This window comes from Cryobacterium roopkundense (assembly GCF_014200405.1).
GTDB classification, from domain to species: Bacteria; Actinomycetota; Actinomycetes; order Actinomycetales; family Microbacteriaceae; genus Cryobacterium; species Cryobacterium roopkundense.
Window position 1 is genome coordinate 227,420 of sequence record NZ_JACHBQ010000001.1, and the last position, 113,263, is coordinate 340,682.

Sequence of the window (113,263 nt, forward strand, 5' to 3'; positions counted from 1 at the left end):
TGCTCGGAATTTCCGAGGGGTTGTCGGGGGTCGCGGGCGCGAGGGGGTCGAGGTGCGCCGGCGGCAGGAATACCCGGTTCTGCCGGTTGGCGGCGACGGAGATCCACTCTCCGGTGAGCGGGTCCTGGCGCATGCGGGCTGTCAGCGGGCGCGGCTGCGCCGCTCGGGTGTCGAGTGAGCGCTCGGGCGGGAGGCTCGTGCCGGGGTCGTCGAAGTACACCAGGTCACGGCCGTCGGAGAGCGAATGCCGGTGGCGCGCGATGCGCTCGTCGGCGAGAAAAGGCGCAGTGGCGTCGGAAGCGGCGGCAACTGAGGCGGCGAGGTCTGAGTGTGTCATGGCGCTCTCACCATAATCTATTTGCTTAAGCGAAACTAGTGCTTTCGTATTGAAAAGAATTTACAAGTGAGTGAAGATGGGGACATGCCTGGAGAGATGACCGAGCCGACCCCTGCCTACCTGCGTCGCGAGCAGATTCTGAGCCTGCTCGGCGAACGCGGGTTCGTGCGCGTGAGCGAGCTGCGCGCGGCCTTCAGGGTGTCAGGGGTGACGGCGCGTGCCGACCTGGATTCCCTCGTGGGGATCGGCCTCGCCCGCAGGGTGCACGGCGGCGCCGTGCCGGCCCACCCCGCGGGGGCCGGGGCCGAGGGTCGACCGGAACGCGAGTTTTCCTTCGAGGAGGCGCTCGCGGCATCCGTCGTGCCGAAGCAGCAGATCGGCGAACTCGCAGCGTCGCTGGTACGCAGCGGGCAGAGCGTGATCCTCGACGTGGGCACGACCACGCTCGCCGTGGCCCGTGCCCTGCGAGAGCGAACCGACCTGCGCGATGTCGTGGTGATCACGAACGGCCTGAGCATCGCACTCGAGCTCGAGCCGGCCATTCCCCGGTTCACCGTGATCGTCACGGGAGGGTCCCTTCGACCGCTGCAGCACTCGCTCGTGGAGCCGCTCGCCGCCACGGTGCTGAGCCAGGTGCACGCCGACGTGGTGTTCATCGGCTGCAACGGGGTAGACGTGGAACACGGCGTCACGAACATCAACCTGCCGGAAGCCGGCGTGAAGACCCTCATGCTTGCGGCAGCCGCTCGTGCTGTGGTTGTGGCCGACGGGTCGAAGCTCGGCCAGGTGCACCTCGGGCGGGTGGGTGCCCTCGGTGCCTTCGACACCCTGGTCACGGATTCCAGCGCCGATCCGGCCGCGCTCGCCGCGCTGGCCGAGACCGGGCTCACAGTGCTCCAACCGGCGGATGCCGCAATAGGCTAGGCGCATGCGCGCAGCAACGGGAACCCAACACGAGCTCACGGCTCTCACGCCGAGCGGGCCTGCCACAGCTATCATCACGGAGGTCGCAGCGGGAATCCGCTCATATACCCTCGGGGACATAGACCTTGTGGAGCCCTTTCCCGCCGAGGCGCAGCCCCCGATGGGCGCCGGCATCGTGCTGGTTCCCTGGCCCAACCGCATTCGCGACGGTGTGTGGACGCAGAACGGCGTACGTCGTCAGCTCGCACTCACCGAACCGGTGCGCTCCAACGCCATCCACGGTCTGCTGCGCTTCGCCCCATACCGCCTGGTGTCGCGCACCGCGGCGTCGGTGACACTCGGCGCCCCTGTCTTTCCACAGTCCGGCTACCCCTTTCAGCTCGACACCGAGGTGACCTACGAGCTCGTCGACGACGGCCTCTCGGTGACGCACACCCTGCACAACGTGGGGCACACGGATGCCCCGGTGGCCGTGGGCTCGCACCCGTATCTGAAGATCGGCGACGTGCCCACCGGCGACCTCGTGTTGCGGGTGGCCGCCGACACGCATATTGACGTGGACGAGCGCCTGAACCCGGTGGGGGAGTCGCCCGTTGACGGCACAGCTTTCGACCTCCGCCAGGGCGTGCGCGTCGACGAGCTGACCCTCGACGACGGATTCGGCGGCGTGCGGGTAGGGGACGGCCGGGGAGAGCACTCGCTCACAGCACCTGACGGGCGCTCACTGACACTCTGGGGAGACGAGAACATGCGATTCGCGCAGGTTTTCACACCGCGCATCTTCCCCACCCGCACGCACGACGGCGCGCCGGTCGCCGGCCTGGCGGTCGCGATCGAGCCGATGACCGCGCCGGCCGACGCCTTCAATTCCGGGGCGGGCCTGCGGTGGCTCGCGCCGGACGAATCCTGGGTCGTGCGCTGGGGCATCCGTCATGCCGGGTTCACGGCCTGAGCCGGTCGATGACCACCGCAGCAACCATGCAGGCGGCGCTGTCGCCGCAGGACGCGGCCCGTCAGCTGGCGCTCACCCGTATGAAACGTCTCGCGGCAGGCCTCCTCGTACTGATGGCCGTCATCTTCACGGTGTCCTTCGCCCTGCAAGACAGGTACCCGTGGCTCGGCTATGTGCGTGCGGCCGCGGAGGGCGGCATGGTCGGCGCAATCGCCGACTGGTTCGCCGTCACGGCGCTGTTCAGGTACCCGCTCGGGCTCCGGATCCCGCACACCAACATCATCGCCACTCGCAAGAATGAGATCGGGGCGAGCCTTGGTGAGTTCGTCGAGGCCAATTTCCTCGCCGAGTCGGTCGTGCGGGGCAAACTCGAATCAGTGGGCATCTCCCGTCGCCTCGGCGGCTGGTTGTCGTCCTCGAGCAACGCGGAGCGTCTCACCGGGGAACTCGCGACGGCGGGCCGGAGCGTGCTGGAGCTGCTCAACGACGACGCCATCAAGAACCTGATCGAGTCCGTGGCCAGGGAGCATCTCGTGCGGCCCGAGTGGGGGCCGAGCCTCGGGCGGGTGGGGGAGCGGCTCGTGACCTCTGGCCAGCAGCACGCGGGCGTCGACCTGTTGCTCGAGAGAGCGGATGCGTGGCTGCGCGCGCACCCTGAGGCCTTCGGCCGCGCCGTATCGGCGCGGCTGCCCAGCTGGCTGCCGGGGTTCGTGGACAAGCTCGTCGACGACAGGGCCTACCGAGAGGTGATCGCGTTCGTGGAGGGCGTGCGCGCCCAGCCGCAGCATCCGGTGCGGGAGGCGATCGACAGGTATCTCGTCGAGCTGACGAACGACCTGCAGCATGACCCTGTCATGATCTTGCGGGTCGAAAGCCTCAAGGAGGGGCTGCTCAACAGCCCGAGGCTGCGGGAATTCGCCGGGGAGACCTGGGAATCGGTGAAGGCGTCCCTGCTCGAGGCGCTGGGTGACCCGCAGAGTGCCGTGTGCACAGGCATCCGTGGCACCCTCGTCGACGTGGGCACGCGGCTCGCCCGCGACGACGCGCTCGGGGCCCGCATCGACCGCTGGCTCGTGGATTCGGTCACCGCGCTCGTGCAGAACTACGGGCACGAGATCGCCGGGGTGATCACCGAGACCGTCGAGCGCTGGGATTCGGCGGAGACCAGCGCGAAGATCGAACTACAGGTGGGCCGTGACCTGCAGTTCATCCGCATCAACGGCACTATCGTCGGCTCGCTCGCGGGCCTTACCATCTACGCCGTGGCCAACGCCGTGGCCGGCCTCTTTGCCTAGCCGCCGCGTCGCTCCGGCCCCTGCTTGAGGGCCAGTCGCCGCGGGGAATGCCGCTATTCCTGATAGGTTCGGGAATACCTGATTGATACCACGTGGCCGGATGGCGCGCGTCTGTCGGTCCAATCGCACTACCGGACAGAGCTGTCCACGGTGGCTCGCTGCCCACGGACGCTCCAGAAAGAGGGGGAGAACTTCGTGGGTTCCTTGATTCTCATGCTCATCGGCCTTGCCGTCATGGCGGCCGGGTACCTGGTCTATTCCAAGTACCTGTCACGCAAAGTTTTCAAGCTCAACGACGCCTTCGTGACTCCGGCGCACGAGCTGAACGACGGCGTGGACTACGTGCCCACGAACAAGTTCATCCTGTGGGGCCACCACTTCACCTCCGTCGCCGGCGCCGCCCCCATCGTCGGGCCGGCGATCGCGGTGATCTGGGGCTGGCTTCCCGCCCTGCTGTGGGTGACCCTCGGCACCGTCTTCTTCGCCGGCATGCACGACCTCGGCACCCTGTGGGCGTCAAGCCGTAACAAGGGCCGCTCCATCGGCTCCCTGTCCGGCCGGTACATCGGAAAACGCGGGGCCAACCTCTTTCTGGTCGTGATCTTCCTGGTGCTGCTCATGGTGATCGCGGCCTTTGCCGTGGTCATCAAGAACCTCCTCATCAGCACCCCCGGCGCTGTCATCCCCGTGTGGGGCGCGATCATCGTCGCCCTGCTGGTGGGTGTGGCCGTGTACCGGCTGCGCTGGCACCTGCTGCCCGTCACGGTCGTCGGCGTTATCGCTCTTTACGCGCTCATCCTGGTGGGTGACTCGATGCCGGTGGTACTGCCCGAATCGACGCTCGGTATGTCACCGGCCACGTTCTGGATTGTCGCCCTGTTCGCCTACGGGGCCATCGCGTCCCTGCTGCCGGTGTGGGTGCTGCTGCAGCCGCGCGACTACATCAACGGTGTTCAGCTGTTCGTGGGCCTCATCCTGCTGTTCGGATCGGTGCTGCTCGGTGCGTTGTTCTCCGCAACCCCGCCGAACATCGTCGCCCCGGCCATCAACATGAACGTTCCAGAGGGCACGCCGGGCATGATCCCGCTGCTTTTCGTGACCATCGCGTGCGGCGCGATCTCGGGCTTCCATGGCATGGTGGCGTCTGGCACCACATCGAAGCAGCTCGACAAAGAAACGGATGCCCGTTTCGTCGGCTACTTCGGCGCAGTCGGGGAAGGACTGCTCTCCCTCGGAACGATCCTCGCCGTGATCGGCGGCTTCAAATCCGTCGCCGAGTGGAACGAAATCTACAGCTCGTTCGGGTCGGCCGGAGTGGACGCGTTTGTGCAGGGCGGCGCGACGCTGATGCAGAACGGTATCGGCCTGCCGGCCTCGCTGAGCGCCACCCTGTTGGCGACCATGGCGGTGCTCTTCGCCGCCACCACTATGGACACCGGAATGCGTCTGCTGCGTTTCGTGGTGCAGGAGGCCGGGGAGGTGTTCAAGCTCAAGATCGGCAAGGTCTCGGCGACACTCATCGTGGTGGTGCTCGGCCTGGGCCTCACGTTCTCGCAGGGCCTCGGCGGCGAGGGCGGGCTGCGCATCTGGCCGCTGTTCGGCACCACAAACCAGTTGTTGGCGTCGTTGAGCCTGTCGATCATCGTGGTCATTCTCATGCGCAAGGGCCGCAACCCCATCGCGGCCCTGATCCCGCTGGTGATCATTTTCACCATGGCCCTGTGGGCGGCCATTGTGCAACTGGGCAGTTTCGCCAACCCCACCGACCCGGACTGGATGCTCTTCACCCTCGACGTGATCATCATCGTGGCCAGCGTGTGGGTGGCGGTCGAAGCCGTGCTTGCCATGCGACGAGCCAGGAATACGCCTCCCGAACTCGAAGATGCCGACGTTGAGTTCGCCGGCAGCACGGTGTCGTCGAGCTAGATGACAGCCCTACCCACCGACCGGCGCCGGGAGAAGGCTGCGCGGCGCTGGTCGTCGTTCTGGGCGGGCATGCAGGAGTTCTATGTGGGTCCGTACCGCCAGATGTTCAAGCGTGAGCAGCAGTCCGAGGAGGACCTGTTCATGGTCGCGGTTCTGGGTGAGGCCCTGGGCGTGCCGGACCCGGCCGCCTATTACACCGCAGAGCTGATGCCGGCCCTCTGGGAAGACTTCCACGCCTGGCACCGCCGCATCGGCATTCCCCGCTCACCATTGGACCACATCGGATGCTGTTGACTCTGGCCGGCGAACGACGCGTGCTCTTCGTCGGGGGCAAAGGCGGAGTGGGCAAGACCTCCGTCGCATCCGCTCTGGCGCTGGCCCGTGCCCGAGACGGCGGGCGAGTGCTGCTCGTCTCCACGGATCCGGCGCACAACCTCGGCCACATCTGGGACACGACCCTGTCGGATGCTGCGGCCAGGGTGTTCACCGCATCCGATGGTTACGTGGATGCGGTGGAGATCGACCCACAGGCCAACATAGAACGTCACTTCACGGCGGTCAGCGCCACGATGATGAAGCTTCTGCCCGAACGGTTGCACCGATCGGCGCAGGCTCACCTCGACCTGGCGAAGACCGCCCCGGGCAGCCACGAATCCGCCGTGCTCGAACGCATCGCAGAACTCCTGGCCGTCGGTATCGACTCCTACGACCTCGTGGTGTTCGACACGGCGCCGTCGGGGCACACGCTGCACCTGCTCAGCCTGCCGCGGAAGCTGGCCGGGTGGACAGAATCGCTGCTCGCCAGCCGCTCCCGCTCCGACCGCTTCGCGGCGGCCGTCCGCGGGCTTGTGGGCGGTGAAGACCCGGAGGCTGCGGGCGACGCGCAGCTGCGGCGCACCCTGATCGCTCGCCGTGACCGTTTCGCGCGCATGAACACGACGATCACCGACCGTGCCGTCACGGGCTTCGTGATCGTGACCATCGCCGAACGGATGCCCGTCGCCGAGTCCCTCGGCATCGTGCGGCAGTTGCATGGCCTGGGCGTCGACGTCGCGGCGCTGGTGGTCAACCGGCGTTCCCCGGCTGACGCCGGCGCCTTCCTCGCCGAACGCCGACAGCACGAACAGGCCTGCCTGCAGGAGCTGCAGGGGAACCTCCCTGCGGTGCCGCTGATCGAACTGCCGCTGCTGGTTCGAGACCTGATCGGAGAGGAAGCGCTGAGAGAACTCGCAGCGCTCGTCAGTGCGGTCGAAAACCCCTCCTCAGGCGGCCCGGTCAGGGGCGGGCGTGCACCGGTGCGTCACGGGAGGCCTCCGCGATCCGCTTGATCGCCGCGAGGGTTTTCGGGATGCCGTCGAGGGCCTGCTGGGTGCGGTCGGTGATCTGCGCGTGGGCGTCCTCGCCGAACTTCTCCTCGAACATGGCGATCCCGTCCGGCAGAAACTCCCAAGACTCGGTGAGCTTCGTGCCGGTCTCCGCGGCGACGAAGCTGAAGCCCCAGCGCACGAAGCTCCCGCCCACCACCCAGGCGAACTCGCGACCGTGCTCTGCTGTCACAACCTCAGACCGGGTCTCCCAGGTGCGGTCTGGGAGCACGTTGTGCCCGGTGAACCAGGCGCCGACCCGACCGGCCTGGGCGTAGTCGTCCCACCAGCATGACGTACAGACCGGGCTCCACTCGCCGGTGCGGGAAATGTCGGAGAGAAGGTCGTAGAGAGACGAGGCCGACGCCTCGACGATGACGGACTCCTGGTGCTTGAGGCTGCGTGTCTCGGTCATGCGGTTGCCCTCACAGACGAAGTCACGTGTTCCGCGGGCGGCTGTCGCCGGCTGCCGCCGTGCCAGTCTTCCTTCTGTCCGACCGTGTCCGCGTCGATTCCGAACGCGGCCAGCTGGGGCTGCTCGCGCATGCTGCGCTTGAGCTCGGCGAAACCCGGGAAGCGTGCCAGCCCGACTACGTGGTCCCACAACTCGACTGCAGAATCTTCGTGTGGCAGCCGACTGATCACCGGCCCAAAGAAGGCCACGCCGGTGGGCGGCTGGAAGTGGATGATGGGCGTGCCCACGTCCTTTCCCGTCAGGGAGAGCGCTTCGTTCGTCTCCCGATGTATCTCGCTGTCCCAGGAGTCGTCGTCGAGAGCGTCCGCCAGTTCGATTGGCAGGCCCGCCGCGGCGAGGATCGGCTCTGCGAACTCACGAGTCCCGCGCCGCTCACGCATTTCGCCCTCGGTCCTCTGCTGAGCCGGGTCCGGGGCGGTGTCGAAGATGTGGGTCCCCAAGGCGGCGTACAGCGACGACATGGCCTCGCGGCCGTGCTCGGCTCGCGCCCGGGCTGCTACTCGCAGGAGGCGGAGTCCGGCGGTGTGGCCCGCTTCGTACTCGGGAGGGAAATGCGCGTCGTAATCCACGTGGGCGTTGATCAGACGCAACGAGATGAACCGCCAGTCAACGGTGTAGTCGCGCTGCGCCTGCACCTGCCGCACCCACTTGCTGGTCATCCAGGCGAAGGGGCACACCGGGTCGAAGTAGAAGTTGAGGTCAGCGTCCATACGCCCACCCTAGCTAAGGTGCCTGGCCATCTGCCCAAATTAGTCGCAAAAACCAGATTTGACCAGCACTTCTAAGACACCACCCAGAGTCAACAGAAAACTCTTGCTAGAGGTCCACCTCCGCGAGGGCCTTCATGCGCGCAATCGCCTCGTTGCGCATGTCGATCTTGCGGATCTTCCCCGACACAGTGAGCGGAAAACTCTCGCGCACATCGGTGAACCGGGGAATCTTGAAGTGCGCCAGGCGGCCGTGGCAGAACTCGGCGAGGTCCGCGGCTGTCACCGGGTCGACGCCCGGCTTCAGGATGATGCAGGCCATCAGCTCCTCGCCGTATTTCTCGTCGGGCACCCCGATTACCTGCACGTCGTGGATGGACGGGTGCCGGTAGAGAAACTCCTCAATCTCGCGCGGGTAGATGTTCTCGCCGCCGCGAATGACCATGTCCTTGATGCGTCCTTCCACGGTGATGTAGCCGTCGGCGTCCATGCTCGCGAGATCGCCCGTGTGAATCCAGGACTCGTCATCGATGGCCTCCCTGGTCTTCTCCGGCTCGTTCCAATAGCCGGAGATCACGCTGTATCCACGCGTGCACAGCTCGCCGATCTCGCCTCGTGGCGCGGTCTCGCCGGTACCCGGGTCCACGATCTTGTTCTCGAGGTGGGGCATGGTGCGGCCCACGGTTGAGGTGCGCAGGGCGATGGTGTCGTCGCTCCGCGTCATCGTCGACACCGGCGAGGTCTCCGTCATGCCGTAGCAAATCGCCACGTCGACCATGTTCATCTCGTCGATCACTCGCTGCATCACCGCCACTGGGCACGTCGACCCCGCCATCACACCTGTCCGCAGCGTCGACAGATCGAATTCTGCGAAGTCCGGCAGGGCGAGCTCGGCCATAAACATGGTGGGCACACCGTACAGCGAGGTTCCCCCGTGATCCTGCACGGCGTGCAGGGCAGCGGATGCTGTGAAGCCGCGTCCAGGAATAATGGCGGCGGCCCCGTGGGAGTAGATGTTCAGGTTGCCGATCACCATGCCGAAGCAGTGGTAGAACGGCACGGGCAGCACCACCCGGTCGAGTTCGGTGTAGCTGAGGAGCTCGCCGATGAAGAAGCCGTTGTTGAGGATGTTGCGGTGGGTGAGTGTCGCTCCCTTGGGGAACCCCGTCGTGCCCGAGGTGTACTGCAGATTGATGGGGTTCTGAGCGGTCAGCTCGTCCATCCGGTCGCGCAGGTCGAGCGGTGACACGTCGCGGCCGGCGTCGAGCACGTGCGGGTAGTCGAATTCGCCCGCGTGCGTGGGGTCGGCGTCGGTGCCGAGGAACACCAGCTCTCTCAGCTCCGAACAGCTCGCGAGGGCTTCCCTGGCCATGGCGGTGTACTCGCTGTTCTTGTCTGCGGGGGCCGAGATGAGCATCCGCATGCCGCACTGGCGAACCACATACTCCAACTCGACGGTGCGAAACGCCGGGTTCACGTTCACCAGGATGGCGCCGATCTTGGCCGTCGCGTACTGCACGATGGTCCACTCGGCGCAGTTCGGCGACCAGATGCCGATGCGGTCCCCGCGTTCGATACCGAGCGCGAGCAGGCCGAGGGCGAGGGAATCGACGGCGACGTTGAGCTCTCGATAAGTCCATTGTCGCCCCGTCGCCACCTCGATCAGGGCATCGCGGTCGGGGAACCTGGCAACGATGAGTTCAAAATGATCACCTATCGTGCATTCCAGCAGGGGCTGGTCCGACGGTGCGTCCGTGTACGAGAGCATGTGTGATCTCCTTTGATCGTTACCCGTGCACCGTACCAAGTCCGAGATGGTTTCAGTTAATCGATATTCACTCAATGTGCGTGGAGTGCCCCTGCCTGGCCGCGCGGCGAATGTCGTCAGGGTGGTGGCGGTAACCCGTAAAAGGGGGCAGACTCAAAGTTCGTCGGCGATCGCGGAGGCCAGTGTGAAGGAGTTCACTCAGCAGTTGGCCGGGAGGCTCCTGAGACCAGTGATGCGCGTGTGGGCCGCGTCCCTCGAACGTGATTTTCAGGGTGCGCCCCGGCCTCATGACATTCCCCAGGCCCACTCGGCCGGCATCGATAGCGACCGCATTCTGCTCGTCGGCTGCGGGCCGGCCGTCGGCTGGGGAGTGGTCAGTCACGATCTGGCGCTGCCAGGGTCGCTGGCCCGCGAGCTGTCGGGACTCACCGGTCGCGGCGTTGACGTCGACGTGATCGAGAGTCCGCGCATGTCGATCGACTCCGTCGTGGATGATATCGAGGGCGTGCTCCTGTCGCGTTACGACGCGATCGTCGTGACCGTGGGCGTGAACGACGCCTTGAGGCTCACGCCACCGCGGGAATGGCGCCCCAAGATGGCAGCGGTGCTCGATTATCTGTGCCGGGAATCCTCGCGCACGACCCAAGTGCTCGTGCTCGGGATCATGCCCTCCGGATCTGTCCCGTTTTACAAGACCCGGCTGGGCACCGTGGCCGGCCAACACGCCGATGTCCTCAACGACCTCACTGAGACCGCCTGTTCGCACAGCACGCGCACTGCATTCGTTCGTTTTGAGCCGGCTCCAACAGCCTCGGCGGAGCGCCACAGAACAGCGGATGACTACCGAGCGTGGGGGCACATGCTCGCCCGGCAGCTGGGCCCGGCGCTGGACGCCGGTCGTCTGGCGGGCATGGATTCGCACCCCGCGCCGATGGATCCCGCCGGCCGGGAGCGTATTCGCCAACGAGCCGTCGACGCCCTCCACATGCTGGATACCCGGCCCGAGGATCGATTCGACCGCATTGTCGCGCTCGCCCAGAGGCTCTTTCGCACGGAGTCGGTGGCAATCACGGTTATCGACCACGACCGGCAGTGGAATAAGTCGATGGTGGGAGTCGAGAGTCGGGAGATCCCGCGGGCGTCGTCATTCTGCTCCGTGGCCATCGAGGGCGCCGGCCCGCTCGTGGTCTGCGACACTCTCGCGGACCCCCGGTTTAGCGGCAACCCGCTGGTAACCGGAGACCCGCACATCCGCTTCTATGCCGGCTTTCCGATTGAGGCTCCGTCGGGAGAGCGCATCGGTGCCCTGTGTGTCTTTGACCCGGTTCCGCGGCTGGCGGCCGACGTCGATCGCGTGCTACTCCGCGAGCTCGCCCTGCTGGTGCAGCGCGAACTCGGCCGGTAGCTGCGTCGGAGCGGCGGCGTCAGACGTGCGCCAGGAGCCAGTTCAGCGCTTGACTCTCGAGGAGACGGTCCGAGTAGATCTGACCCGTGACGCCGGGCTCCGCGCCTGCGGTCGTGGCTCCCTCCCAAGCGAGGGAAAGGCCAACTCGACGGGCAACGGACGCGGATGCGGGGTTGTTGGAAAGTATGCGAGCGGTCATCGGTCGGCCAGTGTCTTGGGCGGCTGCAGCTGCGACGGCCGCGAAGGCCACCTCCGTGGCGAAGCCGCGGCCCCATGAAGTCGGCGTGAGTCGGTACCCCAGATTCCAGACCGAGCCCGGCAACATCGAAGCGCCACCCGTGCCCACGAAAGTTCCCTCGTCATCGATGATGGCCCAGTCGCCGAGTCCAAAATTCGCCCAACTGGCGACGGACTTCGAAATGACCCCCTCGGACTGCGCGCGCAGCAGATGTCTGCCCCCGGGTAGGTGACGCCAGGTCTCTGGATTCGAGAACACCCCAAATACGTCGTCGGCATCGTCTGCTCGCAGAGGTCGAAGCGTCAGGTGTGCAGTGCGAAAATTTCCAGAGGGAGTGCGCATTGAGCTACTCTCTCACCCACGCCGGGTCCTCCGCCGAGCCGGCAGGTCGATGGGTGGTCAGCGACCGCGTTCGCACGCCAAGACCGCTCCTCCTCCACAGGTGAAAATCTTGGGGACTTTTTCCCAGAATGGCCCGATCAGGGCTGTTTAGGGCCCGTGAATGTCGGTGGTCGCCGGGGGCCGAAGGATCACGACGGCCCGCACTTCAAGCGGTAACAAGCGGCTCGGCTCACCGGGTCTACTCGGGAAGTGCCGCGCAGTTTCCTCTCCACGGTGGTACGAAGCGCCAGAACAGCTCGATCCCTTGTCCCTCGCGCGTCGGCCGGCGGGGGCACACGCCGCCGACCAACGCCACTCACCGTACTTCTGCCCATGCGCACACCGCGACGCGCTGAATGTGGGCCCCGTCGGGCTCGAACCGACGACCCAAGGATTAAAAGTCCTTTGCTCTACCAACTGAGCTAGAGGCCCGCACACACCAATCTACCGTGGATTTGCGGCGCACTTTTCTGGGTAGCGTTGAGAGCAGCCAAAATGCGGCTCGCCGCGAGAGCGATGAGGCCATAATACGAGTGACGAAGCGAGGAGAACCGATGGCCGACGACTTTCACAAGCCCACGCAGTTCTCCGGCAACAAGTTCGAAGCGTTCCAGGGCGGCGAAGACCCTGCGGCCATCAGTCGGGTTGCCCACGAAACAGCCCAAGCCCTGCTCACGCGCGTTCGCAAGGACCCTGACCCCGACACCGTCGAGCGCCTCGTTGCGTATACCGATGAGAACGGCATCGACGCGGTGGCGGAGCTCTGGTCGCGGGCGACACCGCGGAGCCTTCCCGGCGCTTTATGGCGGATGTACCTGATTCGACTGCTCATTCGGCAAGACCCCGAAGGCACCGCTTATCTCTATCAGCGCGGCACCGATGTGGTGCGCACGATCGATCCCGTCGTGGCCGGTGCCGCCGCACCGACAGGGCCTGCGGAGATCATCACCCTCGCCGACGAGATTCTGCGCGGCGTTTTCACCGGCGACTTCGCCGTGGCGCTCGATCGCGCCGCCGCGTACTGCCGGGTCACGGCCACGGGCTGCACGAGCATTGCCGACGACCACGAGGCCACCGAGCCCCACCGTTCGTCGGAACTCACGACCAGGGCGCTGCGGTTCTCCACAACCGCTGCGGAATTCGCGGCGTGCGCGCGCCTGTGGCGCACTGATTCGCTCGAGTAGGGCCACCGGCATCCGCTCGACGGGCATCCGCAGCGCAACCTGAACGGATGCTGGTTGTCCCCGTGCGGACTCTTCGGTTTCTGCAGGTTTCGATTACACTGGGAGCTGGTCGGGCCGCAGTAATCCCGGGTTCCATTATTCGCCGCTTCGAGCGGCCTCGCGCCGAGAGGTGCTCTGCGGCCCGGCCTTCACTCTTTTTTTGCGTCAATATCCAATCCATGTGGGACTCGGTACCGAACCCTCATCATGGAAAGGGATTGAACCTGACATGCTTGGTCTTATGACTACTGATTTCAACCTCGACGACTCGTCGGTGGAGCCTCTTTCCAAAGAGGAACTCCTGGCGCGGGTGGCCTTTGGCGACGAATTGGCATTCGGAGAGCTGTATGACCAGATCGCTCCCAGGGTGCTTGGCCTAGTCAAGCGCCTCCTGATCGACCATGCTCAGTCGGAAGAAGTGACCCAAGAGATTTTTCTAGAGATCTGGCAGACGGCGACGCGGTACGAGGCAACTCGTGGTGGAGCATCCACCTGGATCATGACGATGGCACATCGACGCGCGGTCGACCGAATTCGGTCGTCGCAGGCCGGACGTGACCGGGATTCCAAAATTGGCATCCGCGACCTCGCGGTTGCCTACGATCACGTTGCCGAGACCGTCGAGGTTCGCATCGAACATGAAAGGGTGGAGAAGGCAATGTCCAGACTGACGCAGCTGCAACGCCAGGCCGTGAGCCTTGCGTACTACGGTGGCTATACGCACAGCGAAGTCGCGGGCATGCTCAAGATCCCCCTCGGCACCGTGAAAACCCGACTGCGCGACGGACTTATTCGCCTGCGCGACGAACTGGGGGTGACCTCATGACCAGCAAAGCACCACACGACGACGCAACGGGCCTTTCCGGTGCCTATGCGCTGAACGCTCTCGGCCCGGAGGACACCGCCGCATTCGAGGCGTACCTGGCCGAATCAGAACCGGCTCGAACGGAGGTGGCAGAGTTGAGTGACACCGCTGTCGCACTTGGACTGGCCGTGGTGCCTGTGCAGCCTTCCGCCGCGCTGCGTGCCAACCTGATGTCGATGATCGCGTCGACTCCGCAGCAGTCACCGCTCTCGGCACCTGCCGCCGTACCGCCAACCATTCCGACGGCTCCGCTTCTTCCCGAGCTCGGTGAAGACGGAAACGTCGTTTCACTCACCTCAGGCTCGACCGGAAGGGCGGCGCAGCGCGCCCGTCAGCGCTGGTTCCAGCGCCCGGTGCAGGTTCTTGTGGCTGCCGCGGCCGCCGCCGTTCTGTTCGTCGGAGGCACCTTCGCGGGCCAGTCCTTCAACAACAACCAGTTCGAACAGGCCCAGGCGGCCGGTCTTGTGGAGATCAACGCCGCGCCGGACTCGCAGCGAGCAGCAGCGACCACGGCTGACGGGCAGCCTGCCACGCTGGTCTGGTCGAATTCCCTCGGCCTGTCCGCGGTCATGCTCGAAGACCTGCCGGCCTTGGCCAGCGATCAGGATTACCAGCTCTGGTACATCAATGACTCTGGCGCGGCTCCGGCCGGAACGTTTGATTCGACCGGCAGCGGAACAGCGTGGCGTGTTCTCGACGGTTCGATGCACGCCGGAGACGCCGTCGGCGTCACGGTCGAGCCGAGCGGTGGGTCCGAACAGCCCACGTCGGCACCGATTGTGGCTTTCCAGAGCTAGCACGGCGCCTGCTGAAGTCGGCAGGGCGTAGGGATAGGCTCGCCTCATGAGCCTTCCCTTCACCCTGCTGATCGACCCGGTACCCGCTGACTCCGAGCGCACCACCTTCGAGGACACCTTCCACGAGATGGAGTCGGCAGCTCCCGCCCTGCGTGTGGGAGAGCTCAGCACCCAGCGCGGTGACGGCATCTTCGAAACGCTCAGCGTGGTCAACGGACACCCCCAAGAGGTCGAACCGCACATCGCCAGGCTGTGCAATTCGGCGCAGATCTGCGACCTGCCGGTGCCCAATTCCGCACAGTGGCGAGCGGCCATCTCCTACGCGGTGGCGCGGCTTCCGCACGAGGGAGAACTCGCCCTCAAGTTCGTGCTCAGCCGCGGCGTGGAATCCGGCCCGGCCCCCACGGCCTGGCTACACGCCACGCGAGCGGCTGACTTCAGCGCGGCGCGCCGCAACGGCGTCCGTGTGATCACCCTCGACCGCGGCTACCCGCGTGGTGTCGCCGAGCGCGCGCCCTGGCTGCTGATGGGCGCGAAGACCCTGAGCTACGCCGTCAATATGGCGGCGCTCAGGGAAGCTCACCGCCGCGGCGCCGACGACACCATCTTCCTCACCACCGACGACTACGTCATGGAGGGACCCACCTCGAGCGTCATCCTGCGCACCGGGGGTGTCTACGTCACTCCGGCGCCGAGCGGCGCCATCCTGCACGGCACAACGCAACAGAGCATGTTCGACTACCTGCGCGATCAGGGGGAGAAAGTCGAGTACCGAGACGTGACGATCGATGAGCTTCGCCAAGCGGATGCCGCATGGCTCGTCTCGAGCGTGCGCCTGGCCGTCGCCATCACGGCACTCGACGGCGAACCGATGCGCACCGACCAGCCCTTGACGGCGGCCCTGAACGCCTACCTTCTGGCCCGCACGGCCTAAGTGCCGCCCGCGCGCGGCGTTCTCGCGGCTCGCGGGCGCTGTGGCGGTAGCGAGCCGCGACAGCGGCGCGGGAACCGCGCGGGGAGCGCCGGTGTAGCGGTGCGCGGGCGCTGTGGCGGTAGCGAGCCGCGACAGCGGCGCGGGAGCGGCGCCTGCGCGCGCGGACGATCAGCCGAAACGGCCGGAGACGTAGTCCTCGGTGGACTGGATGCTCGGGTTCGAGAAGATCGTCGTGGTGTCGTCGTACTCAATGAGCTTGCCGGGCTTGCCCGTGCCAGCGATGTTGAAGAATGCTGTGCGGTCGGACACGCGTGAGGCCTGCTGCATGTTGTGCGTCACGATCACGATCGTGTACTGGGCCTTCATCTCTTCGATCAGGTCCTCGATCGCCAGGGTGGAGATCGGGTCGAGCGCTGAGCAGGGCTCGTCCATCAGGATCACATCGGGGGCCACGGCGATGGCACGCGCGATGCACAGGCGCTGCTGCTGGCCGCCTGAGAGGCCGGACCCGGGCCGGTCGAGTCGGTCCTTGACCTCGTTCCAGAGGTTCGCGCCGCGCAGCGACTCCTCGGTGAGGGCGTCGGCGTCGCTCTTGCTGATGCGGCGATTGTTGAGCTTCACACCGGCGAGCACGTTGTCCTGGATCGACATGGTGGGGAACGGGTTCGGTCGTTGGAAGACCATGCCCACCTGGCGGCGCACGTTCACGGGATCGACGCCGGGGCCGTAGAGGTTGTTGCCGTCGATGAGTACTTCGCCCTCGACGCGGGCGCCGGGGATCACCTCGTGCATGCGGTTGAGCGTACGAATGAACGTGGACTTGCCGCATCCACTCGGCCCGATCAGGGCGGTCACGGTGCGGGGTTCGATCACGAGTGACACGCCCTCGACGGCCAGAAAGTTGCTGTAGTAAACGTTGAGGTCGGCAACTTCGATGCGCTTGGACATGTGTCCCTTTCAATCTGGAAATCTGGAGCTGGAAAACGGGGAGAAACGGGTGAGGCTAACGGCCGAACTTGGGTGAGAAGATCTTGGCGATGATTCGGGCGATGAGGTTGAGAAGCATCACGATCAGAATGAGCGTGAGTGCCCCCGCCCAGGCCCGGTCAACATAGGCTTGGGCGTCTGCTCCCTGGCTGGCGTACTGGTTGTACACGAACACGGGAAGCGTCATCATGCGCTCGCTGAAGAGGTCGTAATTCATGCTGGCCGTGAAGCCTGCGATGATCAGCAGGGGGGCGGTCTCGCCGATGACACGGGCAATCGAGAGCATGATTCCGGTCACGATGCCGGCAATCGACGTCGGCAGCACGACCTTCACGATCGTGAGCCATTTCGGCACACCGAGGGCATAGGCGGCCTCGCGCAGTTCGTTGGGAACGAGCTTGAGCATTTCCTCGCTCGAGCGCACGACGACGGGGATCATGAGCACCGAGAGGGCAATCGCGCCGCCGAACCCGAAGCGGATGCCCGGGTCGTCGAACAGGAGGGCGAATAGCGCGAACGCGAACAGCCCGGCGACGATCGAGGGGATGCCTGTCATCACGTCCACGAAGAAGGTGATTGCGCGGGCCAGCTTGCCGCGCCCGTACTCCACGAGGTAAAGCGCCGTCAGCAGCCCGATCGGAACTGAAATGAGGGTCGCCATGCCGGTGATGAGCAAGGTGCCCATGATGGCGTGCAGCACCCCGCCGCCCTCGCCGACGATGTTGCGCTGCGACGAGGTGAAGAACGTGGGTGTGAGGAACGCGGGCAACCCGTTGACGACTGTCGTGTAGATGATCGAAATTAGCGGCAGAAGCGCGATCACGAACGCGGCCGTCACGAGCGCCGTCATGAGTCGGTCGGTGGCCTTGCGGGAACCTTCGACTGCCCTGGAGAACACGTAGATGGCGATGCAATAGAGCACGGTTCCGAAGAACACTGTACCCACGACGTTGAAGCCGTCGACCGCACCGGCCAGATTGAGCACGACGAAGAATGCCGCCGTGACTGCCCAGCTTGCCAGCAGTATCCACAGCGACGAACGCTTGGGAAGCTTGCCGGCGGTAAGCGAGTTGGTGAGAGGCGCCGCCTCTATGACGGATGTCATCAGTTCGCTCCTGAGAATGCCTTACGGCTGTTGATTATGACGCGCGCGATCATGTTGACGATGAGGGTGACCACGAAGAGGATGAGGCCGGTGGCCAGCAGAATGTTGACTCCGATGCCGTGGGCCTCGGGGAAGTTCAGCGCGATATTGGCGGCGATGGTGGTGGGGTTCTCGGAGGTGAGAAGAACGAAGCTCACCACTGCGCTCGGGGAGAGCACCATGGCGACGGCCATGGTTTCACCGAGGGCGCGGCCGAGCCCCAGCATGGAAGCCGAGATAATTCCGGGAAGCCCGAATGGCAGCACCGCCATGCGGATCATTTCCCAGCGAGTGGCCCCGAGGGCGAGCGCGGCTTCCTCGTGCAGCAGCGGGGTCTGCAGGAATATCTCCCGGCAGATGGCGGTGATAATGGGCAGAATCATGACCGCGAGCACGATGGCCACCGTGAGGATGGTACGGCCGGTACCGGAGACAGGCCCGGCGAACAGCGGGATCCAGCCGAACCACTCCACGATCGTGGAGTAAAAGGGCTGAACAAGCGGCGCGAGTACCGTGATGCCCCACAGGCCGAAAACCACTGAGGGCACGGCGGCCAGCAGATCAATGATGTACCCGAGGCCCTGCGCGAGTTCGCGCGGCGCGAAGTGCGAGATGAAGAGGGCGATGCCGATCGCCACGGGAACGGCCATGATCAGCGCCAGGATGGCTGCCCAGACGGTGCCGAACACCAGTGGGCCCACGTACGACCAGAAATTGGTGGTGTCCCCGCTGAAGGCATCCGCTGGCGCCACAAAGGCCGGCACGCTTTCCACGAGCAGGAAGATTGCGACCGCGGCCAGCACCGCGAGGATGAGTCCGCCCGAAATGACGGTTGCGCCGGAGAATATCCGGTCGCCGGGTCGTTGCCGTGCCTTGATCGTAGTGGCGGCAACAGTTGTCGTCATGCCGGGCATCTCCTGAAGTGGTTGGGCTGAATGCGATGGTGAGGACTGCGACGCGTGGTGTTAAACAAGCGGTTTACCCAGTGTGCCCGATTCGGCGCCCGCAGGTGAGCGGATGCCGAATCGGGCGACTGTGCCGGGCTGTGTTACTTGACGGTTGCGAGAACCTCGGCGACGTTGGCCTCGAGCTCGGCCGTCAGCGGTGCGACGCCTGCGGACTCCTCGGCGACGGTCTGGCCGGCAGCGCTGGCGATGTACTCGACATAGGCCTTCACGAGGGCTCCCTGCTCGGCGTCGGCGTACTCGTTGCACACGAGAGCGTAGCTCACGAGAACGAGCGGGTACTCGGCCGGGTTGGTGGTCTTGCGGTTCAGGTCGAGCGCGAGGTCGTCAGCTGCACGGCCCTCGACGAGCGGGGAACCGGCAACAACTTCGGCTGCGGCTTCAGGCGTGTAAGCGACGAACTCGTCGCCGACCTTGAGCTTGGCGGTACCGAGCTCGCCGGCCTGGGAAGCGTCGGCGTAGCCGATGGTGCCTACACCGTTGGTCACAGCGGAGACGACACCGGAGGTGCCCTGGGCGCCCTCACCACCGGAGAACGGGAACGTGTCGGAGGCTTTCTCGGTCCACACGTCGGGTGCGGTCTGGAAGAGGTAGTCGGAGAAGTTCTTCGTGGTACCCGAGTCGTCCGAGCGGTGCACGGCCGTGATCGGGGCGGAAGGAAGTGTGGCATCCGGGTTCAGGGCCACGAGAGCGGCGTCATCCCAGGTGCTGATCTCGCCGGCGAAGATCTTCGCCAGGGTGTCGGAGTCGACGTTCAGGTCGTCCACTCCCTCGACGTTGAAGATAACGGCGATGGGCGAGATGTACACGGGCAGGTCGACGGCCTTGGAGGTCGGCGCGCAGGAAGCAAACGTTCCGGCGAGCTCGTCGTCGCTGAGGTAGGAGTCGGAGCCGGCGAATGCGGTGCCGCCCGAGATGAAGGCTTCGCGGCCCGCGCCGGAACCGGACGGGTCATAGTTGATCGTGACGTCGGGGTTGGCAATCTGGAAGCCGGCGATCCAGGCTTCCTGGGCTGCTGCCATCGACGAGGCGCCGGCGGCGTTGAGCGTGCCGGTCAGGGTGCTGGCGGATGCATCGCCGGTGGATGCTGTTCCACCTTCGTTGGCCGCGCAGGAAGAGAGAGCGAGTGCTGCGACGATGGCGATGACCGCGGGTCGGCCATAACGCTTAAAGTTCACGAGGATCCCTTTCAGGGTTAAATCGAATCTGTGCTGAGATGCAGGCCGGTGCCGACCCATACGTGAACATATTCATTCTCATTAACGGGACACCCTCTGCAAGGTGAACGGGAGATGAACGCTGACGCCTAGATGAGGGGCGCATGCCTCTCGATGGCGACGATGCCGGCGCTCGGGTTCTCGGCCGACAGATGCACGATCGAGAACGCACCGGTCTCGAGGTTCGCCGCATCCGACAGCGCGCCGTTCAGGGTACTGCCGGTGGCGAGACCGATCTCCCGCAGGATCTCGGGTAGAACGGGGCCATGGCTGCACAGAACTGCTGTCTTGCGGCTCCGGACGCGCTTGCCGATCACGCTGCGCACATCCGCTTCGCCGTTTTCGAGGGCATCCTGGCTGATCAGGTCGGTCTGCTTGATCGGGATGCCCGTGGCCGCCGCGAGCGGAGCGACGGTCGTCACGCAGCGTGTTGCCGTACTCGAGATGATGCGCTGGGGCCGCCAGGCCATCAGAGTGTCCACGACGCCTGCCGCCTGCCGCACGCCGCGCGCGGTGAGCGGGCGCTTGCTGTCGGGGCCGTCGCCGGTGCGCGGAACCGCCTTGCCGTGGCGCAGGGCGATCAGCGCGAACGTGCGTGTGATGCCGGCATCAACCAGAGCGGAAAATGCTTCGAGAATGTCGACGTCGGCGGGGTAGCTCAGGTACGTGCGGGCTTTCTTGATGGTGACCCATTCGATGGCCGCGACCTCGCCGTTGGGCACGAAGGTGGAACGCTGGATGGCCTCCGGAGTGATTTCCGCCGCCCAGTAGTGCACGATCTTGGTGCGGCCGTCGGGCATGTCGTAGTGGGATATGCCCAGCGGCACGCCGAGCGAGACGGTGAGGCCGGTCTCTTCCTGCACTTCGCGAACCGCGGTGCGCGGCAGGGACTCGCCGGGGTCGACCTTGCCCTTGGGGATGGTGACGTCACCGTGCACGGTGCGGTGGATGAGGAGCACGTGCATGCGGCCCTCGATGAGTCGCCAGCACACGGCACCGGCCGCATAAATTGCCAGGTCGGCCGCGGTCGCTGCGCTCATCGACGGGTGCCCGGGCGCTTGCGCTGGCTGATCTGCAGCATGAGGCGGTTCTGCATGTCGTCGAGGGGCACCCCCGCGGCGTCGCGGTCGTGGCGCGTCCAGTGGCCGGTCTCGTCGAGCCACCACGATGACGTGCGGTCGCTCATGGCTCGCTCGAACAGGCTCTCGATCTCCATCTGGTGCGCGGGGTCGACGAGTCGCACGAGCGCCTCGACCCGGCGGTCGAGGTTGCGGTGCATCATGTCGGCGCTGCCGATGTAGACCTGGGTGTCGCCGAGGTTGTGGAAGGAGAAGATGCGGGAATGCTCGAGGTAGCGGCCGAGAATCGACCGAACCTTGATGTTCTCGCTCATCCCGGGAACTCCGGGCTTGAGGCTGCAGATGCCACGCACCCACATGTCAACGTGCACCCCCGACTGGCTGGCGCGGTAGAGGGCGTCGATGATGTCCTCGTCCACCATGGAGTTCACCTTGATCCGGATGCCGCTGGTCGCGCCCGCGAGCGCGTTCTCCGTCTCGGTGGCGATGTGCTTGAGCAGCGCCTTGCGCAGGTGCAGCGGCGCCACGAGAAGACGCTTGAACTTCTTCTCGATGGCGTAGCCCGAAAGCTCGTTGAAGAGCCTGGTGAGGTCCTTGCCCACCTGGGGGTCGGCGGTGAGCAGACCGAGGTCTTCGTACATGCGGCTGGTTTTCGGGTTGTAGTTACCCGTGCCGATGTGGCTGTAGTGTCGCAGAACGCCCTTTTCATAGCGCACCACGAGGGCGAGCTTGCAGTGCGTCTTGAGGCCGACGAGACCGTAGACGACGTGCACACCGGCCTTCTCAAGCTTGCGTGCCCAGGTGATGTTTGCCTGCTCGTCGAATCGCGCCTTGATCTCCACGAGGGCCAGAACCTGCTTGCCAGAGTCGGCGGCCGCGATGAGCGCCTCGACGATCGGGCTGTCGCCGGACGTGCGGTACAGGGTCTGCTTGATGGCGAGCACATTGGGGTCGGCAGCGGCCTGCTCCAGAAAGGCCTGCACGCTCGTGGCGAAGGACTCATAGGGGTGGTGCAGCAGCACGTCCTGGTGGGCGATTGCGCTGAAGATATCGGGTTCGGCGTTCGTCTCGGCTGGCAACAGGGCGGCCGCCGTGGTGGGAACATGTTTCGGAAAGTGCAGGTCCGGGCGGTCGATGCGCAGGTCAAAGAGGCCGCCGAGGTCGAGTGGCGCCGGCAGGTGGTAGACCTCCTGCTCGGTCACGTCGAGCTCGCGCACCAGCAGGCCGAGCGTCACGTCGTCCATGTCTTCGGTGATCTCGAGCCGGATGGGCGGGCCGAAGCGGCGGCGCAGCAGCTCCTTCTCGAGGGCCTTGATCAGGTTCTCGGTTTCGTCCTCGTCTATTTCCACGTCTTCGTTGCGGGTGACCCTGAACACGTGATGCTCGAGGATCTCCATACCGGGGAACAGATCGCCGAGCTGGTTGGCGATCAGGTCTTCGAGCGCGATGAAGCGGATGCGGTCGACCGACTCGTTGCGGTCCACGCGCACGAAACGCGGCAGCATCGGTGGCACCTTGAGCCTGGCGAATTCCTGCTTGCCGGTCTTGGTGTTGCGAACGCGCACGGCGAGGTTGAGCGAGAGTCCGGAGATGTAGGGGAACGGATGCGCCGGGTCGACCGCGAGGGGCATCAGCACGGGAAAGATCTGGTTGGAGAAATACGTGCGCAGCGACCGGCGGTCGTCGTCTCCGAGGCTCTGCCAGTCGACGACGTCCACGCCGGATTCCGCGAGAGCCGGGCGCACGAGCTCCTGGAATGCGAGAGCGTGCCGTGCCTGCAGGGCATGGGCCGTCGTGGAGATGTCGCTCAGCACGTCCTGGGCGGCACGTCCCACGTTGGTGGGAACGGCAAGTCCGGTGAGGATGCGACGTTTGAGACCGGCAACGCGAACCATGAAGAACTCGTCGAGGTTGCTCGCGAAGATGGCCAGAAAGTTTGTGCGTTCCAACACGGGCAGCGTGGGGTCCTCGGCGAGTTCGAGCACGCGCTGGTTAAACGCGAGCCAGCTCAGTTCACGGTCGAGGTACCTGTCGCTGGGCAGTGCCGGGTCGGTCTTGCCGAAGAGGGGATCGAAGTCATCGTCAAAGTCGCTGCCGAGACCGGAATCCGCCTGGGTAATTTCGCCATCCATTTCACTATCCTTCCAGCTTCACAGCCGCCCGGTCGACGATCCGGGGTGAACATTTCGTAAAGCGGTCAGTTTTGCAGGTGTGGGTGCATACGGCGGTACTGCACGTCGATGGTGTGGTCGGTGAAGCCGAGCGATCGATAGAGGTGGACGGGGCCGGCGCTGTCGGCTTCCACATAGAGCGCGGCCGTTGTGCAGCCCCGCTCACGCAAGTGCTCCAGGCCGACCTTCATCAGAGCGCGGCCGAGGCCGACACCCGCTGCGTCGGGATGCACTCCGATTACATAGATTTCGCCAACATGCGCCTCCACCTTGAGCCAGTTATACCCCCGCATTCGACCCTCGGCGTCGCGGATCACGAGAAAGTCGGCTGCGGCGAACCAGTGCTCGCGCTGTCGGTCCCGCAGATCGCTCTCCGTGACGGCACCCTGCTCGGGGTGGGCGGCGAAAATGAGCGCATTCAACGCGACCCACTCGGATTCGTCGACCCCGGTGCGGAAGGTGTCGATAACGAATCCCTCTGGTGTACCGGGGTGGTCTGGTGTACCGGGGAGATCCGGTCCGTCGGACTCGTCGTGCAGCGGCAGGCGCAGTTCAAGTAGGGTTCGAACGGCCACGAACCCCCACTGGACGGCAAGAGCCCGCGCCGTGGGGTGGTCGCCATGCGACCAGGCAGAAAGCTCGCCCGCTTCCTCGCCCAGTAGCGTAGCGAGGGCGGCCCCGCCGTGGCCGCGGCGACGATATTCCGGAGAGATCACCAGATCCAGTTCGCCGAGCCCCGTGAGGGCAGCCCCGACCGTGTGTCCCTCGACCTCGCGCACCAGATACGCGGCGCGCCGCGCTGCCCGCAGGTCGAGTAGCGCCTGCTCGTTGAAGGGCGCGTACCCGTCGGCTGTCGTAGCTTCGGCGGTCACCCGGTCGAATTCCGCGAGCCCGACGGCATCCGCTGGCTGGATCCGCTGAATTCGGGTGTTGGCCTGGTCAGCCGCGGAGGGAGTTGGGTACGCGTTCATCGTCGTCCTCATGCACGTTGAATCGGTAGCCCACGTTGCGCACGGTACCGATGAGTGATTCCTGATCGCCGAGCTTCGCCCGCAACCGCCGCACGTGCACGTCGACAGTTCGGGTGCCGCCGAAGTAGTCGTAGCCCCACACCTCGCTCAGGAGTTGCTCGCGCGTGAACACCCGGCTCGGATGCGCGGCGAGGAAACGCAGAAGCTCGAACTCCTTGTACGTGAGGTCGAGTGGTTTCCCGTGCACCTTGGCCGAGTAGCTGGCCTCGTCGATGACGACACCGGCCGCGCGGATGGTGGGGGAGGGCTCGTTGCGGGACACTCGCCCGGCGTTCAAGCGGATGCGGGCATCGACCTCCGCAGGCCCTGCCGAGTCGAGGATGACGTCGTCCACACCCCAGTCTGGGCTGACCGCAGCGAGGCCGCCCTCCGTAATGACGAGGAGCAGGGGAACCGAGAGGCCCGTGGTGCGCAGGATCTGGCACAGGGACTTTGCCGCCGCGAGATTGGTGCGTGCGTCCACAACAACAATGTCAGAATCCGGCGCGCTGATCAGCTGGTCCGGCTGGGCCGGAATGACGCGCGTGCTGTGAGACAGTAGGGCCAAGGCCGGGAGAACATCATTGTTGACCGCCGAGGTCAGGATCAACAACTGCAAACGAGGCCTCCAAGTATCGTGCGGCTTATCTTACCGTGCACGTGAATTGTCCCGGAGCAGGGCAGAATGGAACGGTGAGCGGGCAGTGGAATTCCATCGTGGCAGTCTGGGTGCTCGCCGTCGTGGGCGCCACCCTCACCGGAGCGTTCGCACGTGCGGGTGAAACTCTCGCCGGCGTCGGTCTCACCCTGGCCGGGTGCACGCTCATCACCCTGTGCCTGCAACTCGCCACCGGGCGCAAAGAGGGCTACGTCATTCGGGTGACCGCCAGCATCGTCGGCGCGGTGATTGTGCTAAGCACTGCTACCGTCGTGTTCGCCGCGGTCGGCCTCGCCTAACCCGCGCCCGGTCTGAACTGGGGGCACACGCCGGAACCGGCCTCCTCCCTGCCGAGCACTAGACTGTGGGCATGTCGCTGCTTGCAATCGAACTCTTCTTCCTGGGCCTCCTGGGTCTCGCCAGCCTGTCGATCGCCTGGGTTTCCGGGTTGGTCGTCTTCAAGCTCTTCCGGGGGCAGCGTTAGCCTCCATGCGTGAGATTCCGGTTGGCCTGCCCTCCGAGCTCGTGCCGCTCTCGTGGCTGCTTGGTGTCTGGGAAGGGTCCGGCGTGCTGGAATACCAGATCGGCGAGGAATCGGTCAGTCGTACCTTTGGGCATCGCCTGAGCTTCAGTCACGACGGCCTGCCCTATTTGAACTACAGCTCGTACACCTGGCTTGAGCCGGAATTCGGGTCAGAGAGCGACGACAAGATTCCGCTCGCCACCGAGACTGGTTATTGGCGCCTCAGTCGCCCGCAGACCAGCGGTGACCCTGGCCCCGGTCTGCTGCCCGGCGAGGGCGAACGTCCCTTCAACACCACCGAGGCCGTGGAGACCCTGCGCAACGCGGCCGGGGGCTTCGACATCGAGGTCGTGCTCGCGCACCCAGCCGGGGTGGCCGAGCTCTACCTCGGCCAGGTCACGGGCCCGAGAATCGATCTCGCGACCGACGCCGTCGTGCGCACTGCGGGCGCCAAACCCTACGCTGCTGCCACCCGCCTTTACGGTCTCGTTGACAACCATCTGCTGTGGGCGTGGGACATTGCGGCCCTGGGTCAGAAACTGCGAACGCACGCGTCCGGTCGGCTCGCGCACATCGAATAGCGACCGCCCCCTGCCCGCGCGCAGCGGGTGGTAATACAGTGGAAGAGATGACTCACATGACGAAGTCCCCTCTGCTCGAACTCGACGGTGCCGTGGAGGCCGAGGGCATCGACGCGGGTGTCGCGGCGCACTACGGCAACCCGATGATCGAACAGCGATCCCTGCTCGCCGGCCGCGCAGTGGTCGACCTGTCGCACCACGGAGTGCTCGCGGTGTCCGGCCCCGATCGCCTCACCTGGCTCAACTCGATCGCGAGCCAGGAGCTGCGCAGCCTCGCGGTGGGGGAATCGACGGAGACCCTGTTACTCGACCCGTCCGGGCACCTCGAATATGCCATTCGCGTGATGGATGACGGTGTGCAGGCGTGGTTGCTAGTGGAAGCCGCCGAGCTGCCTGGCCTGCAGGCCTTCCTCGACCGGATGAGGTTCACCCTGCGAGTGCAGGTCGTGGACTTCACCCTGAGCTACGCCACGGTCGGGTCGATGGCCGTTTCGCCGGCGGATGTGCTCGGCAGTGTGGGCCTCGAAGTGTCGAGCCCCAACGGGGTCCCGCTTGCCTGGCACGACCCCTGGGTGGGCGTGTCTCGCGGCGGTTATCAGTACGCCGAGATTGTAGAACACCCGGGAACCTCCTGGCGCTGGACCGAGATGCTCGTGGCACGCCCGGAGCTGCCGCTGTTGCGCGACAAAATGGGAGCGCATCCCGTGGTCGTGCCGGCCGGGCTGATCGCCCTCGAGGCGCTCCGGATTGCCGCCTGGCGACCTCGGCGCGCGCGGGAAGTGGATGAGAAGACCCTGCCGCATGAGCTGGACTGGCTGCGCACCGCCGTGCACCTGAACAAGGGGTGCTACCGCGGACAGGAGACCGTGGCCAAGGTGCACAACCTGGGCCACCCGCCGCGGCGCCTCGTGATGTTGCATCTCGATGGTTCCGAGGGGGTGCTGCCGGCCCACGGCGACGAGGTGCAGGCCGATCGGGTGCGCAGGGGCCCGCCTGCTGATCCGGCCGCAGCAACAGAGACCGAGCGTGTCACGATCGGTACCATCACCTCGAGCGCCATCCACTACGAGCTCGGTCCGATCGCCCTCGCCGTGGTCAAGCGCACGGTGCCCGACACGTCGACCCTGTTCGTGCAGTCGCAGGACGTGTCGATCTCGGCCAGCCAACAGGTGATCGTGCCGCAGTCCGCTGGTTCGGTGGCCGACATTCCCCGGCTGCCCCGGCTGGGCGCCCGCACCCCCGGCCACTGACCCGTGGCGGCGGCCCCACTCGCTAGAGTAGGGTGCATGTCTGCCCCCTATACCCTCGTCCTCCTCCGCCACGGCCAAAGCACCTGGAACCAGCAGAACCTGTTCACCGGATGGGTGGACGTTCGCCTCAGCGAGCAGGGCGTCACCGAAGCCACGCGCGCCGGCGAGCTGCTGAAAGAAGCCGGCCTGCTGCCCGACGTGCTGCACACGAGCCTGCTGAGCCGTGCCATTCAGACCGCGAACCTCGCGCTCGAGGAGGCCGACCGCCTCTGGGTCCCCGTCAAGCGCTCCTGGCGCCTCAATGAGCGCCACTACGGCGCCCTGCAGGGACTCGACAAGGCCGAGACCCTGGCCACCTACGGCCAGGAGCAGTTCATGCTGTGGCGACGCTCCTTCGACACTCCGCCGCCCGTGCTGGCCGACGACAACGAGTGGTCCCAGGCGAAAGACCCGCGCTACGCCGGCCTCGGCGACGACCTGCCGCGCACCGAGTGCCTCAAGGACGTCGTCGAGCGGATGCTGCCCTACTGGGAGTCCGACATCGCGCCCGACCTGCGCACGGGCCAGACCGTGCTCGTGACCGCGCACGGCAACTCGCTGCGCGCCCTCGTGAAGCACCTCGACGGCATCTCAGATGACGCCATCGCCGAACTCAACATCCCCACCGGTATCCCGCTCGTCTACAAGCTCGGCGACGACATGATGCCGCTCGGCCCCGGCGAATACCTCGACCCGGAGGCCGCCGCCGCCGGTGCCGCCGCCGTAGCAGCACAGGGCAACAAGAAGTAGCGACCCGATCACGAAAAGGCCCCGTCAGCACGAGGTGACGGGGCCTTTTTCGCGCGTGGACGGTTACGCGTTGATGTCCTGGTGCCAGGCGCCGGTGCCGAGGTACTGCACCTTCTTGGCGATGGACACGGCGTGGTCGGCGAAGCGTTCGTGGTAACGGCTTGCGAGGGTGGCGTCGACGGTGTCGGCGGCCTGGCCCTTCCAGCTGTCACCGAGAACGGCTTCGAAGACGCTGAGGTGCAGCGCGTCTACCTTGTCGTCTTCGTTTCGGATGGCCTCGGCGAGCTTCATGTCCTCGGACGTCAGCAGGTCGGTGAGCATCTTCGAGATGACCACGTCAAGTGCTCCCATCTGGGCGAAGGTGCTGCGCAGGCCCTGGGGGATGACTTTGTCGGGAAAACGGTAGCGGGCGAGCTGGGCGATGTGGGTCGACAAGTCACCCATTCGCTCGAGCGATGCACTGATCCGCAGGGCGCTCACCACAATGCGCAGGTCCCTGGCCACCGGCTGCTGGCGGGCGAGGATGGTGATGGCGAGCTCGTCCAGCTCTACGGTCAGCTCGTCGATTTTCTCGTCTTCGGTGATTGCCTCTTCGGCGAGGCCGACATCCGACTCGTTGAATGCACGGGTGGCCTTGTCGATCGAAATAGCGACGAGACGGGAAATCTCCACAAGGCGCGACTGCACCTCGGCAAGTTCCGATTGAAATACTTCACGCATGGGTGTGTGGTCCTTTCTCAGGCGCGCGGCGCCGCGTCTTAGACCCGCATTGGCCCCGTCAAATTGTGCCGCACCAAAGTGAACAGCAGATGCCGGGGAATTGAACAGTTACTAAAGTACAGGGTATGCAGCCGTCTTGCTGCGTTGGACACCCGCGAAACCTCAGTAATCTAGGTCTATGCAATCGACATGGCTCGTGCTGGTGTCACTGGCACTCGGGCTGGGGGTCGGTGCCGGCTTTATGGCGCTGCTGCAATTGGCGGAGCACCACGGCCGCCGCGCCGCCGAAGTGGTCAACCCCGTGGTGCCCGACGGAATCGACCAGGTGCTGGACGCACTGGAGTCCGCCGGAATCGTGCTGGACCCGTCGAACAACGTGATCAAGACATCCGCTGCCGCCCTCACCATGGGCCTCGTGTTCAGCCAGCAGCTCGTTCATGCCGAACTCATCGAGCTGGCCCGACAGGTGCGGCGCAGCGGCGAGGCCATCTCGCAGGACCTTGTGCTGTCCAGGGGGCCCTTCAACGACGCGAGCCTGCGGTACCGGGTGCGGCTCGCCCGGCTCGGAACGCGGTACGTGCTGATCCTCGCCGAAGACCGCACGGAATCATTCCGCCTCGACGAGGTGCGCCGTGACTTCGTGGCGAACATCAGCCACGAGCTCAAGACGCCGATCGCTTCCGTGAGTCTGCTCGCGGAGGCCCTGGATCAGGCAGCAGACGAACCCGTGCAAGTGCGGCGCTTCGCCAACCGGCTGACGACCGAATCCGCCCGGCTTGGCCGGCTCACACAGGAGATCATCGAGCTGTCGCGTCTGCAGGCGCAGGACGCGCTCGCGACTCCGGAGTACCTCGACGTGGATGCCCTCGTCGCAGCCGCGGTGGACCAGAGCCGTGTCGTGGCCGAAGCCCAGAACATCACCCTCGCAGTCGGCAAGAAATCCGGCGCGCGGGTCTACGGCGACGAGAAACTACTCGTCGTGGCCGTGCATAACCTGGTCTCCAATGCCGTCAATTACTCGCAGCCCGGTTCCCGGGTGGGAGTGGGCGTGCGCAGACAGAAGAACGTCGTCGAGATCACCGTAACCGACCAGGGTATCGGTATCGCCGAGGCGGACATCGACCGAGTGTTCGAGCGCTTCTTTAGGGTGGACCAGGCCCGCTCGCGGCACACCGGAGGCACGGGCCTCGGACTGTCGATCGTCAAGCACGTGGTGCAGAACCACGGCGGCGACATTCGCGTGTGGTCACAACCCGGCAGCGGCTCCACCTTCACCATCCGGCTTCCCGAGGCGGCGACTCCCGCTGCCATCACCCCCACCGCGAACGCGGCGACAGGAGACATCCAGTGACACGAATTCTTTTGGTCGAAGACGAGAGCGCGCTCAGCGAGCCGCTGAGCTTCCTGCTGGAACGCGAGGGCTACGAGATCACCGTGGCGGAGGACGGCCCGAGCGCCCTCGCCGAGTTCGACCGCAACGGCACCGACCTGATTCTGCTCGACCTCATGTTGCCCGGGATTCCCGGCACCGAAGTGTGCCGCGAGATCCGGGTGCGCTCCACGGTTCCCATCATCATGGTCACCGCGAAGGACTCCGAGGTCGACATCGTCGTGGGGCTCGAACTCGGGGCCGACGACTACGTGACCAAGCCGTACTCGACCAGGGAGTTGCTCGCGCGCATCCGGGCGGTCATGCGCCGCCACACCGAACAGGACGACGTCGACGACGAAGGAGTGCTCGAGGCGGGCACCGTGCGGATGGATATCGAGCGCCACACCGTGGCGGTGTCTGGCGAGGTCGTGAATATGCCGTTGAAGGAATTCGAGCTGCTCGAGTTCCTGCTGCGCAATGCCGGACGCGTGCTCACCCGTGGGCAGCTCATCGACCGGGTGTGGGGCACCGACTACTTCGGGGACACCAAGACGCTTGACGTGCACATCAAGCGCATCCGCTCGCGCATCGAAGCCACCCCGTCAGACCCGACGATGCTCGTGACCGTGCGAGGGCTGGGCTACCGCTTCGAGGCTTGACCCGGCGGCGACGGAGACTGCGGAAGCGGATACACCGATGCCCCCGGCCGCCTGAGCGGGCCGGGGGCATCCGTGGGGTGCTGGATCAGGCGGCAGGCGTCGCCGTGGGGATCAGGTCCGCATATTCGACGCCTGTCGTGCCGTCGAGAATCGGCAGCAGCAGTTGCACGCCGGTCTCCTCGCCGTACTGGAAGAAGACCGGGAACAGATCGCCGGGAGCGGCGTCGAGGTTCTCCAAGAGCACGCTCGGACGGTCTTCTGTGCCGATTGTGACGCTCGAGTTGGCGCGAATGGTGACGTTCTCCGTGACCTTCTGGCCGCCGGCCTCGTACTGCACGGTGACGCTCTGGGCAGAGTCGCCCTTGTTGACGGCTGTGACGAGGAGGCTCGCGGTGGAGCCGTCTTCGGAGAGCAGCATGGCGTTGCGGAAGGCGATCTCGCCCACGTCGCCACTCACTCCGTCACTGGGGTCGTACTGAATGAGCGTGGCCTGAGGAGCGTAGAACCCGCAGGCGCTCGTTCCCAGCAGGATGCCGGCCGCTAGAAAAACCGATGCAACTATGCGCGCACTCACAAGACCTCCACAATCAAGGCAGCGGCCGGGCGGATTGGCACGGCGCTGCAAAACTTCGCGATGAGATCAGCTTAGCGGCGCGGGCGCGCCGGGCGGTACGGTGTCTCAAACCTGCCGCACCTTACCACTGGGTGCTGTGGTATCCTAGACGTTGCTGAAGGGATACACATACATGCTTTTTGAGGTTGGCGAAACTGTCGTTTATCCCCACCATGGTGCCGCGATGATCACAGAGGTCAAGACGAGAATCATCAAGGGTGAAGAAAAGCTGTACCTGAAACTGAACGTGACGCAGGGTGACCTCACCATTGAGGTTCCCGCCGAGAACGTCGACCTCGTCGGCGTTCGCGACGTGATCGGCCGAGAGGGACTCGACAAGGTGTTCGAGGTGCTGCGCGCGCCGTTCACCGAGGAGCCCACGAACTGGTCACGACGCTATAAGGCCAACCTCGAGAAGCTCGCGTCCGGTGACGTGATCAAGGTCTCAGAGGTCGTGCGTGACCTGTGGCGCCGCGACCAGGACCGTGGCCTTTCCGCCGGCGAGAAGCGCATGCTGGCCAAGGCTCGTCAGATCCTGGTCAGCGAGCTCGCGCTCGCAGAGAAGACCGACGAAGAGAAAGCTTCCACCGTTCTCGACGAGGTTCTCGCGTCCTAACGCTTCATTCCCCGCGACAGGCGGCGCCGTGAGGTGCCGCCTTTCTCATGCCCCGTTCTGGGGCACGTTCCGACCGCAAAAACTCCAATAGATGGTGTTCTGACATGACTGATTGCCCCACCCCCGTGGTCGCGGTCATTGTGGTCGCCGCCGGCAGTGGCACCCGCCTCGGGCGCTCGCACCCGAAGGCCTTCGTGCACCTCGGCGGAAGTACCCTGCTCGAGCACGCCCTCCGGGCGGTGTTCGCGCTGAGCGAGCCCGTTCAGGTGATCGTCGTTGCCCCGGAAGACCGGGTGTCGGAGGCGCGCGCCATCGCGGCCGACGCCGCCGCAGCATCCGCCGCCCTGGGCCACGCTGCCCCGGCAGAGACCGTCGAGGTCGTGGCCGGAGGTGCCACCCGCCAAGAATCCGTTCGTTATGGTCTCGCCGTGCTGCGCGACGGCGTCGAAATCGTGCTCGTGCACGACGCGGCGCGCGCGCTCACGCCCCCCGCACTCTTTGAGCGGGTCGTGGGGGCGGTGCGTGACACTGGTGTCGGCGTCATCCCGGGGCTGCCGGTGGTGGACACTATCAAACGCGTCGACGTCAGCGGCGGCATCCTCGGCACCGTCGACCGTTCCGAACTCTCGGCGGTGCAGACCCCTCAGGGTTTTCCCCGCAACCTGCTCGTGGCGGCTCACGACTCGCTCGCTGACGAGGCAACGGATGACGCGGCGCTCGTGGCCGCCGCCGGCCACCGCGTACACGTGGTCACCGGAGACGCCCGCGCGTTCAAGATCACGACGCCGCACGACCTCGAGCGCGCGGAACTGGTGCTGGGCGTTCGCAACCCGGCCCCTGCCGTCGTTCTGCCGCGGGTCGGCACCGGCCTGGATGTGCACGCCTTCGACGACGAGTCCGAGCTGTGGCTCGCGGGCCTGTTCTGGCCGGGGGAGCGCGGCCTGTCCGGCCACAGCGACGGCGACGTGGCCGTGCACGCGGTCTGTGACGCCCTACTGGGAGCCGCCGGACTCGGCGACGTGGGTGGCGTCTTCGGCACGAGTGACTCACGATTCGCCGGGGCGCACGGCGATGTCTTCCTCGAAGAAACCCTGCGCCTCGTGACCGCCGCCGGTTTCGGCGTGGGCAACGTGTCGCTGCAGATCATCGGCAATCGGCCCCGCTTCGCTCCCCGCCGGGCCGAGGCCGAAGCGCTGCTCGCCAGCATTCTGCGCGCCCCGGTGAATATCGCCGCGACAACCACGGACGCCCTCGGCTTCACCGGCCGCGGCGAGGGTATCGCCGCCTCGGCGACGGCGTTGCTGGTGCCGCTCGTTCTCGCTGCCCCGTCGCTCGCAGAGCCCCCTGTCCTAAGCTTGGACGTGTGACCATGCGACTCTACGATTCCAAGGCCCAGGCTCTGCGCGATTTTGTGCCCCTCGAGGCGGGCAAGGTCGGAATCTACGTCTGCGGTCCCACCGTGCAGTCGTCCCCGCACATCGGACACCTGCGCAGCGCCCTCGTCTACGACCAGCTGAGGCGCTGGCTGAGCTACCGCGGGCTGACCGTCACGTTCATTCGCAACGTCACCGATATTGACGACAAGATTCTCGTGAACGCGCAGGGTTCCAGCGAGGAATGGTGGGCACTCGCCTACCGCTACGAGCTCGAATTCACGGCCGGCTACCAGCGCCTGGGCATCCTGGCCCCCACCTACGAACCGCGCGCCACCGCGAGCATCCAGGAGATGCAGAACCTGATCTCGCGCCTGATTGAGAAAGACCACGCCTACCCGGCCGACGACGAGTCCGGCGACGTGTACTTCGACACCGCGAGCTGGCCCTCCTACGGCGACCTCACTCGGCAGGGGCAGGGCGATATGGAAGCCGCGGCAGATGCCGACCCGCGCGGCAAGCGCGACCCGCGCGACTTCGCCCTGTGGAAGGGCCGCAAGGACGACGAGCCCGAGTCCGCCGCGTGGGCCTCGCCCTGGGGCGCTGGCCGCCCGGGCTGGCACATCGAATGCTCGGCCATGGCCAGCCGCTACCTCGGTGCTGAATTCGACATCCACGGCGGCGGCCTCGACCTGCGTTTTCCGCACCACGAGAACGAGCTCGCGCAGTCCAGTGCCGCCGGCGACGCCTTCGCCCAGTTCTGGATGCACAACGGTCTCGTGCACGTGAACGGGCAGAAGATGTCCAAGTCACTCGGCAACTCCATTTACGCCGCCGAGTTGCTCGACCAGGCCCGTGCCATCGTCGTACGTTACTACCTCGGCGCCGCGCACTATCGCTCCACGATCGACTACCACGACGGTGCGTTGATCGAGGCCGAAGCCGCCCTCGAACGCGTCGAAAGCTTTCTCGACCGTGCCGAACGCCGACTGGCCGACACCCGCTTCGCGGGCTCCGGCGCACTCGTCGTGCCGACCGAATTCGCCGAGGCCATGGACGACGACCTCGCCGTGCCGCAGGCCCTCGGGGTGCTGCACGACACCGTTCGCGCCGGCAACGCGGCGCTCGACGCCGAAGACCTGCACGCCGCGGCATCCGCTCGCGGTGAAGTACTGGCCATGAGCGAGGTGCTCGGAATTAATCCGTTGTCCACCGGCTGGTCGGTCGCAACGGATGAGCCGGCCATGGTCGCGCTCACCGCCCTCGTTGAGCGCCTGCTCAAGGATCGTGAGACCGCGCGGGATACCCGCGACTACCAGGCCGCAGACCGTATCCGGGACGAACTCGTCGTCGCCGGAATAACCATCGAAGACACACCCTCGGGTGCCCATTGGAGTTTTGACTGATGAAGAACACAGACCGCAAGGCACGCACCGGGTCCGTGCGCAAGGGCAGCCGCGGCGGCCAGGTGGGTTCGGGCGGCCAAGGCCGCCAGGCCCTCGAGGGCAAGAAGCCCACGCCCAAGGCCGAAGACCGTCCGTACCACCCCGCCGGCAAGAAGAAGGCCGCCAAGGAGCGCTTCGCTGCGGCCGGCGGTTTCGCGTCGCGCCCCAGCAAAGATGCGAGCAACGAGAGTGGCCCGCGCGGCGGGGCGCGCGGCGGCTCTCGTGGCGGTTCGTCCAGCGGACGCCCGCAGACCCCCCAACGCAGCACCGGCAACTCCGGCGGCGGCGGCGCGTCCACGCGTCGCGCCAAGCAGGTCGACGAGCACGAAATCGTCACCGGCCGCAACTCGGTCGTCGAGGCGCTCCGCGCCAAGATTCCCGCGAGCGCCCTGTACATTGCGTCGCGTATCGAGATGGATGAGCGCGTCAAAGAGGTTCTCCTCATGGCGACGAGCCGCAACATCCCGATCCTCGAGGTCATGCGCCCCGAGCTCGACCGCCTCGCCGGCCGTGACTCAGTGCACCAGGGCCTCGCCCTCAAGGTTCCGGCGTACGAATACGCGCACCCGATGGAGCTGCTGCAGCTCACGATCAGCCGCGGCCACAAGCCGTTGTTCGTGGCCCTCGACGGCATCACTGACCCGCGCAACCTGGGTGCCATCATCCGCTCGACCGCCGCATTCGGCGGACACGGCGTGATTGTGCCGCAGCGTCGCTCGGTGGGGGTCACAGCTTCGGCGTGGAAGACCTCGGCCGGCGCCGCCGCCCGCACGCCCGTCGCCATGGCGAGCAACCTCACCCAGACGCTCAAGGCACTCAAGGAACAGGGCGTGTTCGTGCTCGGCCTCGACGGCGGCGGAGACGTGCAGCTGCCGGAGCTCGGCTTGGGCTTCGCCGAGCGTCCAATCGTGATCGTCGTCGGCAGCGAGGGCAAGGGCCTGTCCCGCCTCGTCACCGAGACCTGCGACGCCATCGTCTCGATTCCGATCAGCGCCGACACCGAGTCGCTCAACGCCGGAATCGCCGTGGGCGTGACCCTTTACGAGGTCTCCCGCCTCCGAGCCCAAATCAAGCAAGCCAAACTGGCCAACTAGCCCCCGCCCCTGCACGGGGCGCGGGCCCGGGGCGCGGGCCCAGTCTATAAACTGGGCCCACGCACATATGGTGGGCCAGGGCCATTGCGCCGGATGGCCATCGGCCGTCCCACGTTGGTCGCGCGCGCCGAGGGCGGGCCCCGCCCGCCCTGCACGGGGCGCGGGCCCGGGGCGCGGGCCCAGTCTATAAACTGGGCCCACGTTCAGAGGGTGGGCCCAGCGTCCGCCACGCTCTAGGTGTACTGAGCCGACAGGTTGGTGACAGTTCGGGGTTGAAAAAGGGAGAACCTCCGGCTTCAGAACTGTGTCCGTCCTCCACAGAAAATACCTGTGGCCCGAATTTCACAACTTTGCACACAACTCAGGATTTCGCTCCCGGGTATGGTGACAATTGGCCATGCTTGAGAATCTGGAAGTGCCCAGTGCCTCCCCTGAAGGCCTTATTCTCGCCGCATCCCTCTGGGCGTCGGGTCTGACTACCCGCGCGGTGCGCGCGATGCTTGCCAGCGGTGAGCTCGTGCGCATCCGGCGCGGAATTTATGCCCTGGGTGATACGTGGCGCCGGGCTGAGACCGATGACCGATATCGCCTGTTCGTTCGCGCCACCGTGCTCGCGGCGGAGCAACCGCTCCTCCTCTCACACCATTCCGCGGCGGCGTTGCACAATCTGCCGATCATCGGACCCTGGCCAAAGGTCGTGCACGCGATCAATAATGATGCGACTGGCGGGAGCAGCGCCCGGTTCACGACGAGTCATCGAAGCGTAGTCGAGCCCGAATCCATCGCGTTGAGCGGATGCTCCGCCACCACTCTCACACGCACTCTCATCGATGTGGCGGCCAGTGCGAGCTTTCTCGTCGGCGTCACCATGATGGACCACGCCCTGCGAGTCGAGCAGGAGCGTGTACAGGGAGAACACCGGCGGGGAATTAGCGGTACTCCTGCCCTCTCGAAAGATGAGCTGTACGGTGAACTCGCGACCGTTCAACCGCGAACGGGAAGAGCGCAAGCACGCCGCGCCATCGATTTCGCGAATCCGCTTGCCGCCAACCCGGGCGAGTCGCTCAGCCGGGTGCGCATAGCCGAACTGGGCTTCGAGGTGCCCGAACTGCAGGTCCGCTTCGTCGTGCACGGGCAAGAATATTGGGTCGATTTCTTCTGGCGGGGCGTGCGCAAGATCGGCGAGTTCGACGGCAAAGTCAAGTACACCCGCGGCGTGATACTCGGCGACCGTCACCCGGGCGACGTTGTCGTCGCCGAGAAGGATCGCGAGAACCTGCTCAGACCGCACGTCAACAGCTTCGACCGTTGGGACTGGGACACCGCGCACTCGCCCCGACGTTTTTACGAGTTCTTGGTCGAACACCAGGTTCCGCGCGCATGAGAGGGTAGCGCATCACCACCAGATCCGTGAGCGGCCGCGGTGTGATTTCCGCTACCAGATACCCCGTGGGCCCACCTTATGTGCGCGGGCCTAGTTTATAGACTGGGCCTGCGTTCGGGGCCCGGGCCCCGAACGCAGGGGGAGGGGGAGGGGGAGGGGTGGTTAGACCTTGAGCTTCCAATCGGTGGCGTCGTCGGGGTCGGTTCCCGCATCTTCGGGGGCGTCGTCCGAGCGGATGACCTGAATGGGCAGCGTGATTGAGCCCGTGGGCGGGTCCATCATGGTGGCCTCGTCGCGGCGGTGGCGCAGCACATCCTGCACGTAGGAACTCACGGCTTCCGCGAGTGGAATATCGCGTGACTGGTTCTGCGCCATGTACCAGCGGTGGTCGAGCAGCTGGTGGAAGACCTCGGCGCGCTCGAGCTTGCCGCGCAGTTCCATGGGAATGGCGCGCACGACCGGCTCGAAGACGCGCACGAGCCACTCGTGGGCGACCATCTCTTCGTCGGCGTCGGCCTTTCCGTAGGCCGCGCGATACGAGTCGAGGTCATTGAGGAGGCGACGCGCCTGGTTCTCCTCGGCATCAAGCCCGGTGAGGCGCAGCAGACGACGCTGGTGGTGCCCGGCATCGACGACCTTGGGTTGGATACGCACCTTGGTGCCATCGGAATCTGTCTTGATGGTGAGTTCTTCGATGTCGAAGCCCAGGTCGTTGAGTCTCTCAACCCGCTGGGTGATGCGCCAGCGCTCCGAACTTGCGAAGGACTCGGAGCCGGTGAGTTCCTTCCACAGCGACCGGTAGGCGGCGACGATTCCGTTGCTGACCCGGATGGGGTCGAGCTCGTCGGCGACGCGACCGCCAGCCTCGAGGTCCATCAGTTCGCCGGCGATATTGACACGCGCGATCTCGAGGTCGTTCTCGCGCTGGCCGTTCGAGAGGCCGCCGGCATAGAGCTGGCCGGTCTCGGCGTCCACCAGGTAGGCGGCGAACGCTCCGGCATCACGGCGGAAGAGCGTGTTGGAGAGCGACACGTCGCCCCAGAAGAAGCCCACCATATGCACACGCACGAGCAGCACTGCGAGGGCGTCCACGAGGCGGGTGGCCGTGTCGGGGCGCAGGGTGTGCGAGTACAGGGCGCGGTAGGGCAGGGAGAACTTGAGGTGCCGGGTGACGAGGACCGATCTCAAGGGGTCGCCGTCGTCATCCGTTCGATTCGTTATCACGGCCACCGGTTCCACGCACGGCACCTCGAGACCCTGCAGGTTGCGCAGCATGTCGTACTCGCCGCGCGCCATGTCGCTCGTGGTCTCCTTGATGGCCACGACCCGGCCGCTCAGGTGAGCAAAGCGCACAAGGTGCCGGGACAAACCCTTCGGGAGTGAGGCGATGGTCTCATTCGGCCAGGCGTCGAGGGGAAGCTGCCACGGAAGGTCGAGCAGTGCGGGGTCGGCGATGGCCGAGGTGATATTGAGGGAGCCACTCATGAAAAGAGCCTAACTGTTGCACAAACGGCCGGATGGAGCGATGCTCCATCCGGCCGGATTAGGTTGTGTGAGACGGGGCTGCCTAGTCAGTGACGGCGCCGCCGAGACGGAGGCCGCTCTCGGAGTCGAACACGTGCAGGTGGTTCGGCGTAGCGGTGAGGTACACCGTCTCGCCGGCGTTCGGGTGCGAACGGCCGTCGACGCGGGCGACGATGTCGGTGCGCTTGCCCTCGATGGTGGAGTGGCCGTAGAGGTAGCCGTCGGCGCCGAGCTCCTCCACTAGGTCGACCTCGATCTGCAGGCCGTCGCCAGCGGTCGTCGACATCTGGATGTCCTCGGGACGAACACCCACGGTGACCTTCTTGCCGGCGACACTCGCGAGAGTGTCGCGCTGCACGGGGATCGTCGAGGTGCCGAACTTGATGCCACCGTCGACGGTGTCCGCGAGGAACAGGTTCATTGCGGGGCTGCCGATGAAACCGGCCACGAACACGTTCTGCGGCTTCGCGTACAGGTCGCGGGGCGTGCCGACCTGCTGCAGGATGCCATCCTTCAGAACGGCGATCCGGTCACCCATGGTGAGCGCCTCCGTCTGGTCGTGGGTCACGTAGACCGTAGTGACACCGAGGCGACGCTGCAGGCTCGCGATCTGCGTACGGGTCTGCACGCGCAGTTTGGCGTCGAGGTTGGACAGCGGCTCATCCATCAGAAACACCTGAGGCTGACGCACGATGGCGCGACCCATGGCCACGCGCTGACGCTGGCCACCGGAGAGCGCCTTGGGCTTGCGGCTCAGGTAGGGCTCGAGGTCGAGCAGCTTGGCGGCTTCGAGCACGCGGGCGGCGCGCTCGTCCTTGTTGATGCCGGCAATCTTCAGGGCGAAGCCCATGTTCTCGGCAACGGTCATGTGCGGGTAGAGAGCGTAGTTCTGGAAAACCATGGCGATGTCGCGGTCTTTTGGCGGAACATCCGTCACGTTGCGCTCACCGATGAAGATGTTGCCGTCGTTGACCTCTTCGAGGCCGGCGAGCATGCGCAGGGACGTCGACTTTCCGCAGCCGGAGGGACCGACGAGAACGAGAAACTCGCCGTCGGCGACCTGCAGGTCGAGCTGGTCAACTGCGGGGCGAGTGGAACCCGGGTAAAGCCGGGTTGCCTTGTCAAACGTGACTGAAGCCATGGTTATTAATCTCCTTCACCGGCAGGAACGTGCCGGACGATCCGTTGTGAATAGGATTTGTCAGTCCGGAGCCTGCATCGTTGAAAGTGCCGAACCTTTCCATTATGGCATAGGGCCCACGGTGGTCCGTGTGGCCGGCCCGAACAGGGGGGACAGACCCGGCGGCTGTCCGTTTGGACGATTCCCAGTGTGGGGCCGTATTATTTGCACGGGTACCAGCATTAAAACTGGGGGGATAAACCTTAATCGTGCGGAGCTAGGATTTCATGACAACCGGCGGACTGAGTGACAAGCGTCCCTCCAAGAACCAGCGACGGGATGCGGCTCGGGAGAAGGCCAAGCAGTTCCGCGTCGACCAGAAGAAGAAAGAGCGCCGCAACAAGGTGCTGCTGCAGGGCGGCGTCGGCCTCGCGGCGATCGGCATCGTCGTCGTCGTGGCCCTCGTGATCATGAACTCAATTCGCCCGGCCGTTCCCGGCCCGGCGAATATGGCGAGCGACGGGATTCTCCTCGGCGAGGGAATGACGGCGGTCACGACGAGTGCCCTCCAGCCGGAGGCCACCCCCGTGGCGTCCAAGCCTGACGCGACGGGAACCGTAGCCAACATTCGGGTCTACGTCGACTACCTCTGCCCGTTCTGCGGCGACTTCGAAACCACCAACGGCGAGCAGATTGCGAAGTGGGTTGAGTCGGGCGCTGCCACAGTGGAGATTCATCCGATCGCCATCCTGACCGGGCGCTCCGCCGGCAGTCAGTACTCGCTGCGAGCCGCGAATGCCGCGGCCTGCGTGGCGAACTACTCGCCCGACGACTTCTACGCCTTCAACTCGGCGATGTTCGTCGACCAGCCGGAAGAAAACACTGTGGGGCGCAGCGACGCTGACCTGCAGGAGCTGGTGAAGAACTCCGGTGTCAGCACGTCGCTCAGTCAGATCGACACGTGTATCACGGACGAGACCTACAAGTCCTGGGTAATCGCGGCCACCGACCGGGCGACCGGGGGGCCGATTGCTAATTCGCCGCTGGAGGCAATCGCCCAGACGCCTACGGTGCTCGTGGACGGCAAGCAGTATCAGGGCAGCCTCGGTGACCCGAAGGAATTTGCGGCCTTCGTTCTGCAGTCGGTGGGGGAAAGCTACTCCACGTCGACACCCACCCCCTCGGCGACTCCGGCTGGATAGCCTAGGATGGTTGCTTGAGGCGGAAACGCCTCATGCCGGCCTGGCGCAATTGGTAGCGCACCACTCTTGTAAAGTGGGGGTTACGGGTTCAAGTCCCGTGGCCGGCCCCATTTTCCGCGGCAGATCGGCCACGAGTGCCGCGGGACGGGCGCCTCAGACCAACACTGAACTGAGCAGCAGACTTGTTTCGCTGTTCACAATGCCGTCGACCGAGCGGATGCGGCCCAGCAGTCGGTCGAAATTGCCCAGCGAGTCCGTACGCAGCTCCGCCACGAGGTCCCAGCCGCCATTAGTCGTGTGCAGCGCGTGCACTTCCGAGAACCCACGCAGCTTGCGGATCACGGCGTCTGTCGAGCGCCCCTCCACCTCGAGCAGCGCGATTGCCCGAATCGATGACGGGTCGCGATCTTCGCGCACACGAACCGAGAACCCCACGACGGTTCCGGAATGCACCAGGCGGTCGAGCCGAGCCGTCACAGTCGAGCGGGTCACTTCAAGCTCGCGGGCGAGGCTCGCCACGGATTCCCGTGCGTTCACGCGAAGCAAGGCCAGTAGTCGGCGGTCAAGATCGTCCAGGGTCGTCATTGCACTAACTGTACGGTCGTAGTCAGCAAACTGCGCGATTTGCTGAGCAAAACAATGCTCATCCGACATGGCGGTCGCACATCGCCTATCCGTAGCGTAGAAGTACCAACGAGAGAGGGGGCGCCCGTGGTGCGCTTCGTAGATGTAGCCAACATGACCAAATGGATCGCCGAGCAGGGCGTCGAGCCCATCATCACGGGCATGGTCGACTACCTCGAACGAGACTTTCTGCGCTGGGAGAGCTTCGATAAGACCTCGCGGGTGCCGAGCCACTCCCCGTCCGGCGTGATCGAGCTGATGCCCACGAGCGACGACGAAACCTACGCGTTCAAGTATGTCAACGGCCACCCCCTGAACCCGAGCAATGGCTTCCAGACGGTGACAGCCTTCGGCGTACTCGCGAACGTCTCTAACGGCTACCCCACGTTCTGGTCGGAGATGACCCTGCTCACAGCCCTCCGCACTGGCGCTACGAGCGCCATGGTCGCCAAGCTCCTCGCCAGGCCCGGCGCCACCACGATGGCCCTCATCGGCGCCGGCACCCAGTCCGAATTCCAGGCTCTGGCCTTCCGCGCCATCCTCGGCATCACCCGGCTGCGTATCTGGGACACCGACCCCGCCGCGATCGAGAAGTTCGTTCGCAACGTCGAACCCCTCGGCTTCGACGTGGTCGTGGCAACGGATGCCCGTGACGCCGTTCGCGGCGCCGACATCGTGACCACCTGCACCGCCGACAAGGCAAACGCCACCATCCTCACAGCCGACATGATCGAGCCCGGCATGCACTTGAATGCGATCGGCGGAGACTGCCCCGGCAAGACCGAACTCGACGCCGAGATCCTGCGCCGCGGCACCGTTTTCGTGGAGTTCCCTCCGCAGACCCGCATCGAAGGCGAGATTCAGCAGCTGGAAGCCGACTCCCCGATCACCGAGATCTGGCAAGTGCTCGCCGGCCAGGCCGCCGGCCGTACCTCGGCCGAACAGGTGACGGTCTTCGATTCCGTCGGCTTCGCCATCGAGGACTTCTCCGCCCTGCGCTACGTGCGCGACGCCGTCGATGGAACCCGCTTCTTCGAGGAGGTCGACCTGATCGCCAACCCCGTCAACCCCAAGGACCTCTTCGGCCTCGTGGCAGCGGCCGTTCCGGCGCTCGTCTAAGCCCTGGCGAACATGTCGGCACAGGCTCCGCGCGCGGCCGTTCTCGTTCGTCCGCACCACTTCCATCCCAATCCGCAGACCCAGGCCGACAACTCCTTCCAGTCCGCGGTCGTGTCCGGCGCCGACGCCACGCTCGCGGCTCGTGCCTTCGACGAAGTCACGGCCGCGGCCGCCGTCCTGCAGGCGCACGGCGTCACCGTGCACCTCTTCGACGACGACCGGGACGTGACACCCGACAGCGTCTTCCCGAACAACTGGTTTTCGACGCATGCCGGCGGGCACGTTGCCCTCTACCCGATGTACGCCCCGAATCGTCGCAGCGAGCGTCGTTCCGACATCGTCGAACTGCTCAAGGAGCGCTACCGCGTTCAGGACGTCATCGACTACTCCGGCCTCGAGCACGACGGCATCTACCTCGAAGGCACCGGCGCCATGGTGCTCGACCACGTGAGCCGGGTGGCCTACGTGGCTCGCTCGCACAGAGCCGACCCGATCGCCCTCGAGCGGTTCTGCACCAACTTCGGCTATGAACCGATGGCCTTCGACGCCGTCGACGAGTCGGGCACGGCCTGTTATCACACCAACGTGATGATGTGCATCGCCACCGATTTCGCCCTGATTAGTCTCGACATGATCACCTCGCCTGCCCGCCGCCAGGAAGTTTCCGAGCGGCTCGCGGCACCCGGCCGAACCGTGCTCGACCTCAGCCATGCGCAGATTCGCAACTTTGTGGGCAACGCCATCGAGCTGCGTGGGTCGGCCGGGCGCGTTCTCGCGCTCTCCCGCCGGGCACTGAACGCGCTCACGCCGAGGCAGCTCGGCGTAATCGAGTCGAGTGCCGCCGTGGTTCCGCTCGATGTTCCGACCATCGAGCTCGCCGGCGGATCCGTGCGGTGCATGATCGCCGGCATCCATCTGGAGGAACGCCCCGGACCGCCCGCCGTCGCATCGACCCCGCAACGGGTGCACCGTGGTGTGACAACGGGGGCGCGCATCTACGCCGCCTGACCGCGCCGACTCCTCGTCGTCGGTGGCGAATTCAAGACATCCTCACCACCGAGACCGACGTCCCGCAGCACTTCGGGGTGGCAGCTACCCTGCGCGGAAAATGTCCTGAATGCGCCACCTGCGCGGCACACGCGTGGCATCGGCGGGGCGAGCGGATGTCGGCGCCGAGCCGGCGGCATCCGTCTCCCTCTAGGATTACCTGAGTGACAGAACTGCGAACCCACCACGCTGTGAGCGATCCCGCTGTGTCGACCCGGTCAGTACTTCCGGTATGGCTCGCCGTGGTCTTCTCGGTGCTGATCGGCGCGATGTATGCCGTGCAGTCTCGCGTGAACGGCGAGCTCGGCGTTCGGATCGGCGACGGATTCACGGCGGCAGTGATCTCCTTCGGCTCCGGCCTCGTGCTGCTCTCCGTCGCCATGCTGTTGTGGCCCACCGGTCGGCGGGGACTCACCCGGGTGGGCGAGGCCGTGCGCGGCGGGGAACTCTCCTGGTGGCACCTGTTCGGCGGGGTGTCTGGCGCGCTCTTCGTGCTGTCGCAGGGGCTGGCAGCCTCCCTCCTGGGACTCGCTCTCTTCTCGGTGGCCATCGTGGCCGGCCAGACGATCAGTGGGTTGCTCATGGACCAATTCGGGGTCGGCCCCGGAGGCAAACGGCCCCTCACCGCGACCAAGGTCATTGGAGTCCTCGTGGCGCTGGCGGCTGTGGCGTGGACGGTCTCCGGCCAGCTGAAGAGCGACGTTCCCCTGTGGTTGCTCTGGCTGCCGCTCGCGGCCGGCATCGCGCAGGGCTGGCAGCAGGCCGTAAACGGGCACGTGCGCATCCTGGCCCGCAGCGCCCTCACCGCGACTTTCCTCAACTTTCTCACCGGAACGATCGCGCTATTTCTTGCGGCCGTGCTGCACGGCCTTGCCGTGGGCTTCCCCACCGCCCTGCCGACGTCCCCGTGGCTGTACCTCGGCGGGGCCATCGGCTGCATCTTCATCGCCGGCGCCGCCGTCGTGGTGCGCACCACGGGCGTGCTGCTGCTCGGGCTGTCCATCGTGGCGGGCCAACTGCTCTGCGCCCTCGCCATCGACCTGATCGCGCCCACGTCCGGGCACCCGCTGGGCCTCACGACCGTCGGGGGAACGGCGCTCGCGCTCGCCGCCGTGGTCATCGTGGGATTCCGCTGGCGGCTGGTCGGACGCCGACGCTAAAGCGGGTCGGGAGTCAGAGCGCGCTGAGGTAGTCGCAGGGGTCGATCACGGCGCGATTACCCGCCGTGCAGTCGGCGGGTACGCCGCCCACGTAGAGCCAGCCGAGCAGCTCCTCCGACGGGGCGAGGGCATGCACCAGGCGCACCGACTTGGCACGCACGAGCGGCCCGGTGCGCCACATCACGCCCCAGCCGGCGGCGCCCAACAGCAGGCTGAGCAGATGCGCGACCCCGGCGGCCGCGGCGTCTTGCTCCCAGACCTGTACCGGGGTGTCGTCGCGGCGGCAGGCCACGATCGCCACGAGCAGCGGAGCTCGGAGCGGTTTCCGTCGTAGCTTGGCGGCGTCTTCGTCCGTGCAGACAGATGCCGTGACGAACGCGTCGCCCAGGCGCTCGCGCGCCTCGCCTCGCAGCTCGATTAAACGCCAGGGACGCAGAGACGCGTGGTCCGCTGCCCGCGCGGCCGCGGCTACGAGGGGCAGCAGCTCGGCCTGGGTGGGAGCCTCTGCGGTCACCTGGGAATGAGATCGGCGATTCGCGACGGCCGCGAGAACCCCCGATTCGTGGCCGTCGCTCGGCATCGTTATTCTGCAGCCGTGAAGTTGAGCGAAATTGAGTTCATGCAGTACCGGTCGCCGGTGGGCGTGCCGAAACCGTCGTCGAAGACGTGGCCGAGGTGCGAGTCGCAGTTCGCGCAACGAACTTCGGTGCGCACGGTGCCAAGGGAGCGGTCTTCGATGAGCTTCACGGCTTCCGGGCGCACCGACTCGTAAAAGCTGGGCCAGCCGCACCCGGAGTCGAATTTCGTGCCGCTCTGGAACAGCTCGGCGTTGCACGCGCCGCACGTGTAAATGCCCGAGCGAGATTCGTCGAGCAGCTCACCGGTCCACGGACGTTCGGTGCCCGCTTCGCGCAGAACCGCATACTTCTCGGGGGAGAGTTCCTCGCGCCATTGAGCGTCTGACTTCGTGACCTCGTGGTCCATGGTGATTCCCTTCGTTACGCAGGTCCCGCAAACGCGTGACCACTCTCTCAAATTGATCTACTCCAGACTAAACTCATGGGGCCTCGGCGGCATTCCGCTTTCGGGCAGGTTCAGGCGAATCGTCAGGCGAAACGCGGCCCGCCCGGCTCGGTGCGGCCAACAACCAGCCGGGCTGAATAGGATGACGGTGTTGCACGATCCCCGTGCCTCGCAGGGCCGGATGAGGAGGTGTCACGTGGACGGTGCGCGTGAACCGACTTCCCCCGGCAGCGGCGAGACCCCGCAGCTGGCGGAACGCGACACGGCGATCCTCGCCTTCGAAGGCCGCTGGTGGAGAAGCCCCGGCGCCAAGGAGGAAGCCATTCGGCTGGAATTCTCGCTTTCGGCGGCCCGCTATTATCAGCTTCTGGCCGTGTTGATCGATTCGCCGCTCGCGCTGGCTTACGATCCCATGCTGGTCAAGCGTCTGCAACGGATGCGGGAAGCTCGCGCCGTAGCGAGAGCCGGGCGCTCCCTCACCCTGCGCGACTGATCCTCATCCCTTCACATCGAGACCCCGACCAAGGACCGAACCAGACCTACGATGCCCACTCATGACGTACGCGACAGATTCGACCACCTTCCGCACGATCTCCATCGCGTGGGCGCACACCGTGCTCCCGGACGCAAGGGGCGAGGCTGGGTGGCGTTCTGGTGGGCTCTGGGCGCAACCATCGCCCTGATTGCCGCCGGAGTGTTCGGAATCTTGTCCCTCAACGACAGGCTGAACATCAGCATTCCCGGCATCTCGGCCTCCGCCGATCCCAGTGCCTCCGCAGAGCCGTCAGCGGAGCCGACGCCCGTGGCCACGGTGGATCCCGCTCTCAGCGTGACGGTGCTCAACGGATCGTCATCGAACGGGGTGGCGGCATCCGCTGCGGGCACCCTCGAAGAAGCCGGTTGGACCGTGGGCGCCACGAGCAACGCGAACTCCCAGGACCAGCCCGCGACCATCATCTACTACGCGGACGCGTCACTTGAAGGCGCGGCTCTCGGAGTGGTGCAGTCACTGCCCGGTGCGACCATTCTGCTCGCCGACGATTTCGTCGACTCCGGTGCAGACCTGACCGTGGTCATCGGGAACGATTATGTGGCTCCCCCGGAGTAGGTTTCACCCGAAGATCCGCATGATCCCGGGCGCAGACCGATCGTTCTACTAGCGACGATATGTGCCCGCGTCAACCCCCTTTTCTTCTCTCGCCGCTTCGCTACTATCTGGTGTGGTCAAACGTTTAATTCGCGCACACAGCTCTCGCGAGAGGGCAGGGCACGCGAGCTGAATGATCGCAGCTTCTGCGGCAGGCCCGGTACGGCCAATGGGCAGTTGCCGACGCAATCACAGCACCAAGGAGTAACACATGGCGAACGGAACCGTGAAGTGGTTCAACGCTGAAAAGGGTTTCGGCTTCATCACCGTTGATGGGGGAGGGCAAGACGTTTTCGTCCACTACTCCGCCATCGACATGAGCGGATACAAGGTTCTGGAGGAAGGCCAGCAGGTCGTCTTCGAGGTCGGTGCGGGAGCCAAAGGCCCCCAGGCCGAGTCGGTTCGTCCGGCCTAAGGGTCCAATTTCAAGGCACACCCCCGACTAACGCCGCCCGGTGCTACGGGCGGCGTTAGTGTGTCGAGGTGAAGGTAATACAGACACGGGCCGCATCGCCCCGCAGGTTCGGTCGCATCGTCGCGGTGCTCATCCCGGCGTTGTTGCTGACCGCATGCTCCGGCGCGGCCCCGGCACCGACCCCCACTCCGAGTGCGTCCGGTTGGGAATCCAGCTATGCCGAGCCCGACCCCGTCGTGCTGGCGCCGCTCCGGGGTACCGAGGTGTCGGCGGCAGCACTGGCTCATCCGTCGCTCGCCGCGAAGATCGACAACCACGAGGCCGCCCGCCCGCAGGCCGGCCTGGAACGAGCCGACATCGTCTTTGAGGAGCTCGTCGAGGGCGGAATCACCCGCTATGTCGCCGTGTGGCACTCCGATGTTCCCGACGAGGTGGGGCCCGTGCGCTCGATCCGACCGATGGATCCCGACATCATGGCACCGTTTGGAGGCATTGCAGCCTATTCCGGCGGCGCCCAGGCCTTCCTCGACCTGATCAAGGCGGCCCCGGTGTTCAGCGTCATCTTCGACTACGACAACACGGGAATATTCACCCGCACGAGTACGAAGTCCGCGCCGCACAACGTGCTGCTCCAGGCGAAGGAGGTCGTGGGGCAACACACCGACCTGCCCGCACCCGCGCAGCAGTTCGCCTACGCGCCGTCGGTTGCCGCGTCATCCGCCATGGTCGATGGAACGCCGATCAGCGCGATCAACACCCGTTTCTCCACCTCACGGTGGCCCGGCTGGACCTGGGACGCCGCGGCAGCGGTGTACCTCCGTTTGCAGGAGGGCGCTCCCGACCTCGACGGCAACGGTGCGCAGCTCACCGCGACCAACGTGGTGACCCTGCGCGTAGACATCGACAACAAGTACGGTGCCATCCCCAAGACCACGATGATCGGCTCGGGCGAAGCCTCCGTTTCTTCCGGCGGACAGACCCTGAACGCTACCTGGGTGAAGGACTCCCAGGCCGCGCCGATCCGTCTGACCGACGCTAACGGTGTCACGGTTCGACTGGCGCCCGGGAACACCTGGATCGAGTTGGTGCCCACGGCTCAGGGCTCGATCGAACTCCTGCCCTGACAGAATCCGTGCCCCGCGGTGTTCGCTTGCACTCTCGACCCCAGAGTGCCAGAATCGACTTAGCACTCTGAGGTTTTGAGTGCTAACCCATCAGTCTTTTGGAACGTCCGGGAGGGACGAGTTACACATATGGCAAAAATCATTGCATTCAATGAAGAGGCCCGTCGTGGGCTTGAGCGCGGCCTGAACATTCTCGCCGACACTGTCAAGGTCACCCTCGGCCCGCGCGGCCGCAACGTCGTTCTGGAGAAGAAGTGGGGCGCCCCCACGATCACCAACGACGGCGTCTCCATCGCCAAGGAGATCGAGCTCGACGACCCGTACGAGAAGATCGGTGCGGAGCTCGTCAAAGAGGTAGCCAAGAAGACGGATGACGTTGCCGGCGACGGTACCACCACGGCAACCGTCCTCGCCCAGGCACTGGTGCGCGAAGGCCTGCGCAACGTCGCGGCCGGAGCGGACCCGATCAGCCTCAAGCGCGGCATCGAGAAGGCCACCGCAGCGGTCATCGCCGAGCTCATCGCCAGCGCCAAGGAAATCGAAACCAAGGAAGAGATCGCGGCCACCGCCTCCATCTCCGCCGGCGACACCGAAATCGGCGCGATCATCGCCGAGGCCATCGACAAGGTCGGCAAGGAGGGTGTTGTCACCGTCGAGGAGTCGAACACCTTCGGCACCGAACTTGAGCTCACCGAGGGCATGCGCTTCGACAAGGGTTTCCTGTCGGCATACTTCGTGACCGACCCCGACCGTCAGGAAGCGGTCTTCGAAGACCCCTACATCCTGATCGTCAACTCCAAGGTCTCCAACATCAAGGACCTGCTCCCCATCGTGGACAAGGTCATCCAGACCGGCAAGCAGCTCCTCATCATCGCGGAAGACGTCGACGGCGAGGCCCTGGCCACGCTCGTTGTGAACAAGATCCGCGGCATCTTCAAGTCGGTCGCCGTCAAGGCTCCCGGCTTCGGAGACCGTCGCAAGGCTCAGCTTCAGGACATCGCCATCCTCACCGGTGGACAGGTCATCTCTGAAGAGGTCGGCCTCAAGCTCGAGAACGTCACGCTCGACCTGCTTGGTAACGCCCGCAAGGTCGTCATCACCAAGGACGAGACGACTATCGTCGAGGGTGCCGGAGACGTCGAGGCGATTGCCGGACGCGTTCAGCAGATCCGCAACGAGATCGAGAACACCGACAGCGACTACGACCGCGAGAAGCTCCAGGAGCGTCTCGCGAAGCTGGCCGGTGGCGTTGCAGTCATCAAGGCCGGCGCCGCGACGGAGGTTGAGCTCAAGGAGCGCAAGCACCGCATCGAGGACGCCGTTCGCAACGCGAAGGCAGCCGTTGAAGAGGGCATCGTCGCCGGTGGTGGCGTTGCGCTCATCCAGGCCGGCAAGACCGCATTCGAGAGCAAGGCAATCCTTGACCTCGTCGGCGACGAGGCTACGGGCGCGAACATCGTGCGCGTCGCCATCGACGCTCCGCTGAAGCAGATCGCCCTCAACGCCGGCATGGAGCCTGGCGTTGTCGCCGACAAGGTGCGCAACCTGCCCGTTGGGTTCGGCCTGAACGCCGCAACCGGCGAGTACGTTGACATGATCGCTGCCGGCATCAATGACCCGGTGAAGGTCACCCGTTCCGCGCTGCTGAACGCATCGTCGATCGCCGGTCTGTTCCTCACCACCGAGGCCGTCGTTGCCGACAAGCCCGAGAAGAACTCGGCTCCGGCCGGTGACCCCTCGGGTGGCATGGACTTCTAAGTCCCGCCTGTAGCACACTGAAAAGTGGGCGCCTCCTTCGGGAGGCGCCCACTTTTTTGTGCATTCCCGAGCTAGCGGATGCCGCGGGCCGACTTCACGAGGTCGGCGCAGCGTTCCCCGATCATCATGGTGGTGATGTTCGGGTTGACGGTCACGAGAACCGGCATGACCGAGGCATCCGCTACTCGCAGGCCCGTGACGCCCTTCACGCGCAGCTCGGGATCAAGCGGACTGAGCACGTCGTCGACGGCGCCCATGCGCACGGTTCCGGCGGGGTGATACACAGTGTTGTGGGTCTTCTCGATGTACGAGGTGATCTCGGCATCCGTCTGAACGGCTGCCCCCGGGTACAGCTCGGTACCCGCCCACTCGGCCATGGCAGGCTGGGCCACGATCTCGCGGGCCTTGCGGATGCCCGCCACCATCACGCGCATGTCGTGCGGGTCGGTGAAGTAGCGCGGATCGACCATGGGCTTGTCTCGATAGTCGTTGCTGCGCAGTTTCACCGTGCCGCGCGACCGAGCCCTCGTGACGTTGGGCGTGAGGCAGAAGCCGTTCTCCGTGGTGGGGTAACCCTGGCGTACCGTGTGCATGTCGAAGGGCACCGAACCGTAGTGAAACATGAGGTCAGGCCGGTCGAGGCCCTCCTCGGTGGTCGTGAAGATGCCAGCCTCCCACCACTGCGTGGAGGTCACGGGCATGGGCTGCTTCGCCTCCCACTGGATGACGCCCTCAGGGTGGTCCTGCAGGTTCTCGCCGACGCCGGGGGAGTCCGCGAGCACCTCGATGCCGAACTCCTCAAGCTGCGCGGCCGGTCCGACGCCGGAGAGCATGAGCAGTTTGGGGGAATCGATCGCGCCCGCGGACAGCACGACCTCGAGCCGCGCGGTGAGCTGGTGCGTTTTGCCGAAGCTCGCGTCGACGACCTGCACGCCGGTGCAGCTCTTGTTCGCATCGAACGTGAGCTTTCGGGCCCGCATACCGGTGAGCAGCGTGAAGTTCGCCCGCTCGCGGATCGGGTGGATGTACGACACAGAGCTGGAGGCCCGGGTGCCGTCGGCCTGCCGGTTGATCTGGAAGAAGTTCGCGCCGTTGACGACTGTCGTTCCGGAGTTGAACGTGGCGCGGGGGATTCCGGTTTGCTCGCACGCGTCGAGAAGGGCGACGCCGCACGGGTCGGCCGCCGGAACATTCATCAGGTGCACGGGGCCGTCCTGGCCGTGGTGCTCGCCCTGGTCCTCGTTGGTTTCGAGGCGCTTGTAGAGCGGGAACGTGTTGGCCGCGCCCCAGCCGGTTGCTCCGTGGAGCGTTGCCCAGTCGTTCAGGTCTTCGGCGGGCGCCCAGAAGGCGATGCAGGAGTTGTGGCTCGAGCAGCCGCCGAGCACCTTGGCGCGCGCGTGGCGCATGAACGAATTACCGTGCTCCTGCGGCTCGATCGGGTAATCCCAGTCATAGCCGCTCTCGAGTAGTTCCATCCACCGGTCCAACTGCAGGATCACGTCGATGCCCTGGTCGTCGGGTCCGGCCTCTACGAGCGCCACCTCGATCTCGGGGTCTTCGCTCAGCCGAGCGGCAACCGCGGCTCCCGCCGATCCGCCACCGATGATGATGTAGTCAAAGTCTGTCGAATTCATGTTCTGCGTCCTCAACCGGCGCTCAGCGCGCCGCGAACCAGCCGGTCACCGCGGGTGCCGTGTTCTGGTAGATGTGCTTGGTTTCCTGATACTCGCCGAGGCCCATCGGGCCGAGCTCGCGCCCGATGCCCGACTGCCCGTAGCCGCCCCACTCCGCCTGCGGCAGGTAGGGGTGGAAGTCATTGATCCACACGGTGCCGTGACGGAGCGCCTGGGCCACCCGCTGGGCCTTGCCGGCGTCCTGCGTCCAGACGGCACCGGCGAGGCCGTAGACCGTATCGTTGGCGATGCGCACGGCCTCTGCCTCGGTCTCGAAGGTCTCGATCGTGACGACGGGGCCGAAGGCCTCGTCGACCACAACGGACATGCCGGAGTGCACCCGGTCCAGCACGGTCGGGGTGTAGTAATAGCCCTGCTCGAGGTCGCCCTCTCCCCAGGTCCCTCCGCAGCGCAGGCGGGCGCCCTCGGCGAGCCCCTTCTGCACGTACGCGGTGACCTTGTCGCGGTGGGCCGCGCTGATCAGGGGTCCTGTCTCGGCTTCGGGGTCGAACGGACCGCCGAGGCGTATCTGGTTCGCGCGGCGTACCAGCTCATCGACGAAGCGTTCGGCAACGGATGCTTCCACCACGATGCGAGCGCCTGCGGAGCAGACCTGGCCAGAGTGCACGAACGCGCCGTTGAGGGCGTTGTCGACGGCGGCATCGAAGTCGGCGTCGGCGAAGATCACATTGGGGTTCTTGCCACCGAGTTCGAGGGCGACCTTCTTCACGGTTCCAGCCGCGGCCGCGGCGATCTTCTTGCCGGTTTCGAGCCCGCCAGTGAAGGAGACGAGGTCGACGTCGGGGTGGCTGGACAGCGGGGCTCCCGCCACGGCGCCCGCGCCGAGCACGAGGTTGGCGACGCCGGCTGGCAGGCCGAGGTCGTCGAGCAATTCCATCATGAGGATGCTCGTGTGTGGGGTGAGCTCGCTCGGCTTGAGGATGAAGGAGTTGCCGGCGGCGAGGGCCGGCGCGATCTTCCAGGCCGCTTGAAGCAGCGGGTAGTTCCACGGCGCGATCAGGCCGCACACTCCCACGGGCTCGTGCACGATGCGGCTGACCACGTTGGCATCGCCGGCATCCACGATGCGTCCGGAATCCTGACCCGCAATCTTGCCGAAGTAGGCGAAGCAGTTTGCGATGTCGTCCATGTCGATTTCACTCTCGACCAGGCGCTTGCCCGTATCGAGGGTTTCGGCGCGGGCGAATTGCGCTGTGCGTACCCGCAGTTCCGCGGCCACTCGCAGCAGAAAGTCGCCGCGCTCCGGTGCGGGAACGGATGACCAGACCTGGCTGTCGAAGGCGGTGCGGGCCGCGTGGATGGCGGCCTCGGCATCCGCTGTCGTGGCTTCGGACACGAGGCCGACGAGCTGTCGGTCGGCCGGGTTATGGATGGCCCGGGTGCCCGCGTCGCTCGCCGACACCCAGGTGCCGCCGATGAACAGCGTGGCAGAGGTGGTGTCGGTGCTGGTCGGCACGGTGGTGGTTACTGCGCTCATTGCTTTACCTCATCTGATTCGAAATCGGCTTCCCAATTGTCTTTGGCCACCTGGTCTTCGGCGAAGGCGGTGTTGCCCGGTTGCTCAAGCCGGTTGAGGTGCAGGAAGTCCAGGTGCGTTTCGTAGTGGTCGAGCACGTCGGTGATGACCTGCTCTTTGCTGTACCCCATCAGGTCGTAGCCGTGGCTGCCTTCGAGGGAGAAGACCTCCATGCGGTAATACTTGCTCGCGGACGAGGCAGAGCGCACGGCATACGACGGGGTGTCGAACTGCACGGGGTAGATCTGATACTTGAATCCGCGTTCCTCGCCCATCGACACGAGCAGGTCCACGTGCGGAATCTGCAGGCCGTCAACGACGCCCTCGCTCAGGGTGACGTCTGCGCCCTTCGACGCGAGCTCGTCGTGTACTTCCTGCAGTGCGGGGAGGGCGACGAGGGCCACGAATCGCTCGGCCTGCTTCGGGCCGGGGTAGCTCATGGCGCGGGAGAGGCGCTGGCGCCAGTTGCGCACGCGTGCCGGGTCGCCGCTGCGCCCGGAGAGCAGTCCGGGCAGGCTCACCCGGTAACTGTCGCTCAGGGACTGCTCAACCCGGAGGGCCTTGTACAACCCCAGCATGATGAGTAGGAGCACCGCTGAGAACGGCAACCCCATGATGATAGTGGCATTCTGCAGGTTGGGGATCCCTCCCACGAGCAGCATGGCCATGGTCAGTACGCCGGTGGTGACGGCCCAGAACACTCGGAGCCACTTGGGCCCGTCGGACTCGGCGTCTTTCAGGTGCGAGGTGAAGTTGGCCATCACGAGGGCGCCGGAATCGGCCGAGGTGACGTAGAACAGCAGGCCGGTGAAGGTTGCGACCGCGGCGCTGAGCGGTGCCAGCGGGAACTCGGCGAGCAGCGAGTAGAACGCCTTCTCCGGCGAGTTCATGGCGATCTCCCCGAAGCCTGCGTCACCACCGATCACGATGGCGAGGGCGCTGTTGCCGAAGACGGCGATCCAGATCAGGATGAAGGCGAACGGCACCACGAGAACGCCGGCGACGAACTCGCGGATGGTGCGGCCACGAGAGATGCGAGCCAGGAACAGACCCACGAAGGGCGCCCAGGCGATCCACCAGGCCCAGAAGAACAGCGTCCACGCGTTCATCCACGCGTCGGGCCTGTCGTAGGCGAAGGTATCGAGGGTCATGCCCGGGAAACGGCTGAGGGTATCGCCGACGTTCTGCACGATCGCGTCGAGCAGGAACGAGGTGTTGCCGGCGATCAGCACGAAGAGCATGAGCGCCACCGACAGCAGCACGTTGAGCTCGGACAGCCGGCGGATGCCCTTTTCCACGCCGGTGACGGCGGAGATGGTGGCCATCACGACCGACAGGGCAATGAGCGAGCCCTGCACGAAGAGGGTCTGCGGTGTGCCGAACATGAAGGTCAGCCCGTAGTTGAGCTGCGCCACTCCGATGCCGAGGCTCGTGGCGATACCGAAGATCGTGCCGAGAATGGCGGCGATGTCCACGACGTCGCCGATGGGGCCGTAGATCTTCTTTCCGAAGATGGGGTACAGCGCCGAGCGGATGCTGAGCGGCAGGTTCTGCCGGTACGCGAAATACCCGAGGGCGAGACCCATCAGGGCGTAGAGCGCCCAGCCGGTGATGCCGTAGTGAAAGAGCGTCCAGACCATGGCCTGACGGGCAGCCTCGACCGTACTGCCGTCTCCGGTGGGCGGAGCGAGGTACTGCGTGATGGGCTCGGAGACCGAGAAGAACATCAGGTCGATGCCGATTCCTGCGGCGAACAGCATGGAGGTCCAGGTAAAGAGGCTGAACTGCGGTCGGGAGTGGTCGGGGCCGAGTCTGGTCTTTCCCACGCGGGAGACGGCAATGTAGATCACGAACAGCAGCACGAGCGTGACGATGACGAAGTAGTACCAACCGAGGTTGGTGGAGACCCAGCCCACGATGGAGCCGATCACGTCGCTCGCGTTGCCGGGGGCGAGGATTGACCAGAGGGCGATCGCGATGATTCCAGTCGCGGATCCGATGAAGACTGTCTTGTTGACTCGGGTCGTGCTCTCTGGAGCGAATGTTTCGGGTGCGGGTGTTGCTGACAGCGGTGTTTCTACTTCAGAGGGGGGCATCTCATCCTTGGTGCTCGGTGTGACGTCTCGTCTGACGGGGTCGCGGTGGCGACCGGGTTGTGGCTTGTTTGTCGCGAAGCCAACAAGTCTAACAAATGCCCCCCTCGGGGCCGTCGGAGCCCGGTCAGCGGGCGAAAAGGCGGGTGTTGGCCTGCTCGATGTCGGCGTACTGCTGCCCGGCCGCCGCGAGTGCCTGGTTGAGGCTTGCGAGGCTCTCTTCGAGGCGCTGTTGCATGGCCTTCCAATCGGCGACCGCGCCCTGGAACGCGATCGAGGCCTGGCCGGTCCAAGACCCTTCGAGGTTCAGGAGCTGGCTGTGCAGGCCCGCGACCTCGGCCTCTATTCGGCCGATCGTGCCGCGCATGGTGCCCGTCGCGGCGAGTACTGCTTCGCTGTCTACCTGGTAGCTGGTCATGGTGTGCCCTTCCGTGAGGTGTGTGCCTCGACAGTAGGGCTGCGACACGGCGGCGTGGGGTCGTAGGCGCAGGTTGGTGCACAACACACCGGGCCGGCGTGCGGGGGAGGAGAACGTCAGGGGATGACGGGCTCAGATTTCTGTGGGGCGCTCGGGCTGCCCGCGAGGGGAAGCGACACCCGGAAGGTGGCTCCACCGCCGGGGGTGTCGACTACGTCAACCGTGCCGTTATGGGAAGAAACGATGGCCGCGACGATCGCGAGTCCGAGACCACTGCCGCCGGTCTCCCGGGCGCGGGACGAATCAGCGCGCCAGAAGCGCTGGAAGATCTTCTCGCGAATCTGCGGCGGAATCCCCTCGCCGTGGTCGATGATCGCGATGGATGCCCGCTGGGCCGCCGGGTCCACGGCGACTTCGAGCTCGATGGGGCTGTCCTCCGAGGTGAAACGCATCGCGTTGCCCATCAGATTGGTGATGACCTGGCGGATCTTGTTTTCCTCCGCCATCACGATGGCGGGAACGGCGATGTCCCTGGCCGGGGTCGACGGCGTCGCGGCGGGCACCGCGGCATCCGTTTTGCGTGGTTTGCGGGTGCGTAGCCGAGCGAAGGTCGACGCGAAAGAGCTCGTAGCGGGTGCGCCCTGCGCGTCGGTAGCGGGGGCGTCTCCGGTTTCGAGTTCGGCCGTCTCGGCGCCCGTGTCAGCGGATGCCGCAGGCGCCAGTGTGGTCGGCAATGGCGTGAGGACCGTCACCGGGCGTGCCGGGGAGGATGCCATTGCATCGAGGGCGGCGTCGCGGGCCAGCGGAACGAGGTCGACCGCGGTCAGGGCAAGTGGCTTGGTCTCGTCGAGGCGGGCGAGTTCGAGCAGGTCCTCGACCAGTCCGCCCATGCGGATGGCTTCCTTTTCGATGCGCTGCATGGCCTGGGCCACGTCTTCCGGGGTCTGGAGGGCACCCATGCGGTACAGCTCCGCGTAGCCGCGTACCGAGACGAGCGGGGTGCGCAGCTCGTGACTGGCGTCGCCGACGAAACGGCGCATCTGGTCGATCGTGCGAGCGCGGTCCTTGAACGCCCGGTCGATGCGGTTCAACATGATGTTGAGCGAACGGTTGAGGCGGCCGACCTCGGTGTTGGGGGTGGCTCCGCCAAGTCGCTGGCTGAAATCCCCGTCGGCGATGGCCGCGGCCGTGCGCTCGGCCTCGCGCAGGGGCGCGAACGTGGTCGTGACCAGCAGGCGCGTGAGCATGGCTCCGATGAGCACGACACCGGCTCCGAACCCCAGAAAAATGGTGAGGTAGGTGGCCATGGTGTTCTCGGTGGGACGCAGCGACACCGCCATCAGGAGAGTTCCGTAGGTGCCCTGCGGGCTGATCACCACGGGCACAGCCACGGCGAGGAAGGCCGTGTCGTGGGACGCGTCGTAGAGGGTCTGCGTGCGGCCGTCCAGCTGGGCCGCTCGTGCGAGGTCGAGTGGCATGCCCACGATGGGGAGCTCGGCGTGGTCGTGGTCGCGCCAGGTGCGGGTGAGTAGTCCGCCGTCGGCGTCGTAGAGCGCCGCGAAGTAGTTCGAGGGAACGCCTTCGGCGCCGTTCTGGGACAGCGCACTCGACGACGACGCGTTGAGCGTGGTCTGGATCTCGGCGCGAAGTTGCGTGTCGACCTGCTCGACGACGTACTGCTTGAGCATCGCCATCGTGCCGATGCCCGAGACGAGCAGGCCGAGCGTAAGCATGAGCACGGTCACGCCGGTGATCTTGGACCGCAGCGAGACGCGGTTCCATCGTTCCGTCAGTGACTGATGCATGAGAGCTCCAGTCTAAGCAACCGTGGCTGGGACTATGCCTTGGCGGCCTTGAGCATGTACCCGAAGCCGCGCTTGGTCTGGATGAGCGGCTCGCTGGAGTGCACGTCGACCTTGCGGCGCAGATACGAGATGTACGACTCCACGATTCCGGCGTCACCGTTGAAGTCGTACTCCCACACGTGATCGAGAATCTGCGCCTTCGACAGCACCCGGTTCGGGTTCAGCATCAGGTAACGCAGCAGCTTGAACTCGGTCGGGCTGAGCTCGATCGGCTCGCTGCCCACGAGAACCTCGTGCGTGTCCTGGTCCATGGTCAGCTCGCCGGCGCGGATGACGGCGTCTTCGTCTGCATGCATCGTGCGACGCAGGATCGCCTTGATGCGCGCCACAATCTCGTCCAGGCTGAACGGCTTCGTGACATAGTCGTCGCCGCCCACGGTGAGGCCGGTGATCTTGTCTTCGGTGTCGTCCTTGGCCGTGAGGAACAGGATCGGAGCGGTGTACCCGGCGCTGCGGAGGCGCTTGGTCACCCCGAAGCCGTTCATGTCGGGCAGCATGACGTCGAGAATGATGAGGTCGGGTTCCTCCTCGAGCACGGCAGAGATCGCTTGGGCACCGTTTCCGACGGCACGCACGGCGAAGCCGGCGAAGCGCAGGCTGGTCGTGAGCAGGTCGCGGATGTTCGGTTCGTCATCAACAATGAGAATGCGGGGGCCATCAGTCATGTGACCATTCTCTGCGCGTTAGCTGGAGGTTTACTGAAAGTAGGCGGTGTGCGGTGGTTGCTCGGTACCTTTGGAGAGGGCGCAGTGCCCACAAACTCAGGGAGCGGCATGCATACGGCGAACACACGCACCGAGCACCGGATGCCCACGATCGACGCCCCACGGCGCCTCATGAACGGGCGGACGTTCGATTTCTCCCGCGAGGTCGCCGTGATGGCGATCATCAACCGCACCCCCGATTCCTTCTACGACCGCGGGGCAACGTTCGCGCTCGACGCATCCGTTGCCGCGGCCCGGCGGGCGATAGCGGACGGCGCGGACTGGGTCGACATCGGCGGGGCCAAGTTCGCCCCCGGCCCGGCGGTCCCGATCGAGGAAGAGATCAACCGGGTCGTTCCCGTGGTCGAGGCCCTGCAGGGATCGGGTGTCGTGATCTCGGTGGACACCTTCCACTCGGACGTGGCGCGCGCCGCCCTGCGCGCCGGCGCACACGTGATCAATGACACCACCGGCCTGCACGACCCGGCGATGGCCCATGTCGTGGCCGACAGTGATGCGACGCTCGTGATCACGCACAGTCTCGCGGAACCCCGCACGGCCTATCCAGCGCCCACCTACGGGGACGTCGTTCGCGAGGTCATCGACTTTCTGCAGGCCAGGGTCGAGCTCGCCGTTGCGCACGGGATTCCCCGTGACCGTCTGGTGGTCGACCCCGGACACGACCTCAACAAGAACACACTGCACTCACTCGACATCACCCGACGGCTCGGCGAAATCACCGCGCTCGGTCTGCCCACCCTGGTGGCCGTGTCGAACAAGGATTTCGTGGGAGAGACCCTCGACCGGGAGCGTGGCGACCGCGTGGAGGGGTCGCTCGCCGCGATGGTCTTCAGCATTCTGCAGGGCGCGCGGATCGTCCGTATGCACAACGTGCGTGCGGCCGTCGATGCCGCGCGCATGACCGAGGCCATCCTCGGATTTCGTCAGCCCGCCTACCTGCGTCACAACCAGGCCTGAGAGGTTCTTGTGTTCACCTCCGAATCGCTCCGAGAGAGCTACCGCATCGTCGAAAGGGGCACGCCCCAGGTGCGGGTGAATTTCATCTCGAGCATCGACGGCGCCGCGACTCTCGATGGTCTGAGCGGCGGGCTCAATAACGCTGACGACAAACTTGTCTTCGACACGCTGCGTGTGCTGTGCGACGTGATTCTCGTGGGCGCCGGAACCGTGCGGGCAGAGGGCTACGCTGGCGTGGGCGTGTCACCAGCGGATGCGAAGTGGCGAGTAGCGAAGGGATGGGCTGCTCAGCCGCCCGTCGCGATAGTGTCGGGGCGGCTCGACCTCGACCCGCGGCATCCGCTCTTCACAGAGGCCGTGGCCCGCCCGCTCGTCGTGACGCACGCGGGGTCGCCGGCGGAGGCGCGGGAGGCTCTGGGGGAGGTGGCCGACGTGCTCGTGTGCGGGCAGGCCGAGATTGATGCGAGGCTCATGGTGGCGGCGCTCGCCGAACGTGGGCTGAGCCAGATTCTCTGCGAGGGCGGGCCGAGCCTGTTTGGCGCGCTGATCGAGGCGGATTGCGTGGACGAGCTGTGTCTGAGCCTGAGTCCGGTGCTCGAGGGCGGCTCGGCCGGTCGCATCACTGTCGGTGCCTCCGCGGCGACCCGTGACCTGGAGCTCGTGAACGTTTTGCGTGCCGGCGACATGCTGTTTCTGCGCTATGCCCGCAGGGCGAGCTGACCGCAGACAGACCGGGCCCACCCTATGAACGCGGGCCCAGTTTCTAAGCTGCGCCCACGCTCGGGGCCCGGGCCCCGAACGGAAAGGGCTAGGCAGCCTCGAGGCTTTGGGAGTCGAGGATCGTGTAGCTGTAGCCCTGCTCGGCCAGGAAGCGCTGGCGGTTCTGCGCGAAATCCTGGTCAACGGTGTCGCGGGCCACGAGCGTGTAGAAGTTCGCCGAGAGGCCGGACTCCTTCGGTCGCAGTAGGCGACCGAGGCGCTGGGCCTCCTCCTGGCGGGAGCCGTACGAGCCCGACACCTGGATGGCCACGGTCGCCTCGGGCAGATCGACGGAGAAATTCGCGACCTTGGAGACCACGAGCACCTTCACCTCTCCCACCCTGAAAGCCTGGTAGAGACGCTCGCGCTCGTCGATCGGTGTGGCCCCCGTGAGCTGCGGCGCGTTCAAGACCTCGGCGAGTTCGTCGATCTGGTCGAGGTACTGCCCGATCACGAGGATGCGTTCGCCCTCGTGCTTGGCGATGAGGGCCTGTACGACGCCGAGTTTGGCCGGTGCCGTGGCGGCGAGGCGGTAGCGCTCGTCGTCGGCGGCGGCGGCATAGGTGAGGCGTTCGGACTGTGGCAGGTCGATGCGCACCTCGTAGCAGTTGGCGGGGGAGATGAAGCCCTGGGCCTCGATCTCCTTCCACGGCGCGTCGAAGCGCTTGGGGCCGATGAGGCTGAACACGTCGCCCTCGCGGCCGTCTTCACGAACGAGAGTGGCGGTCAGGCCGAGCCGGCGGCGTGCTTGTAACTCGGCGGTGAGCTTGAACACCGGGGCCGGGAGCAGGTGCACTTCGTCGTAGATCACGAGGCCCCAGTCCATGGCGTCGAGCAGTTCGAGGTGCGCGTACTCGCCTTTCCGCTTGGCCGTGAGGATCTGGTACGTGGCGATCGTCACCGGCTTGACTTCTTTCACCTGGCCGGAGTATTCGCCGATCTCGTCGGGCGTGAGTGTGGTGCGCTTGAGCAGCTCGTCACGCCACTGTCGCGCTGACACCGTGTTGGTCACGAGGATGAGAGTGTTCGTCTTCGCGGTGGCCATCGCACCCGCGCCCACGAGGGTCTTGCCCGCACCGCAGGGCAGCACGACAACGCCGGAGCCGCCGTCGAAGAAGCTCGAGACCGCCTTGTTCTGGTAGTCCCGTAGCGCCCAGCCGTCTTCGCGCAAGGCGATCTCGTGCGGGGTGCCGGGGGTGTACCCGGCGAGGTCTTCGGCGGGCCAGCCGAGCTTCACGAGCTCCTGCTTGAGCTGCCCCCGCGCCCACGGCTCAACGAGGAAGGATGACGGCGAGGGCTGGCCGATCAGGAGCGGCGCGATGCGCTTGGCGCCAGCGATCTCCATGAGCACGGCCTGGTCGGTGCTCTGCAGCACGAGCGCGCCCTCGGCGTCGCGCTCGATGACGAGGCGGCCGTAGCGGCCGACGGTCTCGGTGATGTCCACGGAGACGGTCTGCGGAATAGCGAACTTGGAGTATTTTTCGAGCGTCGCGAGCATGTCGGGAGCGTCGTGCCCGGCCGCGCGGGCGTTCCACAGGCCGAGCCGCGTGATGCGGTAGGTGTGGATGTGTTCGGGAGCGCGCTCAAGCTCGGCGAATACGGCGAGATCGTGCCGCGCATCCTCGGCGAGAGGGTGCGCGACCTCGAGCAATACGGTGCGGTCACTTTGGACGATCAGCGGGCCATCAGACATAGCCAGCAAGCCTACGCCCGTTGGGTGAACACGACGGCACGCTCTACGGTGCCGGCGTAATACTGATGATGCTCGAGATGGGGAGCGTGCGCTCGATGTCGGCCCGCCGGTCGCGCGCCCGAAAGCGCCCGCCGCCCACGCTGGCCGGTTCGAGCAGGTAATCCACGAGCACGCCGCCGGGCATGCTGATGGTCACCGTGACGGTCTGTTTGGAGCGGATGGCGGTGTCGAGCTGGCGAGCGAGCCAGGCATCCGCTGCCACGACCTCGCCGCCGTCCCCCGCGCGCAGCTTCTCCACGAGGGTCTGGGCCGGGTCGACAGGCGTCGCCGGAATCACCCGCGCGATCTGGTGCCGGCGCAGGTGCACGATTTCGCCATCTGAGTTTTCGGCGGCCACCGGATAACGGGCGTCGCTGAGCGCCCAGAACACGAGTTCGGCGGCGAAACGGCTCGTGAGTCGGTTGCCGGCGGGGTCGAGGCCCAGAGCGGAGAGCGTCTGGTCGACGGCGATAGTGCCGAGAAGTCCGGCGTCGTCGGAGCGCACGTAGCTCTGCATGGGTGCAGAGCCTGGCGCGGCGCTGCCCACGCGCACGCGGCCGTAACGGCCGGCTGACTCCTCGATCAGATACTGCACGGGCTGGGGAATGCCGGTGAGCGAAATGGTGCCGAGAAAGGTCAGCAGCGACTCCGCGTTTTCGCCGGCGGCCAGCGCACGATTCACGGATGCCGCGGTGATGCGATAGCTCGACGCGAGTTCCCTGCTCTCCACATCCGCCAGCGCCCGGAGTCGCGCGTCGATCGACGGCGCCAGCGGTCCGGGGGCCACGATGGAGAGGTCGTGCTGCAGGTAGACGGCACCGACCTCGGCAGGGAGTGCCGCGGTCATGGTGTCGATCGCTGCGGGCAGGTCATGGGACAGCAGACGCGCCCCGGCGGAGCTCGTGGTCTCGTGCGCCGTCACGCCGATGACCTCGGCGTCGCGGGCGAACTCGGCGACCTGAGACTCCATCCAGTCGCCGCCGGCGGGGTAGAGCCAGTCCACGAAGCCATGAAGGCCCTGGCCCCAGGACACTCCTGCCTCGCGGGGGAGAATGTCGCGCACGGAGTTCGGCAGGGCGTCGTGCCAGGCCTGCGCGAGGCGGGCCCAGCGTGCGGTGGTGGGTTCGATCAGCCAGCCTTCACCGGCCTCGGTTTCCATCCAGTAGCCCTCGGAGTGCGCGATGAGCTCGGCGCGCGCGGCGATGGTCACGAGCGGCGCGACAGCCTCGATTTCGACGCCCATCACGAGGGCAAGCCGCTTGGTGTCGGGCAGGCCGAGGCCGCCACGGCTGAGTTCGCGGGCGGGGTCGCGGGCGAGTTCGCTCACGAGTTCGGCGATCGACGACACGCAGGCAAACGCGCGTTCGGCGGCGAGCCGGTCCGTGAAGCTCACGTCGAGGCTTTCCGGAGGCGCGAGGGCGGGCGGCGCGGGCGTAGCGGCCAGCTCGAGTGCGCTCGGCAGGCCCTGGGCCGGCCAGAGGTGCAGTTGGGTCGAGACGGCGGCATACGGGCCCAGCCGGCCGTCTGCGACGAGGCAGAGCAGCAGCGCATCCAGCTCGGCGGCTCGGGAGAGCACGTGGCCTTCCGACACCGCGAAGCCGCTCGAGTCGGTGAGGTGGGCGGCGATCTCGGTGATCGTGGGAGCCGGAAGGGCTTCGCTCAGGTCGGCGGCGGCCGGGTCGGCGGCCGTGCGGCGTGCCGCCGAGGCAACGGATGCCGCCGCGAGCTCCCCGGCGGCGGCCAGCACGGAGAGGGTGGCCCGGTCGAGGTGCGCCAGGCTGCGCTGAATAGCGGCGGGCTCGAGTAGGGCGTCGGCGAGGTCGAAGAAGTCGCGGATACCGGCGGGCGCGACGGCACGGGCCTCGATGGCACGGCGCAGGGAGGCGTCATCGAAAGCGCGCAGGCGTGTGGCGAGTGACAGCATCCGCTTAGCTCGGGTTTGCTGTGGAGTCGCGCTTGCGGCGGATGGCCACGAAGACGATGAGGCCGATGGTGAGCAGGAATCCGAGGGGCAGTCCGAAAAGCGGAAGCGTGATGACGACCGGCCACAGGCCCTTGCTGAAGCCGTCGTTGTTGCCGACGCCGAGTGCCGTGCCGGCGATCATGGCGATGAAACACAGGATGGACAGCCCCACAACACCGGCCACCATGTAGGCAAGGATGCGCTCGAACCGGCCGGTGGAGGGTGGATTTTGATTGGTCACACTCCAAGGATACGGGGCGGAGGCAGCGGGAACGGAATATGCTGGACGCGCACGTCGCGCTGTCCTGCGCGCCCCACACCTAAACCACAGCGAGGTCTAGATGCCCACCGGTAAGGTCAAGTTCTACGACGAAGAAAAAGGGTTCGGCTTCATCACCTCCGATGACGGTCACGAGGTCTTTCTCCACGCCTCTGCGCTGCCCGCCGGAACCACGGTGAAGGCCGGCGCGAAACTGGAGTTCGGCATCGCCGACGGCAAGCGCGGCGCACAGGCGCTGTCCGTGCGCGTGATCGAAGCGCCGCCGAGCATGTCCAAGCTCAACCGCAAGCCGGCCGACGACATGGCGATCATCGTCGAAGATCTCGTGAAGTTGCTCGACGGGATTGGCGCGAACCTGCGTCGCGGCCGCTACCCCGAGAGCTCGCACAGCCACAAGATTGCAGCGATGCTGCGGAAAGTTGCAGAAGAACTGGATGCCTGATCCCGAAGACAGCATGCTGCACGCCGACGCCAGTGCTCAGGTTGTACCGGCTGACATCCTGCCGGCTGAGGTCGTTCCGGTCGTCGACGAGGTTCTGCTCGCCGCGGTGGACGTGGCGCGCGCCGCGCTCGAAGAGATCACTCCGGCGGATTCGATCGGCCGGCTGCTCGGCCACATCGTGGAGGGCGAGCGTGTTGTGTCGCTGCTCTTTGACTGCACGCTGCCGGGTTACCCGGGCTGGCAGTGGACGGTGACCCTGGCGCGCACCGATGAGAACGCCGAACCGACCGTGCTCGAAACCGAACTCATGCCGGGCGAGTATGCCTTGACGGCGCCCGACTGGGTGCCGTGGTCGGACCGCCTGATGGACGGCGAAGGCGACGATGAGTCGGACGACGACAGCGACGACGAATCCGATGACGACGACGAGTCCGACCCCGACGATGAGTCCGAGGACGGCAGCGACGACGAGTCGGACGACGACGACGATGAAGACGACGACGAGCCCGACGACGGCTTCGACGCAGACCGCGCCGACGATCATCTCGACGGCATCGACTTCGACGAGGCGCTAGCGGCGCCGCACCTGCACCCAGACAAGTCCGAATAGCCCCAGTCCCACGCCGATCACGGCGCACCAGATCCACCAGGCCAGGCCGGCGGCGGTGATCTGGTCGCGCCAGATCAGCGCCGCGACGAGCGCGAGAACCCACACGACGGTGCCCGCCAGGTAAGCCTTGCGGGCATCCGTGCGTGCGGGAAGCGGGTCAGGCCGACGTTCGCTGTCTTTCAACCAGAGACGCATACCCGACCCGCTTCCGTGAGAATTCGCTAGTTTCCGAGGTGTCCCACGACGTGCTCGATGGACGCGACGAGCTTGCGCACGTCATGGGGGTCGATCGCCGTGAAGGTGGCCACGCGCAGCTGGTTGCGGCCGAGCTTGCGGTACGGCTCGGTGTCGAGAATGCCGTTGGCACGCAGGATCTTGCTCACGGCCGAGGCATCGACGGAGTCGACGAAGTCGATCGTGGCGACGACCTGCGAGCGGTGGGTCGGGTCGGCCACGAAAGGCGTGGCGTAGTCGACGCTCTCGGCCCAGTCGTACAGAACGGATGACGATTCCTGCGTGCGCGCAGAGGCCCACGACAGCCCGCCGCTTGTGTTGATCCAGTCGATCTGGCTTTCGAGCAGCAGGAGGGTCGTGAGGGCCGGGGTGTTGAGGGTCTGGTTGAGACGCGAGTTGTCGATTGCGTTCTTCAGACTCAGGAATTCCGGGATGTAGCGTCCGCTCGCGTGGATGCGCTCGACGCGTTCGATCGCCGCGGGGGAGAAGAGGGCGAGCCAGAGGCCGCCGTCGGAGGCGAGGTTCTTCTGCGGGGCGAAGTAGTAGACATCCGCTTGGTCGGCGGCGAAGTCGATGCCCGCGGCGGCGCTCGTGGCGTCAATTACGGTGAGGGCGCCCTCGTCGGCGACGACGCGCCTGACGGGGGCCATGACCCCGGTCGACGTTTCGTTCTGGGGCCAGGCATACACGTCGACGCCCTCGCGGGCGACGAACTCGCTGCGCGACCCGGTGGGGGCGCTCACCACGTCGGGGGCTTCGAGGAACGGTGCGGCGGCGGCCTTGGCGAACTTGCCGCCGAACTCACCGAAGACGAGGTGCTGGCTGCGCTTTTCGATCAGGGAGAAGACGGCGGCGTCCCAGAAGGCGGTGGATCCGCCGTTGCCGAGCACAACCTCATAGCCTTCGGGAATGTCGAAGAGCTCGGCGAGCCCGGCGCGCACGCGGCCGACGAGGTCTTTCACGGGGGGCTGGCGGTGGCTTGTGCCCAGAATTCCGGTCGCGAATCCGATCAGGTGGTCGAGTTGTTCGCGGCGGATTTTCGATGGGCCGCAGCCGAATCGTCCGTCGAGGGGCAGCAGTTCAGTGGGAATCATCAGGTCCGGCATGAGGCGATTCTAGCGGCGCGCGTAGCGGCGGGTAGTCTTGTGACACCGGATACCGGCCGTGCAGCGGCCCAGAGAGAGGCTGCGAATGACTGATTTGATCGACACCACCGAGATGTACTTGCGCACCATTCTGGACCTCGAGGAAGAGCAAATCGTTCCCCTACGCGCCCGAATCTCAGAGCGCCTCGGTCACTCCGGCCCCACGGTGTCGCAGACCGTGGGTCGCATGGAGCGCGACGGACTCGTGGTGGTGTCGAATGATCGCCACCTCGAGCTCACCGGGGAAGGCCGCCTGAAGGCCGTGCACGTGATGCGCAAGCACCGTCTCGCCGAGCGCCTGCTCAGCGACGTGATCGGACTTGAGTGGGAGTTCGTGCACGACGAGGCCTGTCGCTGGGAACACGTGATGAGCGAGCAGGTCGAACGCAAGATCCTGGAGATTCTCGGACACCCCACGGAGTCCCCGTACGGCAACCCCATTCCCGGGCTCGATGAGTTCGGCGATTCGCCTGCCGTGGCGTTCATGGCCGGTGTCACCAACCTCCTAACCCTCGTGGCGAGCTCGCCCGAACCGGTGACCGCGGTAATCCGTCGCCTGGGGGAACCGGTTCAGTTCGACCCCGAACTTTTGCTCCAGCTCAAGCAGTCCGGAGTCATGCCGGGAGCAACGGGTATGTTTTCGGCCGTTGGGTCGTACGTTCTGGTAAAGGTCGAAGGTTTCGGGAATGGCCTGGAGCTGCCGAACGAAATGGCCGGTCACATCTTCGTGACGACGCCCGTCGCATCCGCGTAATCACGGCCTTTCCGCCCCTGAATGGGACGACGGATGCCGCGGGCCGGGCGGTCCCAATCGTCCCGTTGCCGCGTGCGCCCCGTTACCAATTCGTTAGAAAAGTTGCCCTCAGAGTGACAAACAGACCGGTGTCACGTAACCTCGGGGATGTCCCACAGACCGGAAATCGGTCGAAGGGCCCTCGGCAAGACGCCAGACTCACCCGTCTCTTGCTGCGGTACACACCCGCGACTAGCGAAGTGGACGGGGCAACTACCTAGTGTTGTCGAGGCGTCGGAGGATAACTTTGGCCGCATTAGGAATGAGAAGGTCCCGTCGTGGGACGACGCCGACACCCGATTCACTCGAAAAAGTGAACACGTCGGTCGATCGTCACACCGGACGCCGTGCCGCCCCGAAGCGAGCACGACGCGGTGGCGTCAGCAACATCGTCATCATGACTCTCGCCAGCGGCCTCGTTGCCACGATGGCCTTGCCCGCCTACGCGTTCGCGCCGGGATCCAATGAGGCCACGTTCGAGGCGTCCGCCTCGACGCAGGCGACCAAGGCCGGCGCACAGGCCGTCGAGGTCGACGCCCAGGCAGCAACCGTGAGTGTGGCCCGTGAGGGCTTCACCGCCACAACGCCCGAAGAGATTCAGGCCGCCGCAACCGCCGCCGCCGCGGAGGCCCGCCGCGTCGCGGTGGCCTCGCAGCGCACCAGCTATGCAAGCGCGTACACGGGTCCCTCCGCAGCCGACTTCCTCGCGAACCCGAGTCACCCGGCGTTCGACCTGCAGGCCGTGTTCAACAAGGCCTCCGAGTATCAGGGCGTTCCCTACGTCTATGGCGGAGCGACTCCGGCCGGTTTCGACTGCTCCGGCTTCATCATGTACGTCTACGCCCAGTTCGGCATCAGCATGCCGCACTCGTCCACCGGCCAGGGTGCCATGGGCACGCGCATCGCCGAGGAGGACGCCCTTCCCGGTGACCTCGTGATCATGCCAGGCCACGACGGTTTCTACGCCGGCAACGGCAATATCCTGCACGCGCCCTACACCGGCCAGAACGTGCGCATCCAGCCCATCTGGTCCGACGACTACTACATCGTGCGCATCGGAATCTAAGAACCGCCAGATATGAACATTGTGTAACACAGTGGCGTCCCGTCTATCGCGGGACGCCACTTGTGCGTTAACCTGATGTTTCGGTTGTTTTCAGGCTTGGGAGAGATGATGCACGAGCTACGCACGATCCACACCATGGATCAGCGCGTCGATTCTGTGCGTCGTCATAGTTGTCAGACAGTAACGAGCCACTCCGTGGCCTGAAAGGCGTTGTCATTCGTGACAGCGTCTTTTTTTGTTTGATCGCTCGTTCCCACCTGCTTACGACAGAAAAGCAGTTCGAATGGCTGGAAGCCGTCCAGTCTCCTTCGAAAGGGAGCGCATGCGAACACTGGTCCTCAACGCGGGGTACGAGCCCCTCGCCGTGGTGAGCTACAAGCGGGCACTGATTCTGGTGATGAACCAGAAGGCGACGATCGTGCAGTCCGATCGGGGGCATCCGGTCTTCGCCTCCTCGGGCTCCTGGGATCGGCCGAGCGTTATTCTGCTCACCCGCTACGTGCGACTTCCCCGCGGACGGATCGTGCCGGTGAGCCGGCGCGGCGTGCTGCGCCGCGACAATCACCGCTGCTGCTACTGCGGTAAGTCCGCCGCCACCATCGACCACATCCTGCCGCGCTCGCGCGGCGGGCGCGATACCTGGGACAACCTCGCCGCCTGCTGTCTCACGTGCAACAACTCCAAGAGCGACCACACTCCGGCCGAGATGGGCTGGAGCCTGCGTTTTCTCCCACGGATGCCGCAGGGCGCGACCTGGGTCGTGCGCGGCGTGGAGCATCCGCTCGAGCAGTGGGACGAATACCTGGCCACCGCAGCCGCGTAGCCCGCCCTCCGTCTACGCCGCGCCGGCGGCGCGCGCCCGAACGGTCGGGCGCGCCCGCTACAGCGTTAGCGCCCCGCGCTAACGGCGCCGGGCCCACCGACGCGCGCCCGTATGGCGGCGCGCGCTCGCTCGAGCGTTAGCGCCCCGCGAGAGCGGCGCCCGATCCGCGTATCGTTAGCGTGCGGGCTCCCCAGCCCGACCAACAGCACGCCGGAGGGAACCGACATGAGAATCAACATCACCAGCGTGCTCGTCGACGATCAGGACAAGGCGCTGCGGTTCTACACCGACGTGCTGGGTTTTGTGAAGAAGCATGACATTCCCCTGGGCGGCGAGGACCGATGGCTGACCGTGGTATCGCCGGAGAACCTCGAGGGCACCGAGCTGCTCCTCGAGCCCAGCGGCCACCCCGCAGCGAAGCCGTTCAAGGACGCCCTGGTGGCCGACGGTATCCCGTTCACGCAGTTTGCCGTCGACGACGTCACTGCCGAGTATGAGCGGATGCGCGCACTCGGCGTGCGCTTCACGCAAGAGCCCACGGTTATGGGACCGGTGACCACCGCCGTGCTCGATGACACCTGCGGCAACCTGATCCAAATCGTGCACATGGCCGATTAGCCGCCCCTCACCCCACCGCGGATCTCGTCAGCGGCGGGTGCCACGCGTCACTCGCGCGCCTTGAGTGAGCGAGCCGAGCGTTGTGAGCGGCTAAACTTGCTGCACCAGCCTCTGTAGCTCAACGGAAGAGCAGTTCCGTCCTAAGGAAACGGTTGGGGGTTCGAATCCCTCCAGGGGCACCACGTCAGCATCCGGCACGGCTCGGCGCACAACCGGAGCTTCTGAGACACGGCTGGAAGGTCGGCCGATGCACCCGGTCTGTCAGAAAAATCGCCGGTTTTAGGTAGCCTCAGCGCCTGGACAGCCTCCTCCCTGGGGCCGGCGCTTCCGTATCTCCCTCGAACGCTGTGCACTATGCTGGGCGTCTTGGATCACACCACCGAACGGGGATACCGTGAGCGACACCTTCAGCAAAGAGGAAAAAGCCGCGATGAGGGCGGCGGCTGCCGAAGCCAAGGCTGCAAAAGCAGGGGCCGACCTGGAGGCGGCCTGCCTCGCAGCGATCGCCGAGCTGTCTGGCACAGACAAAGAATTGGCGGAGACATTTCACCAGCTGGTCACGACCCACACCAGCCTGGCGGCGAAGACGTGGTACGGCATGCCCGCCTACGCCAACAACGACGGCAAGGTGGTGACCTTCTTCCAGAGTGCCGCTAAGTTCAAGGTTCGATATGCCACGATCGGGTTTCAGCCCGACGCGAAACTCGATGAGGGCACCTTCTGGCCGACCTCCTTTGCTGTGACCCAGCTCACCGCCGCCGATCAGAAGCAGCTGGTGGAATTGCTGAAGAGGGCCGTCGGTTAGAAACGGCACGCGTATCCGCTCGTAAACCGGAGTTTCAGCGACCCGCCTTACGGCGCAAGCCCGGTCTGAGGATCGGGTTGCGGAGTCTCGATTGCGCCGTCGTCGCGCCCCGGCCGGCGGTGGCGACCGTCGCGTTACGAGCACATTAAGAAGGAGCGGATGCGTCGTGGCATCAAAATTTGCCTGACTAGTGTGTATATATGAGCTTTTCGAACGCACCGAGCACGACGTACCTGCAAAAGCTTGAGGCCGAAACGGCTCGAAAGATGCAGACCTATGAGTCGGTGCCGTCGCGCTTCGCCGGAGCACCAGCCCCGCTCGCCACGGCCGTCGAGGCGGAGGTGAACGCCCTCGCGGCCGACCTGCACGACATCGTGCACACCCTGCACGCCGACCCTGAGACCGCCTTCGCAGAGCACCGCAGCGCAGCATTCCTCGTGCAGGTGCTCGCCAGCCACGGCATCGACGCACAGCTCGGCGTGCACGGGCTCGACACTGCGATCCGCGCCGAGATCGGTTCGGACGCTCGTTCGCAGAGCGGCCCGGCTATCGGCATTCTCAGCGAGTACGACGCGCTTCCCGACGTGGGCCATGGGTGTGGCCACAATGTGATCGCCGCGACGGGCCTCGGAGCCTTCCTCGCGCTCGCCAACACTCTCAAGCACAACCCCGACGCCTTCGACGGCCGGGTCGTGTTTCTTGGCACTCCCGCCGAGGAGGGGTCTTCCGGTAAAGAAGTCATGGCCCGGAACGGCGCCTTCGACGGGCTCGACGCCGCCATCATGGTTCACCCGTACGGCTACGACCTCGCCGATCAGGTGTGGCTCGGCCGCCGCGTGCTGACCGTAACCTTCAGGGGTGTGGCGGCACACGCATCCGCTCAGCCCTTCATGGGACGCAACGCCCTCGATGCCGCCACGCTCGCGTACCAGGCGATCGGCCTGTTACGCCAACAGCTGCCGCCGGTCGACAGAGTTCACGCGGTCATTGCCGAGGGCGGCACCAGGCCGAGCATCATTCCCGAGCGGGCCGTGCTCAAAATCTACGCGCGATCGAAGTTCGCAGAGACCCTCAAAGACCTCAGCGCCCGCCTGAACGACATCGCCGACGGTGCCGCACTGATGACCGGCACAAGCGTCGAGATTGATTGGGACGAACATGCCCCCTCCCTGCCGGTGCGCACGAACAACGCGCTCACCGGGCGCTGGGTCGCCGCGCAGCAGCGCCGCGGTCGCAGCCCGCTGCCGCTCGGCGTGGTCTCCGAGACCATCGCCGCCTCGACGGACTTCGGCAACGTGAGCCACCGTATTCCGGGCATCCACCCGCTGATCAAGATCGCCGCATCCGATGTGGCCCTGCACACCCACGAATTCGCGGCGGCCGCAGCAACGGATGCCGCTGAGCTCGGTGCCCTCGACGGCGCCAGCGGCCTGGCCCTGACTGCCCTCGACTTTCTCTGCGACGCCGAGCTGCGCCGGAGCGTGGCAGACGAGTTCGCGGCGCAGGGCGGCCCGGTCGACGTGCCGCATTTCTTCGACTGACGTTTCTCGCGGGTCACCAGCACCGATCTCCTGACTCACCGACCGTCCGGCTCGATCCATAGCAAGGTCCCCAGCAAGGTAGGTTCCATGTCATCAGTAGCACCGTCTTCAGCTCCGCCGCTCACCCGTCGCACTGTCGTGATCGATCGCCTGCTGGGCGGCATCGAGCGGGTGGGCAATAAGCTGCCGGACCCGTTCATGTTGTTCCTGATTCTGTTCGCGCTCACCGCCGTGGCTTCCACGGCGATGGCGTGGGCCGACGTCTCCGTGCAGGTGCCCGGAAGTGACGAGGTCGCCGAGATCAAGGGATTCTTCACCGCAGAGGGGCTCACCTGGTTCACCCAGAACATTGGGGCTAACTACCTCGGCTTCCCGCCGCTGGCGACCGTGCTGCCCATCCTCCTCGCGGTCGGCGTCGCCGAGAAGTCTGGTTTGCTCGCGGCGCTCATTCGCCGGGCGTTCGGCTCCGCTCCGCGCTGGTCGCTCCCGTACGCCGTGGCATTTGTGGGGGTCATGGGATCGATCATGTCCGACGCCGCCTTCGTGGTGATTCCCCCGCTCGCCGCCCTTGTCTTCAAGGCCGCTGGCCGACATCCCGTGGCCGGTCTGCTGGGAGGGTTCGCTGCCGTGGGCGCGGGCTACTCCACGTCGATGTTCGTGACCAGCCTCGATGCGCTCTTTGCCGGTATCACGACCTCGGTTACGGTGAATCTGCCGAACGCGGGATCGGCCGTGACCCCCGTGTCGAATTACTTCTTCAACGTGGTCTCATCGTTGGTGCTCGTTGCCCTCGCGGGCTTCATCATCGACAAGGTGCTCGAACCCCGCATCGGCCGCATCGGCATCTCCCGCGACGAGCTGGTCGACGATGACGCTCCCTCGACCGACACCGCTCTGAGCACCACGCTGACAGCCACCGAACTGCGCGGCCTGCGCTGGTCTTTCGTGACCGGGCTGATCGTTGCCGCGGTGATTCTCGCCGGCGTGCTCCTGCCCGACTCGCCGTGGCGCAACGAAGACGGGGGGTTTCTGCCGAGGTCGCCACTGCTGAGCTCGATTGTCTTCATCGTCTTCGCCATGTTCGTGATTCCCGGGTTGGTGTACGGCAAGATCACCGGCACCATCGCGAAGGGGAGTGACGTGCCGCGAGTGATGGGCCAGGCGGTGAAAGACATGAGCGGGTTCCTGGTACTCGCGTTTATTCTCGGCCAGTTCATCGCCCTCTTCAACTTCTCCGGAATCGGCAGCTGGATCGCCGTCGCCGGGGCGGGCGGCCTCGAGGCGATCGGCCTCACCGGTTTCCCGGCGATCCTCGGGTTCGTGCTGCTGGCGTCACTGCTGAACCTCTTCATCATCTCGGGGTCGGCAATGTGGACTCTGATGGCCGCCGTATTCGTGCCGCTGTTCGTGCTGCTCGGCTACGAACCCGCGTTCATTCAGGGAGCCTTTCGGGTGGGGGACTCGGCCACTCAGGTGCTCACTCCGCTGAACCCCTACATGATCGTGCTGCTCACCATGCTGCGCAAGTACGAGCCGCAGGCCGGGCTCGGTACCGTGATCGCGCGCATGCTGCCGTTCGCGGTGACGTTCTGGATCGCCTGGGTCGCAGTGCTGAGCGTCTTCTACTTCCTCGACCTCCCGATGGGCCCGGGCAACGGCATCATGATCCCGCAGTAGGACTTGGCGCAGGAATACTGCGCACCGCCGTCTCCTTTGAGTCAGTGCAACCCGAAAGGAAATATCTCCATGAGTTCTGCCCCGCCGAAGATCTACGCCCTGCATGAGAACCCGGAGTGGTTTCCGCCGTTCACGAGGGCCTTCGAAGCCGAGGGCATGGAGGTGGAGGAATGGCTGCTCACCGACGGTGTTCTGGACTTGGATGCGGTACCGCCGGAGGGCGTCTTCTGGTCGCGCATCAGCGCATCCGCTCACACCCGCGACCACGGACTGTCGAAAGATTACGCGCGTGCCGTGCTGGCCTGGCTGGAGGCGCACGGTCGTCGCACCGTGAACGGTCGGCGCGTACTCGAACTGGAGATGAGCAAGGTCGAGCAGCTGATGGCGCTCAAGGCCGCCGGCATCGACACCCCGCGCACGGTGGCAGCGGTTGGCCGCGAGCAGATTCTCGCCGCCGCGCACGACTTTCCGACCCCATTCATGACCAAGCACAACCAGGGCGGCAAGGGTCTGGGCGTGCGCAAGTTCACCAGCCACGCCGAGCTCGCCGACTACGTGGCGAGCGACGAGTTTGAGGAGCCACAGGACGGCATCACGCTCATTCAGGAGTACATCCAGGCGAAGGAACCGTTCATCACCCGGGTCGAGATCGTGGGCGGCGAGTTCATGTACGCCGTGAAGGCCGATACCGCGCGCGGCGGCTTCCAACTCTGCCCAGCGGATGCCTGCGCCATCGACCCGATCACCCTCCAGCCGATCATGCCGCCCGGAGCCACCATTGCCCCCGTGGCCGGTCAGCAGCTGTTCAGCCTGCGCGAGGACTTCGACCACTCGATCATCGACAAGTACCTCGAGTTCGCGCGCCGCAACGGGCTCGAAGTCTGCGGCATCGAATTCATCGAAGCCGAAGACGGCCGCGTGCTCACGTACGACGTGAACACCAACACGAACTACAACGCCGTCGTGGAGGCCGAGGCCCCGCGCTCGGCTCCGTTTGCCCTCGCCCGGTACCTCAAGGGCCTCGCGGCCTGAGTCGTCTCGCTCGGGTCAGGAGGCGTCGAGCGACCTGAGCAGCTTGTCGACCGAGGTCATGGCGCCACCGAGCACAGCGGGGATACCGCCGCCGGGATGCACTGATGCACCCACGCGCCACAACCACGGACGCTTCCGGCTCGTGTAGCCCGGGCGGTGGAACGGCCCGCTCTTCCAGAGGGGGCGCCTCGCGCCGTACAGGGCGCCGCCGGTCGAACCCCACGTGGAGAAGTGCCCGGGATCGAGGATCTCGTAGCCGCTCATCAGCTCGGTGATGGGACGGGAGAGCCCCACGGCGGCGCTGACCCGCTCGACTTCCCGCCGCACGAATTCGTCGTCGAGGGTGTACGCGCGTCCGTCGGCCGGGGCGGTGAGCAACACGGCCACGGTGGCCTGTTCATTGGGATAGATCTCGTGGGGGCGGTAGTAGTTGACGAACGCCATCGTCTGGTCGGGGGTGGATCCGGCCTCGAGGCTGCGGTGCAGCGCCGCCGGATCGTCGGGAAGCACCACTGAATGCGTGGCCGTTTCCGCGGGAAGGAGTTCCCTGAGCACGCCGTAAATCGCCACGCCCGAGCAGGACAACGCCGCCGGTGTGCGCGGAACACCGTCGTCCAGCAGGATATCCAGAACGCCGGAATCGAGTCCGCTGACAACCACGTCGGCTCGATACTCGGCCACGGCCGTGCGCACGACCCCCGGCGCGACCGACAGAACGGGCTCCCCGAGCTGAATCCGGGCGCCGGCCCCCCTCGCCAGGCGTTCGAGGGCGAGCGGCAGCTCGTGCACGCCGCCGTTCGGCACGAAGACGCCGTCGCGGGCCATGACCGCGGGCATGCTGGCGTAGAGCGCGAGCGTGTGCCGCGGCGAGACGCCGGCGTTCAGGGTGTGAATCGCGATGATCTCGCGTAATCCGGCGGGCATCCACGTCAGCCCGTCGAGAAAGCGCCGGGTCGTCAGTCGCGCACCGTAGCGGCGAAAGACGTCGCGCACGGCGGGGAGGGACTTCGGGTCGGCCGGGTCTGCCGTAAGCAAGGTGGCCATGCTCGCCCCAAGTCCGCCGTGCTCGCGTTCGAACCGCACCCAGGCCGCCCGCCACGGGTGGCCTTCCGGCACCGGAAGGGTGGCCGTCTCGCCGCGGAAGACGTAGCGCCCCACCTCGGGCAGGCGCTGCAGCGAGATGGCGGTGAGGGCCGCGGCATCCGTCGCCGTTGCGGTTCCGGCCGCCGCGGCCAGGGTGTCGCAGCGGCGCAGGAGCTCCTGCCAGATTTGCGGGAACGTCACGAGCGAGGGTCCGGTGTCGATGCGCTGGCCGTTGACATGGATGCGACGGCTCTTGCCGCCCACGTGCTCTTGCCCCTCGAGAACGGTGACGGTGTGGCCGGCGCTCGCGAGCAGCGCGGCGGCGGCGAGCCCGCCCAAACCCGCGCCCAGCACGACGATTCGCTTCGCGGCGACGGATGGGGTCATGAGAACTCTCCTAGAACGAGGGAAACGACGAGCTGGGCGCCGGCGACGGATCCGGCGACGTAGGGGAACGCGATGGAGTATCGGTACAGTCGACGCCCCGTGGCCGGTCGTGGCGCACGGTAGAGCGAAACAACGAGCCAGCCGGCAATGGCCGCGTTCACGGCGGCGACCGGCAGGCTGACGAGGGCGAAGCACGCGGTGGAGAGCACCCACCACGCCCCACTCCACACGGCCGCGCCGCGCGGTCCGAGATGCACCGCCGTGGTGACGATGCCGGCGTCGCGGTCTTCTTCGATGTCCTGCACCGCGTCGAAGGTGTGCTTGGCTACGCTCCACGTCATCAGGCCGATCGCTGCGGCCCAGACCGGTTTCTCGCCGAAGGCCAGAGGAACGAAGACGAGGGGGAACGCGTAGGCGGCATTGCTGAGCGAGTCCAGGTAGCGTCGGGCTTTGAAGCGCAGCGGGGGAGCAGAGTAGAAGATGAAGATCAGAATGTAGGCGGCGATCCAGGCCAGTGCGGGCGCCGGCAACACGAACAGGAAGTATGCGACAAACGGAATGTTGGTCAGCGCGACACCGAGGAGAATGGGTCGTGACTCGGAACGAGCGATGCGGGCTCCCTCGAGACCGCCCTTTCGGCTGTTCTGAGCGTCGGTTTCCTGGTCGAAGATGTCGTTCACACCGTAGATCAGCAGGTTGAACGGGAGCGTCGCCCAGAGCAGTAGTGGAACCACGTCCCAGCGCCACAGGTCCCCGACCAGCCACATGCCGACCACCGTCGTGCCGATGGTGTTCACCCAGAGCACCGGTCGGGAGATCAGAAGCAGGCGCGAGAGCATTTTTTCACTATAACGGGCGCGTCCAACCTCGGGCTGTGTCCGCCCGGGTGCCCCTCGGTGTGCCGCGGGCACCCGCGCGCGGTACGGAGAATCGGACCAACCTGCCCCGTGCTGTATCTTCCCGACGCGCGGACTGCCAGCATGGGAGTGTCGGCGCGTTCGCATCGACTCTGAGGAGCCCCATGTTCACCCTGGCAGACCTGCGAATTCCCGTGATTGCGGCACCCATGGCCGGGGGCACATCCACTCCACACCTGGTTGTCGCCGTCGGCCATGAGGGTGGCCTCGGCTTCCTGGCCGCCGGCTACAAGACACCGGACGTGCTCGAGCGGCAGATCGCCGCCGTGCGCGGCGACAGCCGGCATCCGTTTGGGGTCAATGTGTTCCTGCCGCAGGCACCGCCCACCGATCTGGCCGGCGTCGAGCGGTACCGTCGGGCGCTCGAGCCCGCCGCGCTGGCCCGCGGTGTCACGCTGCCGCCCACCCGCGTCGACGACGACTGGTTCGCCGAGAAGGTCGACCTCCTGGTCGGCCTGCGCGTGCCCGTGGTGTCGTTCACGTTTGGGTTGCCGTCGGCCGACGTCGTCGCCCGCCTGCACAGCGTGGGCACGAGCGTGGTCGCCACGGTCACCTCTGTCGACGAGGCGATCCAGTCCGAGAGCCGCGGCGTCGACGCGCTGTGCGTGCAGGGACCCGACGCCGGCGGGCACCGCGGCACCTTCAACACATCCGACAAGCCTGAAAGTATTCCGCTGCCGGTGCTCGTGGCAGCCGTTCTCGACAGTGTGACGTTGCCGATTGTGGCGGCCGGAGGCATCCGCTCTGGCGAGCAGATTGCGGAGCTGCTCGCCGGCGGGGCGACCGCCGTGCAGCTGGGCACGGCGTTTCTGCGCACCGACGAATCGGGCGCGCAGCATGCCCACAAAGATGCCCTCGCCGACCCGAGGTTCACCAGCACCGTGATCACCCGGGCATTCTCCGGCCGCGCCGCCCGCGGTTTGCTCAACGCGTTTATCACCGAACACGACGCGGGGGCACCGTGGGCATACCCGCAGGTGCACCACCTCACGGCGGTTCTTCGAGCGGATGCCGGCCGTCGCGGCGACCCCGAGGGTCTGGCCCTCTGGGCCGGTACCGGCTACCGTTCCGCCACCGCGGAGCCTGCAGCGGATGTGCTCACCCGGCTCTGGCAGGAGGCGTGCGCCTGATTCGCTACGCGATGCGGCAGAACGACAGGGCGCGCGGAGTCGTTCCCGTGGCCGGGGCCACGAGAACGCTGCCTCTCGCGAGCGTCGTGCTCGCGGTCGTGGTTCCTCCCGCAGGCATCGTGTTGGGCCACGTCAGCCTCGATCGCATCGCACGGGGTCTCGTCGCCGGGCGAGGATTGGCGGCCGGGGCCCTCGTGGTTGGATACGTCGTGCTGGCGCTGGAGCTCATCGCCGTGTCGATGGCCTATCAGGCCAACATCTGGGGCTGAGCGCCGGCGGCATCCGCTCCTTCAATCGTGCAGGTGCTCGATCTGCCAGCCGGTGGCTGTGGTGAGAATTTCGAGCACGTTTTGGGCAGAGGTGCGCGCCTCTGCGGCGCTCCGACGGCTGTAGACGTCGATGGCGAGCGGGAGGGACTCGCCGAACTTGGGAATCTCTACCTCGACCCGACCGCCGCGCGCGAGAGATATATAGGAGTGAGCGGTGGCGGTGCCCGTCACCGGAAGCGCCAAGGCGGCGGCGATGATCGCGAGGGCCTCCGGCTTGGTCTGGTATGTCTGGGCGACGATCGTGGCCGAGTACTCCATGGGGCTCCTTCTAGTTGCGTGTGACGGTTCGCCCAGTCAATCAGTGCGCCACCCGGGAGAAAACCCCTACTTCCAGATCGTCGTGATTGGTGGGTCTTGAGCCGCGCGTCCCTGAGGTAGCCTGCGAGGGCGAGAATTGGCCGCAGAAAAGCGAATGCCCGGGTGCGCGTCATGAGGTCATCCGCGAGAACATAATACTGTCGTTCTCATGAGGTGGTCGCGCCGTCCCTGCGCGTAACCTCGGACCTCTAAACTGAGGGCTTGCGCGGCCGATCCAGGGCACGCGAAACAGGGGAGTGCGCGTGAGCGACAGCGAGACCGGCGACAGCGAGAACGGCCGCACCAACATCGACCAGGGCGTGCTCGAGGCCGAGTCGCGCACTACGTCGGCCCGCACGCTCGCCGACATCCTCGCGGCCACTGCCGAGCTGCACCCCGAGGCGCTCGCCCTCGAAGACGCGGCCGGCGGCATCAGCTATCGGGGCCTGCTCCGCCTCGTGAACGACCAGGCCACGCACCTGAGCCGCAGCGGCGTGCGCCGCGGCGACAAAGTGGGAATCCGCATCCCCTCCGGCACCCGAGACCTGTACGTTTCCATCCTCGCGACGCTGCTCGTGGGTGCGGCCTACGTGCCCGTCGACGCCGACGATCCTGAGGAACGGGCGCAGCTCGTGTTCTCCGAAGCCGGAGTCGTGGGCATCATCGGGCCGAGAGCTGTCTTCGCCGTGCGCGACACTCTCGATGCTGCCGCCCTCGCCGCGCGCGGCCTGCCCGCCGACGAGGACCCCACTCTGGTCTTCCCTCCTGCCGTCATTCCCACCCCCGACGATGACGCGTGGGTGATCTTCACCTCCGGATCGACCGGCGTGCCCAAGGGTGTCGCCGTGACGCATCGCTCGGCGGCGGCCTTCGTCGACGCCGAGGCCGGCCTGTTCTTGCGCGACGAGCCGATCGGCACCGGCGACCGCGTGCTCGCCGGGCTCTCCGTAGCCTTCGACGCGAGCTGCGAAGAGATGTGGCTGGCCTGGCGCAACGGCGCCTGCCTCGTGCCTGCCCCGCGTTCGCTCGTGCGCTCGGGCGCCGACCTCGGCCCCTGGCTCATCGCCCACGGAATCACAGTGGTCTCCACGGTGCCCACACTTGCCGCCCTCTGGCCGGAAGACGCCCTTGAACGCGTGCGCCTGGTGATCTTCGGCGGTGAGGCCTGCCCGCCCGACCTGGTGGCGCGCATCGTCGCCCGCGAGCGTGAGGTGTGGAACACCTACGGGCCCACGGAAGCCACCGTCGTGGCGTGCGCCGCGCTGCTCGGCGGCGAAGCCCTCGTGCGCATCGGCCTCCCTCTCGACGGCTGGAACCTCGCCGTGGTCGACAAGTCTGGCCACCGCGTGGCCGAGGGCGAAGTGGGCGAGCTCATCATCGGCGGCGTCGGGCTGGCCCGCTACCTCGACGCCGAGAAAGACGCCGAGAAGTACGCCCCGCACGCCGAGCTCGGCTGGGACCGCGCCTACCGCAGCGGCGACCTCGTGCGCTTCGAAGAAGCCGGCCTGGTGTTCATGGGCCGCGCCGACGACCAGGTGAAACTCGGCGGCCGTCGTATCGAACTGGGCGAGGTCGACGCGGCCCTGCAGTCCCTGCGCGGGGTCGCCGGCGGCGCCGCCGTCGTGCAGACCACCCCGGCCGGCAACCACGTTCTCGTGGGCTACATCGCCCTCACCACGACGGATGCCGCGACCTTCGACCGCAGCCTGGCCATGGACCGCCTGCGCGAAGAACTCCCCGCCGCCCTCGTTCCCCTGCTGGCGATCGTCGACGAGCTGCCCACCCGCACGTCGGGCAAGGTGGACAGAGCCGCACTGCCCTGGCCGCTGCCCGCCACCGGCGACGAGTCGGCCGCCGGCGAACTGAGCCCCACCGCCGTGTGGCTCGCCGAGAAATGGGCCGCCATCCTCGGCGTGCCCGTCTCCGGTCCCGACGACGATTTCTTCGCCCACGGAGGCGGCTCGCTCTCCGCGGCCCAGTTCGTCTCCGCGCTTCGCGAACGCTTCGCCGAGACCACCGTCGCCGACATCTACGACTACCCGCGCATCGGCTCCCTCGCCGACGAACTCGACGCCCGTACCCCCGACGAACCCGTCGTCACCCGGCAGGTGCTGCCCACACCGCGGCGCAGCCAGATCGCGCAGACCCTGCTCGGCATCCCGCTGCACGTGCTCGTCGGCACCCGCTGGCTCGTGTACCTCGCCATCGCTAACAACCTGCTCGCGGTTTGGGGTGCATCCGTTTTCGTGCCAACCGTGTCCTGGTGGGTAGTGGCCGCGGGTTTCGTTCTCTTCGTAACACCGCCCGGCAAGATGGCGATCTCGGTGATCGCCGCGCGGATGCTGCTGCTCGGCCTGAAACCCGGCAACTATCCCCGGGGCGGTTCCGTGCACCTGCGCCTGTGGCTCGCCGAGCAGGTGGCCCTGCTCGTCGACGCCGCGAGCCTTTCGGGAGCGCCGTGGATCAGTTACTACGCCCGGGCCCTCGGCGCCCAAATCGGCCGCGACGTTGACCTGCACACGCTTCCACCCGTGACAGGCATGCTCTCGATCGGCTCGCAGGCCGCGATCGAACCTGAAACCGACCTCGCCGGCTACTGGGTAGACGGCGACGTGCTGCGCATCGGCCACGTGCACATCGGCGCCGATTCGAAGATCGGCTCCCGCAGCACTCTGCTCGGCGGCGCGCACATCGGCAATGGCGCCCAGCTCGAACCCGGTGCCGCGGTATCGGAGGCGGTGCCGGCCGGGGAACGGTGGGCCGGCTCTCCTGCCACCCGCGTCGGCTCGGCGAAGGAGTCCTGGCCGGCCGAGCGTCCGGCGAACTCGCGCCGCTGGCTCGCCCTGTTCGCGGCCGGTTCGATCGCGATGACGGGCATCCCCGCGCTCGCGATCGGCCTCGGCGCGCTGTTGCTCGGCGTAGCGATCGGCGATGCAAGCACTCTCGGAGTTGCCCTGCTGCGCGCCGCGCTCATGATGCCGCTCGCCGTCGTGGCCGGCGGGGTGTTCTACGCGCTGCTCGTGATCGCCTCGGTGCGGGCCCTCGGCGTGAGCCTGCGCGAGGGCTACTACCCCGTGCGCAGCCGCATCGGCTGGCAGGTCTGGATGACCGAACGCCTGCTCGACGGCAGCCGCGACGTGCTCTTTCCGGTGTTCGCGAGCCTGTTCACGCCGGTGTGGCTGCGTCTGCTCGGCGCCAAGGTGGGCCCTGGCGTCGAGGCGTCGACGGTGCTGCTCATTCCCGCGCTCACCACAATCGCCCCCGACGCCTTCCTCGCCGACGACACCATGGTGGCCTGTTACGAGCTCGGCGGCGGCTGGCTGCACATCGCCCCGGCCAAGGTGGGGCGCCGGGCGTTCCTCGGCAATAGCGGAATGGCGGGGCCCGGACGCACGGTTCCGCGCAACGGACTCGTGGCGGTGCTCTCGTCCACGCCGCGCAAGGCCAAGCGCGGCTCAAGCTGGCTCGGCAACCCCGCGACCCGCCTGCGGCGCACGGTAACGGATGCCGACGAGGCCCGCACCTTCGACCCTCCCGTGCGGCTCAAGGTGGCGCGCGCCCTGTGGGAGCTGCTGCGCCTGGTGCCCGCGGTCGTGGCAGGCTGGGTGGCGCTCGGCGTGCTCGGCGGTCTGGAGTGGTTGTGGCTCGACCTCGGCCTCGGATGGGCGGTAGCCCTGTCGGGAGTGGTGCTGCTCGCGGCGGGCGCGACCGCCGCGCTCGTGACGACAGTGGCCAAGTGGGTGTTGGTGGGGCGGATAGCGGCCACTGAGCATCCGCTGTGGTCGTCGTTCATCTGGCGCAATGAGGTGTCTGACAGCTTCGTCGAGATCGTGGCGCGGCCCTGGTTTGCGGCCAAGGCTGCCGGCACGCCCGCGCTTGCCGTGTGGCTGCGCACCCTCGGTGCGAAGATCGGGAGGGGCGTGTGGTGCGAGTCCTACTGGCTGCCAGAAGCCGACCTCGTGAACCTCGGCGACGGCGTCACCGTGAATCGCGGCTGCGTCGTGCAGACCCACCTCTTTCATGACCGCATCATGCAGCTCGACACCGTGACGATGGCCTCGGGCTCGACACTCGGGCCGCACAGCGTGATCCTTCCCGCGGCATCCGTCGACGAGGGCTCGACGGTGGGGCCAGCCTCGCTGGTGATGCGCGGCGAGCGGGTTCCCACCGGGTCGCTGTGGTCTGGAAACCCCATTTCACCGTGGCACTCGCCGCCATGGAATAGTTGAGGGTGTTATGCCTCACACTTCCTCCGCCCACTATGGCGCCGCGACTGCCGGTGATCCGTACATTCCCACGAGCGGAAACGGCGGGTACCTCGCCGAGCACTACGATCTCGCGCTCGACTACAGGGTGGCCACCAACCGGCTGAGTGCCACGGCCATCATCACCGCGCGGGCGCTCACGGCGCTTGACCGCTTCAGCCTCGATTGTGCGGGCCTCAGCATCGACAAGGTCACCGTGAACGGTGTGCCCGCGCGCAAGGTTTCGCACGTGGCTCGCAAGGTGTTCATCACGGTGCCGGGTACTATCGAGGCCGGCGCGCGGTTTGAGATTCTGGTGCGTTACCGGGGCGCGCCCCACCCGGTGCGCAGCGCCTGGGGCGAGGTGGGCTGGGAAGAGCTCGACGACGGCGTGCTCGTGTCGGGCCAGCCCTGCGGCGCCCAGACCTGGTTTCCCTGCAACGACCACCCGAGCAACAAGGCGACGTACCGCATCGGGGTGAGCTGCGAGTCGGGCTACACCGTGATCTCGAACGGCACCCTCGTCTCGCAGTCCGCGCGCTCCGGGCGCACGAGCTGGACCTACGACGTGCATGAACCGATGGCGACCTATCTCGCCACGGTCTCCATCGGCCGGTACCGCCGCCGCGACCTCGCCGCCTCGCCGGTGGCCCAAAGCCTGTTCTTTCCCGCGGACATGTCGCCGGCGGTGGCCACCGACTTCGGACGGCTCGGTGAGATGATCACGTTCTTCGGTGAGAAGTTCGGGCCGTATCCGTTCTCGGCCTACTCCGTCGTGGTCACGGACGATGAGCTGGAGATTCCGCTCGAGGCGCACGGCCTGGCGGTGTTCGGCCGCAACCACGCCGACGGAGTGCACGGCAGTGACCGGCTGATCGCCCATGAACTGGCCCACCAATGGTATGGCAACAGCCTCACGGTGTCGCGCTGGCAAGACATCTGGCTGCAGGAGGGCTTCGCCTGCTACGCCGAGTGGCTGTGGGAGGAGCAGCGCGGCGGACTCACCGCCGACCAGAGCGCGCACGCGTTCCGCAACGAGCTCAATAAGCTTCCGAAAGACCTCGTGGTGGGCGATCCCGGGCCGCACAGCATGTTCGACGACAGGGTCTACAAGCGCGGGGCGCTCGCGCTGCATGCCATCCGCCGGTCGCTGGGCGACGAGGCGTTCTTCTCAGCTCTCCGGGCCTACACCCTCGCGTTTCGGCACGGGCACGTCACGACGGATGCCTTTGTCGCCTTTTTTGCGGAGCACACCGGAAGTCGGGCGATCGGCAAGTTCATCGACCGCTGGATCATGCAGTCAGCACTCCCCAGCCTGTAACGGGCCTGGTCAGCGCAGGGTGAGGCGCGGGGGAGCGATGGTGCGCACCGCGACAGTGCCCACGAGGCCCGGACCCGGTTCGAAGCCGAGCAGGTGAATGCCGGAACGGCCCGAAACGGCTGCCGCGGCTCCGTCGAGCCTGACCGTCAGCCCCCGGGGGTCCGCGCGCAACCCCTCACCCGTGAGCTTGAGCACGGCCTCCTTGCTGGTCCAGATCACGGCGCGCGCTCGGTCTGCCTCGACTCCTGACACCGGACGCAGCGCCGTCAGTTCGTCGGCGTTGAACGCGACATCGTCGAAGCCGGCGCGGCGCACCGCGGAGAGCTCCTCGATGTCGATCCCGACCGGCCCGTCCAGGGAGACGGCACACGCGACGAGCCCGCCGGCCCGGGCCAGGGACACGTGCGCAGCCGAAGCGGCCTCTGCGGGAGACGACACAAACACCTGCCCGTGCGATTCCGCGCCGCAGTGTGAACAACGCCGGCCGAGCTGCACGATCGGCACGCCGGTGACCCGGGCCACGGCCTCGGCGAGGAAGGCGTAGTCGGCCGTTTTGTCCGTGGCGTGCGTGCGAACGAACACCGAGACATCCTTTCGCTGCGTGTTCACCCCTTGAGCCTAGGCCGAGAGTGGCAGACTGGCCCCCGAACCAAGGAGAGCAATGGCGCTGATCGATAACGCGATCTACGTGGACGGGCACCGAGTCGCGACCCACAACACACTCGACGAGACGTTCGAGGCGATGAAGGCCCACAACGGCTTCGCGTGGATCGGTTTGTATAGGCCGAGCGAGGCCGAGGTACGCCAGGTCGCGAACGAGTTCAGCCTGCACCACCTCGCGGTGGAGGACACCCTCGCGGGGCATCAGCGGGCCAAGATCGAGCGGTACTCCGACACTCTGTTTATTGTGCTGCGCCCGGCGCGCTACATCGACTCGGACGAGCGGGTCGAGTTCGGCGAGCTGCATATCTTTGTGGGCCCGGACTTCGTGGTGACCATTCGGCATGCCGAATCGCCCGACCTCGCCAGGGTGCGCCACCGCATGGAAGAGACCCCGCACCTGCTCGCCCTCGGCCCGGAGGCGGTGCTCTACGCCATCCTCGACCAGGTCGTCGACGAGTACGCGCCCGTCGTCGCCGGGCTCGAGAACGACATCGACGAGATCGAGGACCAGCTCTTCGACGGCGACCCCGAGGTGTCCCGCCGTATCTACGCGCTCTCCCGTGAGGTGATCGAGTTTCAGCGGGCCACCCAGCCGCTCGTGCCCATGTTCGAGTCGCTTCAGCGCGGCTTCGACAAATACAACGTGGACCTCGAGCTGCACCGCCACCTGCGCGACGTGCTCGATCACTCCCTGCGGGTCGTGGAGCGAGCGGATGCGTTCCGCCAGCTGCTGCAGAACGCCCTCACCACCCAGAGCACCCTCGTGGCCCAGACTCAGAATGACGAGATGCGGCGCCTCTCCGAGACGAGCCTTGCGCAGAGTGAAGAGGTGAAGAAGATCTCGAGCTGGGCCGCGATCCTGTTCGCGCCGGCCCTCGTGGGGACGATCTACGGCATGAACTTCACGTATATGCCCGAGCTGGACTGGGCGTACGGCTATCCCTTCGCGCTCGCCCTCATGCTCGCGATGGGCTTCACGCTCTACCGCGTCTTCAAGAAGCGCAACTGGCTGTAGTCGCGCGGCCCCCGCCCCCACAGCGGCCCCGGCCCCGGCCCCGAGGCCCGAGGCCCGAGGCCCGGCCCCGAGGCCCGAGGCCCGAGGCCTGCGGCCGCTGTGGCGGCGCGCGGTCGCTGCGGCGGTAGCGCGTGGCCACACGGGCGCGGCGGTGGCGCGGGCCGCGCCGGTACGGCGGCGCGCGGTCGCTGCGGCGGTAGCGCGTGGCCACACGGGCGCGGCGGCGCGGCGGCGCGGCGGCGCGGCGGCACGGCGGCGGCGCGCCGACCAAAACGCGCGAAACCCCGCCCGCCTCAGGGCATTTCACACTTGCGTAAATTAGGGTAGGCCCTGTGTGGCACCTCGATAGAAAACAAGACGACGACGATGTGCTGTCGAAGTACTCGGACGTCTCCTCAGCGGACGGCTCCTCACCCGACCCACAAAACGCGACCAGCCCGCACGCACTCAGCCTGGGTGACCCGTCGCTTGTGGCCGGCAACATCGCGGAGCCTGCCTGGCAGCGCTGGCGCGACGAAATCGCGGAGCTCGGCGGGCGTTCCCCGCTGCTGCACTTCGCCGACAGCCCACGCACGCGCATCGAGCTCAGCGCCACGCACCCCGGCGGCCTGCCGCAGTTCATCTCCGGCAAGACCACGCTGCTCTCCAACCTGATCCGCGACGAGCTCGCGCTGCGCAATGCGCGCCTCGCGGCGAACGAGATCACCCAGAAGGGCATAGAACTGCGCTCGATGCGCGGCATCGAGTCCGTGAACCTCGGAATCGGGCTCGCCGAGTGGCGCTACAACGACGTGGACTTCCTCGCGCCGGTGCTGCTGCGCCCGCTCGCCATCCGCCGCTACGGTCGCGACTACGAGCTCAAGCTCAAGGGCCAGCCGTTTCTCAACCCCGAGCTCGCGCGCGCCCTGCACGACCAGTTCCAGATTACCCTCGACGCCGACGCCTTTGTGGCGCTCGCCATCACCAACGGCGCATTCAAGCCCCAGCCCGTGATCGATCGCCTTCGCGGCCTCACCTCGCACCTTCCCTGGTTTCAGGTAACTCCCCGCCTCGTGGTGTCGTCGTTCGCCGACGTGGGACGGGCGCTGGCCGCCGATGCGAGCAAGCTGGAGCATCCGCTTCTTGACGCGATGGCCGGAAACCAGACCGCCCGGCGCAATATCGAGAGTGCCTACAACCCCGTGGTGCCCATTGGCCAGGACGCTCGCCCGCCAGCCACCGATGTGCTGCTGCTCGACGCCGACCCCGAGCAGGAGAACGTGGTGGCGCAGATAGCCGCCGGCAACTCCCTCGTGGTGAAAACGCTTCCAGGCACCGGTGGCACGCAGACCATCGTGAACGCGCTCGGCTCGCTCATCGCGCAGCACAAGCGCGTGCTCGTGGTGAGCGCCCGCCGCTCCAGCCTCGACGGCATCGCGCACCGCCTCGTGCAGGTGGGCCTGCCGGGCGTGGCGGTGACCCCGCGCACACTGCGGCGCAACCTGATCGAGTCGATCACGCGCAACGAAAAGGCCAGCCAACCGCGCGTCGGCGACGTGGACGATGCCCTCGTGCGCCTGCGCAAGGTGCTGCTCGACTACCGCGGGGCGCTCACCCGCCGCGACTCGGCCCTCGGAGTGTCCGTGCTCGATGCCCTCGGCGAGCTGGCTCGCCTCGCGCAGCTCTCGCCCCCGCCCTCCACGACAGCGCGACTCGACCGGCACGCGCTCGAACTGCTCGCACACTCGCGTCCGGCCGCCGCAGCCACGCTCATCAAGGCCGCCGCGCTCGGCGAATTCCGCTACGGTCCCGGCGACTCGCCCTGGTACGGCGCCTCGTTCACCTCGACAGCGGATGCCGGCGGTGCCCACCAACTCGCCAAGCGTGTGAACCAGATCGAACTTCCGCGCCTGCTGGAACGCGCCGCGGGCCTGGTGGGCCAGACCCGACTGCGCCCGTTCGAGACGATCGCGGAACTCGGCGTGTACCTGCGCCTGCTGCTCGACATTCGCGAGACGCTCGACAAGTTTCAGCCCGCCGTGTACGACCGGTCCCTCACCGAGCTCATCGCGGCCACCTCGTCTCGCCGCGAATCCAGCGAGATGACCGGCGCCAACCGTCGCCGGTTGCGCAAGCTTGCCGAGGAGTACCAGCGTCCCGGCGTGCGCGTGAGCGACATGAACGAGAGCCTGCGGCGCATCCAGCAGCAGCGCACCCTGTGGCAGCGCTACGCTGCGGCCGGCGTGACGCCCGAGGTGCCGGTGGGGATCAACGACGTGCACGTGGCTTACCAGCGTGTCTCCGAAGACCTCAGCCTGCTCGATGTTCCCCTCGGCGCGGCTGGCACCACGCGTGCCCTCGTGTCGCGGCCGATCAAGGAACTCATCTACACGATCGCCGGCCTCGCCGCGGAGAGCGAGGTGCTCGCCAACCTGCACGAGCGCACAGCCCTGCTCGCGACGCTGCGAGAGAACAACCTCGACCCGCTGATGACCGACCTGTCGCAGCGCCACGTGTCCGAGAAGAACGTGGCGGCCGAACTCGAGCTCGCGTGGTGGCAGTCCGTGCTCGAGACCATGCTCAGCGGCGACAAGGCGTTGCTCAACGCGAACACCCAGGTGCTTGACCGCCTTGAGGCCGACTTCAAACTCGTCGACGAGGCTCACGCATCCGCTACCGGCCAGCTGTTGGCGTGGCTGCTCGCCGAAACGTGGAAGATCGGCGTGGTCGACTGGCCCGAAGAAGCCGACCAGCTGCGCCGCCTGCTGCGCGCCGATCGCGCAACGCCAGAGCGCCTCAATGATGTGGCGCCGCACCTCGGGCGCGTGCTCGCGCCGGTGTGGCTCGCCTCGCCGTACGAGATGGCGGGAATTTCCGACCGCATCGCCTTCGACACCGTGTTGCTCGTGGACGCCGGCGCCACCACCCTGGCCGAAAACGTGGGTGCTATTCGCCGCGGCAAGCAGATCGTGGCGTTCGGTGACCCGGTCACACAGACGCCGTCGGCCTTCGAGACCGGCATTCGGGATGCGTCAGAGGCCGCGGAGCCGGCCGGCGCCGCTCCCGCCGTGACCGTCGACGCGATGCACGCCGATTCGGCGCTCGCCCGCCTCGGCGAGCTGCTGCCCACGCTCACCCTCACGCGCAGTTATCGCGCCGGTGGCGAAGACCTCGCCGAGCTCGTGAACCACCGCTTCTACGGCGGGCGCATCGACTCTCTGCCGTGGGCCGGCAGCTATCTCGGGCACGGCAGCCTCAGCATCAACTACGTGGCCGGTGGACGTGGCATGCCCGACGCCGACAGCGGCGCGATAGAAAGTGTCGACGCCGAGGTCGTGAAGGTTGTCGAGCTCGTGATTGACCACGCGATGCAGCGCCCGCGCGAGTCGCTCATGGTGATCACGGCGAGTGCCCGGCACTCCGTGCGCGTGCATCAGGCCGTGCTGTCGGCATTCGCGAAGCGCACCGACCTCTCGGACTTCATCCTGAAAGACCGCGCAGAGCCTTTCACGGTACTCACTCTGGAGCAGGCCGTGGCGCAGAGCCGCGACCGGGTGATCTTTTCGATCGGCTACGGGCGCACCCCGCACGGGCGGCTGCTCTCCAACTTCGGCTCGCTCGGCGAACCCGGCGGTGAACGCCTGCTCGCCATCGGCATGACGCGCGCCCGGCGTTCGATGGACATCGTCTCGTGCTTCCGTCCCTCCGACATCGAGGTGGACCGGCAGCGCCACGGCATCCTGGCGTTGGCCCAGGTGCTCAGCGAAACGGAGGCCCGCAGCGTGGAGGTGCAGGTTCCCGACGCGACAGAGTCCATGCTCGTCGATCTCGCCGGCCGCCTCGAGCGCCTCGGCCTCACGGTTGCCCTCGGCCACCGCGGAAAGCTCGCCCTCGCGGCGTCGCACAACGGGCGCGCAATCGTGGTCGAAACGGATGCCGTGGTCGGGCGCTCGAGTCTGCGCGAGTCGCTGCGCCTACGCCCGGAGGTGCTGCGCCGACTGGGCTGGCACTACCTGCGCGTGCACAGCTTCGAGTTGTTCAGCAACCCCGACGCCGTGGCGGCCCGGGTGGCCTCGATCGCCGGCGTGCAGCGCGTTGCGACCGAGAGCGGCAACACCGGTCCGGTCGACGCGAAGCGTCCCTCGGTCTAGTGGTCGAGGAGACTCCGTCGGAGCGTCTGGGAACGCCGCGACAGCCCATCATTCGGCAACCGGGCAAAGCGCGTCGCGCGAAGCTGCTGCCGGCCCCGGACACAGACCCCAACCCGAAGCCGGCGGTCTTGCGTGAAGAGGGCGGCGTGGCGCACGGCGGCGGAGCCCCGAGCGCCAACGATGCCCGACTGCGCCAGGACCGCCCGCCCCACTGGTAGCACGGCGCCCCTCCTTACCGCAAGGGCGGGTGGTTCGTCGGTTGAAGCGTGTGCAGCCGACGAACCACCCGTCCTCGAGGAGGAGAAGACCGAGTTAGCGGTGGAGGAGACTAGAAGGTCTTGTACTGCACCTTGAAGTGTTCCTCGAGCTCTTCGAGGGTCTTGCCGCGAGTCTCCGGAACGCTCGTGGCCACGAACAGGATGGCCAAGAACCCCACCGCCGCGAAGAGCAGGAAGGTCGCGAACCCCATCGACGCCACGAGGGACGGGAAGACGAGCGACACGATCGCGTTCGTGAGCCACAGCACAAGTACCGTGATGCCGATCATCAGGCCGCGCATCTTGAGCGGGAAGATCTCAGCGATCATCAGCCACACGAGCGGGCCGATGGTGCCCTGCATAATACCGACGAACAGCAGGATGCCCACGAGCAGCAGCCACGGGCGCAGCGGGTTGTCTTCGGGCATCGCCACGCCGATAGTGCCCACGAACAGGTGCATGGTCGTCGTGCCGATGAAGCCGAACAGCAGCAGGCTGCGTCGGTTGAACTTGTTGATGATGTTGAGCGCCACGAGCACGGCACACACCGAGATCACGCCGTTGAGCACATTGAAGCTCAACGCGGCATCCCGAGTGAAGCCGGCCTGCTCGAGTACCTGGGTGCCGTAGTACATCATCGAGTTGATGCCGGTGAGCTGCTGGTACGCGGCCAGGCCGATGCCGATGAACAGCAGGCGGCGCATCCACGGCTGACGGATGATGTCTGACCAGCCGCCGGAGCGCTCATCCGCTTGCTCGGCATTGAGAAGGCGCACCTCGGTCATTTCGGCGACGGCGCGGCCTTCGGGGCGCACCTGCATGAGCACGGCGAGGGCTTCTTCGTGCCGGCCCTTGGAGAGCAGCCAGCGGGGGCTTTCCGGCATCCGCAGCATGCCGAAGAACAGCACGAATGCGGGGAGCACCGCCACCGAGAGCATGTAGCGCCACACGTCTTCGTTTGCGCCCCAGACGTTGCCGATGATGGCGTTGATCGCGAAAGCGAGGAACTGGCCCATCACGATCATGAGTTCGTTACGGGAGACCAGGCTCCCACGGCGCTCAAACGGCGCGATCTCCGCGAGGTACACGGGCACCGTAACGGATGCGCCACCGACGGCGACTCCGAGGATGAAGCGGAACCCGAGCAGGATCTCGTAGGTGGGGGCGATCACGCAGCCCGCAGCTCCGATGAAGAAGATCACGGCGAGCAGCAGGATGTTCTTGCGGCGACCGGTGTAGTCGGAGAGGCGTCCGCCGAGGAGGGCGCCGAGGGCGGCACCGATCAACAGCGTGAAGGTAATGAGTCCTTCCTGCACCGGGTTGAGGCTGAAGTACTCCATCATGAACGACAGGGCGCCGTTGAGTACTCCGGTGTCGTAGCCGAAGAGCAGGCCGCCGAAGGTGGCGATCACGGCCACGAGGCCGAGCCTCCTGTTGTAGGGGCCGTCCGCGAGCGGGGGCAGCTTGAGACTTATCGCATTGGTGATGGGGCCACCGAGTGACACGTTGTTCCTTTCAGCGTGATGCGGGCAGGTACTCCGGCGGATGCCCGTGGTCGCGTATCGCGCCGGGCCGGAGGCGTGAGAGCTCACGCCGGGATTCCCGTTGAGTGGGGGATTTCGGTCAGCCGCTGGTGTCAGGTGCTGAGGGAAACCAGTGTTTTCTGAATGTGACTGACACGCTCCGTTGCGTCTGTGGCTGCTGATCGAGTGATCGTGCGGCTCTGGGTGCCTCAGTCATTATGTTAGGACATTCTGCCAAGGAATGCGAATGTGGACGCGCAAAAAAAGGACCGCACCCTCGCTGAGGGTGCGGTCTGGTGTGCGAACGGACCTAGAGCTTGGGGCGCTGGGCGGCGTTCTGCGCGAGCAGGTCGCGGATCTCGGTGAGGAGGTCGAGCTCGGTCGTGGGGTCCACCACGGCGGCGGCGGGAATGCCGGCGTTGCGGCGGCGGTCCTGGGACTCCTTGAGCTTGTTGAGGGGCATCACGAAGACGAAGTACACCACGGCGGCGGTGAGCACGAACGTGATGAGGGCCGCGAGCACCATGCCGAAAGACAGCGTGGAACCTCCGGGCAGGGCGACAGTCATGGCTCCCGCCAGGCTGTCGGCATTGAATACTGCAGCGATCAGCGGGTTGAAGATTCCGTTGACGACGGCCTGCACGACAGCGGTGAACGCGACACCGATGACGAAGGCAACGGCGAGGTCGATGACGTTGCCGCGCATGATGAATTCTTTGAAGCCATTAAGCATGGTGGTGCTCCCGATCAGGTAAGAATTAGGACGCCGTAGCGGCGCTCGAGCTTGAGCTGGTAGTGGAACCGGAGGACGGCTTCGCGGCTGGAGACGATGTTTCCTTCTTCGCGGTCGAACTGGGGGTGCTCTCCGACTTGGTGGGGGAGGCGGACTCAGACTTCTCGCTCGGCTTGCGATCGAGATTGGTGTTGGACCGCTTCGAGTCCGACTTCGAATCGTTGCTATAGAATCCGGACCCGCTGAACGTCACCCCAATAGAGGAGAACACCTTGCGGAGCTTTCCCTGGCAGGTGGGGCACACCGTGAGCGAGTGGTCGGTGAAGGCCTGCTGGATGTCGAAGGCGGTGTCGCACTCGGTGCAACGGTAGGAATAGGTAGGCACGAAATCTCCAGCTGGTAAGGCGCGGCAGGCGATTGTCTGCCGGGTGGATCAGAATCAGAACGCGATGATGCGGGTGGGGGTGACCAGGCCGTTGACCGGCTGGTCGTGCACCTCGCGGGGCACTTCCTCCAGGTACTCGCTGTCGAAGACGACGGCGTATACCGGGGGACATTTTTCCATGGAACCCAGTGTCTTGTCGAAATACCCTCGACCCCAACCCATGCGCAACCCCGACGCATCCACTGCCGCAGCCGGCACGATGATGAGGTCAACGTCGTTGATGGCGATCGGACCGAGCAGCTCACCCACGGCTTCCGGCACTCCGGCGAGACCTTCGATCTCGTCTTCGTTGTTGCCGACGGTCCAGTCGAGCAGTCCGTCCTCCCTCGAAATGGGGAAGAGCACGCGTATGCCCTGCTCCGCTGCCCAGTTCACGAAGGGACGAGTGTTCGGCTCGTTGTTCGAGGAGAGGTAGCAGGAGATCGATTGGGCGGACACCTCGGCAACGAGCCGTTGCAGGTTCTCGGTGAAACCGGCCGAGGCGTCTTCGCGCTCGAGTGAGGTGAGATTGCGGCGGCGTTCCCGTAGCTCAGCCCGGAGCGCTCTCTTCTGGTGAGCGATGTCTGAGTCCATACAAGACATTCTAGATGCCGCTAACGTAGGGGCCATGGGAACCCAAATTACGAAGGCCGTCATTCCAGCAGCAGGTCTCGGCACACGATTCTTGCCCGCAACCAAGGCGATGCCCAAGGAGATGCTCCCCGTGGTGGACAAACCCGCCATCCAGTACGTCGTTGAGGAGGCCGTGGCGGCCGGGCTGAGCGACATCCTGATGGTGACGGGACGCAACAAGAACGCCCTCGAGAACCACTTCGACCGCATGACGGAACTTGAAGCCATCCTCGAGCGCAAGGGTGACCACTCCCGTCTCACCAAGGTACGCGAGTCCAACGAGCTCGCCGACATCCATTACGTGCGCCAGGGAGACCCGCGCGGACTCGGCCATGCCGTGCTCCGCGCTCGCATGCACGTGAACCACGAACCCTTCGCCGTGCTCCTCGGTGATGACATCATCGACGCCCGCGACACTCTCCTCACCCAGATGCTCGATGAACAGGTGAAGCGCAACACCACTATCGTCGCCCTGATGGAAGTCGACCCCTCCCAGATTCACATGTACGGCGCTGCGGCGATCGAGCCCACCGATGACCCAGACGTCGTGCGCATCACCGGCCTGGTGGAAAAGCCCAGCGCAGCGGATGCCCCCTCCAACCTCGCCATCATCGGCCGCTACGTGCTGCGCCCCGAGATCTTCGACATCCTCGAGCACACGGCGCCGGGCAAGGGTAACGAGATCCAGCTCACCGACGCGCTGCAGGAGATGGCCATCAACCCCGAGGAGACCGGTGGGGTGTACGGCGTGATCTTCCGCGGCCGTCGGTACGACACCGGGGACCGACTCGACTACATCAAGGCCATCGTGCAGCTTGCCGTGGACCGTGAAGACCTCGGGCCGGACCTGCGCCCGTGGCTGCACGACTTCGTGGGCACGCTCGACAAGTAGGCTTTTCCCAGACGAACGCCCACCCCAGCCCCGCAGACAGACAGGTCACACGTGCCACTCGCCATTCCCACCCTCCGGGAGGGCCTCGTTACTCTGCGCCCGGTGCGCTTGCGGGACGCGAAGGCCCTCGAGGGTGAACTTCTCGACAACCGCTCCTGGCTGCGCAAATGGGAGGCGACCAACCCCTACGCGCCGATGTCTTTCGACTCGCGGGCGAGCATTCGTGGTCTGCTGTCCCACTCGCGGGCCGGCAACGGGCTGCCGTTCATTGTGGAGTACGACGGGCAGCTGGCCGGGCAGCTCAACGTCTCGTCGATCGCCTGGGGTTCGTTGTCGTCGGCGAGCATGGGCTATTGGGTCGGCGAGAAGTTCGCCGGCAAGTCGGTTACGCCCACGGCCGTGGCCCTGGCCACCGACTATTGCTTCTACCAGCTCGGGCTGCACCGCATGGAAATCTGTATCCGCCCCGAGAACGCGCCGTCGTTGCGGGTGGTCGAGAAACTCGGGTTTCGCTACGAAGGTCTGCGTCGCCGATTCATCCACATCAATGGGGACTGGCGCGACCACTTCTGTTTCGGGCTTGTGGCCGAAGAGCTCGACCAGGGCGTGATGCGGCGGTGGAAAGACGGCCGGGTGCCGGCCGACGCCGCCGTCGTGTCCGAGGCGGACCGAGAGCGCTCGGCGCATCCGCTGGACATCAAGACCCGATAATTCTTGTACAGGTACAAATTATGTCAAATATCGAGGACACACCACCCGTAATCATGCCCGGATCGCCCGCTGACTCTTACCGTTGTCAACATGACTGGTGAGGCTCTGGGTGGTGGGGTGATGGTAGCGGTGGCTGCTGTGCTCTGGGTGGCGTATCTGATGCCCACCTGGTCGCGCCGCAGGGAGTACCTCGCCACCGAGCGAAATGCGGTGCGCTTGCAGCAGACTCTGCGCATTCTGGCCGAAACCGCCGAGGTTCCGCAGCAGGTTCGCCTTGAGGCGAATGCCCGCACCGTGGCCGAACAACAAAAGATCCTCGCGCAGAGCGAGGAGGCCGCGCGCAACACTGCCCGCGCCCTGGCGAAGGCGCAGGTAAAGTCGGATGCCGAGGCGAAAGCCGCCGAAGCGGATGCCGAGGCCGCAGCGCGCGGTGTTGTCGCCGCCATCGAGGCGGCCAACCGGGTGCCCGTGCCGGTGTCGCCGGCCAAGATCATGCGACGGCTGCGTCGTGGACGTGCCCTCAGTTCGCTCGTCTTGCTCACCGGGCTGCTCTGCACTCTCGGCGGCATCGTGCCGATCGTGGCGACCGGATCCTGGTTTCTGCTCGGAATGGGGGTGGCCACGATTGTGGCCGCTTTCCTCACGCTCTCCAGGCTGGCGCGGGTGGCGCGCACCGCCCGCGTCGTGCACGTGTCGGTGCCCGAGCGCGTTCGGCTCACCGGTCAAACCTTCGAGCCCGTTCAGTTCGAAGATGTTCCCGTCGTGGTGCAGACCTGGACTCCCCAGCCCCTTCCCCGGCCGATGCACCTTTCGCGTGGGTCGATCGCGCAGACCGCCATGGCCTCGGTGGATGCCGCGGCCCAGCTGCGCCGGGTAGCAGCCGAGGCAGACATCGAACGTCGGGCATCGCAGATCAGCGCTGCCGCCGCTCCGGCGCCGCGCTCTCTGCCGGTTGCCAAGCCCGCTGCGGACAGCCGTTTTGCCGCGATGGGTATCGTGGGCGAGACCGAGCCCGGCATGACCGACCTCGACGCCGTGTTGCGTCGCCGTCGCGCCGTCGGTTAGGGGCTCGACCCGCGGCATCCGCTTCAGCCGTCTTCCTGAGGCGGCGACTGCCCTCGTGCGCCGCAAAGCTGCACGGGCTGGCGGTATCGCGGGCGCCCGTGCAGCTTTCGGGCGCACGTGGCACCGGCAGGGTGCCCGGCCGTGATATTCTGCATAGGCAGTCAGGGGCTATGGCGCAGTTGGTAGCGCGTCTCGTTCGCAATGAGAAGGTCAGGAGTTCGAATCTCCTTAGCTCCACCACTGTAAACACACGAAGGGCCGACATCCAAGAGGATGTCGGCCCTTCGTGTGTGTTGAGTTCGGTGTCGCCTCAGCTTCCGCTCGGTGGTGCATCGCTAGCGCGCGGGGTGTTGCAACTTCTGCGTGATCCTGTGGGCCTCATCGAGGAGCATCTGCCCGAGGTATGGTTGACGCCCCGCCCGGAATCGCGGCTCGATGCCGGTGAGGGAAAGTGCCCAGGTGGGGCGGCCGGCACGGTCGAAGATGGCCGCGCCCATGCCCCAGCTGCCCTCGAGGATGAGTTCGGGGTTGACCGCGTAGCCCGTGGCCCGTGTCTGTTCGATGTGCGCTCGAATGGCGTCGGGTGAGTGCTGCTCGCCCCAGCGCTCGATGAAGGCCTCATCCTGCACGAGCAGGCCGTCGACTTCCTCGGTGGACAGGTAGGCCATGATGGCCAGGCCAGCGGATGCGACGCCGAGCGGAAAGCGCACTCCCTCGTGCAGCACGAACGAGCGAATGGGAAAGCTGCCCTCCTCGCGCAGCAGGCAGATTGTCTCGGCGCCTCTCCGGATGGAGAGGAAGGCGCTCTCGCCCGTCTCTTCGGCCAGGCGATGCAGGCTCGGGCGGGCGAGGTCTTCGATGGGGTACGACTGGGCGGCCACGGTGCCCATGACGAAGATCTCCGGGCCGTAGCGCCACGTGCCGGCGGTCGGGTCGTGGTCGAGCAGTCCCTCAGCGACAAGGGACGCGAGCAACCGGTGAACCGTGGGCCGGGTGAGCCCGCATTCGCGCACGATCTGGGCCAGCGGCACGCCGGCGGGGTTCTGGCCGACCAGGCGCAGCAGCAGGGCTACCCGGCTCACGACCTGGGCGCCCTGAACGGGGCGTGGTGAACCGGTATGTGTCTGGGTGGCCACGGTGCCCGCTTTCCCTCGGTGGAACGCCTTGTGTCCATAATATGGACATGAGGTGCGGCCGCGCTCACGCCGTGGATGGTTCACGGGAATGCACCTCTCGATCCATTGACACAGGGGCCGTAATCACGGTTGTGTAGAGGGATACCAGCCGGGTCCACAAAGTGGACACGGCCCACAGTCCACTCAATGAGGAGATCCAGTGACCAAGGTGCACACAAGCGCGGCAGAGGCCCTCGCCGACGTTCTCACAGACGGCATGGTGCTCGCGGTAGGGGGCTTCGGCCTCAGCGGCATTCCGGCCGACCTGATCGACGCGGTGCGGGCATCCGGTGTGAAAGACCTCACCGTGGTCTCCAACAACATGGGCATCGACGGCAAGGGCCTCGGCGTGCTGCTCGAAGCCGGCCAGGTGCGCAAGGTGATCGCCTCCTACGTGGGCGAGAACAAGCTCTTCGCCGAGCAGTTCCTCGCCGGGGCGCTCGAGGTGGAGTTCAGCCCCCAGGGCACCCTCGCCGAGCGCCTGCGGGCAGGCGGCGCGGGCATCCCCGCTTTCTACACGAAGACCGGCGTGGGCACGCTCATCGCCGAGGGCAAGCCACTCGCCGACTTCGACGGCGTCACCTACGTGCAGGAACGCGGAATCGTAGCGGATGTCGCACTCGTGAAGGCCTATCTCGCCGATACCAGAGGCAACCTCGTCTACCGCTACACGGCGCGCAATTTCAACCCCGTGGTCGCGACCGCGGGCCTCGTGACGATCGCCGAGGCCGAACGCATCGTCGAGCCAGGCGAGATCGAGCCCGACCACGTGGTGACGCCCGGGGTCTATGTGCAGAGACTCGTGCAGTCAGCCAACCGCACCAAGGACATCGAACAACGCACCGTGCGCACCCGCCCGGCTGCGTTCATGACAGCAGCCGCAACGGCATAAGGAGAGTTGACATGACCTGGACACGAGACGAAATGGCCGCGATCGCGGCCGAAGAACTCTCCGACGGCGACTACGTGAACCTGGGGATCGGCATCCCGACCCTCGTGGCCAACAATCTGCCGGAGGGCATCTCCGTGACGCTGCAGAGCGAGAACGGCCTGCTCGGCATGGGTCCGTTCCCCTTCGAGGGCGAGGAAGACGCCGACCTCATCAACGCCGGCAAGCAGACCGTCACTGTGCTGCCCGGCGGCTCGATCTTCGACTCGGCCACCTCGTTCGGCATGATCCGCGGCGGGCACGTGAAGGTCGCCATCCTCGGGGCCATGCAGGTGGCAGGCAACGGCGACCTCGCCAACTGGACCATCCCCGGCAAAATGGTGAAGGGCATGGGTGGCGCGATGGACCTCGTGGCCGGTACCCCTCGCGTGGTCGTGCTCACCGAGCACGTGGCCCGCGACGGCTCCGCCAAGATCGTCACCGAGTGCACCCTGCCACTCACCGGCCTCGGCGTGGTCGACCGCATCATCTCCGACCTCGCCGTCTTCGACGTGACCCTCGACGGCCTCGTGCTGCAGCGCCTCGCGCCCGGCGTGACCGTGGCCGACATCACCGAAAAGACCGAGGCAGCGTTCGCGGTTGCCGCCGATCTGGTGGAGGTCTTCGCATGAGCCTGCGCGAACAGTTCGGCCGTGACGTTCTGCTCACCGGCTGGGGACACAGCCGCTTCGGCAAGCTCGTAGACGACACCCTCGAGACCCTCATCGTGCAGGTGGCCACGGAAGCGATGACGAACGCGGGCGTCGAAGCATCCGCTATCGACGAGATTTACCTCGGACAGTTCAACTCGGGGCTCGTGCCGCTCGGGTTTCCGTCGTCGCTCGTACTGCAGGCCGATGCCGGCCTGGTGAACGTGCCGGCGACCCGAGTGGAGAACGCCTGCGCGTCGGGTTCGGCCGCGCTGCAGCAGGGCGTGAAGTCGATCCTCGCCGGCACCGCGCGTACCGTGCTCGTGATCGGCGCGGAGAAGATGACGCACGCCCCGCCCGAGCTCGTTGGTTCGGCGCTGCTCGGCGCCGACTACGACATGGCCGGCAAGCACTCCACCGCGGGGTTCACCGGGCTGTTCGCGCACGTGGCCCGCGAGTACGAGGGGCGCTACGGCGCGATCGGCGACGTGCTCGGCTCGATCGCCGCTAAGAACCACCGCAACGGCGTGGCCAACCCCTATGCCCAGCTGCGCAAGGACCTCGGCGAGGAGTTCTGCCAGACCGTGTCGGAGAAGAACCCCCTGGTCTCCGACCCCCTTCGCCGCACGGACTGCTCGCCGGTCTCCGACGGCGCGGCCGCTGTGGTGCTCACCTCGGCTGATTTCAGAACGGATGCCGCAGCCACCGACCCCGTGCGCCTCGCAGGTTTCGGGCAGGCGAACGACTTTCTGCCCGCGGCTCGTCGCGATCCCACGGCTTTCGCGGCCACGCGCGTGTCGTTCGAGCGGGCGCTCGCCATGGCGGGCGTGGGCCTCGGCGACCTGGACTTCGCGGAGGTGCACGACTGCTTCACCATCGCCGAGCTCATCATGTACGAGGTGATGGGGCTCACCGCTCCCGGCGAGGGGCGCCGCGCCGTCGAGGAGGGCTGGGTCTACCCCGAGGGCAAGCTTCCCGTGAACGTGTCGGGCGGCCTCAAGGCGAAGGGACACCCTGTCGGTGCCACCGGGGTCTCGCAGCACGTGATCTCGGCGATGCAGCTCACCGGAACGGCCGGCGCGATGCAGCTGCCGAACCCGCGCCGCGCCGTCGTGCAGAACATGGGCGGGGTAGGCGTGGCCAACTACGTGAGCGTGCTCGAGGCTGTGTAGGCGGCCGGTGGGGCATCCGCTGCTCGGTTCCGTGAGGCAATATGGGCCGGATTGTTGAACAATCTGGCCCAGTAGGGCATTCTTGAGGGAACAAAATTTCTCGAGCGGGAAGGCGACGATGCCCACCACAAGTATTGACCTCAATAGTGACGTGGGGGAGTCCTTCGGCAATTGGACCTTCGGTGACGACGCCGCCATCATCGCCTCGGTCTCGAGCATCAACGTGGCCTGCGGCTTTCACGCCGGCGACCCCAGCACCATCCGGGCAACGTGCAAGGCGGCCGCCGAGGCCGGCGTGACTGTGGGCGCGCACCCCGGTTATCGTGATCTAGCCGGCTTCGGGCGCCGGTTCATCGATATGAACCCCGCAGAACTCACCAACGACGTGGTCTACCAGATCGGCGCCGTTCAGGCGCTCGCCCGCGTGGCCGGCACCGAGGTTCGCTACGTGAAGCCCCACGGAGCCCTCTACAACTCCATCGTGCACCACCCCGCACAGGCCCGCGCCGTGGTGGAGGCCGTGCTCGCCGTCGACCCCGGACTGCCCGTGATGGTGCTGCCGAAGTCCGAGATCGAGCGCGCCGCCCGCGCCGCCGGGCTGCGCACCGTGGCGGAAGGATTCGCTGACCGCGCCTATAACCCCGACGGTACTCTTGTATCGCGCGCGCTCCCGGGTGCCGTACTGCACTCCGTCGATGCCGTCACCGAGCACGTACTGCGTCTGGTGGGTGACGGCCAGGTGCGTGCCGTCGATGGCTCCCTCATCAGCGTCGAGGTGGACAGTATCTGCCTGCATGGGGACACCCCCGACTCCGTGCGACTCGCCGCAGCCGTGCGCGCCGCCCTCGTCGACTCCGGCGTCACGATCGTCAGTTTCGCCTAAGCGGATGTCCCACCAGATTCAGGAGATCCGGCTCGCCGGAGACCGCGCCGTGCTGGTGCAGCTCGGCAGCCTCAGTGACGTGCTGCGCCTGCGGCACGCGCTCGGGCAGCATCCGCTCGAGGGACAGGTCGACGTGGTTGCGGCCGCGCGTACCGTTCTAGTGACAGGGGACTCCGCCCGCGCCGCGCGCCGTTTCCCCGCCGCGCTGCGAGGGCTCGAGCTCGGCACCGAGGCCGTCGCCGCCGACACCCTTGTGACCCTCGACGTGATGTACGACGGTGAAGACCTCGACGACGTGGCCGCGGCCACCTCGCTCAGCCGTGACGCCGTGGTCGCCGCGCACACCGGGCAGGTGTGGACGGCGGCCTTCGGCGGTTTCGCTCCAGGGTTCGCCTACCTCGTGGGCGCGAACGAGACCCTCACGGTGCCCCGCCGCGACACCCCGCGCAAGGCGGTTCCCGCGGGGTCCGTCGCGCTCGCCGACAACTATTCGGCGGTGTACCCCCGGCAGAGCCCCGGTGGCTGGCAACTGATCGGCCGCACCGACGCTGCGCTCTGGAACCTCGACCGGGAGCAACCTGCCCTCGTGCAGCCCGGCAACCGCGTGCAGTTCCGCGCCGTGCGGGAGCTCGTGCGCGCGGCTGTCGTGTCTGGCGAGCCCGGGGCGGCCTGCGACGGCGGACTTCTCGTCGTGGATCCCGGCGTGCAGACCACCATTCAGGACCTCGGTCGCCCCGGCCACGCTCACCTCGGCGTCACCGGCGGCGGGGCGCTCGATCGCGGCGCGCTGCGTCGCGCCAACCGTCTGGTGGGCAACGAAGCGGATGCCGCGGTGCTCGAAAACGCGCTCGGCGGACTGTGCCTCGAGGCCGTCACCGACCAGGTGATCGCGGTGAGCGGTGCCGGGGGAGAGCTCAGCGTCGCCGGCGTGGCATGCACCCCAGGCACCGCCCCAAGCGCGTCCGCCGACCGGCAGGTGCCGAGGGACGCGCCCTTCGCCCTGCTCGCCGGCGAACGCCTCACGCTCGACGCCCCCGCGTGGGGCGTTCGCAGCTACCTCGCGGTGCGCGGCGGCATCGACACGCCCCTCGTGCTCGGCAGCCGCTCCATGGACACTCTCTCGGGCATAGGCGGCTCGCTGCTCAGTCACGGCGACACTCTTGCCGTTCTTGAGGCACCGCCCACAAGCGTGGTCGGCAACCCCGAGCCGTCGCCGGTGGAGCCCGCCGAGGTCACTGAGGTTCGGTTCGTACCCGGCCCGCGGGCCGACTGGTTCAGCGCCGAGTCCCTGGGGCAGTTGAGGTCCACCGAGTGGACCGTGACAGCGCAGTCCAACCGCATCGGGCTGCGACTCGATGGCGTGCCGCTTGAGCGAACCCGCTCCGGTGAACTGGCCAGTGAGGGCACCGTCGCGGGAGCGATCCAGGTGCCGGCCTCCGGACTTCCTGTGCTGTTCCTCGCCGATCATCCCGTCACCGGCGGATACCCCGTCGTCGGCGTTGTAGTGGCCAGCGACCTTGACCTCGCGGCGCAGCTTCACGCGGGCGCGCGCATCCGCTTCACACCCGTTTCCGAGGTCCGGCCCGTGCAAGAACAGACAGTAGAGAGCTGACACCGTGCAGAAAGTATTGATCGCCAACCGCGGCGAGATCGCCGTGCGCATCATGAGAGCCTGCGATGACGCCGGCCTTGAGTCTGTGGCCGTGTACGCCGACGTGGACGCGCATGCCCTGCACGTGTCTGAGGCCACCGAGGCGTATGCCCTCGACGGCAATAGCCCGGCAGACACCTACCTCAACGTGAACAAGCTGCTCGGCATCGCCATGCGCTCCGGCGCCGATGCTGTGCACCCCGGCTATGGGTTTCTCTCCGAAAATGCCGACTTCGCCCAGGCCGTGCTCGACGCCGGACTCGTGTGGATCGGCCCGACGCCGGAGAGCATCCGGGTGCTGGGCAACAAGGTCTCTGCCCGCGAGATCGCCATCCGCGTGGGCGCCCCCCTCGTGGCTGGATCGGAAGGAACTGTCGAATCCGGCGCCGAGGTGCGCGCATTCGCCGAACAGCACGGCCTGCCCGTGGCCATCAAGGCCGCATTCGGCGGCGGCGGTCGAGGCATGAAGGTGGTCTGGAAGCTCGACGAGGTGGAGGAGGCCTTCGACTCTGCCGTGCGCGAATCCCAGGCCGCGTTCGGCCGGGGGGAGTGCTTCGTGGAGCGGTTCCTGCACGAGCCGCGCCATGTGGAGGCGCAGATCCTCGCAGACGGAGCCGCCAACGTGATCGTGGTCGGCACCCGAGACTGCTCGCTGCAGCGCCGCAACCAGAAGCTCGTCGAAGAGGCGCCCGCGCCGTTCCTCACGCCGGAGCAGCGCGAACAGATCTACACCTCGGCCAAGGCCATCTGTCGCGAGGCCGGCTACACCGGCGCCGGCACCGTGGAATACCTGCTCGGCCAGGACGGCAGCGTGTCTTTCCTCGAGGTGAACACTCGACTGCAGGTGGAGCACCCGATCACCGAACAGACCTCCGGTGTCGACCTCGTGCTCGCCCAACTGCAGATCGCCGCCGGCGGCCCCCTCCCGGTGCAGGAGGACCCTGAGCCCCACGGTCACGCCTTCGAATTCCGCATTAACGCCGAGGATCCGGGACGCGGCTTCCTGCCCTCGCCCGGCACGGTCACCCGGTTCGTCACGCCGACCGGACCCGGCATTCGCGTCGACTCCGGGGTGCGCGAAGGCGGCACCGTGCCCGCCCAGTTCGACTCTCTCCTTGCCAAGCTCATCGTGACCGGCGCGGACCGCCAGCAGGCGCTGCGCCGTGCCCGTCGCGCCCTCAAGGCCTTCGAGATCGAGGGGCTGCCCACGGTTCTGCCGTTCCACCGCGCCGTGGTCGAAACCGAGGCCTTCGGCGGCACCGACCGCCTCGGGGTGCACACGGGCTGGATCGAAGGTGACTTCGCGGAGACCATCCAGACCGACCCGTCGTTCCATCCAATGGCCCCCGATTCGGAGCGCCGCACGATCTCCATCGACCTCGACGGCAAGCGGATGTCCCTCGGGCTGCCCGCCGCACTGCTCGCGGGCCTCGCGCGAGGTGCCGCGCCGGGTGCGGCTCCCGATGCGGACCCCGCCGCCGAAGAAACCGTGGACCCCACCTCGCTGCGCTCCACGATGAGCGGCACCGTCGTGAAGTGGCTCGTGGAGGCGGGCGAGCCCGTAGCCGAGGGCGAAGCCGTTCTCGTGCTCGAGGCGATGAAGATGGAGTCCGTCGTAGTGGCTCATCGCAGCGGTGCGCTCACCGGCAAGCTCGTTCAGGTCGGCGACGCTGTCGTCGCACACGCGACCGTCGCCTCCGTTGTGGATTGACGAGGCCACCGACCCCATAGGTTGGGACTATGACTCTCGACGATATCCTGCAGGACCTGCGTCGACAGAGTTCAGACCCTAAGCATGCCGAGACCGGAATTTGGGTCGCCGCCGTGCTGAGGGACCGGATCGCGGCCGGCCAGCTGGCCCCGGGCGCCAAGCTCTCTGAGCAGGCGCTCAGCGAGGTTCTGAGCGTCTCGCGCAACACACTGCGGGAGGCCTTCTCCACCCTCGCGTCCGAGCACGTGGTTGTGCGAATCCCGAACCGTGGCGTCTATGTGGCGCGTCCGTCGGCGGACGACATCCGCGAGATGTATCGCGTGCGGAGATTTCTCGAGCCGGCCGCCCTCCTGTGGTCACCGGCGGGGGATACCGCCCCACTGCATGCCGCCGTGGCGCGTGCTCGCGAGGCACGGGAAGCCGGCTCGGTGTCGGAGATGGCCGATGCGAACCAGAAGTTCCATGCGGCGCTCGTGGCACTCACGGGCAGTGAGCGGCTCGTGCTGCAGATGACGCAGGTGCTCGCCGAAATGCGGCTCGTGTTCCACTCCATGGTCGCCGACGGTGGCTTTCACGCGCCCTACATCGAGCGGAACGCCCGCATGCTCGACCTCCTCGACGCCGGATTTCGCACCGAGGCCGCCGAGCTAATGACGGAGTACCTGCACCGCGCCGAGTCCCAGCTCCTCGCCGCGGTCGCCCACCCGTGCACCTGACGGACATCCCGCCTCGGAATGTATTGATATCCATCGATATAATGGGACCTGCTGGATTACCTGCTGGATTACCTGCTGGGGGATCGGCTCGGCCACCGCCGGTCGAGGCGCGACGGAGGAGCGATCGAGATCCCGCGAGCCGACCCTCGGACCGGGCTTGGGTCTGAGCAGCACCTCGCCAGGCCTCGATCGCTCGTGCCTCGCGCCTCGACCAGCGGTTCCCGCGTTTCAACCGGCGCTTGGATCGAGATCTCGAAAGGCTCGATCCGGCGGCTTGTCGAGATCTTGGGTTTAGGCGGGGGAGACCAGGTAGTCGGAGTCTCGGGCGTCGGTGATGAGCATGTGGCCGGGAGCGTGACCGATCGCGAGGGTGGGGCGTGACTCCATCACTGCGGCCTGCGGGGTGACGCCGCAGGCCCAGAACACCGGCACCTCGCCTGGCCGCACGACGACGGCGTCGCCGAAATCCGGCCGATCGAGGTCGATGCCGAGCGCAGCGGGGTCGCCCACGTGCACCGGGGCGCCGTGCACGGCAGGGTAGTGAGACGTGATGCGCACGGCATCCGCTACCCGATCGGCCGGAATCGGCCGCATCGATACCACGAGCGGGCCCGAGAGCGCGCCCGCCGGCGCGCACCGCACGTTGGTGCGGTACATGGGCACGTTCGTGCCTTGCTCGATGTGCGCGATCGCGATGCCGGCCTCCTGCAGGGCTGCCTCAAACGTGAAGCTGCACCCCACGATAAACGTCACGAGGTCGGGGCGCCACCAGTCGGCGAGGTCGGTCGGCTCGGCCACCAGGACACCGTTTTCGTACACTGTGTAACGGCCGACATCCGAGCGGATGTCCCCGCCCGCCAACAGCGGACCGCTCGTCTCGCCGGCATCCAGTACGCCCAGAATAGGGCACGCCTTTGGGTTGCGAGTGGCGAACAGCAGCACGTCGAAGGCCTGCGCCCGCGGCACGATGATGAGGTTCGCCTGCGTGAACCCGGCCGACCAGCCCGCCGTCGGCGTGGCCAGGCCCTCGCGGAACAGCGCGCGGGCCTCCGCGGGGATGACGGCGGCGGGGTCGGCCGGAACTGCGGAAGCAGCCACGGGCGCTAGACCCACAGCTTGGCGAGGCCGCCGAGGGACTGGTAACCGAGGAATAGGGTGAGCAGCCACGCGAGCACGCCGACGATGAGCAGCCACTTGGGGTACACGTAGCCGCCGAGCAGGTCCCGACGGCGCCAGGCCACCCAGATGATCACGGCGAAGCCGACCGGCAGGATCAGACCGTTGACGGCGCCGGCCATGATGAGCAGCGTGGCCGGGGCCTGGCCGATGAAGCTGAAGACGATCGTCGACACCGCGATGAAGACGCACGTGGCGATGCTGCGCTTGCGCGGAGAGGTCTTCGGCGTGGTGATGAAGGAGATCGACGTGTATGCTGCGCCGATCACGGAGGTGATCGAGGCCGCCCAGAGGATCACGCCGAAGAGGCGGAAGCCGAGCTCGCCGGCCGCCGACTGGAAGGCCTCGGCCGCGAGGTTGTCGCTCGTGAGGGCCACACCGCCGGCGACGACGCCGAGGATAGCGAGGAACAGGAGAACGCGGATGACGCCCGTGATGACGATTCCCATGATGGAGCTGCGGGTGATCTCGCCGACATTTTCCGGGCCGGAGACCCCGGCGTCGATCATGCGGTGCGCGCCGGCGTAGGTGATGTAGCCGCCGATGGTGCCGCCGATGAGCGTGGTGATGATGAGGAAGTCGATGCTGTCGGGGATGACGGCGTTCTTGATGGCGTCGCCGAGCGGCGGCTGCGACACGATCGCCACGTAGCCGATCAGGATGATCATCAGGGCGCCAAGCACGACCACGATCTTGTCGAGGGCGATGCCGGCCCGCTTGCTCAGGAAGATGGCGATGGCCACGGACGCCGAAAGGATGCCGCCCAGCCGAGGATCGATGCCCAGCAGCACGTTGAGGCCGAGTCCGGCGCCAGCGACATTGCCCACATTGAAGACCAGGCCGCCGAGGCAGATGAGAGCCGCGAGGAACCAGCCGGCGCCGGGAAGCACAGTGTTGGCGAGTTCCTGGGCGCGCTTTCCGCTCACGCCGATGACGCGCCACACATTCAGCTGCACGGCGATGTCCACGAGGATCGAGACGAGGATCGCGAAGGCGAATGCCGCGCCGAGTTGAACCGTGAAGTTTGTCGTTTGAACGATGAACCCGGGGCCCACCGCGCTCGTCGCCATGAGGAACATGGCTCCGAGCAGGGCGCTGCGGTGTTTGTTCTTGAGCTTGCGGGGCTTGACCGTCGTTGGTGAAACCGTGGGTGACATGGTGCGCTCGCTGTCTGCTTGGGGGAATCAGCGCCTGCGATCACCGATTGTTTTGTGACAGCCTACGATTGTTCAACAATCATTACAAGAGAAATGACGGATCCGGTTCGTCGTGCAACATAAGGGAATTCTCATCCCGACCGAGCCAGGGAGGGCGCGGGTGCCCCGATAATGAGCATATGTCCGACGCGACGCGATACCCTCAGCCGCGGTGGCGGCCGGTGCTGTCGGTTCGCGTGCGCATTCTCGCCTCGATACTTCTCGCGGCTGGCATCGGTCTGGCCGCGTCCGGCCTGGCCGCTGAACGCGGCGCTCTCGGCCGTGGTCCAGCGTCTGCGGCCCGCCACCAACGAGACGACGCTCGCCATCATCGACGGCGAAGCCGCGTTGACGCCCGGCGGGCAGGTGGACCTTCGCCTCGAAGACCCGGACTTCGTGGCGCGCATCGTGACCGAAACGGATGCCGGTGGCGTCGTTCTCGGCACCGCAGCGACATCCGCTCGCTTCGTTCGATACATTGCTGTTCCGGTGAGTCTCGACGGCGAGAACGGGGACCGGCTCTCGTGAGAAGAATCTTAGAATCGGGCGGCGCACGGCGCAAGTCAAGAACTCGGGGCGACGGGCCTAACGTGTGTGGCGGGCGATAGCGGGGGTAATCAGACGCGCCTCGGTTCCGAAAACCAGGCCTTCCTCGGTTGCGCTGGGGGCGGCATCCGGTGGAAAACTCTCCGTCATGGAGAGCGGCATTCGCGCGTTCCGGTAATAGAGGCCGGGCCCGGGTCGCCAGAACGCCGGAGTGGCGTCGGGCACCGCGCGCAAGAATCCACCCGTGTTGATCTCGACGCGCATGCCGCTCGGGTCGCGAAGGTACAGGTAGTTCTGTTCGCCGATGGCGTGCATGCTCGCGCCGAATTCCAGGTGTGTGCTCGGGCCGTGTTCGATGCGCACGCCCACCGAATCGAGCGCAGGGGCCGCCCTGAACAACTCAGCGCGGGTGTCCACCCGGTAGGCCATGTGGTTCATTCGACCGGGACGGTCGGAGCTGTCGAGCAACACCCCGAGGTCGTGAGCCGTGTCGGTCGTGCCGAGTACGGCAAAGACCGTGGTGCGCTCCTGGTCGAGCACGGTTCGCTGCTGCACCTGCAGGCCGAGAACGTCTTCGTGCCAGGCCAGGAAGGCAGAAACATCGGGCGCCGCCACCGAGACGTGATCGAGCTGGCGCACCTCGATCGCTGGAGATGGCGTGGCAGGCGCGGAATCCGCGTCGGCGTCTGAGTCGGTCTCCGGTAGGGGCTCTGGTGCATGAAACTTGTTGCCCTGTGAGAAGAGCTCCATGGTGTGCCCCCACGGTCCGGTGAACGAAAACGAGCGGCCGTGCCCGAAACTCCGCTCGTGCCACCTGCCCTGTACCCCGGCCGCCTCGACTCGGTGGGCGGCTTCGGTGAGGGAGGCGTCGCTCACCGTGCGCCAGGCCATGCTCACGAGAGCGGGTTCCGGACCGCGCTCGATCACCAGGCTGTAGAGGTAGTAGTCGTCGCTCGTGCGCAGGTACACCGCAGACGCGTCGCGGTGTGCCTCGTGCATGCCCAACCGCTGCCGATAGAAGGCAACGGATGCCGCCACATCCGCTGCCGCCAGTCGCACATGCAAGAGGTGGGACAGCAGCTTGATCATGGGGTGGGGCCAAACGTTAGAGCGCGCGCATGCGGTTGTTTCGGGCATTGTGCTCGAGTTCGGCGAGGCCGAGCGCCTCCATGAGCGGCGGAATGTACATGCCGAAGCGTCCCCGCAACCCCTTCTTCAGACCGTACCAGCCGCCGACCGGGTTGGTGTCCGATCGGCCCCAGGCCTCGACGGTGCCGTCCTTAGCCGGCTCCTGTTCGTCGGCGCTGCCGAGGTCCACCCAGTCGCCGACGGCAACGAGCATGGCGTGCAAGTCGTTGAGGCAGCGCAGCCGGTACTGGTGCGCGGTCGTGCCGACCACGCACACGAGAGCAGGTGGGTCGGCCTCTTCGTTGCGGTACATGAGGTACTCGGAGGTGCCGGGCGGAGTGCGCAGCACCCAGGGGTCGTCTGTGGTTTCGGTTCCCGTGGCGTCGTTGCTCATCGTTGGTTCCTCCTGTGATCGGCTCAATTCATTGTGGCCCAGTCGGAGGCGAGCCTGACCTAGGCTGTGGGAATGAATGACGTGGGTTTTCGCTCCCAGCGCGGTCCCATCCTCATCTCCCTCATGGTCACGACCGGGCTTGTCGCGATCGACGCCACGATCCTGGCCACCGCGGTGCCCACGATCGTGAACGACCTCGGCGGGTTCGCGCAGTTTCCGTGGCTGTTCTCGGTGTACCTGCTCGCGCAGGCGGTGTCGGTGCCGCTCTACGCCAAACTCTCCGACACGGTGGGCCGCAAGCCCATCATCCTCGTGGGCATCGCCCTCTTCCTGCTCGGCTCGATTCTGTGCGCCCTGGCCTGGAGCATGCCCGCGCTGATCGCGTTCCGTGCGGTGCAGGGCCTCGGCGCGGGCGCGGTGCAGCCGATGGCCGTCACGATCGCCGGCGACATCTACACAGTTGCCGAACGTGCCAGGGTGCAGGGCTACCTCGCGAGCGTCTGGGCGATCTCCGCCGTCGTGGGCCCGACTCTTGGCGGCCTCTTTTCGGAGTTTCTGTCGTGGCGATGGATCTTCTTCGTGAACATTCCGCTGTGTCTGCTCGCCGCCTGGCTGCTCGCCCGCAGCTTCCACGAGAAGATCGAGAAGCGCCGGCACCGCGTTGACTACCTGGGCGCCGCGCTGCTCACACTCTCGCTCACCCTGCTGATTCTCGCCGTGCTCGAAGGCGGGCAGTCCTGGGCATGGAACTCCCCGCAGTCAATCGGAGCCTTCGCGGGTGGTGGCCTGCTCCTGGCCGGTTTCGTGTGGGCCGAGACCCGGGCCGCCGAACCGGTGCTGCCACTCTGGGTGATCTCGCGGCGGCTGCTGCTCTCCACCTCGCTCATCGGGCTCGGAGTCGGCGCGATCCTGATCGGCCTCACCTCCTACGTTCCCACCTACCTGCAGGGGTCCCTCGGCACATCGCCGCTCGTGGCCGGGCTTGCCCTCGCCACGCTCACGATCGGCTGGCCGATTTCGGCCACGCTCTCCGGCAGGGTCTACCTGCGGTTCGGGTTTCGCACCACCGTGCTGCTGGGCATGGTGCTCGTCATCGCCGGCGCGAGCCTGCTCGCGGCCTTCGGCGGCCGACCCAACCTCGTGATCGTGGGCCTGGGGTGCTTCGTGGTGGGGCTCGGCCTCGGGCTCGTCGCCACGCCCAGCCTCGTGGCGGCGCAGTCGAGCGTGCCGTGGAACGAGCGCGGTGTGGTAACGGGTACGAACCTCTTCTCTCGCTCGATCGGCAGCGCCGTGGGAGTGGCCATTTTCGGTGCCGTCGCCAATGTCATCTTCGCCGCCGCCGGAACAGGAACACCCACGCCGGCCGCGGTCGAGGCGGCCTCCACAAGTGTGTTCATCGCCATTGTGATTGCCGCCGTGGGGGTTCTCGCGGCCGCGCTGTGGATGCCGGACGTGCGCGCGAACGCGCTGCCGGCATCCGCTCGCAGCGCGCCCCTGCCCGCCGATCCTCAGCAAACGGATGCCGACTAGCTGACAGTCGTCACCATGGTGAGCACGCTCGTGCCATCCACGTCGCTCGTGGCAAGGTGTACCCGCACGGAGCCCAGCTCGCCGAGGGCGGACACGTGTGTGCCGCCGCAGGGGATGCGCGCGGGCTCACCGGGAAGGGCGCACGCCCAGTAGCGACGGTCCGTGAGGCGGTCGCCGTCGCGGTCGATGTGCACGGCGGCATCCGTTTCGACCCACGCGGCGAGGGTGGCGTTGATGGCTTCCGTGAGTGCGGGCAAGGCGTCGTCGAATCCCTCCGTCACGAAGCCCTTCTTGCGCAGGGACTTGCCGAGCCGATAGGTGTCGGTGGAAGCGTTTTCGGTAATGAGAGACACATCGATCGCGGTACCGTCGAAATCGGGCGAGCCGAGCGCATCGGCGCGGGGCTCCTTCTTCCACCGGTCGGCGACGGCGAGGTTGAGCGCGAGCGAAGCCAGGTGGCAGGCCGTGTGGCCGGCGGAGGTGCGCGCCCGGAAGCCGGCGTCGACCGTGACCGTGGCGCGGTCGCCCTCGGCAAGGGCGGCATCGTCGGCAACGATGTGCACCGCCACGAAGGCCCACCCCGCCGTGCCCTTCGGCACGCGGATCGCGCGCCCGAGGTGCAGGGACGTGCCGTCGGTCGCGCCCACGATACAGTCGAGCACCGGGATATCGACCGCCTCGACGCGGAGGGCGGCGTGATCGGCGCCCTGGTCGGGCCAGCCGGCATCGACAGGGTGCACGCTCGTGGCGTTGAGCAGCACGGCGAGACGGCCGTCGGGCAGTGCCTCCACATGAAGCACGGTGGCCTCGGTTTCGAGGGCTCCGGCCGGGTAGGTGACGAGGGTGTCTTCGACGGGATAGCTCATGTGGTGCGGGCCTTTCACAGTGTGCGGGCGTGAACGAAAAAAAGGTGCCGCCACAACAGTGGCGACACCTTCGATGCTATGTCAGGGAGAGGAGCCTAGCTCTTGCGAGCCCTGGAGGCGCTTTCTTCAGACTTGGCCTTCTTGTCGGCCCTCTTCTCCTTGAGCGACTTGTCGGCAACCTTCTTGGTTGCGTCCTTCTTGGGTGATTTGTCAGCCATGTGCACTCCTTCGCAGTGAGCCTTGCCGGCCCCGTCCCTTGAAGAATACGCGGTATCCGCCGCCCGAGCACCACCCCCGCCGCAAGAAAGTACTGATGAAACCCCCTGAATCACCTCCGAAGAAGCGGCTGTGCCGCAGCGACCCTGTGCATCTGCTCGCTGCGGCCGTATGCTGGCGGTGCACACACGCCGCCCGCGTCATCCTGACCGGGGGCACGACAGGGAGGTCGCACACATGACTGGTATCGCCACATACAAGGCCGTTCTTTTCGGCCCG

Annotated in this window: 108 protein-coding genes and 4 tRNA genes (2 of these 112 cut by a window edge); 65 read left to right on the forward strand and 47 right to left on the reverse strand. The window is 66.4% G+C overall.

What is annotated here, in order from left to right:
- Positions 1-337 carry the 5' portion of a galactose-1-phosphate uridylyltransferase gene (gene galT, locus BJ997_RS01100; RefSeq protein ID WP_084141000.1) on the reverse strand. 872 nt of this gene lie to the left of the window's left edge, so 337 of the gene's 1,209 nt are visible here — the first part of the coding sequence; the start codon lies at positions 335-337; the stop codon falls past the left edge of the window.
- Between the two features lie 66 nt (positions 338-403).
- Between galT and BJ997_RS01105 the strand changes: the two genes are divergently transcribed.
- The 6 genes from BJ997_RS01105 to BJ997_RS01130 all read left to right on the forward strand — a co-directional run bounded on the left by BJ997_RS01105 (position 404) and on the right by BJ997_RS01130 (position 6,762).
- A complete protein-coding gene (locus tag BJ997_RS01105; protein ID WP_236628724.1) occupies positions 404-1,261 on the forward strand; it encodes a DeoR/GlpR family DNA-binding transcription regulator in 858 nt (285 codons plus the stop codon).
- 4 nt (positions 1,262-1,265) lie between these two features.
- The gene (locus BJ997_RS01110; protein ID WP_035834899.1) at positions 1,266-2,213 is read left to right on the forward strand and encodes an aldose 1-epimerase family protein; all 948 of its coding nucleotides are present in this window, start codon (positions 1,266-1,268) and stop codon (positions 2,211-2,213) included.
- Between the two features lie 8 nt (positions 2,214-2,221).
- Positions 2,222-3,508, forward strand: coding sequence for a DUF445 domain-containing protein (locus BJ997_RS01115; RefSeq protein WP_052541891.1), 1,287 nt, complete (start codon positions 2,222-2,224; stop codon positions 3,506-3,508).
- A gap of 195 nt (positions 3,509-3,703) precedes the next feature.
- Complete coding sequence (locus tag BJ997_RS01120; protein ID WP_035834901.1) at positions 3,704-5,434, forward strand: carbon starvation CstA family protein; 1,731 nt, start codon at positions 3,704-3,706, stop codon at positions 5,432-5,434.
- Positions 5,435-5,728 carry a cory-CC-star protein gene (locus tag BJ997_RS01125; RefSeq protein ID WP_035834902.1) on the forward strand — a complete coding sequence of 98 codons (294 nt, stop codon included), beginning with the start codon at positions 5,435-5,437 and terminating at the stop codon, positions 5,726-5,728.
- A complete protein-coding gene (locus tag BJ997_RS01130) occupies positions 5,719-6,762 on the forward strand; it encodes an ArsA family ATPase (RefSeq protein WP_084141001.1) in 1,044 nt (347 codons plus the stop codon). The genes BJ997_RS01125 and BJ997_RS01130 overlap by 10 nt, the downstream gene beginning before the upstream one ends.
- On the opposite strand, the gene BJ997_RS01135 is transcribed toward BJ997_RS01130, so the two are convergent.
- The 3 genes from BJ997_RS01135 to BJ997_RS01145 form a co-directional block, all read right to left on the reverse strand.
- Positions 6,710-7,213 carry an SRPBCC family protein gene (locus tag BJ997_RS01135; RefSeq protein WP_035834903.1) on the reverse strand — a complete coding sequence of 168 codons (504 nt, stop codon included), beginning with the start codon at positions 7,211-7,213 and terminating at the stop codon, positions 6,710-6,712. The genes BJ997_RS01130 and BJ997_RS01135 overlap by 53 nt on opposite strands.
- Positions 7,210-7,983 carry a mycothiol-dependent nitroreductase Rv2466c family protein gene (locus BJ997_RS01140; protein ID WP_052541892.1) on the reverse strand — a complete coding sequence of 258 codons (774 nt, stop codon included), beginning with the start codon at positions 7,981-7,983 and terminating at the stop codon, positions 7,210-7,212. The genes BJ997_RS01135 and BJ997_RS01140 overlap by 4 nt, the downstream gene beginning before the upstream one ends.
- 106 nt (positions 7,984-8,089) lie before the next feature.
- Positions 8,090-9,748, reverse strand: coding sequence for an AMP-binding protein (locus BJ997_RS01145; protein ID WP_035834904.1), 1,659 nt, complete (start codon positions 9,746-9,748; stop codon positions 8,090-8,092).
- A 184-nt stretch (positions 9,749-9,932) separates the two neighbouring features.
- On the opposite strand from BJ997_RS01145, the gene BJ997_RS21865 reads away from it, so the two are divergent.
- Positions 9,933-11,153 (forward strand): GAF domain-containing protein, encoded by a 1,221-nt coding sequence (locus BJ997_RS21865; protein ID WP_160175834.1) that lies wholly within the window; start codon positions 9,933-9,935, stop codon positions 11,151-11,153.
- Between the two features lie 19 nt (positions 11,154-11,172).
- Here BJ997_RS21865 and BJ997_RS01155 read toward each other — a convergent pair whose 3' ends face one another.
- Both BJ997_RS01155 and BJ997_RS01160 read right to left on the reverse strand, forming a co-directional pair.
- The gene (locus BJ997_RS01155) at positions 11,173-11,733 is read right to left on the reverse strand and encodes a GNAT family N-acetyltransferase (protein ID WP_035834905.1); all 561 of its coding nucleotides are present in this window, start codon (positions 11,731-11,733) and stop codon (positions 11,173-11,175) included.
- A 398-nt stretch (positions 11,734-12,131) separates the two neighbouring features.
- Positions 12,132-12,204 (reverse strand) — tRNA-Lys (locus tag BJ997_RS01160).
- Positions 12,205-12,326: 122 nt separating this feature from the next.
- On the opposite strand from BJ997_RS01160, the gene BJ997_RS01165 reads away from it, so the two are divergent.
- From BJ997_RS01165 to BJ997_RS01180, 4 genes are all read left to right on the forward strand, one after another.
- Positions 12,327-12,956, forward strand: a complete 630-nt coding sequence (locus BJ997_RS01165; RefSeq protein WP_035834906.1) for a hypothetical protein — start codon at positions 12,327-12,329, stop codon at positions 12,954-12,956.
- 280 nt (positions 12,957-13,236) lie between these two features.
- Positions 13,237-13,821, forward strand: coding sequence for a sigma-70 family RNA polymerase sigma factor (locus BJ997_RS01170; protein ID WP_236628726.1), 585 nt, complete (start codon positions 13,237-13,239; stop codon positions 13,819-13,821).
- The gene (locus BJ997_RS01175; RefSeq protein WP_035834908.1) at positions 13,818-14,657 is read left to right on the forward strand and encodes an anti-sigma factor; all 840 of its coding nucleotides are present in this window, start codon (positions 13,818-13,820) and stop codon (positions 14,655-14,657) included. The genes BJ997_RS01170 and BJ997_RS01175 overlap by 4 nt, the downstream gene beginning before the upstream one ends.
- Positions 14,658-14,703: 46 nt before the next feature.
- On the forward strand, positions 14,704-15,591 hold the full coding sequence (locus BJ997_RS01180) for an aminodeoxychorismate lyase (protein ID WP_035834909.1): 888 nt from the start codon (positions 14,704-14,706) through the stop codon (positions 15,589-15,591).
- Between the two features lie 168 nt (positions 15,592-15,759).
- On the opposite strand, the gene pstB is transcribed toward BJ997_RS01180, so the two are convergent.
- The 8 genes from pstB to BJ997_RS01220 form a co-directional block, all read right to left on the reverse strand.
- The gene (gene pstB / locus BJ997_RS01185; RefSeq protein WP_035834912.1) at positions 15,760-16,539 is read right to left on the reverse strand and encodes a phosphate ABC transporter ATP-binding protein PstB; all 780 of its coding nucleotides are present in this window, start codon (positions 16,537-16,539) and stop codon (positions 15,760-15,762) included.
- A gap of 55 nt (positions 16,540-16,594) precedes the next feature.
- Positions 16,595-17,683, reverse strand: coding sequence for a phosphate ABC transporter permease PstA (pstA, locus tag BJ997_RS01190; RefSeq protein ID WP_035834913.1), 1,089 nt, complete (start codon positions 17,681-17,683; stop codon positions 16,595-16,597).
- On the reverse strand, positions 17,683-18,627 hold the full coding sequence (pstC, locus tag BJ997_RS01195) for a phosphate ABC transporter permease subunit PstC (RefSeq protein WP_035834914.1): 945 nt from the start codon (positions 18,625-18,627) through the stop codon (positions 17,683-17,685). The genes pstA and pstC overlap by 1 nt, the downstream gene beginning before the upstream one ends.
- A 143-nt stretch (positions 18,628-18,770) precedes the next feature.
- Positions 18,771-19,865 (reverse strand): phosphate ABC transporter substrate-binding protein PstS, encoded by a 1,095-nt coding sequence (pstS, locus tag BJ997_RS01200; protein WP_035834915.1) that lies wholly within the window; start codon positions 19,863-19,865, stop codon positions 18,771-18,773.
- Between the two features lie 128 nt (positions 19,866-19,993).
- Positions 19,994-20,944, reverse strand: coding sequence for an NUDIX hydrolase (locus BJ997_RS01205; protein ID WP_035834916.1), 951 nt, complete (start codon positions 20,942-20,944; stop codon positions 19,994-19,996).
- Positions 20,941-23,115, reverse strand: a complete 2,175-nt coding sequence (locus BJ997_RS01210) for an RNA degradosome polyphosphate kinase (protein WP_035834917.1) — start codon at positions 23,113-23,115, stop codon at positions 20,941-20,943. Before BJ997_RS01210 ends, BJ997_RS01205 begins: the two co-directional genes overlap by 4 nt.
- Positions 23,116-23,180: 65 nt before the next feature.
- Positions 23,181-24,125 carry a mycothiol synthase gene (gene mshD / locus BJ997_RS01215; RefSeq protein ID WP_035834918.1) on the reverse strand — a complete coding sequence of 315 codons (945 nt, stop codon included), beginning with the start codon at positions 24,123-24,125 and terminating at the stop codon, positions 23,181-23,183.
- On the reverse strand, positions 24,094-24,783 hold the full coding sequence (locus tag BJ997_RS01220) for a response regulator transcription factor (protein WP_035834919.1): 690 nt from the start codon (positions 24,781-24,783) through the stop codon (positions 24,094-24,096). Before BJ997_RS01220 ends, mshD begins: the two co-directional genes overlap by 32 nt.
- A 74-nt stretch (positions 24,784-24,857) precedes the next feature.
- Here BJ997_RS01220 and BJ997_RS01225 point away from each other — a divergent pair, with 74 nt between their 5' ends.
- The 4 genes from BJ997_RS01225 to BJ997_RS01240 all read left to right on the forward strand — a co-directional run bounded on the left by BJ997_RS01225 (position 24,858) and on the right by BJ997_RS01240 (position 27,965).
- Positions 24,858-25,121 carry a hypothetical protein gene (locus BJ997_RS01225; protein WP_035834920.1) on the forward strand — a complete coding sequence of 88 codons (264 nt, stop codon included), beginning with the start codon at positions 24,858-24,860 and terminating at the stop codon, positions 25,119-25,121.
- A gap of 190 nt (positions 25,122-25,311) precedes the next feature.
- Complete coding sequence (locus BJ997_RS01230; protein WP_035834922.1) at positions 25,312-25,926, forward strand: heme-binding beta-barrel domain-containing protein; 615 nt, start codon at positions 25,312-25,314, stop codon at positions 25,924-25,926.
- Between the two features lie 56 nt (positions 25,927-25,982).
- On the forward strand, positions 25,983-27,176 hold the full coding sequence (gene ygfZ, locus BJ997_RS01235; RefSeq protein WP_183323216.1) for a CAF17-like 4Fe-4S cluster assembly/insertion protein YgfZ: 1,194 nt from the start codon (positions 25,983-25,985) through the stop codon (positions 27,174-27,176).
- A gap of 36 nt (positions 27,177-27,212) precedes the next feature.
- A complete protein-coding gene (locus tag BJ997_RS01240) occupies positions 27,213-27,965 on the forward strand; it encodes a phosphoglyceromutase (RefSeq protein WP_035834923.1) in 753 nt (250 codons plus the stop codon).
- Positions 27,966-28,028: 63 nt separating this feature from the next.
- Here the strand turns inward: BJ997_RS01240 and phoU are convergent, their stop codons facing one another.
- Positions 28,029-28,685 (reverse strand): phosphate signaling complex protein PhoU, encoded by a 657-nt coding sequence (gene phoU, locus BJ997_RS01245; protein WP_035834924.1) that lies wholly within the window; start codon positions 28,683-28,685, stop codon positions 28,029-28,031.
- 178 nt (positions 28,686-28,863) lie between these two features.
- On the opposite strand from phoU, the gene BJ997_RS01250 reads away from it, so the two are divergent.
- Positions 28,864-30,036, forward strand: a complete 1,173-nt coding sequence (locus BJ997_RS01250; RefSeq protein ID WP_035834925.1) for a sensor histidine kinase — start codon at positions 28,864-28,866, stop codon at positions 30,034-30,036.
- Positions 30,033-30,716: a response regulator transcription factor gene (locus BJ997_RS01255; protein ID WP_035834926.1), complete on the forward strand. Its 684-nt coding sequence runs from the start codon at positions 30,033-30,035 to the stop codon at positions 30,714-30,716. Before BJ997_RS01250 ends, BJ997_RS01255 begins: the two co-directional genes overlap by 4 nt.
- Positions 30,717-30,801: 85 nt before the next feature.
- On the opposite strand, the gene BJ997_RS01260 is transcribed toward BJ997_RS01255, so the two are convergent.
- A complete protein-coding gene (locus BJ997_RS01260; RefSeq protein ID WP_035834927.1) occupies positions 30,802-31,290 on the reverse strand; it encodes a hypothetical protein in 489 nt (162 codons plus the stop codon).
- Positions 31,291-31,462: 172 nt separating this feature from the next.
- On the opposite strand from BJ997_RS01260, the gene BJ997_RS01265 reads away from it, so the two are divergent.
- The 5 genes from BJ997_RS01265 to BJ997_RS01285 all read left to right on the forward strand — a co-directional run bounded on the left by BJ997_RS01265 (position 31,463) and on the right by BJ997_RS01285 (position 37,241).
- Positions 31,463-31,945, forward strand: coding sequence for a CarD family transcriptional regulator (locus BJ997_RS01265; protein ID WP_035834928.1), 483 nt, complete (start codon positions 31,463-31,465; stop codon positions 31,943-31,945).
- Between the two features lie 104 nt (positions 31,946-32,049).
- Positions 32,050-33,312, forward strand: a complete 1,263-nt coding sequence (gene ispD / locus BJ997_RS01270; RefSeq protein WP_052541894.1) for a 2-C-methyl-D-erythritol 4-phosphate cytidylyltransferase — start codon at positions 32,050-32,052, stop codon at positions 33,310-33,312.
- Entirely contained in the window at positions 33,309-34,724 is a 1,416-nt protein-coding gene (gene cysS / locus BJ997_RS01275) for a cysteine--tRNA ligase (RefSeq protein ID WP_035834929.1), read from the forward strand. The genes ispD and cysS overlap by 4 nt, the downstream gene beginning before the upstream one ends.
- The gene (gene rlmB / locus BJ997_RS01280; RefSeq protein WP_035834930.1) at positions 34,724-35,857 is read left to right on the forward strand and encodes a 23S rRNA (guanosine(2251)-2'-O)-methyltransferase RlmB; all 1,134 of its coding nucleotides are present in this window, start codon (positions 34,724-34,726) and stop codon (positions 35,855-35,857) included. The genes cysS and rlmB overlap by 1 nt, the downstream gene beginning before the upstream one ends.
- 397 nt (positions 35,858-36,254) lie before the next feature.
- Positions 36,255-37,241, forward strand: a complete 987-nt coding sequence (locus BJ997_RS01285) for a type IV toxin-antitoxin system AbiEi family antitoxin domain-containing protein (RefSeq protein ID WP_035834932.1) — start codon at positions 36,255-36,257, stop codon at positions 37,239-37,241.
- A gap of 162 nt (positions 37,242-37,403) precedes the next feature.
- Here the strand turns inward: BJ997_RS01285 and BJ997_RS01290 are convergent, their stop codons facing one another.
- On the reverse strand, positions 37,404-38,726 hold the full coding sequence (locus BJ997_RS01290; protein ID WP_035834933.1) for a DUF4032 domain-containing protein: 1,323 nt from the start codon (positions 38,724-38,726) through the stop codon (positions 37,404-37,406).
- A gap of 82 nt (positions 38,727-38,808) precedes the next feature.
- The gene (locus BJ997_RS01295) at positions 38,809-39,906 is read right to left on the reverse strand and encodes an ABC transporter ATP-binding protein (RefSeq protein ID WP_035834934.1); all 1,098 of its coding nucleotides are present in this window, start codon (positions 39,904-39,906) and stop codon (positions 38,809-38,811) included.
- Between the two features lie 266 nt (positions 39,907-40,172).
- On the opposite strand from BJ997_RS01295, the gene BJ997_RS01300 reads away from it, so the two are divergent.
- Together BJ997_RS01300 and BJ997_RS01305 are read left to right on the forward strand one after the other, a co-directional pair.
- Complete coding sequence (locus BJ997_RS01300; RefSeq protein ID WP_183323217.1) at positions 40,173-41,087, forward strand: DsbA family protein; 915 nt, start codon at positions 40,173-40,175, stop codon at positions 41,085-41,087.
- Positions 41,088-41,121: 34 nt separating this feature from the next.
- A tRNA-Thr gene (locus BJ997_RS01305) sits at positions 41,122-41,197 on the forward strand.
- A 43-nt stretch (positions 41,198-41,240) separates the two neighbouring features.
- Here the strand turns inward: BJ997_RS01305 and BJ997_RS01310 are convergent.
- Positions 41,241-41,672 carry an Lrp/AsnC family transcriptional regulator gene (locus tag BJ997_RS01310; RefSeq protein ID WP_035834936.1) on the reverse strand — a complete coding sequence of 144 codons (432 nt, stop codon included), beginning with the start codon at positions 41,670-41,672 and terminating at the stop codon, positions 41,241-41,243.
- A gap of 126 nt (positions 41,673-41,798) precedes the next feature.
- Between BJ997_RS01310 and BJ997_RS01315 the strand changes: the two genes are divergently transcribed.
- The 3 genes from BJ997_RS01315 to BJ997_RS01325 all read left to right on the forward strand — a co-directional run bounded on the left by BJ997_RS01315 (position 41,799) and on the right by BJ997_RS01325 (position 45,037).
- Entirely contained in the window at positions 41,799-42,830 is a 1,032-nt protein-coding gene (locus tag BJ997_RS01315) for an ornithine cyclodeaminase (RefSeq protein ID WP_035834937.1), read from the forward strand.
- A gap of 12 nt (positions 42,831-42,842) precedes the next feature.
- Positions 42,843-43,838 (forward strand): citrulline utilization hydrolase CtlX, encoded by a 996-nt coding sequence (gene ctlX / locus BJ997_RS01320; RefSeq protein ID WP_084141005.1) that lies wholly within the window; start codon positions 42,843-42,845, stop codon positions 43,836-43,838.
- Between the two features lie 203 nt (positions 43,839-44,041).
- Positions 44,042-45,037: a DMT family transporter gene (locus tag BJ997_RS01325; RefSeq protein ID WP_236628730.1), complete on the forward strand. Its 996-nt coding sequence runs from the start codon at positions 44,042-44,044 to the stop codon at positions 45,035-45,037.
- Between the two features lie 13 nt (positions 45,038-45,050).
- On the opposite strand, the gene BJ997_RS01330 is transcribed toward BJ997_RS01325, so the two are convergent.
- Complete coding sequence (locus BJ997_RS01330; protein WP_035834938.1) at positions 45,051-45,617, reverse strand: nitroreductase family protein; 567 nt, start codon at positions 45,615-45,617, stop codon at positions 45,051-45,053.
- 2 nt (positions 45,618-45,619) lie between these two features.
- Positions 45,620-46,021 (reverse strand): peptide-methionine (R)-S-oxide reductase MsrB, encoded by a 402-nt coding sequence (gene msrB, locus BJ997_RS01335; RefSeq protein ID WP_035834939.1) that lies wholly within the window; start codon positions 46,019-46,021, stop codon positions 45,620-45,622.
- Between the two features lie 235 nt (positions 46,022-46,256).
- On the opposite strand from msrB, the gene BJ997_RS01340 reads away from it, so the two are divergent.
- The 5 genes from BJ997_RS01340 (at position 46,257) to groL (ending at position 50,504) form a co-directional block, all read left to right on the forward strand.
- A complete protein-coding gene (locus tag BJ997_RS01340; RefSeq protein WP_236628732.1) occupies positions 46,257-46,553 on the forward strand; it encodes a DUF3263 domain-containing protein in 297 nt (98 codons plus the stop codon).
- A gap of 51 nt (positions 46,554-46,604) precedes the next feature.
- A complete protein-coding gene (locus tag BJ997_RS01345; protein ID WP_035834940.1) occupies positions 46,605-47,168 on the forward strand; it encodes a LytR C-terminal domain-containing protein in 564 nt (187 codons plus the stop codon).
- A gap of 250 nt (positions 47,169-47,418) precedes the next feature.
- Positions 47,419-47,622, forward strand: a complete 204-nt coding sequence (locus tag BJ997_RS01350) for a cold-shock protein (RefSeq protein WP_035834941.1) — start codon at positions 47,419-47,421, stop codon at positions 47,620-47,622.
- Between the two features lie 68 nt (positions 47,623-47,690).
- Complete coding sequence (locus BJ997_RS01355) at positions 47,691-48,746, forward strand: DUF3048 domain-containing protein (RefSeq protein ID WP_035834942.1); 1,056 nt, start codon at positions 47,691-47,693, stop codon at positions 48,744-48,746.
- 129 nt (positions 48,747-48,875) lie between these two features.
- Complete coding sequence (groL, locus tag BJ997_RS01360) at positions 48,876-50,504, forward strand: chaperonin GroEL (RefSeq protein ID WP_035834943.1); 1,629 nt, start codon at positions 48,876-48,878, stop codon at positions 50,502-50,504.
- Between the two features lie 71 nt (positions 50,505-50,575).
- Here groL and BJ997_RS01365 read toward each other — a convergent pair whose 3' ends face one another.
- The 6 genes from BJ997_RS01365 to BJ997_RS01390 form a co-directional block, all read right to left on the reverse strand.
- Positions 50,576-52,138: a GMC family oxidoreductase gene (locus BJ997_RS01365; RefSeq protein ID WP_035834944.1), complete on the reverse strand. Its 1,563-nt coding sequence runs from the start codon at positions 52,136-52,138 to the stop codon at positions 50,576-50,578.
- A gap of 22 nt (positions 52,139-52,160) precedes the next feature.
- Positions 52,161-53,675 (reverse strand): aldehyde dehydrogenase family protein, encoded by a 1,515-nt coding sequence (locus tag BJ997_RS01370; RefSeq protein ID WP_052541895.1) that lies wholly within the window; start codon positions 53,673-53,675, stop codon positions 52,161-52,163.
- Positions 53,672-55,810, reverse strand: coding sequence for a choline BCCT transporter BetT (gene betT, locus BJ997_RS01375; protein WP_035834945.1), 2,139 nt, complete (start codon positions 55,808-55,810; stop codon positions 53,672-53,674). Before betT ends, BJ997_RS01370 begins: the two co-directional genes overlap by 4 nt.
- Positions 55,811-55,934: 124 nt before the next feature.
- Positions 55,935-56,225, reverse strand: coding sequence for a WXG100 family type VII secretion target (locus BJ997_RS01380; RefSeq protein ID WP_035834946.1), 291 nt, complete (start codon positions 56,223-56,225; stop codon positions 55,935-55,937).
- Positions 56,226-56,341: 116 nt separating this feature from the next.
- The gene (locus BJ997_RS01385) at positions 56,342-58,030 is read right to left on the reverse strand and encodes a sensor histidine kinase (protein WP_035834947.1); all 1,689 of its coding nucleotides are present in this window, start codon (positions 58,028-58,030) and stop codon (positions 56,342-56,344) included.
- 32 nt (positions 58,031-58,062) lie between these two features.
- Positions 58,063-58,755 (reverse strand): response regulator transcription factor, encoded by a 693-nt coding sequence (locus BJ997_RS01390; protein ID WP_035834948.1) that lies wholly within the window; start codon positions 58,753-58,755, stop codon positions 58,063-58,065.
- 141 nt (positions 58,756-58,896) lie between these two features.
- On the opposite strand from BJ997_RS01390, the gene folP reads away from it, so the two are divergent.
- Complete coding sequence (gene folP / locus BJ997_RS01395; RefSeq protein WP_084141009.1) at positions 58,897-59,772, forward strand: dihydropteroate synthase; 876 nt, start codon at positions 58,897-58,899, stop codon at positions 59,770-59,772.
- Between the two features lie 9 nt (positions 59,773-59,781).
- Positions 59,782-60,492 carry a pyrimidine reductase family protein gene (locus tag BJ997_RS01400; RefSeq protein WP_035834950.1) on the forward strand — a complete coding sequence of 237 codons (711 nt, stop codon included), beginning with the start codon at positions 59,782-59,784 and terminating at the stop codon, positions 60,490-60,492.
- A gap of 88 nt (positions 60,493-60,580) precedes the next feature.
- Here BJ997_RS01400 and BJ997_RS01405 read toward each other — a convergent pair whose 3' ends face one another.
- From BJ997_RS01405 to BJ997_RS01415, 3 genes are read right to left on the reverse strand one after another with little or no spacing between them, the layout of a single operon-like run.
- Positions 60,581-62,224: a DNA repair helicase XPB gene (locus tag BJ997_RS01405; RefSeq protein WP_035834951.1), complete on the reverse strand. Its 1,644-nt coding sequence runs from the start codon at positions 62,222-62,224 to the stop codon at positions 60,581-60,583.
- A 43-nt stretch (positions 62,225-62,267) separates the two neighbouring features.
- A complete protein-coding gene (locus tag BJ997_RS01410; protein WP_035834953.1) occupies positions 62,268-64,187 on the reverse strand; it encodes a helicase-associated domain-containing protein in 1,920 nt (639 codons plus the stop codon).
- Between the two features lie 4 nt (positions 64,188-64,191).
- Positions 64,192-64,467: a hypothetical protein gene (locus BJ997_RS01415; protein ID WP_035834954.1), complete on the reverse strand. Its 276-nt coding sequence runs from the start codon at positions 64,465-64,467 to the stop codon at positions 64,192-64,194.
- 100 nt (positions 64,468-64,567) lie between these two features.
- On the opposite strand from BJ997_RS01415, the gene BJ997_RS01420 reads away from it, so the two are divergent.
- The gene (locus BJ997_RS01420) at positions 64,568-64,948 is read left to right on the forward strand and encodes a cold-shock protein (protein WP_035834957.1); all 381 of its coding nucleotides are present in this window, start codon (positions 64,568-64,570) and stop codon (positions 64,946-64,948) included.
- Positions 64,941-65,558 (forward strand): DUF3027 domain-containing protein, encoded by a 618-nt coding sequence (locus tag BJ997_RS01425; RefSeq protein ID WP_084141006.1) that lies wholly within the window; start codon positions 64,941-64,943, stop codon positions 65,556-65,558. The genes BJ997_RS01420 and BJ997_RS01425 overlap by 8 nt, the downstream gene beginning before the upstream one ends.
- Here the strand turns inward: BJ997_RS01425 and BJ997_RS01430 are convergent.
- The gene (locus BJ997_RS01430; protein WP_035834958.1) at positions 65,520-65,753 is read right to left on the reverse strand and encodes a DUF2530 domain-containing protein; all 234 of its coding nucleotides are present in this window, start codon (positions 65,751-65,753) and stop codon (positions 65,520-65,522) included. The genes BJ997_RS01425 and BJ997_RS01430 overlap by 39 nt on opposite strands.
- A 26-nt stretch (positions 65,754-65,779) precedes the next feature.
- The gene (gene serC / locus BJ997_RS01435) at positions 65,780-66,898 is read right to left on the reverse strand and encodes a phosphoserine transaminase (protein ID WP_035834959.1); all 1,119 of its coding nucleotides are present in this window, start codon (positions 66,896-66,898) and stop codon (positions 65,780-65,782) included.
- Between the two features lie 85 nt (positions 66,899-66,983).
- On the opposite strand from serC, the gene BJ997_RS01440 reads away from it, so the two are divergent.
- The 9 genes from BJ997_RS01440 (at position 66,984) to BJ997_RS01480 (ending at position 75,292) form a co-directional block, all read left to right on the forward strand.
- Positions 66,984-67,691: an iron-dependent transcriptional repressor DtxR gene (locus BJ997_RS01440; RefSeq protein WP_035834960.1), complete on the forward strand. Its 708-nt coding sequence runs from the start codon at positions 66,984-66,986 to the stop codon at positions 67,689-67,691.
- 352 nt (positions 67,692-68,043) lie between these two features.
- Complete coding sequence (locus tag BJ997_RS21695; protein ID WP_052541896.1) at positions 68,044-68,796, forward strand: C40 family peptidase; 753 nt, start codon at positions 68,044-68,046, stop codon at positions 68,794-68,796.
- A 322-nt stretch (positions 68,797-69,118) separates the two neighbouring features.
- Positions 69,119-69,619, forward strand: coding sequence for an HNH endonuclease (locus tag BJ997_RS01450; RefSeq protein ID WP_035834961.1), 501 nt, complete (start codon positions 69,119-69,121; stop codon positions 69,617-69,619).
- Positions 69,620-69,844: 225 nt separating this feature from the next.
- The gene (locus BJ997_RS01455; protein WP_035834963.1) at positions 69,845-70,237 is read left to right on the forward strand and encodes a VOC family protein; all 393 of its coding nucleotides are present in this window, start codon (positions 69,845-69,847) and stop codon (positions 70,235-70,237) included.
- 107 nt (positions 70,238-70,344) lie between these two features.
- Positions 70,345-70,419, forward strand: a tRNA-Arg gene (locus BJ997_RS01460).
- 212 nt (positions 70,420-70,631) lie between these two features.
- The gene (locus tag BJ997_RS01465; protein WP_201771686.1) at positions 70,632-71,042 is read left to right on the forward strand and encodes a hypothetical protein; all 411 of its coding nucleotides are present in this window, start codon (positions 70,632-70,634) and stop codon (positions 71,040-71,042) included.
- Between the two features lie 200 nt (positions 71,043-71,242).
- Positions 71,243-72,583, forward strand: coding sequence for a M20 family metallopeptidase (locus BJ997_RS01470; RefSeq protein ID WP_035834966.1), 1,341 nt, complete (start codon positions 71,243-71,245; stop codon positions 72,581-72,583).
- Between the two features lie 87 nt (positions 72,584-72,670).
- Positions 72,671-74,260 carry an AbgT family transporter gene (locus BJ997_RS01475; protein WP_084141008.1) on the forward strand — a complete coding sequence of 530 codons (1,590 nt, stop codon included), beginning with the start codon at positions 72,671-72,673 and terminating at the stop codon, positions 74,258-74,260.
- Positions 74,261-74,329: 69 nt separating this feature from the next.
- Positions 74,330-75,292 (forward strand): ATP-grasp domain-containing protein, encoded by a 963-nt coding sequence (locus tag BJ997_RS01480; RefSeq protein WP_035834967.1) that lies wholly within the window; start codon positions 74,330-74,332, stop codon positions 75,290-75,292.
- 15 nt (positions 75,293-75,307) lie between these two features.
- On the opposite strand, the gene BJ997_RS01485 is transcribed toward BJ997_RS01480, so the two are convergent.
- Positions 75,308-76,762, reverse strand: coding sequence for a phytoene desaturase family protein (locus tag BJ997_RS01485; RefSeq protein WP_035834969.1), 1,455 nt, complete (start codon positions 76,760-76,762; stop codon positions 75,308-75,310).
- Entirely contained in the window at positions 76,759-77,601 is an 843-nt protein-coding gene (locus BJ997_RS01490) for a UbiA family prenyltransferase (protein ID WP_035834971.1), read from the reverse strand. Before BJ997_RS01490 ends, BJ997_RS01485 begins: the two co-directional genes overlap by 4 nt.
- Positions 77,602-77,783: 182 nt before the next feature.
- Between BJ997_RS01490 and BJ997_RS01495 the strand changes: the two genes are divergently transcribed.
- Both BJ997_RS01495 and BJ997_RS01500 read left to right on the forward strand, forming a co-directional pair.
- Positions 77,784-78,809, forward strand: a complete 1,026-nt coding sequence (locus BJ997_RS01495; protein ID WP_035834973.1) for an NAD(P)H-dependent flavin oxidoreductase — start codon at positions 77,784-77,786, stop codon at positions 78,807-78,809.
- Complete coding sequence (locus tag BJ997_RS01500) at positions 78,800-79,078, forward strand: DUF4190 domain-containing protein (protein WP_035834974.1); 279 nt, start codon at positions 78,800-78,802, stop codon at positions 79,076-79,078. Before BJ997_RS01495 ends, BJ997_RS01500 begins: the two co-directional genes overlap by 10 nt.
- A 21-nt stretch (positions 79,079-79,099) precedes the next feature.
- On the opposite strand, the gene BJ997_RS01505 is transcribed toward BJ997_RS01500, so the two are convergent.
- The gene (locus BJ997_RS01505) at positions 79,100-79,396 is read right to left on the reverse strand and encodes a hypothetical protein (protein WP_052541897.1); all 297 of its coding nucleotides are present in this window, start codon (positions 79,394-79,396) and stop codon (positions 79,100-79,102) included.
- Positions 79,397-79,755: 359 nt separating this feature from the next.
- Here BJ997_RS01505 and BJ997_RS01510 point away from each other — a divergent pair, with 359 nt between their 5' ends.
- Positions 79,756-83,664, forward strand: coding sequence for a Pls/PosA family non-ribosomal peptide synthetase (locus tag BJ997_RS01510; RefSeq protein WP_338080936.1), 3,909 nt, complete (start codon positions 79,756-79,758; stop codon positions 83,662-83,664).
- Positions 83,665-83,671: 7 nt separating this feature from the next.
- Complete coding sequence (locus BJ997_RS01515) at positions 83,672-85,000, forward strand: M1 family metallopeptidase (RefSeq protein WP_052542818.1); 1,329 nt, start codon at positions 83,672-83,674, stop codon at positions 84,998-85,000.
- A gap of 9 nt (positions 85,001-85,009) precedes the next feature.
- Here BJ997_RS01515 and BJ997_RS21870 read toward each other — a convergent pair whose 3' ends face one another.
- Positions 85,010-85,609 (reverse strand): 4'-phosphopantetheinyl transferase family protein, encoded by a 600-nt coding sequence (locus BJ997_RS21870; protein WP_052542816.1) that lies wholly within the window; start codon positions 85,607-85,609, stop codon positions 85,010-85,012.
- 52 nt (positions 85,610-85,661) lie between these two features.
- On the opposite strand from BJ997_RS21870, the gene BJ997_RS01525 reads away from it, so the two are divergent.
- Positions 85,662-86,678: a magnesium and cobalt transport protein CorA gene (locus BJ997_RS01525; protein WP_035840643.1), complete on the forward strand. Its 1,017-nt coding sequence runs from the start codon at positions 85,662-85,664 to the stop codon at positions 86,676-86,678.
- Between the two features lie 332 nt (positions 86,679-87,010).
- Positions 87,011-90,808: an AAA family ATPase gene (locus BJ997_RS01530; RefSeq protein WP_420827170.1), complete on the forward strand. Its 3,798-nt coding sequence runs from the start codon at positions 87,011-87,013 to the stop codon at positions 90,806-90,808.
- A 328-nt stretch (positions 90,809-91,136) separates the two neighbouring features.
- On the opposite strand, the gene BJ997_RS01535 is transcribed toward BJ997_RS01530, so the two are convergent.
- The 4 genes from BJ997_RS01535 to BJ997_RS01550 all read right to left on the reverse strand — a co-directional run bounded on the left by BJ997_RS01535 (position 91,137) and on the right by BJ997_RS01550 (position 94,339).
- Positions 91,137-92,570 carry a sugar porter family MFS transporter gene (locus BJ997_RS01535; protein WP_052542701.1) on the reverse strand — a complete coding sequence of 478 codons (1,434 nt, stop codon included), beginning with the start codon at positions 92,568-92,570 and terminating at the stop codon, positions 91,137-91,139.
- Between the two features lie 328 nt (positions 92,571-92,898).
- A complete protein-coding gene (gene mscL, locus BJ997_RS01540; protein WP_035839872.1) occupies positions 92,899-93,321 on the reverse strand; it encodes a large conductance mechanosensitive channel protein MscL in 423 nt (140 codons plus the stop codon).
- Positions 93,322-93,346: 25 nt separating this feature from the next.
- Positions 93,347-93,706, reverse strand: a complete 360-nt coding sequence (locus BJ997_RS01545; RefSeq protein ID WP_035839869.1) for an FmdB family zinc ribbon protein — start codon at positions 93,704-93,706, stop codon at positions 93,347-93,349.
- 54 nt (positions 93,707-93,760) lie between these two features.
- Entirely contained in the window at positions 93,761-94,339 is a 579-nt protein-coding gene (locus BJ997_RS01550) for a 5-formyltetrahydrofolate cyclo-ligase (protein ID WP_035839867.1), read from the reverse strand.
- A gap of 34 nt (positions 94,340-94,373) precedes the next feature.
- Here BJ997_RS01550 and galU point away from each other — a divergent pair, with 34 nt between their 5' ends.
- The 4 genes from galU (at position 94,374) to BJ997_RS01570 (ending at position 97,286) form a co-directional block, all read left to right on the forward strand.
- Positions 94,374-95,270 carry a UTP--glucose-1-phosphate uridylyltransferase GalU gene (gene galU, locus BJ997_RS01555; RefSeq protein ID WP_035839865.1) on the forward strand — a complete coding sequence of 299 codons (897 nt, stop codon included), beginning with the start codon at positions 94,374-94,376 and terminating at the stop codon, positions 95,268-95,270.
- Positions 95,271-95,321: 51 nt separating this feature from the next.
- Positions 95,322-95,981, forward strand: coding sequence for a GNAT family N-acetyltransferase (locus BJ997_RS01560; protein ID WP_035839864.1), 660 nt, complete (start codon positions 95,322-95,324; stop codon positions 95,979-95,981).
- 90 nt (positions 95,982-96,071) lie between these two features.
- Positions 96,072-97,046, forward strand: a complete 975-nt coding sequence (locus BJ997_RS01565; RefSeq protein WP_183323219.1) for a hypothetical protein — start codon at positions 96,072-96,074, stop codon at positions 97,044-97,046.
- Between the two features lie 164 nt (positions 97,047-97,210).
- Positions 97,211-97,286 (forward strand) — tRNA-Ala (locus BJ997_RS01570).
- A gap of 95 nt (positions 97,287-97,381) precedes the next feature.
- Here the strand turns inward: BJ997_RS01570 and BJ997_RS01575 are convergent.
- Entirely contained in the window at positions 97,382-98,182 is an 801-nt protein-coding gene (locus BJ997_RS01575; RefSeq protein ID WP_183323220.1) for an IclR family transcriptional regulator domain-containing protein, read from the reverse strand.
- 199 nt (positions 98,183-98,381) lie between these two features.
- On the opposite strand from BJ997_RS01575, the gene BJ997_RS01580 reads away from it, so the two are divergent.
- From BJ997_RS01580 to BJ997_RS01610, 7 genes are all read left to right on the forward strand, one after another.
- Positions 98,382-99,113 (forward strand): 3-oxoacid CoA-transferase subunit A, encoded by a 732-nt coding sequence (locus BJ997_RS01580; protein ID WP_183323221.1) that lies wholly within the window; start codon positions 98,382-98,384, stop codon positions 99,111-99,113.
- A gap of 11 nt (positions 99,114-99,124) precedes the next feature.
- Complete coding sequence (locus tag BJ997_RS01585) at positions 99,125-99,781, forward strand: CoA transferase subunit B (protein WP_035835524.1); 657 nt, start codon at positions 99,125-99,127, stop codon at positions 99,779-99,781.
- Complete coding sequence (locus tag BJ997_RS01590) at positions 99,778-100,971, forward strand: acetyl-CoA acetyltransferase (RefSeq protein ID WP_035835523.1); 1,194 nt, start codon at positions 99,778-99,780, stop codon at positions 100,969-100,971. Before BJ997_RS01585 ends, BJ997_RS01590 begins: the two co-directional genes overlap by 4 nt.
- A 118-nt stretch (positions 100,972-101,089) precedes the next feature.
- A complete protein-coding gene (locus BJ997_RS01595) occupies positions 101,090-101,854 on the forward strand; it encodes a LamB/YcsF family protein (protein ID WP_035835522.1) in 765 nt (254 codons plus the stop codon).
- Between the two features lie 4 nt (positions 101,855-101,858).
- Positions 101,859-103,466, forward strand: a complete 1,608-nt coding sequence (locus BJ997_RS01600) for a 5-oxoprolinase subunit B/C family protein (protein WP_035835521.1) — start codon at positions 101,859-101,861, stop codon at positions 103,464-103,466.
- 4 nt (positions 103,467-103,470) lie between these two features.
- Entirely contained in the window at positions 103,471-105,216 is a 1,746-nt protein-coding gene (locus tag BJ997_RS01605; RefSeq protein WP_035835520.1) for an acetyl/propionyl/methylcrotonyl-CoA carboxylase subunit alpha, read from the forward strand.
- Between the two features lie 29 nt (positions 105,217-105,245).
- A complete protein-coding gene (locus BJ997_RS01610; protein WP_035835519.1) occupies positions 105,246-105,932 on the forward strand; it encodes a GntR family transcriptional regulator in 687 nt (228 codons plus the stop codon).
- Positions 105,933-106,223: 291 nt separating this feature from the next.
- Here BJ997_RS01610 and BJ997_RS01615 read toward each other — a convergent pair whose 3' ends face one another.
- Complete coding sequence (locus tag BJ997_RS01615) at positions 106,224-107,030, reverse strand: putative hydro-lyase (protein WP_035835518.1); 807 nt, start codon at positions 107,028-107,030, stop codon at positions 106,224-106,226.
- Positions 107,031-107,035: 5 nt separating this feature from the next.
- Positions 107,036-108,265, reverse strand: a complete 1,230-nt coding sequence (locus BJ997_RS01620) for an NRAMP family divalent metal transporter (protein WP_035835517.1) — start codon at positions 108,263-108,265, stop codon at positions 107,036-107,038.
- A gap of 171 nt (positions 108,266-108,436) precedes the next feature.
- Here BJ997_RS01620 and BJ997_RS01625 point away from each other — a divergent pair, with 171 nt between their 5' ends.
- Positions 108,437-108,832, forward strand: coding sequence for a hypothetical protein (locus BJ997_RS01625; RefSeq protein ID WP_183323222.1), 396 nt, complete (start codon positions 108,437-108,439; stop codon positions 108,830-108,832).
- Between the two features lie 57 nt (positions 108,833-108,889).
- Here the strand turns inward: BJ997_RS01625 and BJ997_RS01630 are convergent, their stop codons facing one another.
- Positions 108,890-109,939: a VOC family protein gene (locus tag BJ997_RS01630; protein ID WP_035835513.1), complete on the reverse strand. Its 1,050-nt coding sequence runs from the start codon at positions 109,937-109,939 to the stop codon at positions 108,890-108,892.
- Positions 109,940-109,955: 16 nt separating this feature from the next.
- Positions 109,956-110,372, reverse strand: coding sequence for a DUF6855 family protein (locus BJ997_RS01635; RefSeq protein WP_035835512.1), 417 nt, complete (start codon positions 110,370-110,372; stop codon positions 109,956-109,958).
- 72 nt (positions 110,373-110,444) lie between these two features.
- On the opposite strand from BJ997_RS01635, the gene BJ997_RS01640 reads away from it, so the two are divergent.
- A complete protein-coding gene (locus BJ997_RS01640; protein ID WP_035835511.1) occupies positions 110,445-111,902 on the forward strand; it encodes an MDR family MFS transporter in 1,458 nt (485 codons plus the stop codon).
- Here BJ997_RS01640 and BJ997_RS01645 read toward each other — a convergent pair.
- Together BJ997_RS01645 and BJ997_RS21700 are read right to left on the reverse strand one after the other, a co-directional pair.
- Positions 111,899-112,768 (reverse strand): alanyl-tRNA editing protein, encoded by an 870-nt coding sequence (locus BJ997_RS01645; RefSeq protein WP_035835509.1) that lies wholly within the window; start codon positions 112,766-112,768, stop codon positions 111,899-111,901. The genes BJ997_RS01640 and BJ997_RS01645 overlap by 4 nt on opposite strands.
- Before the next feature lie 95 nt (positions 112,769-112,863).
- A complete protein-coding gene (locus BJ997_RS21700) occupies positions 112,864-112,986 on the reverse strand; it encodes a hypothetical protein (protein WP_255351502.1) in 123 nt (40 codons plus the stop codon).
- Between the two features lie 235 nt (positions 112,987-113,221).
- Between BJ997_RS21700 and BJ997_RS01650 the strand changes: the two genes are divergently transcribed.
- Positions 113,222-113,263: the start of a hypothetical protein gene (locus tag BJ997_RS01650; RefSeq protein ID WP_035835508.1), read on the forward strand. It continues 210 nt past the right edge of the window; only the first 42 of its 252 coding nucleotides appear in the window; the start codon lies at positions 113,222-113,224; its stop codon lies beyond the right edge, outside the window.

What these genes read in the sequence shown, in the direction of transcription:
- BJ997_RS01110 (WP_035834899.1), top strand. Translation starts at nt 1,266, where the DNA reads ATGCGCGCAGCAACGGGAACCCAACACGAGCTCACGGCTCTCACGCCG.
- BJ997_RS01115 (WP_052541891.1), top strand. Translation starts at nt 2,222, where the DNA reads ATGACCACCGCAGCAACCATGCAGGCGGCGCTGTCGCCGCAGGACGCG.
- BJ997_RS01125 (WP_035834902.1), top strand. Translation starts at nt 5,435, where the DNA reads ATGACAGCCCTACCCACCGACCGGCGCCGGGAGAAGGCTGCGCGGCGC.
- BJ997_RS01130 (WP_084141001.1), top strand. Translation starts at nt 5,719, where the DNA reads ATGCTGTTGACTCTGGCCGGCGAACGACGCGTGCTCTTCGTCGGGGGC.
- BJ997_RS01135 (WP_035834903.1), bottom strand. Translation starts at nt 7,213, where the DNA reads ATGACCGAGACACGCAGCCTCAAGCACCAGGAGTCCGTCATCGTCGAG.
- BJ997_RS01140 (WP_052541892.1), bottom strand. Translation starts at nt 7,983, where the DNA reads ATGGACGCTGACCTCAACTTCTACTTCGACCCGGTGTGCCCCTTCGCC.
- BJ997_RS01145 (WP_035834904.1), bottom strand. Translation starts at nt 9,748, where the DNA reads ATGCTCTCGTACACGGACGCACCGTCGGACCAGCCCCTGCTGGAATGC.
- BJ997_RS01155 (WP_035834905.1), bottom strand. Translation starts at nt 11,733, where the DNA reads ATGCGCACTCCCTCTGGAAATTTTCGCACTGCACACCTGACGCTTCGA.
- BJ997_RS01165 (WP_035834906.1), top strand. Translation starts at nt 12,327, where the DNA reads ATGGCCGACGACTTTCACAAGCCCACGCAGTTCTCCGGCAACAAGTTC.
- BJ997_RS01170 (WP_236628726.1), top strand. Translation starts at nt 13,237, where the DNA reads ATGACTACTGATTTCAACCTCGACGACTCGTCGGTGGAGCCTCTTTCC.
- BJ997_RS01175 (WP_035834908.1), top strand. Translation starts at nt 13,818, where the DNA reads ATGACCAGCAAAGCACCACACGACGACGCAACGGGCCTTTCCGGTGCC.
- BJ997_RS01180 (WP_035834909.1), top strand. Translation starts at nt 14,704, where the DNA reads ATGAGCCTTCCCTTCACCCTGCTGATCGACCCGGTACCCGCTGACTCC.
- pstB (WP_035834912.1), bottom strand. Translation starts at nt 16,539, where the DNA reads ATGTCCAAGCGCATCGAAGTTGCCGACCTCAACGTTTACTACAGCAAC.
- pstA (WP_035834913.1), bottom strand. Translation starts at nt 17,683, where the DNA reads ATGACATCCGTCATAGAGGCGGCGCCTCTCACCAACTCGCTTACCGCC.
- pstC (WP_035834914.1), bottom strand. Translation starts at nt 18,627, where the DNA reads ATGACGACAACTGTTGCCGCCACTACGATCAAGGCACGGCAACGACCC.
- BJ997_RS01205 (WP_035834916.1), bottom strand. Translation starts at nt 20,944, where the DNA reads ATGAGCGCAGCGACCGCGGCCGACCTGGCAATTTATGCGGCCGGTGCC.
- BJ997_RS01210 (WP_035834917.1), bottom strand. Translation starts at nt 23,115, where the DNA reads ATGGATGGCGAAATTACCCAGGCGGATTCCGGTCTCGGCAGCGACTTT.
- mshD (WP_035834918.1), bottom strand. Translation starts at nt 24,125, where the DNA reads ATGAACGCGTACCCAACTCCCTCCGCGGCTGACCAGGCCAACACCCGA.
- BJ997_RS01230 (WP_035834922.1), top strand. Translation starts at nt 25,312, where the DNA reads ATGCGTGAGATTCCGGTTGGCCTGCCCTCCGAGCTCGTGCCGCTCTCG.
- ygfZ (WP_183323216.1), top strand. Translation starts at nt 25,983, where the DNA reads ATGACGAAGTCCCCTCTGCTCGAACTCGACGGTGCCGTGGAGGCCGAG.
- BJ997_RS01240 (WP_035834923.1), top strand. Translation starts at nt 27,213, where the DNA reads ATGTCTGCCCCCTATACCCTCGTCCTCCTCCGCCACGGCCAAAGCACC.
- phoU (WP_035834924.1), bottom strand. Translation starts at nt 28,685, where the DNA reads ATGCGTGAAGTATTTCAATCGGAACTTGCCGAGGTGCAGTCGCGCCTT.
- BJ997_RS01250 (WP_035834925.1), top strand. Translation starts at nt 28,864, where the DNA reads ATGCAATCGACATGGCTCGTGCTGGTGTCACTGGCACTCGGGCTGGGG.
- BJ997_RS01265 (WP_035834928.1), top strand. Translation starts at nt 31,463, where the DNA reads ATGCTTTTTGAGGTTGGCGAAACTGTCGTTTATCCCCACCATGGTGCC.
- ispD (WP_052541894.1), top strand. Translation starts at nt 32,050, where the DNA reads ATGACTGATTGCCCCACCCCCGTGGTCGCGGTCATTGTGGTCGCCGCC.
- rlmB (WP_035834930.1), top strand. Translation starts at nt 34,724, where the DNA reads ATGAAGAACACAGACCGCAAGGCACGCACCGGGTCCGTGCGCAAGGGC.
- BJ997_RS01285 (WP_035834932.1), top strand. Translation starts at nt 36,255, where the DNA reads ATGCTTGAGAATCTGGAAGTGCCCAGTGCCTCCCCTGAAGGCCTTATT.
- BJ997_RS01290 (WP_035834933.1), bottom strand. Translation starts at nt 38,726, where the DNA reads ATGAGTGGCTCCCTCAATATCACCTCGGCCATCGCCGACCCCGCACTG.
- BJ997_RS01295 (WP_035834934.1), bottom strand. Translation starts at nt 39,906, where the DNA reads ATGGCTTCAGTCACGTTTGACAAGGCAACCCGGCTTTACCCGGGTTCC.
- BJ997_RS01300 (WP_183323217.1), top strand. Translation starts at nt 40,173, where the DNA reads ATGACAACCGGCGGACTGAGTGACAAGCGTCCCTCCAAGAACCAGCGA.
- BJ997_RS01310 (WP_035834936.1), bottom strand. Translation starts at nt 41,672, where the DNA reads ATGACGACCCTGGACGATCTTGACCGCCGACTACTGGCCTTGCTTCGC.
- ctlX (WP_084141005.1), top strand. Translation starts at nt 42,843, where the DNA reads ATGTCGGCACAGGCTCCGCGCGCGGCCGTTCTCGTTCGTCCGCACCAC.
- BJ997_RS01330 (WP_035834938.1), bottom strand. Translation starts at nt 45,617, where the DNA reads ATGCCGAGCGACGGCCACGAATCGGGGGTTCTCGCGGCCGTCGCGAAT.
- msrB (WP_035834939.1), bottom strand. Translation starts at nt 46,021, where the DNA reads ATGGACCACGAGGTCACGAAGTCAGACGCTCAATGGCGCGAGGAACTC.
- BJ997_RS01345 (WP_035834940.1), top strand. Translation starts at nt 46,605, where the DNA reads ATGCCCACTCATGACGTACGCGACAGATTCGACCACCTTCCGCACGAT.
- BJ997_RS01350 (WP_035834941.1), top strand. Translation starts at nt 47,419, where the DNA reads ATGGCGAACGGAACCGTGAAGTGGTTCAACGCTGAAAAGGGTTTCGGC.
- groL (WP_035834943.1), top strand. Translation starts at nt 48,876, where the DNA reads ATGGCAAAAATCATTGCATTCAATGAAGAGGCCCGTCGTGGGCTTGAG.
- BJ997_RS01365 (WP_035834944.1), bottom strand. Translation starts at nt 52,138, where the DNA reads ATGAATTCGACAGACTTTGACTACATCATCATCGGTGGCGGATCGGCG.
- BJ997_RS01370 (WP_052541895.1), bottom strand. Translation starts at nt 53,675, where the DNA reads ATGAGCGCAGTAACCACCACCGTGCCGACCAGCACCGACACCACCTCT.
- betT (WP_035834945.1), bottom strand. Translation starts at nt 55,810, where the DNA reads ATGCCCCCCTCTGAAGTAGAAACACCGCTGTCAGCAACACCCGCACCC.
- BJ997_RS01380 (WP_035834946.1), bottom strand. Translation starts at nt 56,225, where the DNA reads ATGACCAGCTACCAGGTAGACAGCGAAGCAGTACTCGCCGCGACGGGC.
- BJ997_RS01385 (WP_035834947.1), bottom strand. Translation starts at nt 58,030, where the DNA reads ATGCATCAGTCACTGACGGAACGATGGAACCGCGTCTCGCTGCGGTCC.
- BJ997_RS01390 (WP_035834948.1), bottom strand. Translation starts at nt 58,755, where the DNA reads ATGACTGATGGCCCCCGCATTCTCATTGTTGATGACGAACCGAACATC.
- folP (WP_084141009.1), top strand. Translation starts at nt 58,897, where the DNA reads ATGCCCACGATCGACGCCCCACGGCGCCTCATGAACGGGCGGACGTTC.
- BJ997_RS01405 (WP_035834951.1), bottom strand. Translation starts at nt 62,224, where the DNA reads ATGTCTGATGGCCCGCTGATCGTCCAAAGTGACCGCACCGTATTGCTC.
- BJ997_RS01410 (WP_035834953.1), bottom strand. Translation starts at nt 64,187, where the DNA reads ATGCTGTCACTCGCCACACGCCTGCGCGCTTTCGATGACGCCTCCCTG.
- BJ997_RS01420 (WP_035834957.1), top strand. Translation starts at nt 64,568, where the DNA reads ATGCCCACCGGTAAGGTCAAGTTCTACGACGAAGAAAAAGGGTTCGGC.
- BJ997_RS01425 (WP_084141006.1), top strand. Translation starts at nt 64,941, where the DNA reads ATGCCTGATCCCGAAGACAGCATGCTGCACGCCGACGCCAGTGCTCAG.
- BJ997_RS01430 (WP_035834958.1), bottom strand. Translation starts at nt 65,753, where the DNA reads ATGCGTCTCTGGTTGAAAGACAGCGAACGTCGGCCTGACCCGCTTCCC.
- serC (WP_035834959.1), bottom strand. Translation starts at nt 66,898, where the DNA reads ATGCCGGACCTGATGATTCCCACTGAACTGCTGCCCCTCGACGGACGA.
- BJ997_RS01440 (WP_035834960.1), top strand. Translation starts at nt 66,984, where the DNA reads ATGACTGATTTGATCGACACCACCGAGATGTACTTGCGCACCATTCTG.
- BJ997_RS01450 (WP_035834961.1), top strand. Translation starts at nt 69,119, where the DNA reads ATGCGAACACTGGTCCTCAACGCGGGGTACGAGCCCCTCGCCGTGGTG.
- BJ997_RS01455 (WP_035834963.1), top strand. Translation starts at nt 69,845, where the DNA reads ATGAGAATCAACATCACCAGCGTGCTCGTCGACGATCAGGACAAGGCG.
- BJ997_RS01470 (WP_035834966.1), top strand. Translation starts at nt 71,243, where the DNA reads ATGAGCTTTTCGAACGCACCGAGCACGACGTACCTGCAAAAGCTTGAG.
- BJ997_RS01475 (WP_084141008.1), top strand. Translation starts at nt 72,671, where the DNA reads ATGTCATCAGTAGCACCGTCTTCAGCTCCGCCGCTCACCCGTCGCACT.
- BJ997_RS01480 (WP_035834967.1), top strand. Translation starts at nt 74,330, where the DNA reads ATGAGTTCTGCCCCGCCGAAGATCTACGCCCTGCATGAGAACCCGGAG.
- BJ997_RS01485 (WP_035834969.1), bottom strand. Translation starts at nt 76,762, where the DNA reads ATGACCCCATCCGTCGCCGCGAAGCGAATCGTCGTGCTGGGCGCGGGT.
- BJ997_RS01490 (WP_035834971.1), bottom strand. Translation starts at nt 77,601, where the DNA reads ATGCTCTCGCGCCTGCTTCTGATCTCCCGACCGGTGCTCTGGGTGAAC.
- BJ997_RS01495 (WP_035834973.1), top strand. Translation starts at nt 77,784, where the DNA reads ATGTTCACCCTGGCAGACCTGCGAATTCCCGTGATTGCGGCACCCATG.
- BJ997_RS01505 (WP_052541897.1), bottom strand. Translation starts at nt 79,396, where the DNA reads ATGGAGTACTCGGCCACGATCGTCGCCCAGACATACCAGACCAAGCCG.
- BJ997_RS01515 (WP_052542818.1), top strand. Translation starts at nt 83,672, where the DNA reads ATGCCTCACACTTCCTCCGCCCACTATGGCGCCGCGACTGCCGGTGAT.
- BJ997_RS01525 (WP_035840643.1), top strand. Translation starts at nt 85,662, where the DNA reads ATGGCGCTGATCGATAACGCGATCTACGTGGACGGGCACCGAGTCGCG.
- mscL (WP_035839872.1), bottom strand. Translation starts at nt 93,321, where the DNA reads ATGCTTAATGGCTTCAAAGAATTCATCATGCGCGGCAACGTCATCGAC.
- BJ997_RS01550 (WP_035839867.1), bottom strand. Translation starts at nt 94,339, where the DNA reads ATGGACTCAGACATCGCTCACCAGAAGAGAGCGCTCCGGGCTGAGCTA.
- galU (WP_035839865.1), top strand. Translation starts at nt 94,374, where the DNA reads ATGGGAACCCAAATTACGAAGGCCGTCATTCCAGCAGCAGGTCTCGGC.
- BJ997_RS01565 (WP_183323219.1), top strand. Translation starts at nt 96,072, where the DNA reads ATGACTGGTGAGGCTCTGGGTGGTGGGGTGATGGTAGCGGTGGCTGCT.
- BJ997_RS01585 (WP_035835524.1), top strand. Translation starts at nt 99,125, where the DNA reads ATGACCTGGACACGAGACGAAATGGCCGCGATCGCGGCCGAAGAACTC.
- BJ997_RS01590 (WP_035835523.1), top strand. Translation starts at nt 99,778, where the DNA reads ATGAGCCTGCGCGAACAGTTCGGCCGTGACGTTCTGCTCACCGGCTGG.
- BJ997_RS01595 (WP_035835522.1), top strand. Translation starts at nt 101,090, where the DNA reads ATGCCCACCACAAGTATTGACCTCAATAGTGACGTGGGGGAGTCCTTC.
- BJ997_RS01600 (WP_035835521.1), top strand. Translation starts at nt 101,859, where the DNA reads ATGTCCCACCAGATTCAGGAGATCCGGCTCGCCGGAGACCGCGCCGTG.
- BJ997_RS01610 (WP_035835519.1), top strand. Translation starts at nt 105,246, where the DNA reads ATGACTCTCGACGATATCCTGCAGGACCTGCGTCGACAGAGTTCAGAC.
- BJ997_RS01620 (WP_035835517.1), bottom strand. Translation starts at nt 108,265, where the DNA reads ATGTCACCCACGGTTTCACCAACGACGGTCAAGCCCCGCAAGCTCAAG.
- BJ997_RS01625 (WP_183323222.1), top strand. Translation starts at nt 108,437, where the DNA reads ATGAGCATATGTCCGACGCGACGCGATACCCTCAGCCGCGGTGGCGGC.
- BJ997_RS01630 (WP_035835513.1), bottom strand. Translation starts at nt 109,939, where the DNA reads ATGATCAAGCTGCTGTCCCACCTCTTGCATGTGCGACTGGCGGCAGCG.
- BJ997_RS01635 (WP_035835512.1), bottom strand. Translation starts at nt 110,372, where the DNA reads ATGAGCAACGACGCCACGGGAACCGAAACCACAGACGACCCCTGGGTG.
- BJ997_RS01640 (WP_035835511.1), top strand. Translation starts at nt 110,445, where the DNA reads ATGAATGACGTGGGTTTTCGCTCCCAGCGCGGTCCCATCCTCATCTCC.
- BJ997_RS01645 (WP_035835509.1), bottom strand. Translation starts at nt 112,768, where the DNA reads ATGAGCTATCCCGTCGAAGACACCCTCGTCACCTACCCGGCCGGAGCC.
- BJ997_RS21700 (WP_255351502.1), bottom strand. Translation starts at nt 112,986, where the DNA reads ATGGCTGACAAATCACCCAAGAAGGACGCAACCAAGAAGGTTGCCGAC.